General features: G+C 71.0%; 88 protein-coding genes and 1 pseudogene. 36 read left to right on the forward strand and 53 right to left on the reverse strand.

The genetic code is table 11. The features are described from left to right. The 13 genes from ACIREI_RS42720 to ACIREI_RS42780 all read right to left on the reverse strand — a co-directional run. The coding region (locus ACIREI_RS42720; RefSeq protein ID WP_403345343.1) for an ABC transporter ATP-binding protein at positions 1-644 on the reverse strand (644 nt) is incomplete at its 3' end. A 34-nt stretch (positions 645-678) separates the two neighbouring features. Next, positions 679-1,779 (reverse strand): aliphatic sulfonate ABC transporter substrate-binding protein, encoded by a 1,101-nt coding sequence (locus tag ACIREI_RS42725; RefSeq protein ID WP_403345344.1) that lies wholly within the window; start codon positions 1,777-1,779, stop codon positions 679-681. A 208-nt stretch (positions 1,780-1,987) separates the two neighbouring features. Beyond that, the gene (locus ACIREI_RS42730) at positions 1,988-3,322 is read right to left on the reverse strand and encodes a sulfate adenylyltransferase subunit 1 (protein ID WP_403345345.1); all 1,335 of its coding nucleotides are present in this window, start codon (positions 3,320-3,322) and stop codon (positions 1,988-1,990) included. Positions 3,323-3,324: 2 nt separating this feature from the next. Beyond that, a complete protein-coding gene (cysD, locus tag ACIREI_RS42735; RefSeq protein WP_403345347.1) occupies positions 3,325-4,263 on the reverse strand; it encodes a sulfate adenylyltransferase subunit CysD in 939 nt (312 codons plus the stop codon). Further along, positions 4,260-4,796: an adenylyl-sulfate kinase gene (cysC, locus tag ACIREI_RS42740; protein ID WP_403345349.1), complete on the reverse strand. Its 537-nt coding sequence runs from the start codon at positions 4,794-4,796 to the stop codon at positions 4,260-4,262. The genes cysD and cysC overlap by 4 nt, the downstream gene beginning before the upstream one ends. A gap of 35 nt (positions 4,797-4,831) precedes the next feature. Next, positions 4,832-5,542, reverse strand: coding sequence for a phosphoadenylyl-sulfate reductase (locus ACIREI_RS42745; RefSeq protein ID WP_403345350.1), 711 nt, complete (start codon positions 5,540-5,542; stop codon positions 4,832-4,834). Then, on the reverse strand, positions 5,539-5,727 hold the full coding sequence (locus ACIREI_RS42750) for a hypothetical protein (protein WP_301995888.1): 189 nt from the start codon (positions 5,725-5,727) through the stop codon (positions 5,539-5,541). The genes ACIREI_RS42745 and ACIREI_RS42750 overlap by 4 nt, the downstream gene beginning before the upstream one ends. Beyond that, positions 5,724-7,421, reverse strand: a complete 1,698-nt coding sequence (locus ACIREI_RS42755; protein ID WP_403345352.1) for a nitrite/sulfite reductase — start codon at positions 7,419-7,421, stop codon at positions 5,724-5,726. The genes ACIREI_RS42750 and ACIREI_RS42755 overlap by 4 nt, the downstream gene beginning before the upstream one ends. Before the next feature lie 129 nt (positions 7,422-7,550). After that, a complete protein-coding gene (locus tag ACIREI_RS42760) occupies positions 7,551-7,634 on the reverse strand; it encodes a putative leader peptide (RefSeq protein WP_349817346.1) in 84 nt (27 codons plus the stop codon). A 126-nt stretch (positions 7,635-7,760) separates the two neighbouring features. Next, positions 7,761-8,333 carry a GNAT family N-acetyltransferase gene (locus ACIREI_RS42765; protein ID WP_403345354.1) on the reverse strand — a complete coding sequence of 191 codons (573 nt, stop codon included), beginning with the start codon at positions 8,331-8,333 and terminating at the stop codon, positions 7,761-7,763. A 181-nt stretch (positions 8,334-8,514) separates the two neighbouring features. Next, entirely contained in the window at positions 8,515-9,804 is a 1,290-nt protein-coding gene (locus tag ACIREI_RS42770) for a hypothetical protein (RefSeq protein WP_403345356.1), read from the reverse strand. 157 nt (positions 9,805-9,961) lie between these two features. Further along, positions 9,962-11,251: a GAF domain-containing protein gene (locus ACIREI_RS42775; RefSeq protein ID WP_403345358.1), complete on the reverse strand. Its 1,290-nt coding sequence runs from the start codon at positions 11,249-11,251 to the stop codon at positions 9,962-9,964. 334 nt (positions 11,252-11,585) lie between these two features. Then, positions 11,586-13,220 carry an acyl-CoA dehydrogenase family protein gene (locus ACIREI_RS42780; RefSeq protein ID WP_403345359.1) on the reverse strand — a complete coding sequence of 545 codons (1,635 nt, stop codon included), beginning with the start codon at positions 13,218-13,220 and terminating at the stop codon, positions 11,586-11,588. Positions 13,221-13,355: 135 nt separating this feature from the next. On the opposite strand from ACIREI_RS42780, the gene ACIREI_RS42785 reads away from it, so the two are divergent. Further along, entirely contained in the window at positions 13,356-14,507 is a 1,152-nt protein-coding gene (locus ACIREI_RS42785) for a YihY/virulence factor BrkB family protein (protein WP_403345361.1), read from the forward strand. Positions 14,508-14,611: 104 nt separating this feature from the next. Here the strand turns inward: ACIREI_RS42785 and ACIREI_RS42790 are convergent, their stop codons facing one another. After that, entirely contained in the window at positions 14,612-15,325 is a 714-nt protein-coding gene (locus tag ACIREI_RS42790) for a TetR/AcrR family transcriptional regulator (RefSeq protein ID WP_403345363.1), read from the reverse strand. On the opposite strand from ACIREI_RS42790, the gene ACIREI_RS42795 reads away from it, so the two are divergent. Beyond that, positions 15,251-15,790: an NAD(P)-dependent oxidoreductase gene (locus ACIREI_RS42795; protein WP_403345492.1), complete on the forward strand. Its 540-nt coding sequence runs from the start codon at positions 15,251-15,253 to the stop codon at positions 15,788-15,790. The genes ACIREI_RS42790 and ACIREI_RS42795 overlap by 75 nt on opposite strands. 73 nt (positions 15,791-15,863) lie before the next feature. Beyond that, complete coding sequence (locus ACIREI_RS42800; protein ID WP_403345365.1) at positions 15,864-16,556, forward strand: helix-turn-helix domain-containing protein; 693 nt, start codon at positions 15,864-15,866, stop codon at positions 16,554-16,556. Here ACIREI_RS42800 and ACIREI_RS42805 read toward each other — a convergent pair. Further along, entirely contained in the window at positions 16,533-16,940 is a 408-nt protein-coding gene (locus ACIREI_RS42805; protein ID WP_403345367.1) for a VOC family protein, read from the reverse strand. The two genes, ACIREI_RS42800 and ACIREI_RS42805, sit on opposite strands and share 24 nt — an antisense overlap. A gap of 76 nt (positions 16,941-17,016) precedes the next feature. Here ACIREI_RS42805 and ACIREI_RS42810 point away from each other — a divergent pair, with 76 nt between their 5' ends. The 4 genes from ACIREI_RS42810 to ACIREI_RS42825 all read left to right on the forward strand — a co-directional run bounded on the left by ACIREI_RS42810 (position 17,017) and on the right by ACIREI_RS42825 (position 21,011). Continuing rightward, positions 17,017-17,565 carry a GNAT family N-acetyltransferase gene (locus ACIREI_RS42810; RefSeq protein WP_403345369.1) on the forward strand — a complete coding sequence of 183 codons (549 nt, stop codon included), beginning with the start codon at positions 17,017-17,019 and terminating at the stop codon, positions 17,563-17,565. 48 nt (positions 17,566-17,613) lie between these two features. Beyond that, positions 17,614-18,570 (forward strand): GlxA family transcriptional regulator, encoded by a 957-nt coding sequence (locus tag ACIREI_RS42815; RefSeq protein WP_403345371.1) that lies wholly within the window; start codon positions 17,614-17,616, stop codon positions 18,568-18,570. A 100-nt stretch (positions 18,571-18,670) separates the two neighbouring features. Then, positions 18,671-19,669, forward strand: coding sequence for a type I glyceraldehyde-3-phosphate dehydrogenase (gene gap / locus ACIREI_RS42820; protein ID WP_403345373.1), 999 nt, complete (start codon positions 18,671-18,673; stop codon positions 19,667-19,669). Between the two features lie 208 nt (positions 19,670-19,877). After that, positions 19,878-21,011 (forward strand): PP2C family protein-serine/threonine phosphatase, encoded by a 1,134-nt coding sequence (locus tag ACIREI_RS42825; RefSeq protein ID WP_403345374.1) that lies wholly within the window; start codon positions 19,878-19,880, stop codon positions 21,009-21,011. On the opposite strand, the gene ACIREI_RS42830 is transcribed toward ACIREI_RS42825, so the two are convergent. Both ACIREI_RS42830 and ACIREI_RS42835 read right to left on the reverse strand, forming a co-directional pair. Beyond that, on the reverse strand, positions 20,971-21,603 hold the full coding sequence (locus ACIREI_RS42830) for a VOC family protein (RefSeq protein ID WP_403345376.1): 633 nt from the start codon (positions 21,601-21,603) through the stop codon (positions 20,971-20,973). The two genes, ACIREI_RS42825 and ACIREI_RS42830, sit on opposite strands and share 41 nt — an antisense overlap. 67 nt (positions 21,604-21,670) lie before the next feature. After that, positions 21,671-22,696 carry a DUF5954 family protein gene (locus ACIREI_RS42835; RefSeq protein ID WP_403345377.1) on the reverse strand — a complete coding sequence of 342 codons (1,026 nt, stop codon included), beginning with the start codon at positions 22,694-22,696 and terminating at the stop codon, positions 21,671-21,673. Between the two features lie 143 nt (positions 22,697-22,839). Here ACIREI_RS42835 and ACIREI_RS42840 point away from each other — a divergent pair, with 143 nt between their 5' ends. After that, entirely contained in the window at positions 22,840-23,487 is a 648-nt protein-coding gene (locus ACIREI_RS42840) for a ThuA domain-containing protein (RefSeq protein ID WP_403345379.1), read from the forward strand. 214 nt (positions 23,488-23,701) lie between these two features. Then, a complete protein-coding gene (locus ACIREI_RS42845) occupies positions 23,702-26,539 on the forward strand; it encodes a BTAD domain-containing putative transcriptional regulator (RefSeq protein ID WP_403345381.1) in 2,838 nt (945 codons plus the stop codon). A gap of 40 nt (positions 26,540-26,579) precedes the next feature. Here the strand turns inward: ACIREI_RS42845 and ACIREI_RS42850 are convergent, their stop codons facing one another. The 9 genes from ACIREI_RS42850 to ACIREI_RS42890 all read right to left on the reverse strand — a co-directional run bounded on the left by ACIREI_RS42850 (position 26,580) and on the right by ACIREI_RS42890 (position 39,398). After that, the gene (locus ACIREI_RS42850) at positions 26,580-27,731 is read right to left on the reverse strand and encodes a ferritin-like protein (protein WP_403345383.1); all 1,152 of its coding nucleotides are present in this window, start codon (positions 27,729-27,731) and stop codon (positions 26,580-26,582) included. A gap of 409 nt (positions 27,732-28,140) precedes the next feature. Then, positions 28,141-29,196: a LacI family DNA-binding transcriptional regulator gene (locus tag ACIREI_RS42855; protein WP_403345385.1), complete on the reverse strand. Its 1,056-nt coding sequence runs from the start codon at positions 29,194-29,196 to the stop codon at positions 28,141-28,143. Positions 29,197-29,369: 173 nt separating this feature from the next. Beyond that, the gene (locus tag ACIREI_RS42860) at positions 29,370-30,959 is read right to left on the reverse strand and encodes a family 43 glycosylhydrolase (protein ID WP_403345387.1); all 1,590 of its coding nucleotides are present in this window, start codon (positions 30,957-30,959) and stop codon (positions 29,370-29,372) included. A gap of 22 nt (positions 30,960-30,981) precedes the next feature. Further along, positions 30,982-31,920 (reverse strand): carbohydrate ABC transporter permease, encoded by a 939-nt coding sequence (locus tag ACIREI_RS42865; RefSeq protein WP_403345389.1) that lies wholly within the window; start codon positions 31,918-31,920, stop codon positions 30,982-30,984. Beyond that, positions 31,920-32,804, reverse strand: coding sequence for a carbohydrate ABC transporter permease (locus ACIREI_RS42870; RefSeq protein ID WP_403345391.1), 885 nt, complete (start codon positions 32,802-32,804; stop codon positions 31,920-31,922). Before ACIREI_RS42870 ends, ACIREI_RS42865 begins: the two co-directional genes overlap by 1 nt. Positions 32,805-32,814: 10 nt before the next feature. Further along, on the reverse strand, positions 32,815-34,158 hold the full coding sequence (locus ACIREI_RS42875; RefSeq protein WP_403345392.1) for an ABC transporter substrate-binding protein: 1,344 nt from the start codon (positions 34,156-34,158) through the stop codon (positions 32,815-32,817). Between the two features lie 371 nt (positions 34,159-34,529). Next, positions 34,530-35,627, reverse strand: a complete 1,098-nt coding sequence (locus tag ACIREI_RS42880) for a LacI family DNA-binding transcriptional regulator (protein WP_403345394.1) — start codon at positions 35,625-35,627, stop codon at positions 34,530-34,532. A gap of 174 nt (positions 35,628-35,801) precedes the next feature. Beyond that, complete coding sequence (locus ACIREI_RS42885; protein WP_403345396.1) at positions 35,802-36,815, reverse strand: hydroxyacid dehydrogenase; 1,014 nt, start codon at positions 36,813-36,815, stop codon at positions 35,802-35,804. Positions 36,816-37,109: 294 nt separating this feature from the next. After that, entirely contained in the window at positions 37,110-39,398 is a 2,289-nt protein-coding gene (locus ACIREI_RS42890) for an alpha-L-arabinofuranosidase C-terminal domain-containing protein (RefSeq protein WP_403345398.1), read from the reverse strand. A gap of 473 nt (positions 39,399-39,871) precedes the next feature. On the opposite strand from ACIREI_RS42890, the gene ACIREI_RS42895 reads away from it, so the two are divergent. From ACIREI_RS42895 to ACIREI_RS42925, 7 genes are all read left to right on the forward strand, one after another. Further along, positions 39,872-41,224 carry an extracellular solute-binding protein gene (locus ACIREI_RS42895; protein ID WP_403345400.1) on the forward strand — a complete coding sequence of 451 codons (1,353 nt, stop codon included), beginning with the start codon at positions 39,872-39,874 and terminating at the stop codon, positions 41,222-41,224. Further along, complete coding sequence (locus tag ACIREI_RS42900) at positions 41,221-42,219, forward strand: carbohydrate ABC transporter permease (protein ID WP_403345402.1); 999 nt, start codon at positions 41,221-41,223, stop codon at positions 42,217-42,219. The genes ACIREI_RS42895 and ACIREI_RS42900 overlap by 4 nt, the downstream gene beginning before the upstream one ends. Next, positions 42,216-43,079 carry a carbohydrate ABC transporter permease gene (locus ACIREI_RS42905; RefSeq protein ID WP_403345404.1) on the forward strand — a complete coding sequence of 288 codons (864 nt, stop codon included), beginning with the start codon at positions 42,216-42,218 and terminating at the stop codon, positions 43,077-43,079. Before ACIREI_RS42900 ends, ACIREI_RS42905 begins: the two co-directional genes overlap by 4 nt. Before the next feature lie 57 nt (positions 43,080-43,136). Then, a complete protein-coding gene (locus tag ACIREI_RS42910) occupies positions 43,137-44,915 on the forward strand; it encodes a putative Ig domain-containing protein (RefSeq protein ID WP_403345406.1) in 1,779 nt (592 codons plus the stop codon). Between the two features lie 15 nt (positions 44,916-44,930). Beyond that, on the forward strand, positions 44,931-48,263 hold the full coding sequence (locus tag ACIREI_RS42915; RefSeq protein ID WP_403345408.1) for an alginate lyase family protein: 3,333 nt from the start codon (positions 44,931-44,933) through the stop codon (positions 48,261-48,263). A 26-nt stretch (positions 48,264-48,289) separates the two neighbouring features. Then, positions 48,290-49,537 (forward strand): alginate lyase family protein, encoded by a 1,248-nt coding sequence (locus tag ACIREI_RS42920; RefSeq protein WP_403345410.1) that lies wholly within the window; start codon positions 48,290-48,292, stop codon positions 49,535-49,537. A 125-nt stretch (positions 49,538-49,662) separates the two neighbouring features. Beyond that, entirely contained in the window at positions 49,663-51,246 is a 1,584-nt protein-coding gene (locus ACIREI_RS42925) for a carboxylesterase/lipase family protein (RefSeq protein ID WP_403345411.1), read from the forward strand. Here the strand turns inward: ACIREI_RS42925 and ACIREI_RS42930 are convergent. The 4 genes and pseudogenes from ACIREI_RS42930 to mmuM all read right to left on the reverse strand — a co-directional run. Beyond that, positions 51,197-51,367 (reverse strand): annotated as a pseudogene (locus ACIREI_RS42930) (hypothetical protein); the annotation flags it as partial. The gene ACIREI_RS42925 and the pseudogene ACIREI_RS42930 overlap by 50 nt on opposite strands. A 109-nt stretch (positions 51,368-51,476) precedes the next feature. After that, entirely contained in the window at positions 51,477-52,130 is a 654-nt protein-coding gene (locus ACIREI_RS42935) for a class I SAM-dependent methyltransferase (protein WP_403345413.1), read from the reverse strand. Between the two features lie 63 nt (positions 52,131-52,193). After that, a complete protein-coding gene (locus tag ACIREI_RS42940; protein ID WP_403345415.1) occupies positions 52,194-53,249 on the reverse strand; it encodes a LacI family DNA-binding transcriptional regulator in 1,056 nt (351 codons plus the stop codon). A 229-nt stretch (positions 53,250-53,478) separates the two neighbouring features. Continuing rightward, positions 53,479-54,402: a homocysteine S-methyltransferase gene (gene mmuM, locus ACIREI_RS42945; protein WP_403345417.1), complete on the reverse strand. Its 924-nt coding sequence runs from the start codon at positions 54,400-54,402 to the stop codon at positions 53,479-53,481. Between the two features lie 268 nt (positions 54,403-54,670). On the opposite strand from mmuM, the gene ACIREI_RS42950 reads away from it, so the two are divergent. Beyond that, positions 54,671-54,874, forward strand: coding sequence for a hypothetical protein (locus ACIREI_RS42950; protein WP_403345419.1), 204 nt, complete (start codon positions 54,671-54,673; stop codon positions 54,872-54,874). Positions 54,875-54,935: 61 nt separating this feature from the next. Here the strand turns inward: ACIREI_RS42950 and ACIREI_RS42955 are convergent, their stop codons facing one another. After that, a complete protein-coding gene (locus ACIREI_RS42955; protein WP_403345421.1) occupies positions 54,936-57,047 on the reverse strand; it encodes an autotransporter in 2,112 nt (703 codons plus the stop codon). Between the two features lie 189 nt (positions 57,048-57,236). Between ACIREI_RS42955 and ACIREI_RS42960 the strand changes: the two genes are divergently transcribed. Further along, positions 57,237-58,349 carry a family 43 glycosylhydrolase gene (locus tag ACIREI_RS42960; protein ID WP_403345423.1) on the forward strand — a complete coding sequence of 371 codons (1,113 nt, stop codon included), beginning with the start codon at positions 57,237-57,239 and terminating at the stop codon, positions 58,347-58,349. A 1-nt stretch (position 58,350) separates the two neighbouring features. Continuing rightward, positions 58,351-59,763, forward strand: a complete 1,413-nt coding sequence (locus tag ACIREI_RS42965) for an RICIN domain-containing protein (protein ID WP_403345425.1) — start codon at positions 58,351-58,353, stop codon at positions 59,761-59,763. A gap of 7 nt (positions 59,764-59,770) precedes the next feature. Here ACIREI_RS42965 and ACIREI_RS42970 read toward each other — a convergent pair whose 3' ends face one another. Beyond that, a complete protein-coding gene (locus tag ACIREI_RS42970) occupies positions 59,771-61,435 on the reverse strand; it encodes a rhamnogalacturonan lyase B N-terminal domain-containing protein (RefSeq protein ID WP_403345427.1) in 1,665 nt (554 codons plus the stop codon). A 204-nt stretch (positions 61,436-61,639) separates the two neighbouring features. On the opposite strand from ACIREI_RS42970, the gene ACIREI_RS42975 reads away from it, so the two are divergent. The 3 genes from ACIREI_RS42975 to ACIREI_RS42985 all read left to right on the forward strand — a co-directional run bounded on the left by ACIREI_RS42975 (position 61,640) and on the right by ACIREI_RS42985 (position 65,172). Continuing rightward, positions 61,640-62,692, forward strand: coding sequence for a rhamnogalacturonan acetylesterase (locus ACIREI_RS42975; protein WP_403345428.1), 1,053 nt, complete (start codon positions 61,640-61,642; stop codon positions 62,690-62,692). Between the two features lie 69 nt (positions 62,693-62,761). Beyond that, positions 62,762-64,474 carry a DUF2264 domain-containing protein gene (locus ACIREI_RS42980; protein WP_403345430.1) on the forward strand — a complete coding sequence of 571 codons (1,713 nt, stop codon included), beginning with the start codon at positions 62,762-62,764 and terminating at the stop codon, positions 64,472-64,474. Positions 64,475-64,518: 44 nt separating this feature from the next. After that, positions 64,519-65,172 carry a hypothetical protein gene (locus ACIREI_RS42985; protein ID WP_403345431.1) on the forward strand — a complete coding sequence of 218 codons (654 nt, stop codon included), beginning with the start codon at positions 64,519-64,521 and terminating at the stop codon, positions 65,170-65,172. A 19-nt stretch (positions 65,173-65,191) separates the two neighbouring features. Here ACIREI_RS42985 and ACIREI_RS42990 read toward each other — a convergent pair whose 3' ends face one another. Then, positions 65,192-66,604 carry a hypothetical protein gene (locus tag ACIREI_RS42990; RefSeq protein ID WP_403345433.1) on the reverse strand — a complete coding sequence of 471 codons (1,413 nt, stop codon included), beginning with the start codon at positions 66,602-66,604 and terminating at the stop codon, positions 65,192-65,194. Positions 66,605-66,752: 148 nt separating this feature from the next. Between ACIREI_RS42990 and ACIREI_RS42995 the strand changes: the two genes are divergently transcribed. From ACIREI_RS42995 to ACIREI_RS43010, 4 genes are all read left to right on the forward strand, one after another. Next, entirely contained in the window at positions 66,753-67,166 is a 414-nt protein-coding gene (locus ACIREI_RS42995; RefSeq protein WP_403345435.1) for a hypothetical protein, read from the forward strand. Next, positions 67,163-67,939 carry an isocitrate lyase/phosphoenolpyruvate mutase family protein gene (locus tag ACIREI_RS43000; protein WP_403345437.1) on the forward strand — a complete coding sequence of 259 codons (777 nt, stop codon included), beginning with the start codon at positions 67,163-67,165 and terminating at the stop codon, positions 67,937-67,939. Before ACIREI_RS42995 ends, ACIREI_RS43000 begins: the two co-directional genes overlap by 4 nt. A gap of 73 nt (positions 67,940-68,012) precedes the next feature. Beyond that, the gene (locus tag ACIREI_RS43005) at positions 68,013-68,438 is read left to right on the forward strand and encodes an NUDIX hydrolase (protein WP_403345439.1); all 426 of its coding nucleotides are present in this window, start codon (positions 68,013-68,015) and stop codon (positions 68,436-68,438) included. 173 nt (positions 68,439-68,611) lie between these two features. After that, positions 68,612-69,484 carry a trypsin-like serine protease gene (locus tag ACIREI_RS43010; protein WP_403345440.1) on the forward strand — a complete coding sequence of 291 codons (873 nt, stop codon included), beginning with the start codon at positions 68,612-68,614 and terminating at the stop codon, positions 69,482-69,484. Positions 69,485-69,563: 79 nt separating this feature from the next. On the opposite strand, the gene ACIREI_RS43015 is transcribed toward ACIREI_RS43010, so the two are convergent. The 15 genes from ACIREI_RS43015 to ACIREI_RS43085 all read right to left on the reverse strand — a co-directional run bounded on the left by ACIREI_RS43015 (position 69,564) and on the right by ACIREI_RS43085 (position 86,996). Continuing rightward, the gene (locus ACIREI_RS43015; RefSeq protein ID WP_403345442.1) at positions 69,564-70,307 is read right to left on the reverse strand and encodes a hypothetical protein; all 744 of its coding nucleotides are present in this window, start codon (positions 70,305-70,307) and stop codon (positions 69,564-69,566) included. Positions 70,308-70,345: 38 nt separating this feature from the next. Continuing rightward, complete coding sequence (locus ACIREI_RS43020; RefSeq protein ID WP_403345444.1) at positions 70,346-71,755, reverse strand: hypothetical protein; 1,410 nt, start codon at positions 71,753-71,755, stop codon at positions 70,346-70,348. Positions 71,756-71,816: 61 nt separating this feature from the next. After that, the gene (locus ACIREI_RS43025; RefSeq protein WP_403345446.1) at positions 71,817-72,419 is read right to left on the reverse strand and encodes a TetR-like C-terminal domain-containing protein; all 603 of its coding nucleotides are present in this window, start codon (positions 72,417-72,419) and stop codon (positions 71,817-71,819) included. Positions 72,420-72,557: 138 nt separating this feature from the next. Next, positions 72,558-73,055 carry a hypothetical protein gene (locus tag ACIREI_RS43030; protein WP_403345447.1) on the reverse strand — a complete coding sequence of 166 codons (498 nt, stop codon included), beginning with the start codon at positions 73,053-73,055 and terminating at the stop codon, positions 72,558-72,560. A gap of 124 nt (positions 73,056-73,179) precedes the next feature. After that, positions 73,180-74,499 carry a jacalin-like lectin gene (locus ACIREI_RS43035; protein ID WP_403345449.1) on the reverse strand — a complete coding sequence of 440 codons (1,320 nt, stop codon included), beginning with the start codon at positions 74,497-74,499 and terminating at the stop codon, positions 73,180-73,182. Positions 74,500-74,611: 112 nt separating this feature from the next. Continuing rightward, positions 74,612-75,118, reverse strand: a complete 507-nt coding sequence (locus ACIREI_RS43040; protein ID WP_403345494.1) for an anti-sigma factor antagonist — start codon at positions 75,116-75,118, stop codon at positions 74,612-74,614. Positions 75,119-75,300: 182 nt separating this feature from the next. After that, complete coding sequence (locus tag ACIREI_RS43045) at positions 75,301-76,101, reverse strand: ABC transporter permease (RefSeq protein WP_403345495.1); 801 nt, start codon at positions 76,099-76,101, stop codon at positions 75,301-75,303. Between the two features lie 16 nt (positions 76,102-76,117). Further along, positions 76,118-76,924 carry an ABC-2 family transporter protein gene (locus tag ACIREI_RS43050; RefSeq protein ID WP_403345451.1) on the reverse strand — a complete coding sequence of 269 codons (807 nt, stop codon included), beginning with the start codon at positions 76,922-76,924 and terminating at the stop codon, positions 76,118-76,120. Position 76,925: 1 nt separating this feature from the next. After that, a complete protein-coding gene (locus ACIREI_RS43055) occupies positions 76,926-77,933 on the reverse strand; it encodes an ATP-binding cassette domain-containing protein (protein WP_403345453.1) in 1,008 nt (335 codons plus the stop codon). Between the two features lie 124 nt (positions 77,934-78,057). Beyond that, positions 78,058-80,928: a glycoside hydrolase family 2 TIM barrel-domain containing protein gene (locus ACIREI_RS43060; protein WP_403345454.1), complete on the reverse strand. Its 2,871-nt coding sequence runs from the start codon at positions 80,926-80,928 to the stop codon at positions 78,058-78,060. A 27-nt stretch (positions 80,929-80,955) separates the two neighbouring features. Beyond that, on the reverse strand, positions 80,956-81,852 hold the full coding sequence (locus ACIREI_RS43065) for a carbohydrate ABC transporter permease (RefSeq protein ID WP_403345456.1): 897 nt from the start codon (positions 81,850-81,852) through the stop codon (positions 80,956-80,958). Continuing rightward, positions 81,849-82,814 (reverse strand): carbohydrate ABC transporter permease, encoded by a 966-nt coding sequence (locus ACIREI_RS43070; RefSeq protein WP_403345457.1) that lies wholly within the window; start codon positions 82,812-82,814, stop codon positions 81,849-81,851. The genes ACIREI_RS43065 and ACIREI_RS43070 overlap by 4 nt, the downstream gene beginning before the upstream one ends. A gap of 20 nt (positions 82,815-82,834) precedes the next feature. After that, positions 82,835-84,091: an ABC transporter substrate-binding protein gene (locus ACIREI_RS43075; RefSeq protein WP_403345458.1), complete on the reverse strand. Its 1,257-nt coding sequence runs from the start codon at positions 84,089-84,091 to the stop codon at positions 82,835-82,837. Positions 84,092-84,362: 271 nt separating this feature from the next. Next, positions 84,363-85,619, reverse strand: coding sequence for an ROK family transcriptional regulator (locus ACIREI_RS43080; protein ID WP_403345460.1), 1,257 nt, complete (start codon positions 85,617-85,619; stop codon positions 84,363-84,365). Between the two features lie 123 nt (positions 85,620-85,742). After that, the gene (locus ACIREI_RS43085; protein ID WP_403345462.1) at positions 85,743-86,996 is read right to left on the reverse strand and encodes an FAD-binding protein; all 1,254 of its coding nucleotides are present in this window, start codon (positions 86,994-86,996) and stop codon (positions 85,743-85,745) included. A gap of 109 nt (positions 86,997-87,105) precedes the next feature. Here ACIREI_RS43085 and ACIREI_RS43090 point away from each other — a divergent pair, with 109 nt between their 5' ends. The 6 genes from ACIREI_RS43090 (at position 87,106) to ACIREI_RS43115 (ending at position 94,874) form a co-directional block, all read left to right on the forward strand. Then, positions 87,106-88,122, forward strand: coding sequence for a hydroxyacid dehydrogenase (locus ACIREI_RS43090; protein WP_403345463.1), 1,017 nt, complete (start codon positions 87,106-87,108; stop codon positions 88,120-88,122). A gap of 355 nt (positions 88,123-88,477) precedes the next feature. Then, positions 88,478-89,833 (forward strand): radical SAM protein, encoded by a 1,356-nt coding sequence (locus ACIREI_RS43095; protein WP_403345465.1) that lies wholly within the window; start codon positions 88,478-88,480, stop codon positions 89,831-89,833. Positions 89,834-90,021: 188 nt separating this feature from the next. Continuing rightward, a complete protein-coding gene (locus ACIREI_RS43100) occupies positions 90,022-91,503 on the forward strand; it encodes a cellulose binding domain-containing protein (protein WP_403345466.1) in 1,482 nt (493 codons plus the stop codon). 243 nt (positions 91,504-91,746) lie between these two features. Continuing rightward, entirely contained in the window at positions 91,747-92,850 is a 1,104-nt protein-coding gene (rsgA, locus tag ACIREI_RS43105) for a ribosome small subunit-dependent GTPase A (RefSeq protein WP_403345468.1), read from the forward strand. 63 nt (positions 92,851-92,913) lie between these two features. Next, positions 92,914-94,362, forward strand: a complete 1,449-nt coding sequence (locus tag ACIREI_RS43110) for a bifunctional transcriptional activator/DNA repair enzyme AdaA (RefSeq protein ID WP_403345470.1) — start codon at positions 92,914-92,916, stop codon at positions 94,360-94,362. Between the two features lie 2 nt (positions 94,363-94,364). Further along, positions 94,365-94,874 carry a methylated-DNA--[protein]-cysteine S-methyltransferase gene (locus ACIREI_RS43115; protein WP_403345472.1) on the forward strand — a complete coding sequence of 170 codons (510 nt, stop codon included), beginning with the start codon at positions 94,365-94,367 and terminating at the stop codon, positions 94,872-94,874. Between the two features lie 27 nt (positions 94,875-94,901). On the opposite strand, the gene ACIREI_RS43120 is transcribed toward ACIREI_RS43115, so the two are convergent. Then, entirely contained in the window at positions 94,902-95,384 is a 483-nt protein-coding gene (locus ACIREI_RS43120; RefSeq protein ID WP_403345474.1) for a DUF456 domain-containing protein, read from the reverse strand. 65 nt (positions 95,385-95,449) lie between these two features. Further along, positions 95,450-96,439, reverse strand: a complete 990-nt coding sequence (locus tag ACIREI_RS43125) for a helix-turn-helix transcriptional regulator (protein ID WP_403345476.1) — start codon at positions 96,437-96,439, stop codon at positions 95,450-95,452. A 576-nt stretch (positions 96,440-97,015) separates the two neighbouring features. On the opposite strand from ACIREI_RS43125, the gene ACIREI_RS43130 reads away from it, so the two are divergent. Next, positions 97,016-98,365 carry a protein phosphatase 2C domain-containing protein gene (locus ACIREI_RS43130; RefSeq protein WP_403345478.1) on the forward strand — a complete coding sequence of 450 codons (1,350 nt, stop codon included), beginning with the start codon at positions 97,016-97,018 and terminating at the stop codon, positions 98,363-98,365. A gap of 35 nt (positions 98,366-98,400) precedes the next feature. On the opposite strand, the gene ACIREI_RS43135 is transcribed toward ACIREI_RS43130, so the two are convergent. Further along, complete coding sequence (locus ACIREI_RS43135) at positions 98,401-99,645, reverse strand: helix-turn-helix domain-containing protein (RefSeq protein ID WP_403345480.1); 1,245 nt, start codon at positions 99,643-99,645, stop codon at positions 98,401-98,403. A 254-nt stretch (positions 99,646-99,899) separates the two neighbouring features. Here ACIREI_RS43135 and ACIREI_RS43140 point away from each other — a divergent pair, with 254 nt between their 5' ends. Together ACIREI_RS43140 and ACIREI_RS43145 are read left to right on the forward strand one after the other, a co-directional pair. Then, positions 99,900-100,517: a hypothetical protein gene (locus ACIREI_RS43140; RefSeq protein WP_403345482.1), complete on the forward strand. Its 618-nt coding sequence runs from the start codon at positions 99,900-99,902 to the stop codon at positions 100,515-100,517. 615 nt (positions 100,518-101,132) lie between these two features. Beyond that, complete coding sequence (locus tag ACIREI_RS43145; RefSeq protein WP_403345484.1) at positions 101,133-101,615, forward strand: ATP-binding protein; 483 nt, start codon at positions 101,133-101,135, stop codon at positions 101,613-101,615. Between the two features lie 95 nt (positions 101,616-101,710). Here the strand turns inward: ACIREI_RS43145 and ACIREI_RS43150 are convergent, their stop codons facing one another. Further along, entirely contained in the window at positions 101,711-102,757 is a 1,047-nt protein-coding gene (locus ACIREI_RS43150; protein WP_403345486.1) for a DUF2637 domain-containing protein, read from the reverse strand. A 305-nt stretch (positions 102,758-103,062) separates the two neighbouring features. Beyond that, positions 103,063-103,914, reverse strand: a complete 852-nt coding sequence (locus tag ACIREI_RS43155) for a (2Fe-2S)-binding protein (RefSeq protein WP_403345488.1) — start codon at positions 103,912-103,914, stop codon at positions 103,063-103,065. Between the two features lie 154 nt (positions 103,915-104,068). On the opposite strand from ACIREI_RS43155, the gene ACIREI_RS43160 reads away from it, so the two are divergent. Next, entirely contained in the window at positions 104,069-104,905 is an 837-nt protein-coding gene (locus ACIREI_RS43160; protein WP_403345490.1) for a GntR family transcriptional regulator, read from the forward strand. The last annotated feature ends 117 nt before the right edge of the window (positions 104,906-105,022 follow it).

The following is a 105,022-nucleotide window of genomic DNA, read 5'->3' on the forward strand; positions in this document are numbered from 1 at the left end:
AGCAGGACGACGCGCTGGGCGAGGCGGACCGCCTCGCGCACGTTGTGGGTGACGAACAGGACCGACAGCTGCGTCTCGCGCCAGATGCGGGTCAGCTCGTCGTGCAGCACGTCCCGGGTGATGGCGTCGAGCGCGGCGAAGGGCTCGTCCATCAGCAGCAGCTTGCTGTCCTGCGCGAGCGCCCGCGCCATGGCGACGCGCTGGCGCATACCGCCGGACAGTTCGTGCACCCGCTTGCCGTACGCGCCCTTCAGCCGCACCAGTTCGAGGAGCTCCTCGGCCCGCTCGCGCCGCTCGGCCTTGGGTACGCCCCTGAGCTTGAGGGCGAGTTCGATGTTCTTGCCCGCGGTCAGCCACGGGAACAGGGCGTGCTCCTGGAACATCAGCGCCGGCCGGCCGTCGGTCGTGATGCTCCCCGCGCTGGGCTTGTCCAGCCCGGCCACCAGGTTCAGCAGCGTCGACTTGCCGCAGCCGGACGCCCCGAGGAGGGTGACGAACTCGCCGGGCGCGACATCGAGCGTGATGTCGTCGAGGACGAGCTGCTGCCCGGCCGGGCCGGCGAACGACTTCGAGACGTGGTCGATACGCGCGGCGTGCTCCACCGACACCTCGGTGTCGGCGGCCTTGGCGAGGGCGGTTGCCATGGTCGTCACCTCCTAAGAACTCTCCGGATGGGGCTTACTTGACGCCGAGACCGGCGTCGTCGACCTCGGGTTCGCCCTCGGCCTTGAGGACCTTGTTCAGCGGCGTCAGGTCGTAGATGCCGGTCAGGTCCGGCTTCTGCAGCAGCCCCGCCTTGACCGCGTGCTCCGCCTCGGTCTCGAGCGTGGCCGCCAGCGGATCGTCGGTGACCTGGATGGACCGCCACGCCGGGTCGAGCACGTCGGCCGGCAGTGCCTTGCCGGTGTCGGCCTTCAGCTGGGCGTTCGCCGCGGCCTTCGCCTTCTCCGGGTTGGCGTCGATCCACTCGTTGATCTTCACGGAGGCGCGCAGTACGGCCTCCACGGCCTTCGGGTGCTCCTTCAGGAAGCTCTGCGACACGATGACGTTCGTGATCACGAACTTCTTGTCCGGCCACAGGTCGGCCTCGTCGAGGAGCACTTTGCCGCCCTCGGCGACCAGCTTGGACGCGGTCGGCTCGGGCACCCAGGCACCGTCGATCGAGCCGGACCGGTAGGCGTCCGGGACGACCTTGTTGTCGGTGCGGACGACGGAGACGTCACCCTCGCCGCTCTGCGCGTCGACCTTCCAGCCCTGCCCGGCGACCCAGTTGAGGAACGCCACGTCCTGGGTGTTGCCGAGCTGCGGCGTGGCGATCCTCTTGCCCTTGACGTCCTTCAGGGACTTGATCTTCTCCGGGTCGACGACGAACTTCACGCCGCCCGACGCCGAACCGGAGATGATGCGCAGGTTCTTGCCGTTCGCCTTGATGTAGCCGTTGACGGCGGGGGAGGGGCCGATCCAGCCGATGTCGATGGACTTGGAGTTCAGCGCCTCGATCTCCGAGGGCCCCGCGTTGAACGGGACGTATTCCGCCGTCGTGCCGCCCAGCTCCTTCTGGAACAGTCCCTCCTGCCGTCCGACCAGCGCGGTGGCGTGGGTGAGGTTCCCGAAGTAGCCGATCCGCACCGAGTCCAGGCCGTCGACCTTGGGCGCCCCGGCTATGGCCTGCTCGGTGTTCTCCTTGGCCTGCGAGCCGTAGCCGCAGGCCGCGAGGGCGAGCAGCGGCAGCGCGGCCAGGACCGCGAGGGTCCGGCGCAGGACGGGGGTGGCAGGCACGGGAGGGGTTCCTCTCGGTGGCCCGGCGCTCACGCCCGTGTCAGGTCGTGGCCGGGGAGTCGGCGGGTTCGTGCGGAGCGGCACGCATACGGTGCACGCGGGTCAGCGCACACATCGCGACACTCCGCCCTGCCCGCTCCCGAGGGCGCCGCTGCCGACACGGCCGCCCTCCTTCGCGAACGTGGAGAAGTAGTCGCGGGGCTTCATGTCAGAAGTCCCACCCGTCGTCCTCGGCCTCGTCCTTGACCGGCTCCGGCGAGGCGAACGACTCGCCGACCATGCCCGCGGTGAGCGTCGTGCCGTCGTTCGGGTCGATCAGGATGAACGAGCCGGTGCGGCGCGAATCGGCGTAGGAGTCGACCGGCAGCGGCTCGGCGGTGCGGATCTTCACTCGGCCGATGTCGTTGGCGACGAGGTGCCCCGGGTGCGGGTGCAGGGACAGGTCGTCGAGCGTGAGCCGGGACGGGATGTCCTTGACGATCGCCTTGACCGTGCGGGTGCCGTGCTTGAGGAGCACACGGTGGCCCACGGTCAGCGGGGCGTCGGCGACATGGCAGACGGTCGCCTCGATGTCCTGCGTGGTCGCGGGCGCGTCCTTGGTCGGCACGATCAGGTCGCCGCGCGAGATGTCGATGTCGTCCTGAAGCAGGACGGTCACCGACTGGGTGGTCCACGCGATGTCGACCGGCTCGCCCAGCAGGTCGATGCCGGAGATCTTCGACGTACGGCCCGACGGCAGCACGGTCACCGACTCGCCGACGCGGAAGGAACCGGCGGCGATCTGGCCGGCGTAACCCCGGTAGTCGGGGTGCTCGGCGGTCTGCGGACGGATCACGTACTGCACGGGCAGGCGCGCGTGGCAGTGGCTCAGGTCGTGGGTGACCGGGACCGTCTCCAGGTGCTCCAGGAAGGTCGGCCCGCCGTACCAGTCCATGTTCGCGGACGGGTCCACCACGTTGTCGCCGGCCAGCGCCGAGATCGGGATCGCGGTGATCTCCGGGACGCCCAGCTCCAGCGCGTACGCCGTGAACTCCTCGGCGATCGCGGCGAAGACGGACTCCTGGTAGTCGACCAGGTCCATCTTGTTCACCGCGAGGACGACGTGCGGCACCCGCAGCAGCGCGGCGATGGCGGCGTGCCGGCGGGTCTGTTCGACGACGCCGTTGCGGGCGTCGACCAGGATCACCGTCAGCTCGGCCGTCGACGCGCCGGTGACCATGTTGCGGGTGTACTGCACATGGCCGGGCGTGTCGGCGAGGATGAACCGCCGCCGGGGCGTGGCGAAGTAACGGTACGCCACGTCGATCGTGATGCCCTGCTCGCGCTCGGCCCGCAGGCCGTCCGTGAGCAGCGCCAGGTCCGGGGCGTCCTGGCCGCGGCTCGCGGAGGCGCGCTCCACGGCCTCCAGCTGGTCGGTGAGGATCGACTTGGAGTCGTGCAGCAGCCGCCCGACGAGGGTGGACTTGCCGTCGTCGACGGAGCCCGCGGTGGCGAACCGCAGCAGGGTGGTGGCCGAGAGCTCCTCGGTCGTCGTCGTGCTCATGCTTAGAAGTACCCCTCGCGCTTGCGGTCTTCCATCGCGGCCTCGGAGAGCTTGTCGTCGGCGCGGGTGGCGCCGCGCTCGGTGAGCCGGGAGGCGGCGATCTCGGTGATGACCTGCTCCAGGCTCACCGCGTCCGAGTCGACGGCACCGGTGCAGGACATGTCGCCGACGGTCCGGTAGCGGACGAGCCGCTTCTCGACCGTCTCGCCGTCCTTCGGCCCGCCCCACTCACCGGCGGTCAGCCACATGCCGGCCCGCTTGAAGACCTCGCGCTCGTGCGCGAAGTAGATCTCCGGCAGCTCGATGCCCTCGCGGGCGATGTACTGCCAGACGTCCAGCTCGGTCCAGTTGGACAGCGGGAACACGCGGACGTGCTCGCCGGGCGCGTGGCGGCCGTTGTACAGGTTCCACAGCTCGGGCCGCTGGCGGCGCGGGTCCCACTGCGAGAACTCGTCCCGCAGCGAGAACACGCGCTCCTTGGCCCGCGCCTTCTCCTCGTCGCGGCGCCCGCCGCCGAAGACCGCGTCGAACTTCTCGCTCTGGATCTTCTCCGTCAGCGGCAGCGTCTGCAGCGGGTTACGGGTGCCGTCCGGGCGCTCCTTGAGCACCCCGCGGTCGATGTAGTCCTGCACCGACGCGACATGCAGCCGCAGGCCGTGCTTGGCGACCGTGCGGTCCCGGTACTCGAGGACCTCGGGGAAGTTGTGCCCGGTGTCCACGTGCAGCAGGGAGAAGGGGATCGCGGCCGGGGCGAACGCCTTCAGCGCCAGGTGCAGCATGACGATGGAGTCCTTGCCACCGGAGAACAGGATCACCGGCCGCTCGAACTCACCCGCCACCTCGCGGAAGATGTGCACCGCCTCCGACTCCAGCGCGTCCAGGTGCGAGAGGGCGTACGGGGAGTCCGTGCCCTCCTCGACCGTGGCGACGGTCGTCGTCATGCCAGTCCCCTTTCGCTGAGCAGGGCGTACACCGACGCCGCGGACTCCTGCACGGTCTGGTTCTGGGACTCGATGCGCAGGTCGGGCGACTCGGGCTCCTCGTACGGGTCGTCGACCCCGGTGAGCCCCTTGAGCTCGCCCGCGGCCTGCTTGGCGTACAGGCCCTTCACATCGCGTACGGAGCACACGTCGACCGGAGTGGCCACGTGCACCTCGATGTACGGCGCCCCGCTCTGCTGGTGGCGCTTGCGTACCGCGTCACGGCTGTCGGCGTAGGGCGCGATCACCGGGACGAGCGCCTTGACGCCGTTACGGGCGAGCAGTTCGGCGAGGAAGCCGATGCGCTGCACGTTGGTGTGCCGGTCCTCGCGGCTGAAGCCGAGGCCCGCCGAGATGAACTCGCGGATCTCGTCGCCGTCGAGCACCTCGACGCGGTGGCCCTCCTCGCGGAGCCGGCCGGCCAGCTCGTAGGCGATGGTGGTCTTGCCGGCGCTCGGCAGACCCGTGAGCCAGACGGTGGCTCCGCTCGTCACGTGGTTCTCCAAATTCGTAGCCAGCTCGGTCATGGTCAGCCGTGCAGCCCGCACTCGGTCTTGGCGCGGCCCGCCCAACGGCCGGCGCGCGCGTCCTCGCCCTCCAGGACCCGGCGGGTGCAGGGTGCGCAGCCGACGGAGGCGTAGCCGTCCATCAGCAGCGGGTTGGTGAGGACGCCGTGCTCGGTGACGTAGGCGTCGACGTCGTCCTGGGTCCAGCGGGCGATCGGGGAGATCTTGACCTTCTGCCGCTTCTCGTCCCAGCCGACGACCGGGGTGTTCGCCCGGGTCGGGGACTCGTCGCGGCGCAGTCCGGTCGCCCAGGCGACATAGCCCTTGAGGCCCCGCTCCAGCGGCTCGACCTTGCGGAGCTTGCAGCACAGGTCGGGGTCGCGGTCGTGCAGCTTGGGGCCGTACTCGGCGTCCTGCTCGGCGACGGTCCGGCGCGGGGTGAGGGTGATGACGTTGACGTCCATCACGGCCTCGACCGCGTCGCGGGTGCCGATGGTCTCCTCGAAGTGGTAGCCGGTGTCGAGGAACACGACGTCGACGCCGGGCATCGCGCGGGAGGCGAGGTGGGCGACCACCGCGTCCTCCATCGACGAGGTCACACAGAAGCGCTTGCCGAACGTGTCGGTCGCCCACTGGAGGATCTCCAGCGCGGAGGCGTCCTCCAGGTCACGGCCCGCCTGCTCGGCGAGCGCCTTGAGATCGTCGGTCGTGCGCTCTTCCTGAATCGCCGTCATATCTCGTCTCCCCCTGCGTCATGGTGCTGAAGGCCCCGGGCGAGCAGCCCGAGGAACTTCAGCTGGAATGCGCGGTTGCACGCCGCGCATTCCCACGCGCCGTGGCCGCCTTCCAGGGCTTCGCTCGGCCGGAGGTCCTCGTCGCCGCAGTAGGGGCAGTAGAAGGGGGCGGCCCGCTCGCTCACGACAGTGCCTCCTCGGAGGCGCGCGCGGCCCAGGTGGCGAACCGCTCGCCGTCCTCGCGCTCGTCCTGGAAGCGCTTGAGGACCCGCTCGACGTAGTCGGGCAGCTCGTCGGAGGTCACCTTCAGGCCACGCACCTTGCGCCCGAACCCGGCCTCCAGGCCGAGCGCGCCGCCCAGGTGCACCTGGTAGCCCTCGACCTGCTCGCCCTTGTCGTTGAGGACGAGCAGGCCCTTGAGACCGATGTCCGCGACCTGGATACGGGCGCAGGCGTTCGGGCAGCCGTTGATGTTGATGGTGATCGGCTCGTCGAAGTCCGGGATACGGCGCTCCAGCTCGTCGATGAGGGAGGAGCCGCGCGCCTTGGTCTCGACGATGGCGAGCTTGCAGTACTCGATGCCGGTGCAGGCCATGGTGCCGCGCCGGAAGGGGGAGGGCCTGGTGGTCAGGTCCAGGGCCTCCAGGGCCTCGGACAGGGACTCGACCTGAGCCTCCTCGACATCGAGGATGATCATCTTCTGCTCGACGGTGGTACGGACCCGGCCCGAGCCGTGTGCCTCGGCCAGCTCGGCGATCTTCGTGAGTGTGGCGCCGTCGACGCGGCCGACGCGCGGGGCGAAACCGACGTAGAAGCGGCCGTCCTTCTGCCGGTGCACACCGACGTGGTCGCGCCAGCGCTCCACGGGCTGGGCGGGGGCGGGACCGTCGACGAGCGCGCGCTTGAGGTACTCGTCCTCCAGCACCTGACGGAACTTCTCCGCACCCCAGTCGGCGACCAGGAACTTCAGCCGGGCGCGGGTGCGCAGCCGCCGGTAGCCGTAGTCGCGGAAGATCGAGATGACGCCCTCGTAGACCTCCGGCACCTCGTCCAGCGGCACCCAGGCGCCGAGCCGGACGCCGATCTTCGGGTTGGTGGACAGGCCGCCGCCGACCCACAGGTCGAAGCCGGGGCCGTGCTCGGGGTGGTTCACGCCGACGAAGGCGATGTCGTTGATCTCGTGCGCCACGTCCAGCAGCGGCGAGCCGGAGATCGCGGACTTGAACTTGCGGGGCAGGTTCGAGAACGCCTTGTTGCCGATGATCCGGCGCTGGATCTCGTCGATGGCCGGGCTGCCGTCGATGATCTCGTCGGCGGCGATCCCGGCGACCGGCGAGCCGATGACGACACGGGGCGTGTCACCGCAGGCCTCGGTGGTGGACAGGCCGACGGCCTCCAGGCGGTTCCAGATCTCGGGCACGTCCTCGATCCGGATCCAGTGGTACTGGACGTTCTGCCGGTCGGTGATGTCCGCCGTGCCGCGCGCGAACTCCTGCGAGATCTCGCCGATGACGCGCAGCTGCTGCGTGGTCAGCCGGCCGCCGTCGATCCGCACCCGCAGCATGAAGTAGGAGTCGTCGAGCTCCTCCGGCTCCAGGATGGCGGTCTTGCCGCCGTCGATCCCGGGCTTGCGCTGGGTGTACAGCCCCCACCAGCGCATACGGCCACGCAGATCGTTCGGGTCGATGGAGTCGAAGCCGCGCTTGGAGTAGATCGTCTCAATGCGTGTCCGCACGTTGAGACCGTCGTCGTCCTTCTTGAACTGTTCGTTGCCGTTGAGCGGGGTGAAGTGCCCCGCGGCCCACTGACCCTCACCGCGGTGACGGCTCACCTTGCGGCGGGGAGTCGCGGCGGCAGGTTTCTGCGGGGTGGCGGCCATGGTTGATACGTCCTTCGGGACAGGCGGGAAAGCGGCTCTGACCTGCGCGTGCGGGCGCGTGGGCATGCGTGCGCGGCGTTGCGCAGGGAGGAAAGCGAAAAGAGGGAGGTGTCGGGCGCTGCGGGGCTGTCAGCGCACCGGACAGATGGCGCTGGACATGCGGCCGAGGTCGACGTGGCGTCGACTCACCAAGGCAATTCCAGTTCCAGACATGACGGAAGCGTGGCACGGCAATCTGGACACAGTCCAGCTTCGTCCATTATGCGGACACCCTTGTCTCGAAGGACAAGACAAGGGTGTTGTCGGTCACATGGCCTATTTGGCCCGTTTCTGGCCAGGTCAGCCGGGGTAGGCCCCCGGCCACGGCCCGGTCGGCGCGGCCTCGGCCTCCTCCTCGACCTTGGTGTCGAAGAGCTTGAAGCCACGGCGCAGATAGTTGTCCATGGCGTGCTCCCCGTCCTTGCTGCACGTGTGCAGCCACACCCGCTTCGTCGGGGCCAGCCCCGGCCAGCGCTCCGCGAGGTCCCAGGCGCGGGCGGCGCCGTACGCCAGCAGGTGGCCGCCGATCCGACGTCCGCGGAAGGCCGGAATCAGGCCGAAGTAGACGATCTCCACGACCCCGTCGTCCTGCGGCTCCAGCTCCACATAGCCCGCCGGCGTCCCCCGGTCGTAGGCGACCCACGTCTCGACGCCCGGACGCGCCAGATGCTCCTGCCACCGCGCGTACGTCCAGCCGAGCCGGTCCAGCCAGAGGATGTCCCCGCCCACCGACGCGTACAGAAACCGGCTGAACTCGGGCGAGGGCACCTCGGCCCGCACGATGCGAACATCCCCCTCCGGGGCGGCGGCCGGCAGGGCGTCGGTGGGGGAGGTCTGCTCCAGGGACCAGGTGGTCACGGGGATGTTGGTCATGGCGGCCAGGGAATCATCCGAGGGGCCGATCTGTCGATCGGCGTCCGCGACCGCCGGGGCCCGCGCCGCCGGGACGAGCTGAACGGCAGGGGTCAGAGGGGGTTCGGCCAGGAGATGCCGTCCCATGCAGCCGGGAGTGCGTGTCAGGGCCCGCGGCGCCGGCGTGATCCGGACGGCGCCCCTAGCCCAGCGCCCTGTCGATCGACTCCAGCGGCACGGCGAACAGCACCTCGCCCGACTGGGACCAGACCTCGCCGGTCGCCTCCCAGTACGACAGGGGGCCGGACTGGACGCCCCAGCAGCGCGGGGCGTCCTCCGAGCCGCAGCGGGTCGCCTCGGCGCCCTCGGTGTCCTGGCGCCAGAGGCTGCCGTGCCGGTCCGTGGCACCCGGGGCACGGACCACGTACCAGTCGGAGCGGTCCGCGCCGGGCGCCCGGTGCGACAGGACGCCCCCGATGCCGGATGCCTCCGTCTCGTACGCCTCGACCGCGTGCGCGGATCCGGTGGCGTCGGTGGCCAGCAGGCCGGGGCGGGCCGGGTCCGTGCTGAAGTCGTAGCGCCACAGCCGGGCGGGCCGGTCGCTGTCGGCGGCGGTCCGCTCGCTCGCCACCAGGCTGTCGGGTGACGTGCTGCGGTCGAGGGAGATGGCGCCGATGCGGGGAGCGGCGCTCCCGCCGGTCAGGCGGTACGAGCCGACCGCGGGCAGGACGAAGCGGTTGCCGTGCGCCGACCAGCCGTTCTCGACGCGGCCCACGGCGGCGCTGTCGACGGTGGTGCGCTGGACGCGGTTCATGTCGTAGACGTACAGGCCGTCGGCGGTGGTGACCAGCAGCTTGTCCTGGTACCAGACCATGCCGGACAGGCGGGAGGTCAGGGCGCGGTAGTCGCGTCCGCCGTCCACCGGGACGACGAGGAGGGCCGAGGCGTACCTGAGGCGGGCCAGGTCGTTGGCGTCGACGAAGGAGACCCGGGCGAGGCCCCGGTCGGCGCTGCCCTGGCTCCAGCCGGCCAGGAGTACCCGGTTGTCGTTCCACCAGCCGTCGTCGTCGGCGTCGCCGGAGGTGGTGACCGCCCCCGCCCGCCAGGCCCGGGTGTCGGCGGCGTCCCAGCAGTACGCGCGTGTGGCGGCCGGGGCGACCGGCAGCGCGGTGCGCTCGTCGGCCGTGCAGCCGGAGGCGGTGCGCAGGCTGCGGTCGGCGCTCTCCAGGACGGACCGGACACCGACCGGCCGGCCCATCCGGGAGGCGAGTTCGTCGAGCGCGGCCTGCGGGGCCAGTTGCTCGTGGAGGCTGAGCGCGCCGGTCTCGGCGGCCCCGGTGAGCGGCTCCAGCGCCCCGGGGTTGTCGCCGACCGTGGCCTGTGAGGCGCTGATCATCGTGGCGGCCGCGGTGAGCGCGAGGGCGGTTCCGGCCAGGAACGCGCGCACGGCGCGGCCCTGCTTGCGTCGACGGTGTCTGCCGCGGTGCTTCATCAAACCTCCCGAGGCGAGCCAACTGCGGCCATTGGTCTGTGTGTTGACCAAAGGAGCAGGTGGGGTGGCTCGTAGGGGGATGCTACGGCAGTGGGGCACGCTTGCGGACTAAGACCCTGCAAATATGCGGAAGATGCCACTCGGGCACACGGTGCACTCAGGGCATATCGGCCGAGATCCGCCCCCGCGCCACGGCGGGTGCCGTCGAGTGCGGCAGCAGATCGCGCGGGTCGTCCGGCAGCAGCACCTCGACCTCCGCGTCCTCGCGGAAGCGGTAGGGCCGATGCTCCAGGAACGCCCCGAGATAGCGCCGTACCCGCGACATCTCGGCGCGCACCGTCACCGTACGGCCCGCGTCGCCGAACACGTCCTCGGCCAGCCCCGCCGCGCTGCGGCCCGTGCGGTGCAGGGCCAGCAGGTACAGCAACTCGGCGTGCCGGGGGCTCAGTTCATGGCTCCAGGACCCCGCGCCGCCGGACACCGTCACCGACCAGCGGCGCGCCTGCGTCAGGTCCAGGGTGATCCGCGTCGCCCCGGGCGGCACCGGCTCGTCGGCGGCCCGCAGCAGCCAGCCGCCGGCCAGCGGCTCCACCGCGCACACACCGAGCGGCGGCAGCCACCGTCGGCCCGGCGACAGCGACTTGGGCAGCGCGATCCGGTGCGCGTACGGCATCCCGGTCACCGCGGCCGTCCAGCCGTCCCGGTCCACCACCAGGGCCCGCCCGGGCAGCCGGGCCAGCACCGGCGCCGCCACCGCGCGCAGCCGCTCCAGCGAGGTCAGATGCACCTCGCGCAGCCGGGCCTCGGCGAGCTTGGCCACCGAGTCGACCCAGGCGAGCGTGGCCGGGTGCATGGTCTCCAGCGGCCCGCTGACGTCCACCACGCCGATCAGCCGGCCGTCCCGCGGATCCGTGATGGGGGCGCCGGTGCAGGTCCAGGAGGTCTGCGAGCGCTGGAAGTGCTCGGAGGCGAAGACCTGCACGGGCCGCCGCACCACCGCCGGAGTGCCGACCCCGTTCGTGCCGACGACGCTTTCCCGCCAGTCCGCGCCGAGTTCGAAGCCGAGGCCGTCGGCCTTGCGCAGCACGGAGGAATTGCCCTCCCGCCACAGCACCCGGCCCTCGTCGTCGGCGACGACCATGATGTGGTGGGCGATGTCCGCGACCGACAGCAGCCCCTCGCGCAGCACCGGCAGCACATGTCTGAGCGCGGTGGACTCCCGGCGCCGCTGCACCTCCTCGCGGGAGAGCAGCCCGGACCGGAAGTCGTGGTCGGGGTCGACACCGCTGCGCAGCATGCGTTCCCAGGACCGCTCGATCACCGGGCGCGGCGCGACGGGCGCGCGCCGTCCGGAGAGCGTGGCGGAGCGGACCTCGCTGAGCACGCGCGCCGCCCGCGCCGAATCCACGGCGGCGAGTTGCGTCAGGTCCGTCGGCGAGAGCGCCACAGGTCCCTCCCGGTTCGACTCATACTGACTGTGCGTTTCATAGTGCCGTCCGATGCTCGCGGAGGGACCCACTCCGCACCCGGACGCCAACAAGTTGCAACCCCTTGCAACCCTGGTGGACCGTCCTGGCCTGATCGAGACTTGAACAACGCCGTCCCGAGCGGCGTTCGCGGCCTCGAACGGGCCATGGCGGGGGTGGTGCCGTGTCGGCGCAGCACCACCCCCTGCCTCCGGCGGTTGGGCCGTTGCGCCTCTGGGGGTGCGGCTTGATGTCTCGTGGGCGGCTGCGGGTCGGTTGTGGCTGGTCGCGCAGTTCCCCGCGCCCCTGGATCGGTCAGGCTTGCGGCCTTGACCGATCCACTACCGATGTCAGGTCGAGGGTTGACGGCAGGGTGCCGAAGGCCATGCCTCCATCACCTCCCAGCCGGGACGCGCAGAACGCGTCCGCGACCTCCGGTGGCGCGAAACGGACGAGCAGTGAGCCCTGGAGGACCAGCGCGAGGCGCTCGGTCAGGCGGCGCGCTCGGGCCTCGATACCCTCCAGGTCGGCCAGTTCCGTCAGCAGGGACTTGATCGCCGTGTCCAGGCGGTGGTCGGCGCCGCGGGCCTTGCCGACCTCCTGCAAGTAGGCGTTGAGGGCCTGGGGCTCCCGTTGCAGGACCCGCAGGACGTCCAGTGCCTGGACGTTGCCCGCGCCCTCCCAGATCGAGTTCAGCGGCGACTCGCGCACCAGCCGGGGCATCTGGGACTCCTCGACGTACCCGTTGCCGCCCAGGCACTCGGACGCCTCGACCGTCACCGGCGTACACCGCTTGGTCACCCAGTACTTGGCGGCCGGCACCGCGATCCGCAGCAGTGCCCGCTCCTGCTCGCCGCCGTCGTCGTAGGCGGCCGCGAGCCGCAGCGCGAGGGTGGTCGCCGCCTCGGACTCGATGGCCAGGTCGGCGAGGACGTTGCGCATGAGCGGCTTGTCGGCGAGTTTCCCGCCGAACGCCTCGCGGTGGTCGCAGTGGTGGATCGCCTGCGCCACGGCCTGCCGCATCAGCCCCGCCGAGCCCAGCACACAGTCGAGCCGGGTCGCCGCCACCATCTCGATGATGGTGCGCACCCCGCGCCCCTCGTCACCGACCCGGCGTGCCCACGTCCCGTCGAACTCGACCTCGCTCGACGCGTTCGAGCGGTTGCCCAGCTTGTTCTTCAGCCGCTGGATCAGGAACGGGTTGCGGCTGCCGTCCTCCAGCACGCGTGGCACGAGGAGACAGGTGAGCCCGCCCGGCGCCTGTGCCAGCACCAGGAATCCGTCCGACATCGGCGCCGAGCAGAACCACTTGTGCCCGGTCAGCTCATACGTCTCGCCGTCAGGGAGGCGGCGCGCGGCCGTCGAGTTGGCGCGTACGTCGCTGCCGCCCTGCTTCTCCGTCATGCCCATCCCGAACAGGGACCCGGCCTTGAGCCGGGCGGGCCGCAGCTCACGGTCGTAGATCATGGACGTCAGCCGCGGCTCCCACTCGGCGGCGAGGTCGGGGTCCGTACGCAGGGCGGGGACCGCCGCGTGGGTCATGGACAGCGGGCAGCCGTTGCCGGCGTCGACCTGCGTCCACATGAGGAAGGCCGCGGCCCGCCGCACATGCCCGCCCGGCCGGGCCCAGGCCGCGGTCAGCCCCGCCGCGACGCCCTTGCCGAGCAGCCGGTGCCAGGCCGGGTGGAACTCGACCTCGTCGATACGGTGGCCGTAGCGGTCGTGCGTGTGCAGCCGCGGCGGATGGTCGTTCGCGAGCGTCCCCCACTCCTGCACCTGGGCCGATCCACACGTGCGCCCGAGTGCCGCCAGCTCGCTGCGGGCCTCGTCCAGCAGCTCCGGGGCGAGGTGGCGTTCGACGGCGGCGGTCAGGGCCCGGTCGGCGGTGTAGACGTCGTATCCGACCAGGGGCGGGGGCTGGTTGGTCACAGTGTGCGTGCTGCCTGCCATACCTGTGAACCTATCCCTGAGTGGGGCGGTGGTCTCCAGCCTGACACGACCCCGGAGCGGGGACCGGGCAGGTGGCGGGGGTGCGCACCCGGCGCCGCGATGAGTGCGCTCCCGTACGGCGGATACCTTTAGGTCGTGCAGCCAGCAAGTGAATCCCCCCAGCGGACCTCCGGTCGTCTCCACCGGGCGCGTGTCCTCTACCGGAACGTCTCGAAGCGCAGGACCGCCTGGCTGTTGATCAAGGACACCGTGAACTCCTGCATCGAGTACCGCATCCTGGGCCTCGCCGCCGAGGCCGCGTTCTTCACGCTGCTGTCCGTGCCGCCGCTGCTGCTCAGCATGATCGGTCTCCTCGGCTACGTCGACGACTGGACCGGCACCGACACCATCAGCAGCCTGGAGGCCAACCTCATCGAGGCCTCGCGCACCGTCCTGTCCGACAAGGGCGTGCGCCAGATCGCCCAGCCGATCCTGGACGACGTGATGCACGGCGGCCGCCCCGACGTCATCTCCGTCGGCTTCCTGTTCGCCCTGTGGTCGGGGTCGCGCGCGGTGAACGTCTTCATAGACACGATCACCGTGATGTACGGCCTCGACGGCGTCCGCGGGATCGTCAAGACCCGGCTGGTGGCGTTCGCGCTGTTCATCGCGGCACTGCTGATCGGCTCGGTGGCGCTGCCGCTGATGGTGGCGGGGCCGGACGCGGTGGTGCGGATCGTGCCCTGGTCGGAGACCTTGGTGCAGGTCCTGTACTGGCCCGTCGTGATCGTCCTGTCGATCGCGTTCCTGACGACGCTGTACCACGTGTCCGTGCCGGTCCGCTCGCCCTGGATCGAGGACGTGCCCGGCGCGCTCGTCGCCCTCGGCATGTGGGTGTTGGGCAGCTTCCTGCTGCGCATCTACCTGACGAACACGATCGAGGGCGCGTCGATCTACGGCTCCCTCGCCGCCGCTGTCGCCGTGATGCTGTGGATCGGCGTGTCCGCGTTCGCCGTGCTCGTCGGGGCCGCGGTCAACGCCGCGATCGACCGGGTCTGGCCGGCCGCCGCGACGGCCGCGGCCCGCGCCGCGAACGAACGGCTGCGCGAGGCCCAGGTCGCCGAGTACGTGGCCCGCCACGCCGCGGGCCGCGAGCAGGACCCCGACGACCCGGACATGCCGTCGGAGTTCCCGGAGCGATGGTCCCGCTTCCTGCCGCCGGAGGACGTGACGTCGCGGCTGCGGACCCATGTGAAGAGCACTCACACACACCCGCCGCACAAGCCGGAGGACCAGGGCGGGGCCTGAGAGCGTGGTTCTGAGCAGGCGCCTCGCCCGCAGGGGCGCCGCCCCCCCACACCTCGCCGTATGGCAGGACGTTCCAGGGGCACAGGGAAACGCGGGTTTCCCGCTCAGTCGCTCCCGGGCGCGGCGGCGTGGGTTTCGGGCTCGGGCAGGGGCTCGGTGTTGCGGCTGCTGAGGCCGTCGAGGGAGATGCGCAGGAGACGGCGCCACTGACCCGGGTGGCTTTCCCCGGTCGTCAGCACGGCCTGACTCAGGGAGCCGCTGAGCAGGACCAGATCGGCGGTGGTGACGTCGGGGCGCAGGAGGCCGGCGTTCATGCAACGGGTGCGCAGCTCGTCGATGAAGGAGTAGCAGCGCTGGGCGCATGAGCTGGTGGGGCCACCGGTGGTGGCGTAGCTCTCGACGACGGCGCGGTTGCGGGACTGCGTGGTGAGCATCTGCTCGAAGAAGCCGGTCAGCGCTTGCCACGGGTCTTCGGTGGCGGTGGCCTGCTCGTGGGCGGCGGTGAGCCAGGAGGTGAACTGCTGTTCCAGGACGGTGGCGAGCAGGTCGTCCTTGGTCGGGAAGTGGCGGTAGAGCGTGCCCATGCCGACGCCGCTGCGCCGGGCGATCTCACGGACGTCGACGGTGCCGCCGTGTTCGGCGAAGACGGCGTCGGCCGCTTCGATGATCGCGATGCGGTTGCGCTCGGCGTCGGCGCGGCGGCCGCGCTTGGCGCCATCGCGGCCGGCGACACGGTCACCGTCCTGGCCCGCAGACCGGAGGCTCTCCAGGACCTGGCGGACCAGGTCAACGTGGTCGCCGGAGACGCCACCTCGCACAAGGCTGTCGCCAAGGCAATGATCGGCCAGGACGCCGTCATCTCGGCTCTCGGCAGGAGCACATCCGTGCGCGCCGACGACCTGTTCACCGGCGCCGCGGCGGCCGTGATCGACGCGGCCAAGGAACAGGGCGTCTCCCGCCTGGTCTGGCTGTCCTCGTTCGGCGGGGGCGACACCTACCGGTCGGCGAGCGTCGCGCAGAAGATCATGTACCGCACGTTCCTCCGGGACATCTACGCGAACAAGGAACTCTCCGAGAAGGCGATCCGCTCCAGCGGTCTGGACTGGACGCTGGTCTACCCGACCTTGCTGACCAAGGGCCCCGCCAAGGGCACCTACCGGGCCGACGACCGTCTCCCGATGAAGGGCAACCCGAAGATCAGCCGCGCGGACGTCGCCGCTTTCCTGCACAAGGCGGCCCACAGCCCCGAGTGGATCAACCGCGACGCCGTCATCACGGACTGACGAGCCGTCGGCGGAGCCGCATGTCGCGACAGAGCCCCGCACCTCTGAAGGGACGCGTCGTAGGCTGGCGTACGTGTATACGGAACGGGCGTCTCGGCTCCTGGGCGCCGTCGTCTGGACGAACACTCCGTCCGGCACGACCATGGGGCCCGTCCTGCCCGACGGGTGCATGGATCTGCTCTGGAACGAGGGGCGGCTGCTCGTCGCGGGGCCCGACACGCGTGCGCACGTCCCCGAAGGCGCGCCCACCACCTGGGCCGGCGTCCGTTTCCACCCCGGTACCGCGCCCGGCCTGCTCGGCGTGCCGGCGCATGAGCTGCGCGACCGGCGGGTCGAGCTCGCGGATCTGTGGCCGGCCGCGGAGGTACGGCGGCTGCGGGGCCGTATCGAGGCCGCCGCCGACCCCGTGACCACGCTCGAGGACGTGGCGCTGGAGCGGGCCGCCGACGCCGAGCCGCCCGACCCGCTGCTGCTCCGGGTCGTCACCGCCCTCGACGCGGGGCGCCCCGTCGCCGCGACCGCCGCCGAACTCGGCCTCGGCGCACGGCAGTTGCACCGACGCTGCCTGACCGCCTTCGGCTACGGCCCCAAGACGCTGGCCCGGATCCTGCGACTGCGACGGGCCCTCGCCCTGGCACGGGACGGCGTGGCCTTCGCGGACACGGCCGTGCGGGCCGGGTTCGCCGATCAGGCTCATCTGGCGCGGGACGTCAAGGAACTGGCGGGCATGCCGCTCGGCGAGCTACTCGGCCGGGGGAGCGGCTAGCGGCGCGAACAGGTCGACGCCGTTTCCGTCCGGGTCCTGGACGCAGGCGTACCGCTGGCCCCAGAAGGCGTCCCACGGCTTGAGCTCGCCGCGGTAGCCGGCGCCGACCAGGTCCTCGTACACCGCGTCCACCTCACCCGGATCCGCGCACCGCAGCGCCAGCGAGTGCCGGCCGCCACCGGTGGGCGGCTGCCACTCGGGGTGGAAGGAGCGCACGGTCGTCTCCGTGTCGAGCAACAACCGCAGCCCGCCCGGCAGTTCGGCCTCGGTGTGCGGCTCGTTCTCGGCTCCGTCGGGGAAGGCGAAGCCCAGGCGGCGGTAGAAGACGACGGAGGCGGCCATGTCCGAGACGACGAGGCCGATGGCATCGAATCGTGGAGTCATGCGGCCACCGTAGGCAGCCCGCTGACGGCCGGTCTTGAAGGAATCGGACACACGGGCGTGGGATAGGTTGCCCGGCATGACCGAACTCGGAGCCGTCGCCTGGCCACCTGCTCCGATCAGGACCGAGCGGCTCGTGCTCCGCGAGTCCGAGGCCCGGGACCGTGCGGCGTTCATCGAACTGTTCGCATCGCCGGAGGTGGGCACCTACCTCGGCGGCCCGCGGCCGCGTGATGAGCTCGAACGCGCCGTGCCCGAGGTGCCCGGGCGGCGCCCCGGCCTTTTCGTGATCGAGCTCGACGGAGCGATGATCGGCATGATCACGCTCGATCGGCGCGACGCGGAGCGTCCGGGGCACGTCCGTCCGGAGGCCGGGGAGACCGAACTCGGCTACATGGTCCTGCCGCGGGCGTGGGGACGCGGGTACGCCGCCGAGGCGTGCGCGGCGGCACTCGGCTGGTTCACCGACGCGCTTCCCGGCGAGCCGGTGGTGCTCTGCACCCGGAGCGCCAACGACCGCGCGATGCGCCTCGCGGCGAAACTGGGGTTCACCGAGGTGGAGCGGTTCGAGGAGTACGGCGCCGAGCAGTGGTTCGGCGTGTGGTGGCGGGGCACGCCGTCCGGTTGAGCGTCAGCGCCAACCGACCGCCAGAATGCCCCTCGTACCCTGTTCCCCGTGCCGTCCACCCGCCTCCATCGCGTCGCCGTCCTTGTGCTCGAGGGTGCGAAGCCGCTCGATGTAGGCATTCCCGCGCAGGTGTTCACGACCCGGGCGAGCATGCCGTACGAGGTGCGGGTCTGCGGTGCGCAGACCGGTCTCGTGACCGGCGGCGACGGCCTGTCGTACCACGTCGCCCACGGGCTCGACGCGCTGGCGTGGGCCGATATCGTCTTCATTCCCGGTTACCGGTCTCCGGACCGCGACGATCCTCCGTCGGCCGTCGTCGACGCGCTGCTCGCCGTCCACGATCGGGGCGCGCGGCTCGCCGCCATCTCCACGGGTGCCTTCGCGCTCGCCGCCACGGGTCTGCTCGACGGCAGGCGCGCCACGACGCACTGGCATTACGCACAGGCGCTCAAGGCGAAGCACCCACTCGTCCGAGTCGACGAGAACGTGCTGTTCGTCGACGAGGGCAGCGTGCTGACGTCGGCCGGCGCCGCTTCCGGCCTCGACCTGTGCCTGCACATTCTGCGCAAAGACCTCGGAGTGGCCGCGTCGAATCACGCGGCCCGGCGGCTGGTCGCGGCCCCCTACCGCAGCGGTGGCCAGGCACAGTACGTGCCGCGCAGCCTGCCCGAGCCGCTCGGCGAGCGGTTCGCCACCACCCGCGAGTGGGCCCTGCACCGGCTCGGCGATTCCCTCACCCTCGATGTGCTGGCCCGGCACGCGGCGGTCTCGCCGCGCACCTTCTCCAGACGCTTCGTCGAGGACACCGGGTACACGCCGATGCAGTGGGTCATGCGCGCCCGCATCGACATGGCCCGTGAGCTGCTGGAGCGCTCGGAGCGGAGCGTCGAGCAGATCGCCGCCGACGTCGGTCTGGGCACCGGCACGAATCTGCGGCTGCACTTCCACCGCATCCTGGGCACCACCCCGAGCGAGTACCGGCGCACGTTCACCCAGGGCGAGTAGCCGGTCGCCTGGCGAGATCCTTTCGAACCGTGGCGCTCACGCCGCGGTCACGGGCGAACGCCGTACGCGACGCTGGTGGCGAACCGAAGGGAGAGCTCTCATGACTCGTATCGCCATCAACGGATTCGGCCGCATCGGACGCAATGTGCTGCGCGCGCTGCTCGAACGCACCAGCGACCTCGAGGTCGTCGCCGTCAACGACCTCACGGAGCCCGCCACCCTCGCGCGGCTGCTCGCCTACGACTCGACGGCCGGCCGGCTCGGGCGCCCGGTGACCGCCGACGGGGACGCCCTCGTCGTCGACGGACGCCGCATCACCGTGCTCGCCGAGCGTGAGCCGGGGCGGCTGCCGTGGACCGAACTCGGCGTGGACATCGTGCTGGAGGCGACCGGCCGCTTCACCTCGGCCAAGGCCGCCCGGGCCCACCTCGACGCGGGGGCGAAGAAGGTGCTCGTCAGCGCGCCGTCCGACGGCGCCGACGTCACGCTCGCGTTCGGGGTCAACACCGACGCCTACGACCCGGCCGTGCACACCATCGTCTCGAACGCCTCCTGCACGACCAACGCGCTCGCGCCGCTGGCCGCCGTTCTGGACGAACTCGCCGGCATCGAACACGGCTTCATGACGACGGTGCACGCCTATACGCAGGAGCAGAACCTGCAGGACGGTCCGCACCGCGACGCCCGCCGCGCCCGTGCGGCGGCCGTCAACATCGTGCCGACCACGACGGGCGCCGCCAAGGCGATCGGGCTCGTGCTGCCGAACCTCGACGGAAAGCTGTCGGGCGACTCGATCCGCGTGCCGGTTCCGGTGGGCTCGATCGTCGAACTCAACACGACCGTCGCCCGCGAGGTGACGCGCGACGACGTGCTGGCGGCGTACCGCGCCGCGGCGCAGGGGCCGCTCGCCGGCATCCTGGAGTACTCGGACGACCCCCTCGTGTCGTCCGACATCACGGGCAATCCGGCCTCGTCCATCTTCGACTCGGCCCTCACCCGCGTCGACGGACGTCACGTCAAGGTGGTCGCCTGGTACGACAACGAGTGGGGCTTCTCGAACCGCGTGATCGACACGCTCGAACTCCTCGCCACCGGTTGACCGGATGCCGCGGCGCAGGCTCGCCGCGGCGGTGATGTCGCTCATGATGACCACCAGGAATCGCCCATGTCATGGAATTACGATGAAGATCATGACAATGTGGTCGAGACCTGCCAGGAGTTCTTGTGAGTGAGCGGTGAGGTGGCCGGGCCGCCCTGAAACCGGGGGCCGCCGTGCGGCGCCGGCGAGCGGCACGGGCCACCCGCAGGTGCCCGCCCCGCCGGCCTGGATGCGCTGGCTGCCGGCCTTCTACGTCGCGGGCATCCTGGTGCTCGAGCCGCTCACTCCGGTGCAGTGGCCGGTGAGTTTCCTGCTCATCGCTCTCCCCGTGGTCGCCGCCTACGCCCACCCACCGGCCGGTGTCGCGGCCATCGCGGCGTTCGCCATCGTGTTCGAAGGGGTCCTGGCCGGTACGCCGTGCTGTGCGGGGCGCATGGTGGGCCACCTGTGGGACCGCCACTATGTCGGTGCCTACGTCTGCACCGCCCTGGTCGGCGTCCTCGGCACGATCATGGCTGCCCACCGAACACGCCGCGAGCGCACGCTGGCGAGCGTGCGCTCCGTGGCCGAGACCGCGCAGCGCGTGCTGCTGCGCCCGGTGCCCCGCCGCCTCGGCCGGATCTCGATGGAGGCCCTCTACCTGTCCGCTGCCGCCGAGGCGCGCATCGGCGGTGACCTGTACGAGGCGGTGTCCACCGCACACGGAGTCCGTCTGCTCATCGGCGATGTCCGGGGCAAGGGTCTGCTCGCGGTGGAAACGGCCGCCACGATGCTCGGCGCCTTCCGCGAGGCCGCCTACGACGAGCCCGATCTGGCCGGTGTGGCGCATCGAGTCGAACAGAGCATGAGCCGCAGGGCCGCACAGCTGCCGGGCAGCGAAGCGGCGGAGCGCTTCGTCACCGCCGTGTTCGCCGAGGTTCCCGATCACGAGCCCTTGGTCCGCATCGTCAACTGCGGCCACCCGCCACCCCTGCGGTTGGGCCCCGACGGGGTCACCGAACTGGACTCGGCCGACCCGGCTCTCCCCATCAACCTCGGCATCCTGCTCGGCGACGGCTATCGCGTGGACGTCGAGCCCTTCCATCCCGGTGACCGGCTGCTGCTGTACACCGACGGCGTGACCGAGACGCGCGACCCCGCCGGATCCTTCTACCCGCTCACCGAGCGCGCCCGGGCCTGGGCCACCCTCCCGCCCCGCGAACTTCTCGACCACCTGCACCAGGACCTGCTCGCCCACAGCGGCGGGAGCCTCGACGACGACATCGCCGCCCTCGCCGCATACCGCCTTCCCGATGAGCCCCCTAGTGGAACGTCACCGGTCCCAGGGGCGTGTCCACCGTGAACGACATCCCCACCGGGCCCGCCGCCAGGTCGAGGTCCGTGCCGAGTGCCGCCAGCAGGGGCCGGATCTCGTCCGGCTCGGGGGCGCTCGCGGACAGGGACAGCAGCGGTGTGGTGGGCAGGTCCGAGGCGGTGGGGTGGACCGTGGCGCTCCAGTCGATGAGGAAGGGGACCAGACCGGAGGGGTGGGCGTCGTCGCCGTCGGTGAGCCGCCATTCCAGCAGGGTGCCGTCGGGTCTGCGGCGGCTCATCGACTGCGCCGGGCCGGGGTCGTACCCCTGGGCCCGGGCGGCCGCGATGGCCGCGTCCAGGTCGGGCGGGCTGATCGCCCAGGTGACCGTGCGCGCGGTGGTGAGGCCGTCGACCTCGAAGGGGCGGGGCCGGCCGGGCGCGGACTGCTCGGGATCCGGGCCGATGATCTCCAGGTAGCTGGTGCCGCCCAGGGACACCAGATGGTTACGGGTGCCGAGCCCGACGTGCACACCGCCGGGGGCCGGGATCACGCCGGTGCGTCGGGCGAACTCGGCGACCGTGGCGGCCAGGTCCGGGGTCGCGAGGACGAGATGGTCCAGGAGCGCGGGGATGGCGTTCATCGCAGCCGAGGCTACGCAGAGCGGCCTGCGTTATGGAACACCTGTGCGCCAGGACGGGGTGGTGGTCTCACTCGTCGAAGACGACGGTGCCGTCCAGCAGCAGCGTCGGATGGATCTTCATCGGGCCGTACTCGTCGATGTCCGACGGGCGCGGGGTCTCCGGACCGTCGGGGCCCATGCGCAGCAGGCGCTCGACACGGCAGATCCGGAACTCCCGGCCCGCCACCCGGGCCTCGTCGGCGCGCTCGAGCGCGCGGAACTCCGCGGCCGCCTTCTCGTACACGGCCTTCTTCGCGTCGTCGAACTTGTACAGCATGGGCCACATCTCGATCATCGCGTCGTGCAGCACGCGCCGGGCGTCGTGCGGGGTGGACTGGAGGGCGAGGGCCGGCTCCCAACCGGTCCGTTCCCGCTCGACCACGGCGAAGCAGGTGGGCAACAGCAGGACCTGCGGGTGCGAGCGCACCGCCCGCTCCGAGTCCCTGCGCAGGCTCACAGGGAACCGCACGCCCCGGTAGGCGAAGTCCCGCAGCGCCGCCAGCAAGGCGCCCGTCATCGGGCCGCCGTCCACGCGATCCGGGTCGAGGACGAAGTCCAGGTCGGGGGAGGGGGTGTGGTCGGCGCGCAGGTCCCAGGTCCGCTCGGCGGGCTCCGGATCGGTGGGCCGGGGCGGCTCCAGCCGGTTGCTGCCGTCGCAGCGCGAGAACTCGTCCCCGCGCACGATCCGGTACCGCACCCCGCACGCCTCCACCTCGTCGACCGGCTCCCGCTCCAACACGGCCACGGCGGCGAGCAGTTCCCGCCGTACGGCAGGATCGTCGGTGTCGTCCTTCGCACGGAACCACAGATGGCTGTTCAGCGCGTCCCGGCACATCTGCGGCATCCCGTTCACGACCGGCTTGAGCACCCGCCACTCGGGCCCCACCGACGGATCCTGCACGGCGACCCCGAACACCGGCCCACGCAGGGCGAACCCGGGATAGAGCAAGGAGGCGTCCACCGCGTCGGCCTCCCGCACCCAGGCGCCGGGGTCGTCACGGCGGACCAACTCGTCGTGGAGAGCGTGGATCTGTCGCTGCCAGTCATGGGTCATGCACGCATTGTTTCCGGGGCGGGGGTTCACCCGGGGGTGAACCGACCCAACAACCGGGGTTGTTGGAGTGACCCGGTGATCCGAAATTTTCGGGTCCCCGGCGGCCGTGGGACCGAGCCGCCGGCACCCCTAGGCTCGGCCGCATGGCCGCACGACTCCTCGTCCACACTCGCACCACCGCCTACCGGCACGACTCCATCCCGGCCGGCGTCGAAGCCGTCCGCGCCATCGCCGACTTCGAGGTGGACCACACCGAGGACCCCGCCGCCTTCGAGCGGCCCCTCGACGGTTACGCGGCCGTCGTCTTCCTCTCCACCAGCGGCGAGGTGCTCACCCCCGCCGGCCGCGAGCGGCTCGCCGCGTACGTCGAATCGGGCGGCGGCTTCGTCGGCGTGCACGCGGCGGCCTGCACCGAGTACGACTGGCCGTACTACGGCGAGCTGTTGGGCGCCCGGTTCGACCGGCACCCCGAGTACCAGCCCGGCAAGGTGATCGTGGAGGACCGCGACCACCCGGCCACCCGGCACCTGCCCGCCGTATGGGGTTTCGTCGACGAGTGGTACGACTTCCGCACCAACCCCCGAGGCAGGGTACGGGTGCTGGCCCGCGCCGACGAGTCGTCGTACGACGGTGGCGGCATGGGCGAGGACCATCCGCTGGTCTGGTGCCGTGAGCAGGGATCGGGACGCGTCTTCTACACGGCGCTCGGACATGCCGCCGAGGCGTACGCGGACCCCGACTTCCGCGCCCACCTGCTCGGCGGGATCGACTGGGCGGCGAAACGGGCCTAGAACGCACGACGGAGGGCCACTCCTCAAAGTGGCCCTCCGTCATTCCCCCGGCCCCAGGTTGGTCAGTGTGAGCGACCGCCCGCCTGCCGTGCTTGACGGTGTCGCGGGCCACCATCCTGGCCGGGCGACCGTGTCCAAACCTTGAAAAGAGCTTGAAATAGCTGGTCAGAGCCGCTGACTTCGGCCCTAGGATCCTGCCCCGGGGGTGGTTCATGTGGCCGTGGAGTTCCGTGTGCTGGGCGGGGTCGAGGTCCTGGTCGACGGCCACCGCCTGGATCAGGGGCCGGCGCGACAGCAGAGCGTGCTCGCGGTACTGGTGTGCGAGGCCAACCATGTGGTGACGGTGGATCGACTCGTCGACCGGGTGTGGGGGGAGAGACCGCCGCAGCGCGCCCGGGAGACGCTGTACAGCTACCTCTCCAGACTGCGCCGGGCGTTGCGGCCCGTGGCCGAGGAGGCGCGGATCGTGCGGCGGTCGGGAGGGTACGAACTGGTCGTCGTGCCCTCGACCGCCGACCTGCACCGCTTCCGGGCCCTGGCCGCCCGGGCGCGCACCGCCGCGCACGCGGGGGAGGAGGACGAGGCGGCGCGACTGTTCGAGGACGCCCTCGCGCTGTGGCGAGGCGAGATGTGCCCCGGTATGGACAGCCCCTGGTTCGCCGCCCAGCGCGAGACCGCCCAGGTGGAACGGCTCGCGGCCGTCCTGGACCTGGCCGACGTCCAGTTGCGTCTGGGCCGCCACGGCGACCTGCTGGCCACGCTGCCGGCCCTCGCCGACAGACACCCACTGGACGAGCGGCTCGCCGCCCAGCTGATGCTCGCCCTCTACCGCGGCGGGCGCCCCGCCGACGCACTCGGGCACTACCAGGTCGTACGGCGTCGTCTCGCCGACGAGCTGGGCATCGACCCGGGGCCCCCGCTGCAGGAGCTGTACCAGCGGATCCTGATCTCGGATCCGCGGCTCGCGCCACCGGCCGGAAGCGACAAGCCGCACTCCGCCCGCGCCGCCACCGCGGCTCGTCCCCGACAACTACCCGCCCCACCACCCCTGTTCACCGGACGCGGCAGCGAACTCGCGCGCCTGGACAAGCTGCTGGCCCCACAGGACAAGCCGGACGGCGGCAGCGTTCTGACCGTGGCGATCTGCGGCACCGGCGGCGTCGGCAAGACCTGGCTGGCGCTGCGCTGGGCCCACGACCAGCAAGACCTGTTCCCCGACGGCCAGTTGTACGCCGACCTGCGCGGCTTCACCCCCTCCGGCGAGCCGGCGGACCCGTACGCGGTCATGCGGGGTTTCCTGGAGGCCCTCGGCACCGACCCCGCCGGCCTGCCCGCCGCCCCGCAGTCCCAGGCCGCGCTGTACCGCAGCCTCACCGCGGACCGGCGGTTACTGGTCGTGCTCGACAACGCCCGCGACAGCGACCAGGTACTGCCCCTGCTGCCGGGCAGCCCCACCTGTACGGTCTTCATCACCAGCCGGCACCAGCTCCCCGGACTCGCCGCCTCCCACGGCGTCGGCCGGCTCACCCTGGACACGCTCGACGGCACCGAGGCACGCGAACTGCTCGTCCGCCGCATCGGCGCCGACCGGCTCGCCGCCGAACCCGAAGCGGCGGCGGAGCTCCTCCATTACTGTGCCGGGCTCCCGCTGGCCGTCAGCGTCCTCGCCGCCCGGGTCATCAGCAACCCGGTCCTCAGCCTCACCGACCTGGCCGCCGAACTGCGCGACACGGCAACCCGGCTCGACGCCCTGGAGACCGGCGAGACGAGCGGTGACGTACGCACCGTCCTCGCCTCCTCCTACCTGGCCCTGGACCCCGACACCGCCCGGGTCTTCCGCCGGCTCGCCCAGGCACCCGGCACCGACATCGGCCTGCCGGCCGCCGCGAGCCTCACCGCCCTGCCGCCCGCCCGGCTCCGCACCCGGCTGCGCCGTCTCCAGGCCCACCACCTCGTGCAGGAACACGTCCCCGGCCGCTTCACCTGCCACGACCTGCTGCGGGCGTACGCCCTCGAACTGGCGCAGACTGAGGCGCCCGCCGCCGAATCGGACGCCGCACTCACCCGCGTGCTCGACCACTACACGCACACGGCGTACGCCGCCGACCGTCTCCTGCTGCCCCACCGCGACCCGCTCCCGCCGGCCCCGACGGCGGACGGCGCCGAACCCGAGGAACTCACCACGCACGACCAGGCCATGGCCTGGTTCACCCGCGAGCACACCGTCCTCACCGCGGCCGTCGACCATGCCGTACGCACCGGACACGACGACCGGGCATGGCGGCTGGCCTGGGCCCTCACCACCTTCCTCGCCCGCCGGGGACGCTGGGCGGATGTCGCCGCCGTCCACACCACCGCCCTCGCCGCCGCCGTCCGTCTCGGGGACCCGGCCGCCCGCGCCGAGTCGCACCGGGCCCTCGCCTGGGCGTACACGGAGACCGCCCGCCTCACCGAGGCCCACCAGGAACTGGCCCACGCCCTCGCCCTGTCGGAGGCCGACGGCGACCTCCGCTCTGCCGCCCACACCCATCTCGCCCTGGGCTGGCTGTACGAGCGGCAGGACGACAAGCCCGCCGCCCTCAGGCACGACCAGTGCGCCGTGGACCTGTTCACCTCGCTCGGAAACCTCGCGGGACGGGCCCGCGCCCTGAACGCGGTGGCCTGGGACCACGCCCGGCTCGGCGACCACACCGCGGCGGTACGCCACTGCCGGCAGGCCCTGGCCATCCAGCGCGAACTGGGCGACGAACGAGGCCAGGCCGGCACCTGGGACACCCTCGGCTACGCCTACCACCAACTCGGCGACCACCCGAACGCCGTCGACTGCTACGAACACAGCCTGGCCCTCAACCGCGCCCTGGGCCACCGCTACAACGAGGCCGAGACCCTGGTCCACCTGAGCCAGACCCACCAAGCGACAGGCGCCGTGGAACCGGCCCGACAGACCCTGCACGAGGCCCTCGCCATCTACCTCGACATCAACGCCCCCGAAGCGGACGTAACCCATCTCCGCACCCTTCTGCGGGAACTCGACGGCTCGACGGCGGGTTAGGGTCGAGGCGCAGTCCCGGGGCCCGGCGTAACGGCGGGCGTCACGAGTCCCGGCGCAGCTTGCGCAGTGCGCGGAACTGGGGGCCGTAGGTGCCCGGGGCGTAGCGGAGTGGGGTTTCCATCAGTTCCACGGCCGGGTCCTCCAGGCCGCGCATGGCGTGGATGGCGGCGCCCAGGGTGCGGTGGCCGCCGCCGGCCCAGGCCGCGTCGAGGGTGTCGAGCACGGTGCTGTAGGTGGCGTCGAAGCGGAACAGGAGCCGTCCGACGTGGACCGGCGGGTGGGGCCAGCCGCCGACCGGGATCCGGGCCATGGGGCGCACCTCGGGGAAGGGGACGGGCCCGCCCACGTACTTCCAGCCGTCGTCGGTCTCGCGCAGCTCCCGGCCGTGGTAGATCTCGCCGAAGGCGTAGTAGTGCGCCGGGTGGTCGTCCTCGAAGGAATCGGACGGGGAACTGGAGGTGCCCTCGCCCTGCTCCCTGATGATCCCGATGGCGCTCTCGACGTCGTCGAGGGTCTCGACCGGATACAGGTCGTCGGAGAAGACGTACTGGGACAACTGCCCCCGCACCGACAGTTCCGGCTGCACCACCCGGAACGCCTTCAGCACGTCGGCGTAGAACTCGCCGACGGTGGGCGAGGGGCGCGCGCTGCGGACGAGGGACTCTTCGGGGGCCTCGATCGCCATCATCACGTCGCGTACGAACGGCTTGGTCAGGCCCGACAGGTAGACCGTCACGCCGGCCCGCACACCGCCGGGCAGCGGGCCGGGGAAGACGGGCGCGGCGGCCTTGATCTGCGGCCGGCCGCCCACGGCCACGAGCAGGTTGCAGGCGATGCCCAGGTGGTACATCTCGTCGCCGACGATGCGCTGGATGAGCCGCGCGACCTCGCTGCCGCGGTCCTTGACGGACCACAAGCCGCACAAGTAGGGCGGGATGGTGGCGAGTTCCAGCCCTACGGCGACCTGGAGGGCCGACCTGAGCCAGGCGACCCCGCGGCCCTCCTGAGGCACGGCCAGCAGACGCGCCACGGCCCCGAGGCCGGGCGCCGCGAGCGGCCCGCTCTCCGGCAGCCCGGCAGCCTGCGCGGAACCGGCGACCCCCGCCGGCGCGCCTGCCGCCAGAGCGGCCGACGCCAGGAAACTCCTGCGCCTGAACGGAGAAACCGCCGGCTCGTCCGGCTCTTCGCCCATACCCGTCACCCTCGCCTCGCCTCAGCTCATGGTCATGGTCATGGTCCCGCTCTGCCCGACGCACTCGGGACCCCTTTGACAGCTCGCGAAGCTAGCAGCCATCACCGCCGCGACCAGGGCAGACGAGCCGTGCGGCGCATCGACCACCCTGTCGGTCCAACGTGGGGGTCCCGGCACGGAAGCCCCCGCGAAGGGGGTGTTCGCCGCGTCGGCAGACCGTCGATTCCGCAGCGACCGGCGGGAGCGGCGGGTGGGGATGGCGGGCATGGGGCTGTCGACGGCGTTCACGGAGCGGTTCGGTGTGGAGCATCCGATCGCTCTCGCCCCGATGGGCGGGTCGGCAGGCGTTGGTCCCCCGCGGCCGGGGGGCGTGACCGACAAGCCGCGTCAGGGGGCCGAACTCCAGGACTCAGCGAGGCGATCGATCGCGTGGTCCGGCCGTGCTCGACCGCTGCACCAACCGTGTCGACAACTCCGTCCGCGTACTCTCCGGCCGGTCCCCGTCCATCATCCGTACCAGCAGCCGCAGCGCCGTCGCCGCCATCTCCGACAGCGGCTGGCGGACCGTGGTGAGGGCCGGGGCGATCCAGCGGGCCTCCGGCAGGTCGTCGAAGCCCACGACGCTCAGGTCGTCCGGCACGCTCAACCCCCGTTCCGCCAGCGCCTCGTAGACCCCGAGGGCCATCCGGTCCGAGCAGACGAAGACGGCCGTCGGCGGTTCGGGCAGGTCGAGGAGGTCCAGCATGCGGCGGCGGGCGACACCCTCGTCGAAGCCCGCGTGCCGGACGTACTCGGGGCGGTGCCGCACCCCGGCCGAGGCGAGCGCCGAGCGGTAGCCGGCCACCCGGGCGGTGCTGCACATCTTGCGCTGGTGACCGGCGATCACGGCGATGCGTTCGTGGCCCAGCGCCAGCAGATGCTCGGTCGCGATGACACCGCCGTGCCAGTTCGCCGCGCCCACCGACACCACGCCCGGCGGCGGTTCCAGCACCGGGTCGATCATCACGAACGGGATGCGGTGCTGCTCCAGCCACGCGTACTGCGACGCCGTCAGCTCGGCCAGGTTGAACAGCACCCCCGACGAGCCCCGCGCGATGAGCTTGTCCAGCCAGCCGCGCTCCGGGCGCCCGCCCCGCGTGCGGGTCAGCCCGGCCGAGACCACCACCTCCAGGCCTGCGTCATGGGCCGCCGCCTCCACACCGTGCAGCACCGCGCCCGACCACGAGGTGTCCAAGGAGTGCACGACGAGGTCGACCAGGCCCGGCGTCTTCGCCGCGTCGAAGCGGGGTCTGCGGACATAGCCGAGCCGGTCCAGCGCCTCGGTGACCCGGCGGCGGGTCTCGGGGGCCACGTCCTCGCGGCCGTTGACCACCTTGGACGCGGTCGGCACGGACACCCCGGCCTCGCGGGCCACGACGGCCAGGGTCGGCCCGGCCGCCATGCTCGCACTGCCCGTACGGACCATCGGGAACCACCTCTCCGGCCCGCCCGAGGGCCTTGAAAAGTTTCGACCAGCCGGAAACAGTAAGCGCTTCCTACCCTAGATATGCCGCGAGGACTCCGGAAGGGGCCGGAGTTCGCAGGAATGCACGGGCAACGGCTTTCGAAACTTCGAACAGGCTCGAGGGCGGCCCGTGACTACCAGCAGGTGAGGCGGAATCCCGTGAAGCCGGCCGTGAAGGCCGAGTCGACCAGGTCCACGGCGTGGACGCCGGCCATCGCACCGGTGAAGCGCAACTTGGAGCCGTAGTCGTCGGAGAGCTTGGTGAAGTCCAGCGGCGTGCCGACCGGCGTGCGGACGCCCTCGCGGACGTACCAGAACCGGGCCCGGCCGTCGTCCACCGTCACGCCCAGGGTCAACGGCGCGCTCGCGTCCACCTCCACGACGGCCGCCTGCCGGGTGCCGAACTCCTCGCGCTCCACGAGGCAGAGCACCGTACGGCCCTCGCCCCGCCACTGCTGCCCGTGCTGCCCCTCACCCGCGGGCTCCGCCCAGGTGAGGTCGAGGCTCAGATACGCCTCCGCGCCGTACCGCAGGACCAGCCCGGCGGCCTGCGTGAACGTGCGCGGCCGGGCCTCGACGGTGACCTCGGCCTCCGCACGGTGCTCGGTGATCCGCTGGGCCAGCAGACTGTGCGCCCACCGCGACTCGGGACCGTGCCGGCCGCGCAGCCGGATCCAGCCGGGGCGGGTGGTCGCGTCGGCCCAGCCCGGGTCGGCGCTGCCGCGCAGGGTGCTCCAGGGCCAGCCCAACGGGTCACCGGTGTCGGTGAGCCGGGGCTCCGGCTCGGCGGGAGATGTCGGTACGTCGACCTCGACCGCCGGGTGCCAGCCCCCGTGCCGCAGCCGGGGCCAGCCCGCCTCGTCCCAGGTCAGTGCCTGGATCGCGGTCTCCCGGCCGAGCGGGCAGCGCGGGCCGTCCGGCGTCCGCAACGGCCGTGCCGCGAGGTGGCTCATCACCCACTCGCCGTCCGGCGTCTCCACCAGCTCCGCGTGCCCGGCCTTCTGCAACGGCACCGACGGATCGTCGCGTGTCGTCAACAGCGGTTGGCTGTCGAGCTCGTACGGGCCGGTGATCGCCCGACTGCGCGCCACCAGCACCCCGTGCTCCACCCCCGTGCCGCCCTCGGCCAGCACGAGGTGGAACCAGCCGTCGCGCTTCAGCAACTTCGGCCCCTCGATGAGCCGTTCGTGCTGGAGCAGCAGGTGCGTGTCACCGACCGGGGCCAGGGTCTCGCGGTCCAGCTCCGTCAGGACGATCCCGGCGAAACGCCGCCCGCTCGGCCGGTGGTCGCTCTGCATGTTGAGCAGCCACAGCCGGCCCTCGTGATGGAAGAGCGCGGGGTCGAAGCCGTGGCTCGCGATGCGCTGCGGGGCGCTCCACTTGCCGTCGACATCCGTGGCCGTGGAGACGTACGTGTCCAGGTCGAAGTACGGCGTCCCGACCGAGCGCACGACCGAGTACACCACCCAGAACCGCTCCCCGTCCCAGCTCAGCGACGGCGCCCAGATGCCACCGGAGTCGGGGACACCGGCGAGGGAGTCGCCGGGAGCCGCGCCCCGGACGTGGCCCGCGTACTCCCAGTGGGCCAGGTCCCGGGAGCGGTGGATCGGGATCGTCGGGAACCACTCGAAGGAGCTCGTGGCCACGTAGTACCAGTCGCCGGCCCGGACCAGGGAGGGGTCGGGGGCGAAGCCGCGGATGACGGGGTTGTGCAGCAGGGTCACGCGAACTCTCCCAGGCCGACGGTCACTTCAGGGCCCCCATCGTCACGCCGGACTGCCAGTAGCGCCGCATCGCGACCATCATGATCGCCATCGGGATGATGGACAGCAGCGCACCCGTCAGGACGAGGCTGGTCACGTCGATGCCCGACTCCAGGCGCTTGCCGGACCAGTTGTACAGACCGAGATTGAGCGTCCAGTTCTCCTCGCCACGCAGCACGGTCAGCGGTAGGAAGAAGGCGTTCCAGGTGTTGACGAAGGCGAGCAGGAAGACCGTCGCGCCGCCCGTCGTCATCATCCGCAGCACGATGCTGAAGAAGATCCGCAGCTCACCGGCGCCGTCGATGCGCGCCGCCTCCAGCAGCTCGAACGGGATCGTGGCCTCGGTGTAGACCTTGGCCAGATACACGCTGAACGGGTTGATCAGGCAGGGGATCAGCATCGCCCAGGGGGTGTCGACCATGCCGATCGCCGAGAACAGCAGGTACAACGGCAAGGTGAGCAGCGCGATCGGGATCAGCAGACCCCCCACCGCCGCCGCGAACACCACACTCCGGCCGGGGAAGTCGAAGCGGGCGAGCCCGTAGCCGGCCGCCAGCGCGATCAGCGTGCCGCCGAGGGAGCCGACACCGGCGTACAGGAACGAGTTGGCCGTCCAGCGCAGGAAGATGCCGTCCTCGTAGGTGAAGACCTGCTGCAGGTTGTCCCACAGGTGCCAGCCCGAGAACCACAGCCCGTTGCTCTGGTACAGCCCCACGCGGTCCTTGGTCGAGGCGATGATCAGCCAGTACACGGGAAAGAGGCTGTAGACACTCGCCATGACGAGACCGAGCAGCAGGAAGCGCTGCCCGCCACGGGAGCGTGCGGCCGGATCGGGACGGGTGCGCCGCCGGACGCCGCCCCCGCCGGCCGGGGCGCCCGCGGGCCCCGCGCCGTTCTCCTTGCGATGTGCGGTCAGCGCCATCAGTCCGCCTCCCTCGAGGTCAGCCGGTAGAAGAGGAAGGACGCCACACCGAGGATCAGGGCGAGCAGCACCGACAGGGCCGCGGCGTAGTTGTAGTTGGCGGCGTTGAACGCCTGGTTGTAGATGATCATGATCGGGGTGAAGCTGTCGCTGACGGTCTGCGGGGCGATGTTCCGGAACAGCGCGGGCTCGTTGAAGATCTGCAGCATCTGGATGATCGACAGCAGCGCGGTCAGGACGAGCGCCCCGCGCACGAACGGGATCTTGATGCTCAGCGCGATGCGCATCTCGGAGGCGCCGTCCAGCCGAGCCGCCTCGAACAGCTCGCGGGGCACGCCCTGGAGCGCGGCGTAGATGATCACCATGTTGTAACCGATGCCGTGCCAGGTCAGCAGGTTGCCGATGGCCGGCCACACCATGGAGGGCGCGAAGAAGTTCCAGTCGAACCCGAAGAGGTCACCGAGCGGGGTCAGCGGGCCCACCTCGGGGCTGTACAGGTTGATCCACACGATGGCCGCGACCACGCCCGGGATCATGTACGGCACCAGCAGCAGAACCCGGAACCGGCCGGCCACCTTGGAGCTGACCGCGTCCAGGAGCAGCGCCAGCACCAGGCTGACGAGCAGCATGAACGGGATCTGGACACAGGCGAACAGCACCACCCGCAGGATGGAGGTCATGAACGCCGAGTCGGTGAGCCCGTTCTGGTAGTTCTCCAGCCCGACGAACTCGGTGGTCGCGCCGCCGAGTCCGAGCCCGGACCGCTTCTGCAGGAACAGCGACTGGTAGACCGCGTAGCCGATGGGGAGCAGGTACAGGAAGACGAAGCCGAGCTGGAAGGGCACCGTGAAGGCGGCACCCTTCCAGCGCTGGGAGCGAATCATCGAGTCTGCCTCAGCCCTTGACGCTGATGCCGCGCTGCTTCAGGTCGTTGACCGTCCACTCCTGCATGTGCGCGAGCAGATCGGTGACCTTCTGCTTCTTGCTGACGACCGCGGCCCACTCGTCCTGCATCTCCGTGAACATCGCGGTCCAGTTCGGGCCGAAGGTCCAGTCGGTGGTGACGGTGCCGAGGCTGTCCGTGACGATCTTCTTGGCCGGCTCGTAGTTCTTGCCGAGCAGCTTCTCGGAGATCGCCTCGGAGACGTACGAGTCACTGTCGGCCAGCGCCGGCATGACACCGCTGCCGGTCTCCGGGCTCGCCATGGTCTTGACCGCACCGCTGTCGGTGGACATCCACAGCGCCGCCTCGGCTGCCTGCTCCTTGTGCTCGCACTCCTCGGACACCAGCGTCAGGTTGGCGCTCTGGTTGGTCCCGGCCGGCGTCTTGGCCGCCTCACCCTTGAAGGTCGGCCAGGGGGACAGCGCCCAGTCGCCGAAGGACTTGGTGAAGTTCTGCACCATGCCGGACATCTGCCAGGTGGAGATCTGCCGGGTCGCGGTGCCGCCGTTGTCGTAGTTGCGCTGCACGGCCGCGTAGTCGGCGAACGACATCTTGGAGTTCAGGTCGTTGTCGATGATCTCCTGGATCACCTTCGCGGCCTTGAGGGTGCCCTCGTCCTGGAAGTTCACCTTCCAGGAGTTGCCGTCGATGCTGTACCAGTGCGCCCCGGCCTGCATGGCGAGCACCTCCAGGGTGCTCGGGTCCTCACCGGCGTAGTTGGTGATCTTGATGTCGTGCTTCTTCAGCTCCTTGCCCGCGGCGATGAAGTCGTCCCAGGTCGCCGGGGCCTTGAGGCCGTACTTCTTGAAGATGTCGGTCCGATAGATCGTGAAGGCGGGCGCCGAGGCGGTCGGAACGCCGTACACCTTGCCCTGGACCTGCCCCGCCGCCCATGAACCGGCGTTGAACTTGTCCTTGTCGGCCTCGACGTACTCGGTGATGTCGGCGAGCGCACCCTGGGAGACCCAGCTGGTCACGTACTCACCGGTGTTCTGCAGCAGACAGGGCGCGTTGCCCGCCTTGACCGCGTTGGTCAGCTGCTTCTGCATGGTCAGCTGGTCGGTGACCTTCGTGTACTTGAGCTGGACGTCCTTGTGGCTGGCGTTGAACGCCTTGACGACGGCCTCCTGGCCGTTGGCCCAGCCCCAGAAGTCGAGGGTGACGGGGCCGGAGGCCTTGGAACCGGAGTCCGAGTCTCCGGAGCCGGATCCGCCACAGGCGGCGAGCAGACCTGTCAGAGCGATTCCCGCGACGGCGGCGGAGGCGAACCTTCTCCGGGGGCTGGTGAAGTTCATCTGACCGTGATCCTTCGGAATGAGAGCGTTCTATCGGAACGGCGGCGGCTCGGTGGTGCCGGCCAGAACGGCGGCCGGAAAACGTCGGCTCGCGGTTGCGGGGGGTCGGCCAAGCGGAAGCTGTAGTAAGCGGTTGCAGGGACGGTAGGCCGACGTCTCCGCTCATAGCAAGAGGTGCGCGGAAATTTGTTACGCCGGGTTGTCCGTCCGGTGACCTGTGGGCGCGCGTCGGCCGCATCCGTGCCGGAGGGCGTAAGCGCAGGTAGAAGGCTGTTCGGCGAGGGGAGTTGGGCGGGTGGAGAGCGCTCCCGGGCGACCTGGCGAGGACCGGTAAGGCAGCGGGAAAACGCTTACGAAACGTTTGCTGGGCGTTACTTCCGTGCGCCCCGCCGGGCAGGCGGCTGCACGGAGTTGCGTACGACGACATGGGTGCCCAGCACCAGATGGTCACCGTCGCCGCCCTTGCGGCGGCCGGCGCCGCCCTCGCGCCGGTCCGCCACCGCACGCAGCGCGACGCGGCCCATCTCCTCGTACGGCACGTGGACGGTGGTGAGTTGGGGGGTGAGCTGGGAGGCGAGCGGAATGTCGTCGTAGCCGACGATCGACACGTCCTCCGGCACCCGTAGCCCGGCCGCACGCAGCGCCTGCATGGCCCCGGCGGCGACCACATCGGTCCCGGCCAGCACGGCGGAGAAGTCCAGCCCCTGCCCGAGGGCATCCTCCACGGCCTCGTACCCGTGCTCGTAGTCGTACGGCCCGTGCCGCACCATGCCCGGGTCGAACGGCACGCCGTACGCGTCGAAGGCCCGCCGGGCGCCCTTCAATCGGCCCTGGGCGGTCGTGAGTTCGGCATGCCCCGGCAGCACGAGGACCTTGCGATGCCCGGCGGACAACAGATGGCTGGCCATGGCATAGGCGCCGCCCTCGTTGTCGTAGTCGACCGTCGTGGCCGGCACGTCGCCCTCCAGCGGCGGTCTGCCCACGAGCACGAGATGGGAGCCGGCGGCGTCGAGGGAACGGGCGAACCGCGCCATGCGCAACTGGTACTCGTCGTAGTCGTAGGCACCGCCCAGCAGCACCACGGCCGCTACGCCCTGCTGCCGCATGAGGTTGACCAGCGCGAGCTCCCGCTCGGGGTCGTCCCCCGTGGTCCCCACCAGCGAGAGCCAGCCGCGCAACGTGGCGGCGCCCTCAACTCCCTTCGCCACATGGGCGAACGCGGCGCCGGTGATGTTGTTGATGAGGATCGCCACCGTGGGCGTTCCGCCGCCGGCCAGGGAGCGGGCGTGGGCGTTGGTGACGTAGTCCAGATCCCGGACGACCTTCATCACCCGTCGGCGCAGATCGTCCGAGACCGGGTAGTTGCCGGACAGGACGCGCGACACGCTGGCGACGGAGACGCCCGCGCGTTCCGCCACGTCCCGGATGGTGGCCCGACCGGCGTCGCTGGACACCTTGCGCTGACTCACCCTTGCGGCTCCTTCACCGTCGCGCCTTCCTTGCCGGACGCCCGGGCGTACTGCCCCGCGCCGGATGGCCAGAGGCCTCGTCTCTCGCCGTACGACAGGGAAACCGGCCCCCCGCCGATGCGGAAACCGTATCCCATGGTTTCCGCGCGGGCGCCTCGTGCGCCGGCCGCCGCCTCATGCGACCCGGGCCAGGTCCGCATGGCGCACCTCGTGGACCGGCGGCAGGCCCGCGACCAGGCGTTCCAGCTCCTCCACGACGGTGCGGCCGAGGCGCTCCAGCTCGTTGCCGAGCGATCCGGCGATGTGCGGGGTGAGGAAGACGTTGGGCAGGTGGTAGAGCGGGGAGCCGACGGGCAGCGGTTCGGGCTCGGTGACGTCGAGGATCGCGTGCAGCCGGCCGGAGACCAGCTCGTCGGTGAGCGACTCGGGGTCGATCAGGGCACCGCGCGAGGTGTTGATCAGGACGCCGCCGTCCCGGATGAGGGCGAGGCGGTCGCCGTCGAGCATGCGGTAGGTCTCGGGGATGTCGGGTGCGTGCAGGCTGACGATGTCGCTGTGCCGGAGCAGGTCCTCCAAGGACATCGACTCGGCACCGAGTTCGGCGGCCTCGGCGGGGCTGACGTACGGGTCGTGCAGCAGCACCGTGAAGTCGAAGGGCCGCAGCAGCTCCAGCAGCCGTCTGCCCACCCGCGAGGCACCGATGACGCCGACGCGGCGGCCGACGTTGCCCGTGGGGGCGGTCTCGGCGGGGGTCGGATAGGCGCGGCTGGTGCGGAAGCGCTCGCGGTGGGTGAAGGTGTCCTTCCCGGCGAGCAGGATCATGGCCAGCGTGTACTCCGCGACCGGCAGCGCGTTGGCGGTCACCGCGCTGGAGACGGTGACGCCGTGCTTCCAGAGGGCCTCGCCGACCAGCGAGCGGACCGAGCCCGCGGCGTGCAGGACGGCGCGCAGTTTGGGGGCGACGGCGAGGACGTCGGCGTCCAGGTGGGGGCAGCCCCAGCCGGTGATGAGCACCTCCGCCTCGGCCAGGGCGGCCGCGGACGCCGGGTCGGTGAAGTCCCGCACCACGAGTTCGGGGTCGATGTCGGAGGTCTTCCTCAGCCTGGCCATGAGCGGCGAGGGGAAGAGCAGCGGGAGGTGCACCGGGTCCATGGCGAACACGGCCCTCGGTGGCTGGGGGCTGGGCATGAGACTCCTGACGGACTGAGATGGAAACATTTTCAGAAAGCGCCTTCTACCGTAGATCTGCCGAGAACGGCTGGTCAATCAATTGGGCTGAGAGTGGGTACACGGGTTTCCTCGAACTCATTTGCGCCGCGTACAAGCTTGCTTGGGAGGGGAAGGCGTGGCGGGGGCGGTACATGGGGCCACGGCGAGCTCGTCCCGCAGCGTCGTGGCCCCGGCGGGTCCGGGACGTGCGGCCCCGCCCAGTCTCGAAATCGGTTACTTCGTTTTCTCCGTTGCTCGCGGCGGCCGGAGGCGTCACACGGACCCTTGGGCGGCGGGGATGCGGACGACCGTGAACGAGTGCGGCGGCAGAGGGCAGTCGAAGGCGTCGGACGCGGGGAGCGGCGAACTGTGCGGGACGGCCTGCTCGGCGGAGAGCTCGCCGGACAGGACGGTCCGCGTGGCCCGGGCGGCGGATCGCCGCGCCCCGACGAGGCGGATGTCCGCCGTGATCTCGTCCGGCGTCAGGTTCACGGCCTTGACGATGACGTCACCCGTCGCCGAGTCCCGGACCGTGGAGACCGAGAACGTCCGCAGCGGACGCCGGTCGTCCTCGACGTCGTGGATCAGGGTGCCGTCCAGCAGACAGCGGATCCGGGAGCCGGCGACCTCGACCCGGATGCCGTACCACCGCCCGGTCTCGACCGTGCCGGGCACCCACTCCACGTCCTCGGTCCGTCCGTCGCAGACGCGCTGCAGCGGCATCCCCTTGTTCTGCCAGCCGCCGATCGTCCAGAGGTAGTGGTCACCGGTGGCCACCGCTCCGAAGGCGATACGGAAGCCCTCCTCGCCGCCGGTCTTCCGTGCCCGCACATCGATCGAGTAGTCGGCCTCACCGCAGCTCACCCGTAGGTCCGCGTACTCGGCCAGGGAGTTCACCGTGTCGAGCCGGACCCCGCCGCCCCGCAGGCCGTCCGGCGGGTCGGCCGCGGCCGGGGCGCCGGTCAGCGTGTGCGGCAGGTACACGTCCCCGTGGTGCACGGAGTGCATGCGGTGCGCGTGGTAGTTCACGGTGAGCCGGACGGAGGTGTTGTCGAAGTGGATCAGGTCCGGCGTCCACTGCGTATGGCCGGACTTGGCGAGCAGCGGGGCGTAGGAGGACAGGGCGACGATGTCGCCGTTGCGCTCCAGGGCGTTCATGTACGCCGCCTCGGCGAGGGCGTTGTACAGCGTGCTGCCCATCGACGCCCACTCGCCGAGGTACACCTTCGGGCCGGAGCGGTCGTAGCCGTCGTAGCGCTCGGTGTTCTGCAGGAACCAGCGCGGGGAGAGGTACCCGTGCTCGTCGACCATCGCGACGCCGGTCTTGCGGGCGAACTCCCAGCCCGCCTCGAAGTCCCGTCCCCCGGGGGCGGGCCCCGAGGTGCCGATGACCGTGATCTCGGGGTGCCGCTCGGCCAGCGCCGCGTGGATGAGGGCGAACCGCTCCCGGAACGCCGGGGTGATCTCGTCCTCGTTGCCCACGCCGAGGTACTCCAGGCCGAACGGCTCCGGGTGCCCGGCCTCGGCCCGCCGGGCACCCCAGGGGGAGTCGGCGGGGCCGTTGGCGTACTCGACCAGGTCCAGGATCTCCTGGACGTAGGCGGGCATCTCGTCGAGGGGGACGGCGTGCTGGCCGCCCGGGGTGTTCTGGCAGCAGACCCCGGCGGCCACCACGGGCAGCGGTTTGGCGCCGATGTCCGCGCAGAACTGGAAGTACTCGAAGTAGCCCAGCCCGGCGGACTGGTGGTAGCCCCACAGGTTGCGCTGCGGGCGGCGGCCTTCGAGAGGGCCGATGGTGTCCTTCCAGCGGTACATGTTGTCGAGCCCGAGGCCGTGGGCGACGCAACCGCCGGGAAAGCGCAGGAATTTGGGCCGCAGATCGGCGATCGCCTGGGCGAGGTCCGCGCGCAGACCGCCCGGCCGGCCGCGGAAGGTGGCCGTGGGGAAGAGGGACACCAGGTCCAGGTGGACGGTGCCGGGGGTGGTGGCGAGGACGAGCAGCCGGGCGTCGGGGTCGGTCGCGGTGGAGACCAGCACCGCTTCGTGCCGTGTCCAGGAGCCCGTCGCCGCGTCGAGCACGGCCTCGGCGTACGTGCCTCGCGATCCGGTCAACCGGACGGTCAGCGGGGCGTGTTCACCCTCCGGGCGGCGGGCGAAAAGGCTCAGCCGGTACGACGCCCCCGCCTCGACCGGGATGCCGTCGAACCCGTGGTTCACCAGGCCCACGCCCTCGCCCGGGGCCGTCACCTCCAGCACCGCGTGGCGCGGGTTGGCCGGGTGCAGCGGGGCGGCGGTGTCCGTGCCCAGGCCGCCGCGTCCGCCGCCCAGCTCCACGAGCTCCCAGGCGGTGAGCGCGTGCCATTCGGGACGGTCGTCGCGGCTGTAGGCGAAGGAGCGGTTCTGGACGAGTTCGGCGTAGAGCCCGCCGTCGGCCGCGTGGTTGATGTCCTCGAAGAAGGCGCCGAAGACGTCCGGGCTGATCGGCCGGCCGGCGTCGGCGCTCATGTCGACGCGGATCGTGGTGCGGCGGGTGGGGCGTGTGGGGTGGGGAGGACGGGGCATGCTGGGCTCCGTTCACGGTCATGTGGTCGAGGGCTCGTGATGACTGGGCCACGGACACGAGCGATGGCAACCGGTTTCCAGCCAGGACGTCAAGATGGCCTGCTGTCGGCTCCTGGGCGGTGATGATCAAGCCGGTCTCGGTGTGCCCTCCTGTCGATGTCCCAGGCGCGGCGCGGAACGCCCCCTTTCGTCGTGCCGACTCGGGTGGAGCTGCGGGGATGTGCGGGACGCAGGGTTCTGACCTGCTACTTCTTCCATCTTCCGGGGATCCGTCACGACCCTGGAGCCGACTGGCTCATGTCGCCGAGGTTACACATTCTTTTCGAAAGTCCGTCAAGGCTCTTGACGTGGTTTCCGGACAGGAAGAAGCTCTGCCCCACTGCATAACAACCGGTTGTCCAACGACCGGATGTGGCCGTGAACTCGATCCATGGCCGAAATACCGAACGAACGAGCAAGGGGGTGGTGGGTTCATGCGCCCACATGTCGGTGCCTCGCTGAGCCGCCGCCGATTCCTCAGCCTCTCCGCGGGCGGCGCCGCGGCCGGAGCGGCGGCGCTGAGCGGATGCGCGCTCCAGGTGTCCAACGGGGCCGGCGGCGGTGCGGGGGAGACCATCACGATGATGGTCAAGGCCGACGACATCACGCCGGAGCTGGTGCAGCAGGCCCTGAAGGACACCGGCATCACGATCAAGCGGGTCGACTGGGACATCACCAAGCTGATCGCGATGCTCACCAGCGGCAACCCGCCGGACCTGGTCCGAGCCGTCGGCGCCACGGACGCGGCGTACTTCGCGGCACGGGACGTGATGGAGGAGCTGGACCCGTACTTCGCCAAGAGCAGCGTCCTCAAGGTGGAGGACCTCGACCCGGTCAACGACCTGTGGCGCTACGACGGCAGGACCCAGGGCAAGGGCCCCCGCTACGGCATGGCGAAGGACTTCTCCCAGGACTCCATGTTCTGGTACAACACGGCGGCCTTCGACAAGAAGGGCGTCGACTACCCGTCGGAGACCGAGCCCATCACGTTCGAGGAGTGGCTGGAGAACGCCCAGCGCCTCGTGCAGCGTTCCAAGGGCCAGACGACCGTCTCCGGCGGCAGCTACAACGGGCTGTTGAGGCTCACGCTCATGGCGACCATGACGGCCTCGGCCGGCGGCAGCCTGTTCAACGACGACTTCTCCCGCGTCGACTTCACCACCCCCGAGGCCCGCAAGGCGCTGACCTGGTACATGGACTACTGCAACCTCAAGGTCGGGCCGAGCCCCATCCAGCCCGACCCCAACGGCTGGGACGGACCGACCTACCAGGCCGGACGGCTGGCCATGTCGAATGCCGGCTACTGGATGGGCGGCATGATCGGCACCGACAAGAAGCTGGCGCAGGTCTCCCGTCTCGCGCCCGCCCCGGTCTTCGCGGGCGGCCCGCGCATCAGCGCCTGCCAGGGCGGCACCGGCCTGTGGATGCCGCGCAAGGCGAGGAACAAGGACGCCGCGTGGCGGATCTTCGAGTGGTATTTCGGTGAGGCGCCGGCCAAGGCGCGCGCCTCCGGCGGCTGGGGGATCCCCACGCTGAAGTCCCTGCGCCCGCTGATGCCCGCTCAGGAGGACTACCAGAAGCGGACGTTGAAAGCACAGCAGAACGAACTCAAGCACTTCTCGGTGGTCTCCCTCACCCCCTACATCACGGGCGACGCCTTCGAGTCCCTCTTCAACCAGGTCGCCCCGGCCGGGATGAAGGGCGAGATCTCCGTCGACACCCTCGCGGGACGCCTGAACTCGGTCATCAACGAGCAGCTCAAGCGCGGTAAGGAGCAGGTGGGATGACGGTCGATCAGGTCCCCTCCGTCGCGGACCGGCCCGGCTCGACCGCGAACCCCGGCCGGACCCGGTCGGCCGGCCGCACCGGTCCCTCGATGACCGCGCGCAGGCACCGCGCGTTCTACATGTTCGCCTCGCCGTGGATCATCGGGTTCGCGCTGCTGACCATCGCGCCCATGGTGTACGCGCTGTGGCTGAGCTTCACCACCTACGACGGCATCTCGCCGAACTGGCACTACGTGGGCCTCGGCAACTACACCGAGCTGCTGAACGACCCGCAGACCTGGGACTCCCTGGGCCGCGCGGGCCTGTTCGCGGTGATCTCGGTGCCGCTGTCGATCGTCGCGGGGCTCGCGCTCGCCGTCCTGATCAACCGGCCGGTCAAGGGGCGCGGTCTCTTCCGCACCCTGCTCTACCTGCCCGCGGTGGTGCCGCCGGTCGGCGCGGGCATCGCCTTCAAGAACCTCTTCGACCAGAACTCCGGTGCCGCCAACGGTGTCCTGACCTTCTTCGGCTTCGACGCGCTCGGCTGGCTGGCCGACCCCTACGCCCGGTACGTGCTCATCATGACGGTGCTCTGGGCCGCCGGAAACATCATGATCATCTCGTTGGCGGGGCTCCAGGACGTGCCCCGTGAACTCCACGAGGCCGCCCGCATCGACGGGGCGAGCGCCTGGCGGACCTTCCGCAGCATCACCGTGCCGCTGCTGTCGCCGGTGCTGCTGTTCCAGACCGTGACCGGCGTGATCGCCTCGGTGCAGACCATCATGCCGATGCTGCTGGCCCCCCTCTCCACCACGGGTGGCCTCACCACGATTCCGCAGTCCAACTACACGTACATGATCCACGTGTTCTCGCAGTACTTCGCGCTCGGCCGCTACGGATACGCCTCCGCCCTGCTGTGGGTGCTCTTCGTCCTGATCCTCATCGCGACCGGACTCATCTTCAAGTTCACGTCCGGTGTGGTGTTCTACAACGTCGACCCGGAGGCGAAGAAGTGACCGCCACCAGCCTCAACCCCAAGTCTCCGGTCCGTGTGCGGATACGGACGAACCGCCTCGTCCTCTACACGGTCCTCGTCTCCGTCACCGGCCTGTTCCTCGGCCCCTTCGGCTGGCTGGTCCTCACCGGCCTGAAGGCTCCGTCCGAACTGGCGGCGGCCCCCGTGCGCTGGCTCCCCGCGGACTTCCAGTGGCACAACTTCGCGGACGCCTACCAGCTCATCGACTTCCTCGGCTACGCCCGCAACTCCCTGATCATCGCCCTGATCTACGGGGTCCTCGTCACGCTCAGCTCCGCCTGGGTCGGCTTCGGCTTCGCCCGGCTGTCCGCACCGGGCAAGAAGACGCTGTTCGGCATCCTCATCGGCTCGATGATGCTGCCGCAGATGATCACCCTCCTGCCGACCTACCTGATCTTCGCCAAGCTCGGCATGGTCGACACGTACTGGCCGTGGGTGCTGTGGGGCCTGTCGTCCGCCCCGTATCTGGTCTTCCTCTTCCGGCAGTTCTTCGCCGGTCTGCCCCGCGAGCTGGAGGAGGCCGCGATCGTCGACGGCTGCGGATACGGCCAGATCTTCTGGCGGATCTTCCTGCCTCAGTCGTGGCCGGTCCTGTCGGCGAGCTTCGTGATCGCCTTCACCTGGACCTGGGGCGACTACATCGCACCCCAACTCCTGCTGTCGACGGACAAGTCCACCCTTGCCGTCGCCGTCATGACCACCTACATCTCCTCGGCCGGCACCCCCATCACCAACCTCCAGGCCGCCGCCTCCGTGATGTACGTCGTCCCGATCCTGCTGATCTTCCTCATCGCCCAGCGCGGCTTCGTCGCCGGGATGTCCACCTCCGGTCTCAAGTAGCCCGCGCGGCTTCCGCTGCCCGAGCTCTCATCTCATTCGCCGATAAGGAACTCCCTCATGAACGACACCCAGGGCACCGGCCTGTCCCGGCGCACCCTCATCCAGGCCGCGGGCGCCACCGCCGCCGCCTACTCCCTCATCGGTACGGCAGCCGGCACCGCGAGCGCGGAGGACAGACCGGAGGCCGCCGACCGGCTCGTGGTGCACCCCGTGCCGGGCGCCATGCCGATCAACACCAGCTATGTCGTCAAGGCCCGTACCCCCGGCGGACAGTGGAAGCCGGTGCCGGTCCTGCGCGCCACCACGAAGACCATCAACGAGAAGACCGGCTCCGGCGTCATCCGCCCCACCTCGGTGGCGAGCCTCGACTTCACCGGCACCGTGGAGGTGCAGGTCACCTGGTCCCAGGGCGCCATCCCCTCCGCTCGGATCCGCCCGCTGTCGTACGACATCCAGCACGAGGTCAGCGGCGACACCATCACCTTCAGCCTCACCGAGCCGCGCAACCTCTCCATCGAGATCGACGGCGACATCTACGGCAACCTCCAACTGCACGCCAATCCCATCGAGAAGACGCGGCCGGAGGCGGACGACCCCGACGTCATCTACTTCGGCCCCGGCATGCACACCCCCGCGGACGGCGTGGTGAAGGTGGCCAGCGGCAAGACGGTGTACCTGGCCGGCGGCGCGGTGCTCAAGGCCCGGGTGGAGTTCGTCAACGTGGAGAACGCCCGCCTGCTCGGCCGGGGCATCATCACGGGGTCGGACGCCGCCACCCTGGTGCAGTTCTCCAAGAACATCGAGATCGACGGCATCCTCGTCCTCAACCCGAAGACCGGCTACTCCTGCACCATCGGCCAGTCGAAGCAGGTCACCGTCCGCAACCTGCACTCCTACAGCTCCGGCCAGTGGGGCGACGGCATCGACGTGTTCAGCAGCGAGGACGTTCTGATCGAGGGCGTCTGGATGCGCAACAGCGACGACTGCATCGCCATCTACGCCCACCGCTGGGACTACTACGGCGACTGCCGCAACGTCACCGTCCGCGACTCGACCCTGTGGGCCGACGTCGCCCACCCGGTGAACATGGGCACGCACGGCAACCCGGAGAAGCCCGAGACGATCGAGAACATCGTCTTCAGCAACATCGACGTCCTCCAGCACCGCGAGCCGCAGGTCCTCTACCAGGGCTGCTTCGCCCTCAACCCGGGCGACAGCAACCTCATCCGCAACGTCCGTATCCAGGACGTCCGGGTCGAGGACTTCACCTGGGGCCAGCTGTTCAACATGCGGGTCATGGCCAACCGTTACAACGCCTCGCCCGGCCGGGGCATCGAGGACGTCTACGTCCGCAACCTCACGTACAACGGCAAGAACGCGATCATGCCGATCGTCGTGGGCTACGACGCGGACCGCGCCGTCAAGAACCTCACCTTCCAGAACCTGGCGATCAACGGCACGGTCGTCCACGACAAGATGCGCAAGCCGGGCTGGTACCTGACCACCGACATGGTGCCGATGTTCGCCAACGAGCACGTCAAGAACCTCCGCTTCCTGGACTCCGCCACCGCCGCCGCGACCGCCGCCCCGGAGGTCACCAGCGCCGGCGAGGCCACGGCCACCGCACGCCAGGTCTTCAACCACCTCGTCACCGCGAGCGCGCTGCCGACGTCGTACGGCGCCGAGGGGCTGCCCCCCGGCCTGGAGTTCGACGACAAGACGGGCCAGATCTCCGGCACCCCGCAGGTCCCCGGCACCTACACCGTCACCGTCTCGGCCACGAACACCGTCGGCACGGCGACCAAGTCCCTCACGATCACCGTGCAGCACCCGTAAGCCAGGAGACATACCGTGCAAGCCCTCAGCCGACGGACGTTCCTCGGCGCGGCGGGACTCGCGGGCGTGGCCGGGAGCGGACTGCTGTCCGCCCTCGCCGCCACGCCCGCGTGGGCCCAGGTCGCCGACGCGGCGTTCTCCTTCGCGCACCCCGGTCTTCTGCACTCCCGCGCCGACCTGGACCGGATGAGGTCCGCGGTCGCGGAAGGCCGCGCCCCGATCGCCGCCGGCTTCGCCGCGCTGGCCGCCGACTCCCGTTCCCAGCACAGCTACGCCGTCCGCAACACCGGCCAGATCACCACCTGGGGACGCGGCCCCACCGACAACACCAGCCAGGCGGCCACCGACGCGGCCGCCGCCTACCAGAACGCCCTCATGTGGGCGGTCACCGGCGACGTACGCCACGCCGACAAGGCCCGCGACATCCTCGACGCCTGGGCCGCCTCCCTCACCGGCATCACCGGCGCCGACGGCCAACTCGGCGCCGGTATCCAGGGCTTCAAGTTCGTCAACGCCGCCGAGATCCTCCGCCACAGCGGCTACGACGGCTGGCCCGAGGAGTCGATACGCCGCTGCGAGCGCTCCTTCACCGACGTCTGGTACCCGGCCCTGTCCGGCTACTGCCTCTATGCCAACGGCAACTGGGACGTCGCGGCGCTGCGCACCATCCTCGCCGTCGCCGTCTTCTGCGACAACCGGGTGATGTTCGAGGACGCGCTGCGCTTCGCGGCCGCCGGCGCCGGCAACGGCTCGGTCCTGCACCGCATCGTCACCGCCGCGGGACAGGGGCAGGAATCCGGCCGCGACCAGGCCCACGAGCAGCTCGCCGTCGGCCTGCTGGCGGACGCCGCCGAGGTCGCCTGGCAGCAGGGCGTCGACCTGTACGGCTTCGCCGACGACCGGATCCTCGCCAACTTCGAGTACTTCGGCCGCTACAACCTCGGCGACAACGCCGTACCGTTCACCCCCGACCTCGACCGCACTGGCAAGTACATCAAGACGGCCGTCTCGGACCGGCAGCGCGGACAGTGGCGCCCGCTGTGGGAGATGGCGTACGCCCACTACGCCGGACGCCTCGGCAAGCCCACCCCCTACACCGAGAAGGTCGTCTTCCGGGGCACCGGCGGGACCCGCGTCATCGAGGGCTACCAGGAGGACCACCCCGGCTGGGGAACCCTCACCTACGCCGGCACGACAGCCGCCTCGCCCACCGCGCCCACGGCCCCCGCCGGGGTCACCGCGACCGGCGACGGCCGCTCCGTCACCGTGTCCTGGCTGCCGACCGCGTGGGCGAAGACGTACACGGTCCGCCGGGCCACCCGCCTGGAGGGACCGTACGAGGAGATCGCCTCCGGCGTCGACAAGCCGGCGTACAAGGACTCCGACGTGCGCGCGGGACGGACGTACTACTACACGGTGTCCGCCGCCAACGCGCAGGGCCGCAGCGCCGATTCACTCCCGACGGCCCTCACCACCGGTCTCCCCGAGCCCTGGTCCACCCAGGACCTCGGGGAGGCCGAGATCCCCGGCTCCGCCGCCTTCGACGGTGAACGGTTCGTGCTGGAGGCGTCCGGCACCGCCGACACCTACCGGCTCGTCCACCTGCCGCTGCCGGGCGACGGGGCGGTGACCGCGCGGATCGTGTTCCCGCTGAGCTCGCAGTACGCCAAGATCGGCGTCACCCTGCGCGACTCCCTCGACGCGGACGCCGCGCACGCCTCGATGCTGATCCAGGGGCTGCCGCTGCACACCTGGAGCGGCGTGTGGAGCGTCCGTCCGAAGGCGGGCGTGGCTGTCTCCGGCACCGGCAGTACTCCCGTGCCGCCGTCCCAGCAGACGGCGATCACCAGCTCGGCCGCCTTCCCGATCTCCGACCTCGGCACCCTGCCCGAGTCGGCGACCCCGCTTCAGGCCCCGTACGTCGAGGGCGCGGGCGACGGCTACCGGCTGCGGGCGCCGTACTGGGTGCGCCTGACCCGCCGGGGCCGGCGCTGCACCGGAGCGATCTCCCCGGACGGCATCCGCTGGACCGAAGTCGGCTCCACCGAGGTCGAGTTGGGCCGCACGGCGTACGCGGGCCTCGTCCTCACCTCGTGCCTCGGCGTCGACGCGGGGTACGCCGAGACCGGCACCGGCGCCTTCGACAACGTCAGCGTGACCTCCACTTCCCTCGGCGAGGTCTGGTCCGTGCCGCGCCCGGCCCGCACCGCCGTCGGCCTCAAGGCCACCACCGGCGCCGACGCCGTCGAGCTGGCCTGGACCGACCCGGACCTCTCGGCCCGCTACAAGGTGCTGCGCGGCACCTCCGCCGACGGCCCCTTCGAGACGATCGCCACCGCCGTCGGCGCGGTCGGCTTCGGCACCCGTATCCGGTACGCCGACGCCACGGGCACACCTGGGACGACGTACCACTACGTCGTCGCGAAGACGAACTGCGGCGGACGCGGCCCGCTCTCGGAACCGACGTCCGCGCGGATGCCGACCCCGGACGTGCCCCGACTCACCTCGGCCACGGCCGCGTTCGCGAACAAGGGTGTCGCCTTCCGGCACGTCCTGCGCGGCTCGCACGAGCCCGTGCGGTTCACCGCCGACGGCCTGCCCGACGGTCTCCGCCTCGACCGGCGCACCGGCGTGATCTCCGGAACGCCCCATGAGACCGGCGACTTCACGGTGACCACCACCGCGGGCAACGCGGCAGGCGACGGTTCCGGCAAGCTGACCCTGACGGTCGGCACACCCCCGCCCGCCCCGTGGACGTACGGCGACCTGGGCGATGTCGTCCTCGACGACCGGGAGTTCGCCACCTTCGGCGTCGCGGCCATCCGCACCCCGGGCAGTACGTCGTACGCCGACGGCACCTTCACCGTGCGCGGTGCGGGCGTCGACCTGAGCACCAACAACCAGGGGATGACCGGGCAGTTCGTCCGGCGGCCCGTCACCGGCGACTGCGAGATCACCGCCCGGCTCGGCTCCCGCACGGGCGCGAGCGCCGACCAGGTGGGCCTGCTGATGGCCAAGTCGCTGTCGCCGTTCGACCAGGCCGCCGGTGCCGTCGTCACCGGCGGGACCACCGCGCAGCTCATGCTGCGCACGACCGTGGCCGGAAAATCGGCCTTCACCGGGAACGCACCCGCCACCCTCCCCGCCCTGCTGCGACTGAAGCGCGCCGGGACCGCCTTCACCGCAGCCCTGTCCACCGATGACGGCGCCACCTGGACCACCCTCGCCACCGGCGAGATCCCCGGGTTCGGTGACGCCCCCTACTACGTGGGCCTCGTGGTCTGCTCCCGCAGCCAACTGGCCCGCTGCACCACCGAGTTCGACGAGGTGAGTATCACCACCGACTGATCCCCCCACGGATTGGAGTCGCACCAATGAGCCGCACTTCCCCCCACCAGCACCGCACCACAGGTGCGTTGAGCCGCCGCGGTCTGCTCAAGACCGCCGGCGGTCTCACCGCGGCCGTCGCCCTGGGCACCGCGTCCGCCGCCACCACGGCGGACGCGGCCCCCGCGACCTTCACCCACCCCGGCATGCTGCACAACGCCGGTGACATCAACCGGGCCAAGGTCAGGGTCGCCGCGGGCACCGACCCCTGGCTGTCCGGCTGGAACCGGCTGACCGCCAACTCCCACTCCCAGTCCACCTGGACGCCCCGCCCCACGGCCACGATCATCCGCGGCGGCGACGGCCAGAACTACCCCCAGCTCTACAACGACATCCACGCCGCCTACCAGAACGCCCTGCGCTGGCACGTCGGCGGCACCGCCGCGAACGCGGACTGCGCCGTGCGCATCCTCAACGCCTGGTCGTCCACGCTGACCGAGATCACGGGCAACGCCGACCGGTACCTGGCCGCCGGTCTCTACGGCTGGCAGTTCGCGAACGCCGCCGAACTCATGCGCGGGTACGCCGGGTTCGACCTCAACCGGTTCAAGACGATGATGCTCAACGTCTTCTACCCGCTCAACGACCGGTTCCTCCGCGAGCACAACGACGCCTGCATCACCAACTACTGGGCCAACTGGGACCTGTGCAACATGGCCTCGATCATGGCCATCGGGATCCTCTGCGACGACGGCGCCAAGTACGACCAGGCCGTCAACTACTTCAAGAACGGCGGCGGCAACGGCCAGATCCAGCGCGCCGTCCCGTTCCTGTACAGCAACGTCGAGGGCTACGACCTCGGCCAGTGGCAGGAGTCCGGCCGCGACCAGGGCCACACCGTCATGGGCATGGGCCAGATGGGCGCCCTGTGCGAGATGGCCTGGAACCAGGGCGACGACCTGTACTCCTACGACGGCCGGCGCTTCATGAAGGCCGCCCAGTACGTCGCCAAGTACAACCTGAACATGAACGTGCCCTACACCACCTACACCTGGGGCAGCGGACAGAACTGCGCCCAGCAGTCACAGACGGTGATCGGCTCCGGCAGCCGCGGCCAGGTCCGCCCCGTCTGGGCCATGCTCCACTACCACTACAACCGGCGCGTGTACCTCGACGACAAGTACATCGCCCAGATGTGCTTCTCCGTCGCCCCCGAAGGCGGAGGAGGTGACTACGGCTCCACCAGCGGAGGCTACGACCAGCTCGGCTTCGGCACGCTGATGTACGCCAAGTAGCGACGTACGCCAAGCAGCGGGGTACGCCGAATAGCCCCCTCGCCCGCTCGTGCACCGGAATATCGGGCCACAATGAGTTGCTCTGATCTTCACGGTGCACGAGCGCGGTGAGGAGGCTGGTGCGTATGACAGCAGTCCGTTCGGACCCCGTGGTGAGCACGCCCTACGGTGCGGTACGGGGCCGGTACGAACACGGCGTAGCGGTGTTCCGGGGCATCCCCTACGCGGCGCCCCCCTTCGGCCCGCGCCGGTTCCGGCCGCCCGTGCCGCCGGAGCCCTGGGACGGCGTGCGCGACGCCGGCGCCTTCGGGCCGACCGCGCCGAAACCGCCGTACTCCGAGGCCTTCGCGCAATACCTGTCCGACCCCGTCGTGCCCGGCGACGACTGCCTCAACCTCAACGTCTGGACCCCCGAGCCGGGCCCGGGCGCCCGGCTCCCGGTCATGGTGTGGGTGCACGGCGGCGCCCTGACCCGCGGCTCCTCGGGTGTGCCGGTGTACGACGGCCGGCCCTTCGCACGCGACGGTGTTGTCCTCGTCTCCGTCAACTACCGGCTGGGCGTCGAGGGCTACGGCTACTTCCCGGACGCCCCCGCCAACGCCGGCCTGCGCGACCAGCTCGCCGCCCTGCGGTGGGTGCACGAGTCGATCGCGGCCTTCGGCGGCGACCCCGACCGCATCACCCTGTGCGGCCAGTCCGCCGGCGCCATCAGCATCGGCGCGCTGCTCGCCGCCCCGCAGGCCCAAGGCCTGGTCCGGCGGGCCGTCCTGCAGAGCGGACCGCCCGAGGCGGCCGAGCGGGACAAGGTACGGCGGATGGTGCGCCGCATGGCCAACCGGCTGAAGATCCCCGCGACCGCCGCCGCCTTCGCCGAGGTCGACCGCGAACTGCTCCTGCGCACCCAGGCCGAGGTGGGCAGACTCAGCAGCCCCGTGCTCGGCGGGCCCGCCTTCGGGATCGTCGTCGACGGCGACATCGTCCCCCGTGACCCGCTGGAGGCGCTCACGGAGGGTGACGCCGCCGCCGGCGTCGACCTGATGACCGGCTGGACCCGCGACGAGTACCGGCTGTGGCTGGTGCCCGGCGGCCTCCTGGAGCGCCTCGACCGGCTCGGCGCGGTCGCCCTGGCCGGCGCCATGGCCCGCTGCCACGTCGGCGCCGAGGTGCCCCGCGGCTACCGCGCCCTGCACCCGGAGGCCGGCACCGCCGAGATCGTCGGTCAGATGGTCACCGACCACCTGCTGCGCGCCCCCCTGCACCGCCTGGCCGACGCCCGCCCCGCCCCGACGTACGTGTACGAGTTCGCCTGGCCCTCCAGCCTCCCCGACCTCGGCGCCTGCCACGCCCTGGAGCTCGGCTTCGTCTTCGACACCGGAGACGTCCCCGAGTCCCGCAAGCTGGCCGGCGAGGGCGCCCCGCAGGAGCTGGCGGACGAGATGCACGGGGCGTGGCTGCGGTTCGCGGTGGACGGCGACCCGGGTTGGCAGGCGTGGGACGACTCGCACCCGGTGCGTGTCTTCGGCGACGGCGACACCCACACCGTCCACGGCCCGCGCGACGCCGAGCTCGCCCTGTGGGCCGCCGCCGCCGTCACGACCCCGGAATCCACACCCGCATCGGCCCTTGCCGACGGTTCGCCCACGCGTAGTACGGAACTGCGGTCAGTGGTACGGCGGCTGCGTCTGCCCGGCGCCGTCCGTCGGCACTGACGACGGTCACCCCGCCCAGCAGATCCGGCTCGTGCCGGGCGGCCAGCTCGGCGCCGTCGGGGAGGGTGAGCTCGTCGAAGGGGATGCCGGGCCGCTGGTCCACGCCCTCCAGGCAGTGCACGAGCGGCCCGCGCTCGATCGCCGCGCAGCCCGGGTCCGGCGCTCATGCTGGGCGGCTCCCCGAGGATCGAACCGGTGGTGATCGTCGCGAGCCTGAGGAGAAGGCGCTTTCACGACAAGGTCGGCGACTGAAGCTTGTCGTACCCCACGAAGGTGAAGAACCGCGTGCCCCGCTGGAGAGGCTGCGGCCGACCGGTGAAACGGTGCACTCCCACGGCCTGGACTTCGCCCGGTTCGCTCACCCACTCGCGTGCGAAGCCACGCTCCTCGAACCAGTCGCAGACCAAGGGCACGCGGTCCGGCGGCTTGCGGTTCCTCGTCCAGATGACCCGGCCGCCGGTCTTGCACAGCTGCGTGCACACGGCGACGGTGCGCTCGATGTCCGAGTCCACGATGTTGCCGAACACCCCGCAGATCAGCACGATGTCGGCCGGCGCCAGGCCGTCGTAGTGATCGAGCAGCGCGGCGTCCCCGGCAACGGCCTCGACCCCGTGCAGACCGGCCGCGTCGGCCGCCTCGGCAGCCAGGGCGACGTTCCGGGCATCGAGTTCCACCAGTCGGGCGCGCACGTCCTGACCGCGTGGATGACCGGGCAGCACTCCCAGCAGATCGCGCCCCTGGCCCGCGCAGAGACTCACCACGCGCAGGGGGCCGGGAGGGCAGTCGTCCAGTGCCAGACGGATGCGCTCCCGCACGGTGGCCAGTCGGCGAGCGAAGGGGGAGTCGGGCGTGTCGTACCGGTCCTGCCACTTCCGCCAGTCCATGCGCGGACCCTACGAGAAGCCCTGGGAGCCCTTCAGCGTTTTCGCAGGCCGCTCACCGGAGATTCACCCGCCGCACCGCGCGACCGAGTCCCGCACCACCACATGCGTCCCCAGCAGCAGATGCTCGTCGGGATTCTCCGGGGTCCGGCCGAGCGCGGTGCGTACGGCGAGGCGCCCCAGCTCCTCGTAGGGGACGTGGACCGTCGTCAGGGCCGGGTGCAGGTCACGGGCGAAGGGGATGTCGTCGTAGCCGGCCAGGGAGACGTCGCCGGGCACGTCCAGGCCGGCCTCGTGCAGGGCGGTGAGCGCGCCGGCGGCGACCATGTCGGTGGCGGCGACCACGGCCGTGAACTCCAGCCCTTGCCCCAGGGCCTCCCGCATCAGACGGTGCCCGGCGTCGCGGGTGAAGTCGCCGTGCAGGAGCAGCGCCGGGTCGGGGTCCAGGCCGCGGGCGCGGTGGGCGGCGAGATAGCCGCGCTCGCGGCCCTGGGCGGTGGTGTGGTCGGAGGCGCCGCCGAGGAACAGCACCCGCTGGTGGCCCTGGGAGAGGATGTGGGCGACCAGGGCGTAGGCGCCGCCTTCGTTGTCGTACTCGATGACGGTCACGGGCGCGCCCGGGCCGAGCGGCGGCCGCCCGCACAGCACCAGCCGGGAGCCCGCCGACGCCAGGGAGTCGGCCATACGGCGGGTGCGCTCGCGGTACTCGGGGGTGTCGGCGGAGCCGCCGACCAGGATCACGGCGGCCGCACGCTGGGCGCGCATCATCTCGACGAACTCCACCTCGTGCTGGACGTCGCCCTCCGTGGTGCACACCAGGCACAGATGTCCGAGCCGCCGGGCCTCCCGCTCCACCCCGTACGCCATGTGCGCGAACGACGGCCCCGTGATGTCCTCCAGCACGAACGCCAGCGTGGGCGTGCCGACCCCCGCGACCGCCTTGGCGCGCGCGTCGGCGACGTAGTCCAGCTCGCGGACCGCCCGCATCACGCGGGTGCGCGTCGCCGAACTCACCGGATACACCCCGCCGAGCACGCGCGAGACGGTCGACGCGGACACCCCCGCGCGGGACGCCACGTCCCGGATGGTGCTGCGCCCCGCGTCCTCGCTCTTCCTGGTCATCTCTGCCTCGCCCCTTTCCCGGGCACCTTCGCCCACCCCCTGGGAACCTGCGGCAACACGACGGCAACCGGTTCCCATGCGGAGGCTAGCAGCGGGTCGTGGGCGGGGACGAGTCCTGTGCGGGGTGGCGGGGGATGGGGTGACGGGTGACGGGTGACGGGGGTGGCGGTGCAGTGCCGGGATGGCGGGATGGCGGGCACGGCCGAAGGCCAGCCCGCCCGCTTGATCGCTACCGCACCGCGGCCAGCGTGCCCGCGATGGAGCCGATCGCCTCCGGACCCACCCGGCAGCATCCGCCGATCAGCCGCGCCCCGGACTCCCGCCACCCCCGCACCTGCTCCGGCGCGAAGGTGGAGCGGCCGACCCAGGTGCGGGCCTCGGCGTTCCAGGCCTCGCCGCTGTTGGGGTAGACGACGACGGGCTTCCCCGTCACACGGGCGGCGGTCTCGACGGCGCCCTCGACATCCTCCGGCACACAGCAGTTCACGCCGACCGCGATCACCTCGTCGGCATCGGCGGCCAGGGCGAAGGCATCCTCCAACGGCTGCCCGGCGCGGGTGCGGTCACCTGCGACGGAGTACGACAGCCAGGCCGGAACCCCGAGCCCGCGCACCGCCCGCAGCAGTGCCTCGGCCTCGTCCGCGTCCGGGACGGTCTCCAGCGCCAGCACGTCGGGCCGGGCCCCGGCCAGCACCTCGAGCCGGGGCCGGTGGAAGCGCTCCAGCTCGTCCACGCTCAGCCCGTACCGCCCCCGGTACTCGGAGCCGTCCGCCAGCATCGCCCCGTAGGGTCCGACGGACGCGGCCACCCACAGCGGCCGCGTGACGCCCCGGCCCTGCGCCTGCCGGGCCGCCTCGCGCGCCAACTCCACGCTCAGCGCGAGGAGTTCGGCCGCCCGCTCATGACCGATCCCGCGCTTCGCGAAACCCTCGAACGTGGCCTGATAGCTGGACGTGATCGCCACGTCCGCCCCCGCCTCGAAGTAGGCGAGATGCGCCTCGGTGATCGCCTCGGGCCGCTCCGCGAGCAGCCGCGCCGACCACAACTCGTCGCTCAGATCGTGCCCGGCCGACTCGAGCTGGTTGGACATGCCGCCGTCGAGCACGACGGTCCCGGCGGCGAGGGCTTCGGCGAGGGTGATGGTGCTGGTCATGGTGACGACGGTAGTCGAGACGGGGTAGGTGTCCGGCATGTGGGACATCCGTGGGGGGATCTAGTTCGACTGGGCGTTCACCGGCGACGCCGCCCTCGGCGAGGACCTCGGCAACTACCTGCCCGACTCCGTCTTCGACCTGTTCGTCCCGGCCGCGCGCCTGCCCGGGTACGCGGCGGCGGCCTACGAGGCGTACCTGCACGGTCTGCGGGAAAGCGGTTGGCGGGGCGACGAACATCTCGTACGGCTGGCGGTGTGCGCCTCGGCCGTGAAGTACGACTGGCTCACCGCCCTGATGCTCGCCCGGGCGGGCGAGGAGCAGATGGACTACGGCGGCCGGGGCACGGTCTCCGCCGAACTCCGCTACCGCGAACGCGGGTTGACCCTCGCTTTCCTCGCCGAGTGGGCCGCCGAGGCGCGTGCTCTCGCCCCCCGCCTCGGCTTCCCGGAGCCGCCGAGCGGCCGCGGCTGACCGGCTCGGCCAGGGGATGCCGCCAGGGCCCGCACCGCCGCCCTGATCCAGAAGGCGCCACCTACGCCGCGTGCCGCCCGCCCCGGCGGCGTCCGCCGGCCCGACCGAACCTCGTCGCCGGTATCGCGAGACCGACGAGCAGGCCCGCCGCCAGGACGTACGGCCACCAGCCGAGGCCGCTGCTCGCGGCGCTCGCGGTGCGGGTGCCGGGGGAGGCGACCGTGTCGGCTGCCGTGCGGGGGGTGTCGGCGCTGGGGGAGGGGGTCGTGGTGACGGCGGTGAGGACCACGTCGTTGCCGTCGCCGCCCCGGTAGCTGATCCGGTAGGTGGTGTCGCCCAGCTGGAGCTTCTTGCCCTCCTTGAGGCCGGTGAAGGTGCCGGTCGTCTTCGCGCCGCCTCGGTGGTCGAGGACGGTGATCTTCCCGGCGGGCTTCGTCGAGGTGGCGGCGGCCGCGAGGTCCAGGCCGCCGGCCAGGCGGACCGTGCCGGTCACCTTCAACGGGCCGTCGCGCAGGACGAGTTCGCCCTTCGCCGACTGGGTGTAGTCGCCGGAGACGGTGAGGCCGCTCGCGACCACGCCGTCGTTCGTCACCGCTCCCTTCACGGTGCCCTTGCCGGTCAGCGTCTTCGCCTCGCCCACGCGCAGCCCCGAAGCCGACGCGTCCAGACGGGACTTCGCCGAGGTGAGCCGGATCGCCTTGCTGCGGGCGAGCGTCGCGCCGCCGCGCAGGGCGAGGGTGCCCTTCTTGACCGTCGTCGTGCCGGTGTACGTCACGGCGCTCCCCGTCAGCGTCGTCGTCGCGGCCCCCGACTGGGTGAGCGACCCACTGCCGCCGATCCGCGACAGGGACAGCGCCTTGCTCGTGTTGTTCAGCACGAGCGAGCCGTTGTTGACGACTTTGTAGAGGTCGCCCTTCGTGTAGAGCCCGCCGTCACCGCCGGACCTGCCGCTGCCCAGCCGCAGCACGGCGCCCTTCTCCACCGTCGTCGAGCCGTTGTAGTACTGCACCGCGGCGAAGGTGACGTCGTTGCCCTTCGTCCCCTTGATGACGATGTCCCCGGCGCCAGGCGCGGACAGCGTGTCGTGGAACCGGCCGCCGCCGATGGGGGCGCCCAGCGTCACCGGTCCGTTGTAGTCGAAGGTGAGGAGCGAACGGGAGCGTGCCGCCAGCAGGTTGATGTAGACGGTCTCGGCGGTCCCGGGCATGAAGATCTTGTTCGTGGTCCCGTTCCCCCACTGGACGTTCGCACCCTTGATGTTGGTGCCGCGCTTGTTGACGTTCTTGCGCGCGGGCGTCCAGTTCAGGGACGGGTCGCTGAGCGAGGGGTTGGTGTCGCCGCCCTGGTCGGACCAGCTGTACTGGCCGGTCAGGACGACCTTGCTGCCGGGCCGGGACTGGACGTTGATGTCGCTGCCGTACTCCCGCTGGTAGAAGTCCATGCCCATGGTCACGGTCTGGCCCAGCGGGGTGTCCACGGTGTAGGTGCCCTGGTTGAGGATCTTGCGCACATTCGGCAGCGACGTCGCGAACTCCGGGCGGCCGGCGTTGACCTGCGTGCCGTTGTCGATCACCCCGGAGAAGGAGTGGGTGCCCGACAGGTCCCACGTGCCCCAGAGGAAGCGCGGCTGGGCGATGAGCCCGGAGCCGCTGATCGTGCCCAGGTTGTAGGCGCTCTTCAGCGACAGCCGCAGGGTGCCGTCGACCCGGATGTTGTCCTGGTTGAGCCGGAACGCCGGGGTGTTGTACGGGAAGTGACCGATCAGTCCGGTCGTACCGCCGTTGCCGTACTGCAGGGTCGCGCCGCGCTCCACCGTGATCGCCGGTGGGTCCGCATCGGTCGTGGTGACGTACGGGTGGTTGCCGCCGAGGACGCTCACCTTCTGCCGCTGCCGGGACTTCGGCAACGTGAAGTCGCTGTCCCTGGTCAGGATCAGCGTCCCACTGCCACGCACGGTGAGCGTGCCCTCGCCGCGGAAGACGCCGTCGTACGTCGTCGTCCCGGCCGGCACGGTGACGACCGTGTCGCCGCTGAGCGTGACGTCCCGGTCCGCGAGGACGTCGGCGGTCACGTCCCGGCCGGCGGCGGCCGCGGGGGGAGCGGCGACGGTGAGGGCGGCGACCGCCGCGAGGGCGCCGAGGGCCGCTGCTGTCTTGTGGGTATGGCTGCGCACGTCATGGGAGACGGATGGGGAGGGCGCCGATAACAGAAAATCGCGGCTCTTTGGAAAGCGCTCTCCCCGTCACGTCGAACCCGTTGACCTCCTGCTTCCACACCCTTACCTTTTCGGCGTTCGTAATTACAGATCATGTCCGTCATTTCGAACACCTCCCCCCTCTGAGAACCCCGAGAGGCAGTCCGCATGAGCCGCGAAGACGACCTGCCCCAAGCGCCGTCAAGCCCCCAACTCCCCACCCGCAGACTGCTGCTGAAGGGCGCCGCAGCCGCCGGCGCCCTGACCGCGGCGTCCGCCCTTCCCGGTGTCGCCCACGCCGCGTCCCCGAAGGCAGCCCCCTACGTGAACCCCCTTGTCCAGCAGCGCGCCGACCCCCACATCCACCGGCACACCGACGGCTTCTACTACTTCACGGCCACCGCCCCCGAGTACGACCGCATCATCCTGCGCCGCTCCCGCACTCTGAAGGGCCTGTCCACGGCCGCGGAGTCGGTCATCTGGCGGGCCCACGCCACCGGCGACATGGGCGCCCACATCTGGGCGCCGGAGATGCACCGCATCGGTGGCAAGTGGTACATCTACTTCGCCGCCGCGCCCGCCGAGGACGTGTGGAAGATCCGCATCTGGGTCCTGGAGAACTCCCACCCCAACCCCTTCAAGGGCACCTGGGTGGAGAAGGGCCAGGTCAAGACGGCCTGGGAGACCTTCTCCCTCGACGCCACCACCTTCACCCACCGTGGCACCCGCTACCTGTGCTGGGCGCAGCACGAACCCGGGATGGACAACAACACCGGTCTGTTCCTCTCCGAGATGGCGAACCCGTGGACCCTGACGGGGCCCCAGGTGAGGCTGTCCACACCCGAGTTCGACTGGGAGTGCATCGGCTACAAGGTGAACGAAGGCCCCTACGCCCTCAAGCGCAACGGCCGGATCTTCCTCACCTACTCGGCCTCCGCCACCGACCACCACTACTGCGTCGGCATGCTCACCGTCGACGCGGACGCCAACCTCATGGACCCGGCCAGCTGGGCCAAGTCCCCCACTCCGGTCTTCACCAGCAACGACACCACCAAGCAGTACGGCCCCGGCCACAACTGCTTCACCGTCGCCGAGGACGGCCGCAGCGACGTCCTCGTCTATCACGCCCGCCAGTACAAGGAGATCGTCGGCGATCCGCTGAACGACCCCAACCGCCACACCCGCATCCAGAAGCTCGGCTGGAACCCGGACGGCACCCCGGACTTCGGCATACCCGTGGCAGACACTGCGGCCGACGCGACCGTGAAGGAGGGTGCGTGAGATGAGACGTGCGTACGCGGTTCTGCTCGCCCTCTGTCTGGCCCTGGCCGGCGCCCTGGCCACCGCGGGACCGGCCCAGGCGGCACCCCAGACCGTCACCAACGGCACGCAGTTCACCGATACTTCGGGCAACCCCGTGCACGCGCACGGCGGCGGGGTCATCAAGGTCGGCTCCTACTACTACTGGTTCGGCGAGCACCGCAACGCCGACAACACCTTCCGGTACGTGGACGCCTACCGCTCCACCGACCTGAAGAACTGGGAGTTCAGGAACCACGTCCTGACCCAGTCGAGCGCCTCGGAGCTGGCCACCGCCAACATCGAGCGCCCGAAGGTCATGTACAACGCCTCCACCGGCAAGTTCGTCATGTGGATGCACAAGGAGAACGGCACTGACTACAGCGAGGCGCGAGCCGCCGTCGCCGTCTCCGACACCGTGGACGGCAACTACACCTGGCAGGGCAGCTTCCGCCCGCTCGGCCAGCACATGTCCCGCGACATCACGGTGTTCGTCGACACCGACGGAACCGGCTACATGGTCTCTGCCGCCCGCGAGAACTACGACCTCCACATCTACCGCCTGACCAGCGACTACACGGGCATAGCCGCCCTCGTCGCCGACCCCTGGCACGGAGGCCACCGCGAGGCCCCGGCGCTGTTCAAGCGGAACGGCGTCTACTTCATGCTGACGTCCGGCGCCACCGGCTGGAACCCCAACCAGCAGCAGTACGCCACGGCCACCAGCATCGCGGGTCCGTGGACGGCCATGACGAACATCGGCGACTCCACGACCTACGGCTCGCAGACCGCGTACGTCCTCCCCGTGCAGGGCACTTCGACCACCTCGTACCTCTACATGGGCGACCGCTGGGGCAACTCCTTCGGCGGCACCGTCAACGACTCCCGCTACGTCTGGCTGCCGCTGACCTTCCCCTCCTCGACCTCGATGTCCATGTCCTGGTCCCCGGAGGTCACCATCGACACGGCCACCGGCTCGATCAGCGGTACGAGCGCCACGTACAACACGCTGATCGCCCGGCACTCGTCCAGGTGCGCCGACGTCACCAGCCAGTCGCTGTGGCAGGGCGCCCAGCTCAAGCAGTACGACTGCAACGGCGGCAACAACCAGAAGTACTGGTTCAAGTCGGTGGGCAGCGGCTACTACCAGCTGATGGTCAGGAACAGCTCCCTGTGCGTCCAGGAGAACGCGAGCACGGTCACCCAGGAGAACTGCAACGCCTCCTCGACCGGCCAGCAGTGGTCGCTCACCACCACCGGCTCCTACGTGAACATCAAGTCCCGGGCGACCGGCGAGTGTCTGGACGTGAACGGCGCGTCCACCGCCAACTCGGCCGCCATCATCACGTACACGTGCAACGGCGGCACGAACCAGCAGTGGACACGCGGGACGTGAGGTGCCGTCAGGCGAGCAGGTCGATCGCGTCGATCGCCGTGCCCGCACTGAGATAGCCCGTAGTCCCCGAACCGCTCACCACGTCGATCTTCAGCACGTTGTACTGGCTGGTGTCCGTCTGCCAGGCGGACGCCGGCACGCTGTACGTGAACGTGTTGTTGTTGCCCCGGTACGAACCGTTGGTCAGCGACCGGGTGTTCGGCTGGGTGGGCGGGGAGGGGATGGCGGACGTCCAGGCGCCGTTGACCGACACCTGGGGCCGGCCGTTGGCGTACGCCGTCGTCACGCCGATCCGCAGGGTGTGCGCGGCCGCCGCCTGGGCCGCCGTCAGCCGGAAGTACACCAGGATGCCGCTGTTGACGTCCTTCCAGAGGTAGCAGGGGAAGGACGCCGTCTCGTTGTTGCCGATGACGACGTTGCCGGTCCACGAGGCGGCCCGGACGTCGGAGGGGTGCGCGTACGTCATCAGGTCGGCGTTCTTGAACCCGCTCGGCGTGCCGTTCCAGTCGCCGATCCGCCAGATCGCGGCGGCGTTGCTCGGGTCGTTCGAGGACGGGATCGCGATGGTGTTGAGGGTGGTCGTGCCGCCCGCGGTGACCGACACCGAGGTGGTGTACACGGCGAGTTCACCCTTGAAGACGGTCAGCGTGTACGTCCCCGGCAGCACACCCCCGATCGAGAAGTAGCCGTCCGAGGAACGCGCCGAACCCCAGTACTGCGCCGCCGAGTTGGCGAGCCCGACCGTGTACGCGTGCGCCGTGTTCCGCCCGGATATCCCGACCCCGGCCACCCGGCCGCGCCCGCTCGCGCCGACGTACCCGGACATGCCGAGCGAGTCCGCCCACGAGGTGGTGAGCGTGCCCGGGAACAGCGACGACGAGGGCGCCCCGCCGTCCGTGAGGGCGATGACGTACGGGCCCTGGAGGCCGAAGCGCTGGGCCTCGGTCTGGTTCTGGCCGTAGTACAGGATCTCGTACAGGCCGCCGCCGTCCGCGCTCTGGTGGCGCAGGAGGGAGCGGTAGAAGGGGCCGCCGGACGCCTTCTCGTGGTTGCTGCGCACGATCCACAGGCCGACGCCGCCGCTGGACCAGCCGACGTAGTTGTAGTCCATGACGCGCAGCTTCGAGTAGTGCTTCGAGCGCGTCTGGCCGTCGGACTTCCGGAACACGTCGGAGGCCTCGATGGTGGTGGGCGCGTAGGTGTAGGAGTCGGGCTCGTCGTTGAGGAACAGGCCCGGCCGGGTGCGCAGGATGTAGCGCGTCGCGGAGACCGACGTGTCGGCCTTGTTGGTCCACAGGTAGATGTTGTTCTCGCCGCTGCGGGCCGCGTAGTAGTGCCGCAGCGTGCCGTACGCCACCGAGATCAGGATCGTCGAACCCGACTGCCGGATCGACACGGTGGAGCTGCCGAGGCCGGACTCGATGTGCGAGTTCATGCCGCCGTAGCCCTGGTACTCCGTGCCGCGGTAGACCAGCGAGGTCAGGTCGCCGTTGGACTTGCGGACCTTGAAGACGAGGTTGGCGCCGGTGTCGACGACGTAGTTCGAGCCGTCGTCGCTCCAGCCGAAGGCCGCGGCGGAAGCGGTACCGCTCAGCGCGGCCGTGCCTGCCGCGGCCGCGGTGCCGAGCACGAAGGTGCGGCGTCGGACCGGTCTGTCGGTGGATCCGGACATGGGGGGTGCCTCCTTCGAGGGGTGCGTTCGAGGTGTGGGGGTGGTGCGGGTGAGAGCGAGGGTGACAGTTGAATCGATTTCGCGAAAGGGCTTTCGTAGCGGAGAAGTTGGCAGTCATGTGAAATCGACCCGAGGTCTAGAAAGCGCTTGCAGAAACGGGTACGGTCCAGCGCCAGGCCTTGTCGTCCGTGAAGGAGCCGACGAATGAGACGTTTCAACCGTGCCGTCCTGGCGGCGGTGACGCTGAGCACCGGCCTGTCGGTCCTGTCGGCCGTACCGGCCCAGGCGTACGGCGCTCAGCGTCCCCTCGGCATCGAGAACTGCACCGCCGACGCCTGCCACTTCGACGTCCCGCCCGGCACCTACGACGTGCGGGTCCTCCTCGGCGGCGAGGCCGCGTCCAGCACGAGCGTCACCGGTGAGACCCGCCGCGCCCTGCTCCCCGAGACGGCCGCCCCGGCGGGCGAGCGCGTCGCCCGCAGCTTCACCGTGAACGTCCGCACCCCCGAGGGCGAGCCGACGGGCCCCGAAGGCACTCCCGGCCTGGACCTGCTCCTCGGCGGCTCGGCGCCCGCCCTCGCCGACATCAAGGTCACCCCGGCCCGGCACGCCCGCCAGATCTTCCTCGTCGGCGACTCCACGGTCTGCGACCAGCCCGGCGACCCCTACTCCGGCTGGGGCCAGCAGCTGCCCCAGTACCTCCGCAAGGGCGTGTCCGTCGCCAACTACGCCGACTCCGGCGAAAGCACGGTCACCTACCTCGCCGACTCACGCCTGTGGGCCACCGTCCAGCCGCGGATCCGCCCCGGCGACCTGGTCCTGATCCAGCTCGCCCACAACGACAAGACGACCGACGAGGCGACCTACCGGGCGAATCTGGAGGCCCTGGTGGCGGGCGTGCGGGAGAAGGGCGGCGAGCCGGTCCTCGTCACCCCGATCGTGCGCCGCTGGTTCAACGCCGACGGCACGCTGAACAACGGCACGGCCCTGCTCGTGAACGGCCTGGGCGTGGACCACCCGGCGGTCATCCGCTCGGTGGCAGCCGCCCAGGACGTCCCGCTGATCGACCTGACGGCGAGGACGAAGGCGCTGGTGGAGTCCCTGGGCGTAGAAGCCTCCAAGGCGCTGTACCTCTACAACGAGAAGCGGGACAACACCCACACCTCGGTGCACGGCGCCACGGTGTACGCGAACCTGGTCCGCGAGGAACTCGTCGCCCAGCATCTGGTGCCGGAGGGCAAGGTGCGGGTGGGATGAACCCCTGGGGCGCCTCGACCGGAACCGGGGCGCCCCAGGTCTGAACCGAGCCGGCGAGAAAGAGAACCGATGCACCTGCCCCCCGACGACCGCACCCGCAGCCCGCACACCGGCTACACCCGCGCCCACTGGGAGGCGGCCGCCGACGCCCTGCTCGCGGCCACGGAGCCGTACGCCACCGAGGACCGCGCCCTCTACCACTTCCCCGGCGACCGGGCGAGCTGGTCGGGCCGCCTCTCCGACGGCCTGGAGGGATACGCCCGTACGCTGCTCCTGGCGGCCTTCCGCCGGGACGAGACGGCGTTGGAGCGCTACGCCGACGGACTCGCGGCCGGCGTAGCGGGGGTCTGGCCCCGCATCGAGGACCGCAGCCAGCCCCTGGTCGAGGCGGCGTCGATCGCCCTCGCGCTGCGCCTGACGCGGCCGCTGCTGTGGGACCGGCTCGACGACGGGGTACGGCAGCGGGCGGCGGCCTGGCTCGCAGACGCGGTGACGGCCGAAGCCTGGCCCTGCAACTGGGAGCTGTTCCCGGTGACGGTGGGTGGCTTCCTCCAGGAGATCGGCCACGAGGCCGAGGAGTCGCGCAAGGCGATCGACCGCGGGCTGGAGCGCATCGAGGACTGGTACGTCGGCGGCGGCTGGTACACGGACGGCGACGGCCGGAAGTACGACTACTACAACGGCTGGGCGATGCACCTGTACCCGGTGCTGCACGCCTGGCTGGCGCAGGACGAGCGGCTGTCGGAGCTGTACGGGGGCCGGCTCGCACGGCATCTGGAGGACTACGCCCGCCTGTTCGGCGCCGACGGCGCCCCCATGCACCAGGGCCGCTCCCTGACCTACCGTTTCGCGACCACGGCCCCGCTCTGGCTCGGCGCCCTGACGGGCCGTACGCCGCTCACGCCGGGGGAGACCAGGCGGCTGGCCTCCGGCGCGCTGAAGTACTTCCTGGAGCGGGGCGCGGTGAACGCGGACGGCCTGCTGACCCTCGGCTGGCACGGCCCCGACGAGACGGTCCTCCAAGGCTATTCGGGCCCGGCGTCCCCGTACTGGGCGAGCAAGGCCTTCCTCGGCCTGCTCCTGCCGCCGGACCACGAGGTCTGGACGGCGACGGAGGAACCCGCCCCGTCCGAGCGCGCGGACGCGCTCACCGCGATCGCCGCCCCCAACTGGCTGCTCCAGTCGACGAGTTCGGACGGCCTGGTCCGCCTCCACAACCACGGCAGCGAGGACGTCCGCTACGACCCGTACTACACGCGCCTGGCCTACTCGACGGTGACGGCGCCCTCGTCGTCGTACGACAACAGCGTGATCGTCGGCGACGATCCGCGCCGTACGGACATCGTGCCGCTGGGGGTGGGGGAGGGCTGGGCGGCCTCCCGGCACTCGGTCGGCGAGGGGATCCGGGTGAGCAGTGTGGTGCTTGCCGAGGGCGCGGTGGAGGTGCGCGTCCACCGGGTCGTGGGCGCGGCTCCCGGGACGGTGGTGCGGGTGACGGGGTGGGCCGCGGGGGAGGGCGTCGAGGCGGAACTCGCGCCCGTGTCCGGGGTGTTGAGGGACTCGGAGCCGAATGCCCTGCCGGGTCTGACAGGAGTGACGGGGGACGGCCCCACCGTGTTCGTCGCCCTCGCCCGCCTCACCGCCGAGCCGGACCCCGTGCCGCTTCAGGAGCTGGTGTCCGTACAGGTGGCGGGGACCGGCGAGATCCACGTCCGCTGGAGTGCGGGACGCGAGGTGCGGGTGCGGCTGGATGAGAACGGGGTGGGCGTCACGCCCTTCTGAGCCTGCGAGGTCGATTGTCAGTGGTGGCTGGCAGCATGGTGATCATGAGCCGGATCATCTCGTACAGCACCGCTGACAAGGCCGACGTCGTGGGGTTCCTCGGAGCCGCCGGGAACCTCACCGCCGACCAGGAGCGCATCCTCGGCATGATGCGCGAGAGGGCGAGGAAGAGCCAAGTCGAACTCGACCGCCAGGGCCTCGACCGGGGCCTGTCCGTCCCCGACGCGCTCGAGCACCTGGTGGCCGGTCACGCGAGCTCGGACGCGGAGTACGCGGCCGGCGCCTACTACCGCGCCCTCCAGCACATCATCGACTGCAATGCGTCCGACCCGTACGACCTGGGCGTGTACTCCAAGCCCTCGACCTTCTTCGGCCTGCTCGACGACGAACTGCGCCGCCTGGACGTGAGCGGGGATCTCCTGCTGCACGACCACCTGTTCGCAGGGCCGCCGCAGGAGATCCCCTTCCACATCCCGTATCCCGTGGACGGCCCGCACATAGGCATGTTCCCGTTGGCCAAGGCCAAGCCGGCCGCCGACGCCTACCGGGCCGTGCTGGACCGGATGGACGCGGACTTCCGGTACGACGTCCAGGAGATCATCGACAAGCTCGACTTCGAGCACACCGAATGGGAGTACGCCACGAAGAACATCGACTGGTACACCCAGGACACGATCTTCTTCTCCATCACGGGCTGACCGGGCGCCGCTCAGGGCTTCAGGGCTTGAGGCGCGCGATCCGCAGTGTCGTGGAAGTGGGGGAGGCCCCGGTGAGCGGCGACGCGTACGACGGGGTGACCGGGACGTACGCCCACGTCAGCGTGCCGTCCTTCTGGACCGCGATGTCGCCGGTGATCCGGGTGCCGACGACCTTCGTGGCGCTCTGGAACTTGCCGTCCCAGTCGATGAGCCGGAAAGACGTGCCCGCGAAGGTGCCGGTGCAGGTGCCGTTCGCGCACTTGGCGTTCTTCAGGGACTCCCAGGACAGCAGGAGGCGGTCCTTGCCGTACGGGGCGAGGCGGACGTTGACGTGCTCGACGCCCTTGGTGCTGGACAGCTGGATCGCCTTGCCCGCCGGGGTGCTGCGGTTCTTGAGGAAGGCGAGGGCCACCTGGTGGGTGCTGGTCTTGGGCGTGACCGTCCAGCCGCGTCCGCTGGAGTCGGCGGGGTTCTTCTTGGCCGACGCGGCGCCGCGGGAGGCGAAGGCGGTGGCGTAGCGGCCGGTGGCCGACTTCACGAGGTCACCGGTACGGCTCGCGAACGTGCCGCCGCAGTAGCCCGCCCAGCACTGCTCGCGCTGCACGACCGGGGCGTTGTCGGGCGCGCCGATCCCCGTCGACACGAACAGCCCCGAGCGCCAGTCGTCGAAGCAGAGGGAGGTGAAGGCGCCGGTCTTCTCGGCGTGCAGGGCGATGCCCTCGTTGTGGCTGCACCCCCAGCTCCAGCCACCGCTGAGCTTGGCACCCTTGGCGCCGATGTACGACAGCTTGTCGCCGAAGTGCCCGTCGGCGAAGCCGCCCGCGCCGTGCACGACGAAGTAGGCGCCGTACTTGGTGCCGTTCCAGGTGAGCTGGCCGTCGAGGGTCGGGGAGGTGTCGTTGGAGGAGGTGCCGGTCAGCTTGGTGCGGAAGGTCTGCTTGCCGTTCGTGTAGCGGATCAACGCGGCTGCCGTCTCCTTCCACTTGTTGGTGTCGGCGACCCGGGTCAGCAGCGCGAAGCCGTCGTTGTGCGCGACCAGGCCGCCGACCTCCTTGGTGCCCTTGACGACCGTGTCCGCGCCCGAGCGCTTGCCGGCGGCGGTCAGCGGTGTGACGTGGATGCCGTCCGAGGCGGGCCAGGCCACCCGCAGGGTGCCGTTCGGGGCCACCGCCGTCGCCGTGCGCGTCCACTCGCGGGTGTTGTTGTAACCGGCCGACAGGTAGGGGAACTTGGCCGGCAGGTTCACCGTGGTGGTCGTGGGGGTGAGAGCGGGGGCCGTGGTCGTGGCGGCCCCGGCGGTGGCGTACCAGGCCCCGAGCAGGGCGGTGGTGGCGGCCAGACCGGCGATGAGGGGCCGGCGGGCGGCGTGCGCGCGGCGATGGCCGGGCGCGCCGGATGCGGACACGGACGTGGTGCGTCTTGCGGAAGTCATGTACCCCGGTCGCCGCCCGAGCCGACAACGTTGCTGAAGTTTCACATATGTGGTCCGGATCACTTCGGCCGGTACCGAAACGACCGGCACCTAGCGTGCGGAGCATGACCGAAACCGCCCGTCGGGCCCCTCCGCAGCCGTCACCGCCATGGTCGACCACGTCCTCACCCTGGCCGCGACCTGGCCGAACTGGAACGGCGAGCCCCGGCACGTCGACGACCGCGTCCACACCCCGCACAAGGCGATCCGCCGCGTCGCCGACCACCTGATCGACCACCTCGCCGAACTGGAAGCCCGGCTCGTGGGCGAGGAGCCCCTGCCCGACCACTGGCACGCCTCCGCCCTCACCGGCGAGGCGGACCTCGCACCCTTCACCGCCCAGGACCTGGAGGAGGCCCGCAGTCGGCTGACCCGCCTCGCCCGCATCTGGGCGAACCGACTCGACGCCCTGAGCGACGACCAGCTCGACCACTCGCCCGGCGAGGGCTGGAGCTTCCGCGAACTCGCCCGGCACCTCGGGGAATCGACGTACTACGCAGACGCCGTGGGCGACCTGTCGTGACCCTTTTCGCCGACCTCCACCGCGCAGCCGAGCCCCTCCTCCTTCCCAACGCCTGGGACCACGCCTCCGCGACGGTCCTCGCCGCTCAGGGCTTCCGGGCGATCGGGACCACGAGCCTCGGCGTGGCCGCGGCCGCCGGTCTGGCCGACGGGGCGTCCGCGACCCGCGACGAGACCCTCCGGCTCGCCCTGGCCGTCGGCTCGGAGCCGTACCTGCTCTCCGTCGACGCGGAGGACGGCTACAGCGACGATCCCGACGAGGTGGCGGAGTTCGCCCGGGAGCTGGAGTGCGTCGGAGCCGTCGGCATCAACCTGGAGGACCGCCTGGGCCCCGTGGCGCTGCACGCCGCGAAGATCGCGGCCGTGAAGTCGGCGGCACCCGGCCTCTTCGTCAACGCCCGCACCGACACGTACTGGCTGGGCGACGGAGCGGAGACCGACGAGCGCCTCGACGCCTATCAACAGGCGGGCGCCGACGGTGTGTTCGTGCCAGGACTCACCGAACCCCGCCGGATCGCCGCCCTGGTGAGCCACCTCCACGTCCCCCTCAACATCCTGTACACCCCGACCGGCCCCACCGTCCCCCACCTGGCCGACCTCGGCGTCCGGCGCGTCAGCCTCGGCTCGCTGCTCTACCGGCGGGCGCTGGGCGCGGCGGTGGAGGCGGCCGCGGACATCCGGGCGGGCCGCACACCGCGGGGGGCCACCCCGTCGTACGACGAAGTGGACGCGCTCAGCCGCCGGGGCGACCTGACTCACAGCGACGGACCGTAGGTTCCTGTTAGCGTTGACTCTTTCCCGGGTATCAGACCCTTTGGACTCATCACCGGCGAGGGACCGAGGAACCATGACCATGGACATCCCCGGCGACAGGCGACTGGCGGCCGCCGTCGTGATGGACGACAAGCAGCGCGTGCTTCTGGTGCGCCGCAGCGAGAAGGAGCGGTTCCTGCCGCGGGTGTGGGGTGTCCCCTGCGGGAAGCTGGAGCCCGGTGAGAGTCCCGAGGACGGTGCCCTGCGGGAGCTGAAGGAAGAGACCGGACTGCTCGGCGAGATCGTCCGCAAGGTCGGCGAGTCGTCCTTCCTCAGCGACTACCGGGGGCACGAGATCAAGAACTGGCAGGACAACTTCCTGGTCAGGCCGTTGTCCGCGAGCCTCACCCTCCCCGAGCCGGATCAGGACGCGCGGTGGCTCGGCCGGTCCGAGCTGACCAGCGTGGAGATCGACGCGTACAACCTCGACATCGTGGGCCAGGCCTTCACCGAGTCCTGAGCCCACCGGGCCACCCCGGCCCCTTCCGCACGGCGAAGCGATCACACAGGGAACGCATAGGGAAAACCCTGCGGGAGCCGGCACGCTCTTGTCGCAGCTGCCCCCAGGCGCTTCACTTGGCGCACCCCCCCACAGGAGAACACCCAAGCTCACCTGCAGAAGGGTCAGTTCTTTTGTCAGCCATACGCGCCACCGCCGTCACCGCGGCGGCCTGTGCGGCCGTGCTCGCCACGGCGCTGCCGTCCTCGGCCATCAACTCGTACAACGCGACGCCCGCCCCCGAACGCACCGAGGTCGGCGCGCTCGTGGCCACCTGGGACAACGACGGCGATCCCGCGACCCCCGACCGGGTCGACTGGGTCTGCTCCGGCACCATGATCGACGCGGACACCTTCCTGACCGCCGCGCACTGCACCACCGACTGGCCCGACAACGTGAGGTTCTACGTCTCGCTGGACCAGGACGTGCAGACCGGCCTCGACGCCGCCGCCAAGAAGTACCCCGGCGACCCGGCCGCCCAGGCGAGGGCCGTCGCCGTCCCGGGCACCGCCCACAGCCACCCCGACTACCCCGGGCCCGCGTCCGACACCCACGACATCTCGGTGATCGAACTGTCCGCCGCGCAGGCCAAGTCCCGCTGGACGTTCACCCCGGCCACCCTGCCCACCGCGAACCAGCTCGGCGCACTCGGACCGCGGGGCCTGAACGCCACCGACTGGTTCGTCGCCGGATACGGCACCCAGGAGGCCGTCAACGGCCCCGGCGGCCAGACCCACCCCGGCGGCGGCGTCCGGATGAAGGCGCCCGTCACCTTCGACGCCCTCAACGACTCCTGGGCACGCCTGGCGATGACCGCGCCGCAGGGCAACGGCGGTGCCTGCTACGGCGACTCGGGCGGCCCCAACTTCGCGGTGATCGGCGGCAAGAACGTCCTGGCCGCCACCACGATCACCGGCGACACCCCGTGTTACGCGACGAACGTGACGTACCGCCTGGACACCCCGGGCGCCCGCGCCTTCCTGTCGCCGTTCGTGAAACTCCCGTAACCCGTGCCGACCCCGGCCGCCCGGCGCACGAAGCCGACGGGCGGCCGGGGTCACCGTGTGCCCCGGGTGCCGTGAGCCGTCACAAGGCCCTGAGCCGCTCCGCCAGATCGCTCAACGCCTCCAGATAGTCCGGCACATCCAGCGGCACCTTCTCCACCGCGCCCGGATGCGGGCCCGCCGCCGTGAACACGTCGGTGTGGCGCCGCCGGCCCGCGCCGGTCTCCAGGAACAACGTCACCGTCGGCGTGTCCGTGTCGCACCAGGCCCGGTGCAGGGTGTGCGCCGGCAGGGCGTACGAGCTGCCCGCCGCGTACTGCCCCACATGTGTCAGCCGCAGCCGCGCCGCGCCGGCCGGCCGCAGCACCCAGTCCGCCGACCCCTCCGCCAGCGACTCCTCGTACCGGGCCGCCGCGACACCGCCGACACCGTCATCGCCGCCCTCGCCGCAGACCTCGTACAGCTCCATGGCCAGCCGGCCCCGTACGACATAAGAGGCCAGTGGCGAGCGGTGGTTGTGGATGTCCTCCTCGCCGATCCCGCCCGCGCTCGGATGCCAGACGTGCGCGCGCAGCATGTGGCGCGGGCCGCCGTCGATCAGCAGCAGCTTGTCGAAGCCGAGGACATGGCGGTACGACAGTCGCGCGCAGCTCGCCGGATCGCCCTCCCCGGAGGCGAGTTCCGCGATCAGCTCCAGCAGCCGGTCGCCGGAGCCGAGTTCGGCGACGACAAAGCGGGCGGCGGACGCCAGATCCTGTTCGGGCAGTTCACCGTCCAGTGCCTCGGCCAGCAGCCTTCGCGTCGCCAGGACCTGCCGACCGCCCATGCACCCATCCTCCAACGACCCGCGCGTGACATCCCGGTTCAGTCACCCGGCTGATACATCCATACGGCATGCGCGCGCAGCGTCGAAAGACCTTGATAGGTCATCCACATGGGCCGCCGCAGCTCGGTGCTGTCGCCCCGCCCCCAGAACCAGACGCCGTCCGTCTGCCCGGCCCACACCGCGGCGACGGCCCCCTCCAGCCGTACCCGCCACTGCTCCTCCAGCCCGTCGGCGCGGGCGATCTCCACGGCGCCCGGCGAGAGCAGGGCGCGCGCCACCCAGGAGGCGGTGAAGTGCCGCACGCTCAGCACCTCGTGTCGCGAGGGGTCGTCCGTGCGCGGCCGGCGTACCTCCTCGTGCAGGTTCCTCAGGTCCGCGCAGGTGTCGTGCGACGCCTCCGGGCAGGTCAGCAGCCAGCGCACGCCGTCCTCGCGGGCGGCGCGCGCCCCGGCGTTCTCGCCGAGGACCCGGGCGGCCCGGTCGAGGGCGACGACCGCCTGCGCGGTGTGCAGCGGGGACGGCCAGCCGTGTGGGGGTTCGAGGCGGTAGCCCCAGCAGCGCAGATGGTCGCGGCGCGGGTCGCTGATCGCGCCGTTCGCGAGGGCCTCGCGCAGCACGGGCAGGACCTCGCAGCGGGGCGCGGCGCGCAGCAGCCCGCGCAGCACGGTCGTCACGACATGGGTCGACTCCCGCCCGGCGCGGTCGAGTTGGCGGGTGAACCCGCTGGTGCACCGGTCCACCTCGGCGGCCAGCCGCTCGGCGGAGGCGCCGGCCCGGGCCAGCGCGCCCAGCACCAGCGCGGTGACCTCCGGACGCGCCTCGGACCCCTGCGAGCGCGCCGACCAGCCGCCGTCCGGGAGTCGCAGCCGCCACAGCGTGTCCACCAGCTCGCCCGTGCTCAGCTGTCCGTCGGGCACGCCGAGGTCGAGCATGATGTGCAGGCCGTACGCGGTGCCGACGGGGGTGGGGCGAGAGGGCGAGGTCTCGCCGAGGGAGTGCGGCCAGCCGGTGAGCCGGCCGCGCTCAGGGTCGTCCACGACGGTCACTTGGTCGACGAGGGACGCGTAGGCGGAGGCGAAGGCCCGGGGGAGCGGTCCGGGTGCCCCCGGCGCCATGGCGGCGGGTCCCACGGCGGGGCCCGGTGCTCGCTCGCCGGCCGCCGCCCGGGCCCGCAGCAGCGCCGCCGCCAGCCAGGCCGCTACGGAGGTGCCGAGTCCGCTGATGCCGGCGATCAGATAGCGGGCGGCCGAACCTTCGAGGGAGCCGGGCAGCACACTGAACAGGAACTGGAACACGCCGTACCCGGCGGCCACGCATCCGAGGCCACCGAGCCAGCCCACGAAACGCGCCGGGGGCGAGCTGTCCTGGGTCTCTTCGTCGGGAGCGGGAGGTGAGGGACGGGGCTGCCGGGACCTCAGGGGGCCGCGTCCGAGCTGCTGTTGGGACAAGACGCACTCCCTCCCCCGTGGCGGCGACGTGTGACCTCCGCGAAGCTTCCAGTCTAAGTGGTCAGGGTGACAACTGGGGCGGCCGTCGGTCGGGCTCGCGCCGCGGCCAGTTCACGAGCGCCACGTGCAGGGCGTCGACGGCGCGCTCCCAGGACTCCTGGACGGCCCGGGGGGCGCCGAACGCGCCGGTGGACTCCAGGGCGCAGTAGCCGTGGAAGGTGCTGCGCAGCAGGCGGACGGCGTCGGTGAGGTCCGGTTCTTCGAGGCCGTAGGCGCGGAGCATGCCGTAGGTGATCTCGGCGGTGCGGCGCATGGCGGGGGCGTCGGCGACGAGGGCCTGGTCGATCTGTGTCTGGGTGGCCGCGTATCGGCCCGGGTGCCGCAGCGCGTACTCCCGGTAGGCGTCCGCGAAGGCGGCCAGCGCGTCCTTGCCGGCGCGTCCGGCGACGGCGGCGGCGATCCGGTCGATCATCTCGCCGCCGGCCAGCAACGCGACCCGCGTGCGCAGGTCCTGGAGATTCCTGACGTGCGAGTACAGGCTCGCGTCCTTCACCCCGAAGTGCCGGGCCAGCGCGGACAGGCTGACCTTCTCGAACCCGACCTCGTCGGCGAGGTCGGCCGCGGCCGCGGCGAGCCGGTCGGCGGTGAGTCCTGCGCGGGCCATGGGCTGGCTGACCTCCGGATGTGTGACCGGGCCTGAGTCCCCCAGGGGCTCCAGGCCCCTAGGGTGCCTAGAGCCCCTAGGGGGCATCCTAGTGAGGTCAGAGCTGCGGGCCACGTGGGACTCCACCGCGGCCGGCGGTCAAGCGGGTGCCTGCACCGGTGCGACGCGGGTCAGCCTCAGCCCCCTCGACGGCTCCTGGAACGCCGGATCCTGAAGCTGCCAGCCGTACTCACCCAGGCGCTGTGCCACATAACCGGCACCCACGGCACGGTAGGAGCGCAGGGGGATCTTGGCCTGCGGCTGCTTCCACTTGACCGATTTGGTGAGCTTGGCCTCGACGCGCGCCTGGTAGAAGGCGACATCACCCTCGTGGCGGAGCTCGGGCAGCGTCACGAACCAGCGGGGCCACCACGGGAAGACCCTGAACACCGCGTCGATGAACCTCTCGTATCCCTGCTCCACGCCGGGTATCAAGCTGAGCAGTTCGATCACGAAGGCGAAGGCCAGCAGCGCCAGCGCGAGGGCTGTGCACAGCAGCCAGTGCACCGGCGCGTAGACCGTGGTGAGCAGGAACTGACAAGTCAGCCGAGTGGTGCCGCGCACGGGCAGGGGGTCCCAGGACGGGTCGCGATGCATGAGGTTCTTCCCAGAGGGGACGACGAGCGGACGGGCAAGGGCCGTTCGGGCGGCGGCTGTTGACATTGTGCCGTGCCGCCCGCCCGCGTACGGCTGCGGGGGCGGGCGGCCTCGCACCGGTCCGTCAGCCGATCGGCGCGTACAGCACTCCCAGCTTGTCGATCTCGTCGCCCGACCGGCCCGTGAACCCGACGATCTGCCAGCCGGAGGGTGCCGTGAAGGTCTTGCTGTCCGAGGTCGCCGTCCCGGCGGACAACGTACGTCCCTTGTCCGTCGTGAACGACGCCGAGAAGATCCGCGTACGCCCGTCCTTCTGCCCCTGGGTCAGCTTTACGGCGGTGAGGTGCTCGCCGGAGGCCAGGGTCAGGGACGTCGCCGTGCCTCCCGTGCCGCCGTGGGTGAGGGCCGTACCGCCGTCGTGCGTCAGGGACACCGCGTCCAGGCGGGAGCCGCCGCGCAGGGCCAGGGTGCGCGGGGACGGCGAAGCCGGCAGGTCGTCCGCGTCGTTGAAGGCCGTGCCGTGGGGGCCGCCGAAGAAATCGCTCGCCTTCAGGGAGGAGTTGAGCGTGTAGGAGAAGTCGACGGTGTGCGGGAAGTGGTCGGAGAGGTGCTCGCCGTCCTCGCGCAGGAAGTTCGCCCAGTCGTTGTTGTAGCGGGTGGCGTCGAGGGTGAGCAGCTTGCTGCCGCGGTACAGGACCTTGTCGACGACCTCGCAGTCGTTGGTCGGGGCCGTGGCGTCGCAGAGCAGCGCGTCGCTCCCGGCCGCCGGGGGCGTCCCGCCCTTGACCAGCTTCACCCACGCGTCGGTCAGCCCGTTCTCGGCGGCCAGGGTGCGGATGTTGTCGCCGGTGCGGGTGTAGCGGGTGTTGGTGTCGCCCATGACGATCACCGCGTTGCCGGAGGAGTTGGCCTGGATGAAGTCCGACAGCTGCTCGACGTTGGCGCGGCGGGCGGCGAGCGCGGCGTCGTCGGCGTCGGCGTTGGTGTGCACGTTGTAGAGGTCCACGAACACGCCCTCGGCCAGGCGCACCCTGGCCAGCGTGAAGCCCTTCGGGGTCAGGCAGTTGGTGCCGGTGCAGTCGTTCCACTTCACCCGCTCGAAGTCCTCGAAGGGGAGGTCCGAGAGGGTGTTGAGCCCGTCGCCGATGCCGGCGCCGCCGCTGGTCGCCGTGCGGTGCGGGTGGGTGTCGTTGGCGTACAGCGACGCGTGGTAGTTGAAGTCCTCCTGGACGTTGACGATGTCGTACGGGCCCAGTCGCTGACCGATCAGCGGCGTGTTCGTCTCGGGATCGCTGTCGCCGAGGCCGAGCGGGAGGCCCGCGATGTTGTACGTCAGGACGTTGAAGGAGCCGGACGTGGCGGCGTCGGCGGGGGCCGCTCCGGTGGTGGTGAGTCCGGTGAGGGCCAGCGCGGCCGCCGCGAGCGTGCCTATCAGTCTTCTCATGGTGGGGGTGTCTCCAGTGAGGGCGAAGAAGGTGAGCGCTGCTCAGGTTCACTGGTGAACAGAGTGACGTACAAGAGAGGTTGGGGAAACAGTGAGAGAGGAACCGGAGGCTTCAGCGACCGAAATTCCCGGCGAACAGGTAGTCCTTCGCTTCTGTGACACTTGGGAAAGTCGGAAAGACCCTTATCAAGCCGGTTATCCTGAAAATCTTCAGAATTCTGTCCTTGGTCAGGCTGAGGCTCAGCGCGCCCCTGTGGGCGCGCACTCGCTTCAGGGCACTGACCAGGGTGCCGAGGCCCGTGGAGTCCAGGAAATCGAGGTCGTCGAGATCCAGGACAAGCAGCCAATATCCGTCACTGCAGGCCTTTTCGCAGGCCTCTCGCAGAAGCCGATGAGTGTAGACGTCCAACGTTCCGGCAAGCTTCAACACGGCCATGTGGGCCGACACCTGCTCGAACTCGATGGTCAGCTTCTTGTCGCTGGATCGGATCGTCCTGCGTTCGGTGCGGCTGATTTCACTGACGTCGATCGCGGGTCGGCCGTCTCCGTGATCCGGTGGGGCAGCGGAGCTGTCGCCGCCGGACCGCGCGCCCTCGGCGACGTGCTTCCCGCGCGCCATTGCCGCAGTCAGCGTGCCCACCACGCCGAGAACCACAACCGTCAGCGTTCGCTTCTTCAATGAAGCCCCCTAGCGATCAACCCGTTCTGACGCAGCGGTCGCGCGACGGGGCGAGCACCTCTCCCCGTACCCGCTGCAAGTCCCGGGCACCCACGCGTACTTGCAGGTGTGACGCACGGCCGTCATCCGTTCACCCCCGTGTAGTGCCTCAGGCTCCACCGCCACACCAGCCGCGCCGCCAGATACCCGGCGATCCCGAGCAGTGGAGACGCCGCCGCCAGCCAGTACGGCACCCCGATGTCGTGGTCGTGGCCGGTCAGGACGGCCGTCGGGAGGTAGGCGACGAACGCGAGCGGAAGGGCGTATGTCAGGAAGCCGCCCACCGCTCGCGGGAGGACGTTCAGCGGGTAGCTGCCGAACGTGCCGAGCAGTTCCTCCAGCCACCGGCTCCAGTAGTCCGCGGCCGGGAAACGCAGGCAGGCACTCGCCACCACCGTGAACAGGGCCGCCTCCAGCAGCATCCCGCCGACGATCGCGGCGATCAGATACGACACCCGGCCCGCCGTCCAGTCCAGGTCGCTGCGGCTGAGCGCGCCCACCATCAGGCCTGCCGCGACCAGCAGGTCACCGATCGCGTTGGTCGGGAAGAAGGCGAGCTGGACCTGGCGGTGCACCGGCATCGGGCGCAGGAGATAGACATCGATCTTCCCCTCCTGGATCTGCCGGCCGATGAAGTGCATACGTCCCAGCAGGAGCACGAACAACCCGTGCGCGAGCATCCGGATCGCCGGGATCAGCAGCACGTCCGAGCTGTCCCAGCCGCCCATCCCGGTGAACCCCCCCAGCAGCACCGTCGCGAACACGATCACCGACACCTGCCAGATCGCGCCGATCGCGATCATCAGGAGAAACTCGGTGCGGTACTCCATCGAGGCACGGATGTTGAGCAGGGTGATGCGCCCCATGACGCGCAGGGATTTCATGGCCTTGAGCGACACATCAGCCTCCCTGCGAGATCACGCGCCGTGCCGCCCGCCGCCACACCCACCGGGTGAACAGCGCCAGCACGACGACCCAGGCGACCTGAACGGCCAACTGCGCTCTCGCGTCGGCGAGTTCGATCCGGCCGATGTAGATCGACAGCGGTACGCTCAGCGTCGCCTGGAACGGCAGGAAGCCGCTCAGCGTGATGAACCAGTCCGGGAAGAACCACAGCGGGGCGTAGACCCCGGACAGCAGGTTCTGCGCGAAGATCAGGATCAGCATCGCGGCGTTGTTGCGGATGGTGAAGAAGCACAGCTGGTCCAGGACGAGCATCACGTAGTACAGGACCCACTGGCCGAGCAGCATGCTCACCACGAACACCCCTGCCACGGCCGCGGACTCGGGGGGCTCGACGACTCCGGCGGCCAGGCAGACCAGGTATCCGGCGAGTGCCCACGCCAGCCCGTAGAGCTGTTCGCCGAGGGCGCGCAGGGCGTAGTAGCGCTGGGGTGGCAGCGGGCGCAGGTACCAGTAGACGATCGTGCCGAAGTGCATGTGCTGCAGCACCATGTCCCGGCCCGCGGACTGGTCCAACTCCCGTAGTCGGGAGGCGAGTACGGCCAGAACGGCGTAGCTGACCGCCTGGTCGCGCCCCAGTCCGGCGGTGGTGCCGGTGTGCGCGTACAGGCCGCGCCACAGCGACGCCACCAGGACCACCTGGACGGTCAGCCGGAGCAGGACGGCGGTCATCCGGGGCGGTGTGTGCAGCTCACCGAGCGGGGTGACGCGGGCGGCGCGCCAGCCGTGCAGTACGGAAGCCATCTCAGGCGCCTTCTGCGACGGACCCGGCATGCACGTACGCGGCCCGCATCACGTCCTCGAGGTCCGCCTCGTCGAGGGACAGGTCCGTCACCTCGTACCGCTCGATGACCTGCTTCAGGGCTTGGTGCACGGTGGGTGCGTCGGGGCCGTCGGGCCCGAAGACCGCCTGCGGGCCGTCGTGCCGCAGCAGCGCGATGCCCGGCAGGGAGCCGACCTCGGTGTGCGGGTCGGCGAGCGTCACCCGCACCTGCCAGGTCGAACCGAACTTGCGCCGGATCTCGTCGAGGGTGCCGTCCAGGACGAGCCGCCCGTGGTTGATCAGCACGACCCGCTCGGCGAGCCGCTCGACCTCCGTCATGTCATGCGTGGTCAGCAGGACCGTACGGCCGCGCTCCTCCACCTGGTGCCGCAGGAACTCCCGCACCTGCTCCTTGACCACCACGTCCATGCCGATGGTCGGCTCGTCGAGGAAGACCACCGGCGGGTCGTGCAGCAGGGCGGCGGCCAGGTCGGAGCGGACGCGCTGGCCGAGGGAGAGGTGGCGGACCCGGGTGTCCCAGAAGGAGGAGAGGTCCAGGAGCTCGTCGAACTCCTTGAGCCGGGCCGCGTGTTCGGCCTTCGGCACCTCGTAGATGTCGCGCAGGATCGCGAACGACTCGCGCACCGGGAGGTCCCACCACAGCTGGGTGCGCTGCCCGAACACCGTGCCGATGTTGCGGGCGTTGCGCTCACGCTCCTCGTACGGCACCACACCCGCGACCCGGGCCTCGCCGGAGGTGGGGGTGAGGATGCCGGTGAGCATCTTGATGGTGGTGGACTTGCCGGCGCCGTTCGGGCCCAGCAGGGCGAGGAGTTCACCGGCGGCGACGGAGAAGGTCACCTCGGAGACGGCGTGCTTGGCGACCTTCTGCGGGTTGACCAGAGAGCGCAGCGCGCCCGCGAAACCGGGGCGGCGGACGGTGGTGTGGAAGGTCCGGGAGAGACCGCGAACCTCGATGGCGCCACTCAATGGACATCAACTCCCTTGTGTCGGAAGCAAGTTGCGGCCGGTCGGCGTAAGCGCCGACCGGCCGCGGGCGACTTTCCGACACTGTCGGAAAGTCGATCAATCGGTCAATCGATTAATGGTCTTCTTACCTGGAGTTCGAGAACACGAACGAGAACTCCGTCGGCTCCGCCCGCAGGAAGTACTGCGGCAGCGGGCCCGGCCCGCAGGACTGGGAGCCGATGCCGTGCTGGCCGTGGTCGAGGTTGACCCACACGGTGTCGCCCGGCACCAGGTCCGTGAGGTGCTGTGCGGCATCCAGCTGCTCGCTGGTCCAGCGGCGGGCGCTGAACCAGAACTCCGGGTCGCCCTCGATGCGCAGCCCGCCGAGCTCCACCCAGCGCACGTCGGCACGGGCGCCGTTCTCCTGCGGACGGACGTACGGCGTCTGCAGCTCGTCGACGGTGGAGTGCCAGCGGCCGAGCATCGACGCCGTCCTGCTGTCCGGGTACGCCTCACCGGGACCGCCGCCGAACCACCGCACGGCGTCCGCCTGCGCGAGCCCGAACCGGATGCCCAGCCGGGGCAGCGGCACCTTCCACTCGCCCTCGGGGGTCACGGACACGGTCAGCTTCAGCCGGGTGCCGTCGGAGGTCCACCGGTACACCGTGGCGAGGCCCGCCTCCCAAGCGGCGGCCGCCACCCGGGTGCGTACCGTCAGCGCCTCGTCGCCCGACTCGACGGCATCCAGACGGTGCCGCATGCGGTGCAGGCCGTACTTGCGCCACAGCATCCCGTAGCGGGTGTCGGTCTGCCACTCGGCGCCGTCGTCGTTGTCGGTGGGCGCCCGCCACAGGTCCAGACGCGGAGCCGTCACCTCGACGCCGCCGATGGTCCTCAGCGCGCCGGTGCGGGCGTCGAACGAGGCCGGGCCGAGGGTGATCAGCTTCTCGCTCGCGGCGGGCCGGTCGCTCGCGGAGACCGACGGCAACTGCCGTGCGGCCACCGGGAACTGGCCCCACGCGACCACGTGGTCCTTCGGCGCCCACGCCGTGTCGGCCGCCAGCAGCGCCCGCACGGTCCACTGGCTCTCGCCGCTCGGCTCGTGCGCGGGCGGCTCCGGCAGCTTGACGTCGGCCGACTCGCCGGGGGCGAGGTTCGGCACCGACAGGCTGCCCGCCTCGACGGTCTCGCCGTCCACCTGGTACGACCACTCGAAGGCGAGCCCCGACAGATCGGCGAAGTCGTACTTGTTCGTCACCCGTACGGTGCCGTCGGCGCCGTCGCCGTCGATGCGGACCGGCTCGATGACCTTCTTGTACTCGACGAGCCCGGGGGAGGGCGTGCGGTCCGGGAAGATCAGGCCGTCGCAGACGAAGTTGCCGTCGTGCAGCTCCTCGCCGAAGTCACCGCCGTAGGCGTAGCCCAGCTCGGGGTGGGTGATGCCGTGGTCGATCCACTCCCAGATGAAGCCGCCCTGGAGCCGGTCGTACTTCTCGAAGAGCTCCTGGTAGTCGGCCAGTCCGCCGGGGCCGTTGCCCATGGCGTGCCCGTACTCGCACTGGATGAAGGGCAGTTCGCGACGCTTGTGGGTGCCGCCGTCGAGCTGCTGCCCGATCTTCTCGACCTCGTCGTGGAAGGCGTACATCCGTGAGTACACGTCCGTGTCCCGGCAGTCCCAGTCGCCCTCGTAGTGCACGAGCCTTTCCGGGTCCCGGCCGTGGATCCACTCGGCCATCGCGGTCAGGCCGCGTCCGGTGCCCGCCTCGTTGCCGAGGGACCAGAAGACGATCGACGGGTGGTTCTTGTCCCGCTCGACCATGCGGGCCGCGCGGTCCAGCAGGGCCGGGGTCCAGCGGTCGTCGTCGACGGGGTTGTCCCGCCAGGCCTGCTCGGTGAAGCCGTGCGTCTCGAGGTCGCACTCGTCGATGACCCACAGGCCCAGCTCGTCGCACAGGTCGAGGAAGGCCGGGTGCGGGGGGTAGTGCGAAGTGCGCACCGCGTTGAGGTTGTGCCGCTTCATCAGCAGCACGTCCTCGCGCATGGTCTCCAGGTCGAGGGCGCGGCCCTTCTCGGGGTGCCACTCGTGGCGGTTGACGCCCTTGAAGAGGACCGCCTTGCCGTTGACCTTGATGAGGCCGTCCTCCAGGACGACCGTACGGAAGCCGATGCGCAGCGGCACGCGCTCACCGGCCGTGACCAGCTCGCCGTCGTACAGCTTCGGTGTCTCCGCCGACCACGGCTCGACGGCCGCGGTCACCGACTCGCCGGTCGCGACATCGATGTCCAGGGCGGGCACGGACACCCGCCCGTCGACCTCGGAGTCGACGCGCAGGGTGCCCTCGCCCGTGGTGTGGTCGTAGGAGGCGTGCACGAAGAAGTCGCCCACGCTGCCCGCCGGGCGGTGCAGCAGGGTGACGTCACGGAAGATGCCGGGCAGCCACCACTGGTCCTGGTCCTCCAGGTACGAGCCGGCCGACCACTGGTGCACGCGGACGGCGAGCACGTTGCCGGCCGGCTTCAGCAGCTGCCCGACCGCGAACTCGTGCGGCAGGCGGGAGCCCTTGAACTCACCGATGTCCGTGCCGTTCAGCCAGACGCGGGCGCAGGACTCGACGCCGTCGAAGCGCAGCACGGCGTCGCCGTCGGCCGGCCAGTCGGCCGGCAGGTCGAAGACCCGCAGGTGGTCGCCGGTCGGGTTCTCCGTCGGGACGTGCGGCGGGTCCACCGGGAAGGGGTACAGGTGGTTGGTGTAGATGGGCGAACCGAACGCGCCGTCGCCCTGCAGGACCCAGTGCCCGGGGACCGTGACCTCGGCCCAGTCCCCGGCGTCGTACCCCTGCTGGGCGAACGAGTCGTCCTCGGCGTCGGCGGTCGCCGACAGCCGGAAGCGCCAGCTGCCGCCCAGCGACAGGGACTTCGCGTCCGAGGAGGCGTACCAGGCGCGGGGCTTCAGGGCCCCGCGGCCCGGGGAGACGTCCTCGACGTAGTCGACGGAAGTGGTGGTGCGGGAAGTCATCGGTCTCCAGGTCCTGAGAAGAGAACGTCAGCCCTTGATGCCGGTCTGCGCGATCCCCTGGACCAGCCAGCGCTGGAGGAAGAGGAACACGAACACCAGGGGCAGGATGGAAACGGCCGTGGCCATGAAGATCAGATGGAACACGACGGTCTGGTTGGTCATGTAGCTGGAGAGCGCGACCTGGACGGTCCACGAACTCGGGTCCTGGCCGATGACCAGCGGCCACAGGAAGGCGTTCCAGCCGGCGATGAAGGTGATGGTCGCCATCGCCGCGAAGAAGTTCAGCGAGTTGGGTACGACGACGCGCCAGTACGCGCCCCAGTAGCCCAGTCCGTCCATGCGTGCAGCTTCCTCCAGTTCCTTGGGGAATCCCAGGAAGTACTGCCGAAAGAGGAAGCAGGTGAAACCACTGAACAGGCCGGGGATGATGAGGCCGCGGTAGGTGTCCACCCAGCCGAGCGAGGAGACCAGCACGAAGCTCGGCACGAAGGTGACCGCGGTCGGGACCATCAGGGTTCCCAGGACGGCGTAGAACACCTTGTTGGCGTGCTTGTACGGGATGCGGGCCAGGCCGTAGCCCGCGAGGGAGCACACCAGCAGGACGCCGACGGTGTGCAGGGTGGCCACGACCGCCGAGTTCCACAGTGACTGGGCGAAGGGGACCGTCTCGTCGCTGAAGAGTTCGCCGATGTTGCCCCACTGGATGTCCGTGGGGAAGAACTTCCAGTTCTCTCCGGTGATCTCGGCATCGGTGGAGAGGGCGTTGCGGACGAGGATGTAGAACGGGATCAGGAAGAGGAAGGCGGCGACGCCCGTGGCGATGTAGAGGCCGGTGGAGCTCATCACGCCGCCACCGCGCCTGACCCGGCTGGGTGTGTCCGGCGTCGGCGCGGACTTCCGCACCTTGGGCATGGTGGTGGTCACTTGGACTCGTCCCCCCTTCCGAAGCCCATGATCTTGCCCTGGAGCAGGGTCACGGCGCAGATCAGCACGGTCAGGATCAGCGCGCCCGCGCTGCCGGCGCCGTAGTCCTGGCTCTCGCCCAGGGCCTTGTAGTACAGCTCGACGAGCGGCGGGCGGCCCCAGGTCGTCTTCGACAGCAGGTTGAAGAACTCGTCGAAGGCCTGGTAGGCGGCGACTAGCAGCAGCAGGATCACCGCGGTGGACGTCGCACGCAGCTGGGGCAGGGTGATGTACCGGAAGGTCTGCCAGCCCGACTTGGCGCCGTCGATGGCGGCGGCCTCGTACAGCTCGTCCGGGATGTTCTGCAGGGCCGCGATGAACAGGATCATGTAGAAGCCGGACTGCAGCCACAGTCGGGCGGTCACGATGACCAGCCAGTACCAGGGCGGGTTGGGGTCGATCAGCCAGGCGATGTTCTCGACCCCGAACCAGCCGAGGACCGTGTTCATCAGACCGAAGCGGACCCCGCTGAAGATGGACATCTTCCAGATGAGCGCCGCGGCGACATAGCTGACCGCGGTCGGCAGGAAGAAGACCGAGCGGAAGAACGCCCGCATGAAGCGCATCCGGTTCACCAGCAGGGCGAGACCCAGCGACAGCGCCCAGGTGGTGGGCACGATGAAGGCGGCGAAGACGGTGAAGGTGCCGAGCGAGCCGACGAAGTCGTCGTTCGTCAGCATGTACTTGTAGTTGTCGAACCCGACGAACTTGTCCGGTGTGACGGTGAAGCGGGCCTCGAAGAAGCTCAGCCAGAGGCTCCAGAGGATCGGCGCGTAGACGAAGATCGCCAGACCGATCAGGAACGGCCCGGTGAAGAGCCAGAAGGTGAAGGTGGGGCTGCCCCGCAGACCCCGCCGCGGCTTGGCCGAGGAGGCCTTCGCCGTGGCGGGGCTCGCGAGGTCGAGCTTGGTGGTCGTCGACATGTCGTGGTCCGTCCCGCGGCCTATCCGAACAGCTTCTTGAGCTCGCGGTTGACGGCCGTGTCGCACCTGTCGAGCGCCTTCTCCGGGTCCATGTTCTTGCGGACGGAGTTGGCGAAGACGTCCTCGAAGGCGGTGCGCATGGCCTGGGTCCAGCCGATGTTGTCGAAGTGCCCGAACTCGTTGAAGAGGCGGACGCCCTCAGCGGCGTTGCCCGACTTGAGCTTGGTGGCCTTCTGGGCGATCGAGGTGCGCGGCGGAATGTGGAAGCCGTAGGAGGTGGCCCAGTCCTCCTGGTACTCGGTCTGGTCGATCCACAGCCACTTGACGTACTCCTTGGCCGCGTCGACGTTCTTGCTCTTGGCGTTGACGAACATCGACCAGCCGCCGTTGTAGACCGACGGCTTTCCGGAGTCCGTGACCTTCGGGAAGGGGAAGACCCCCCAGTCGTCGCCGAGCGCGTCCTGGATCGCCGGCATCGCCCACATGCCGCAGAACTGGATGGCGCACAGGCCCTGGTTGAACGAGGAGGGGTCCCAGGACTCGGTCGGAGCGCCGAGGAGAAGGTCGCCGCTGGTGAACAGCTGGCGCATCTTCTTCAGGCCCTCGACGACGCCGTCCGTGTGGTAGGCGATCTCGTTCTTCTCGTTGAGGTGCTGGGCACCGGCCGACCAGATCAACGTGTCGTTGACGCTGTGCAGGTCGTTGCCCATGTACAGGCCCTTGACCTTGCCGGTGGTGAGCTTGGCCGCGGCCTCCATCAGCTCGTCGAGCGTGGTCGGCACCTCGACCTTGGCCTTCTCCAGCATCGACTTGCGGTAGAAGAAGAACTGCGGGTCGTCGATCATCCGGACGCCGTATATCTTCCCGTCGACCGTGTGCGACTTGATGTCGGCCGGGTTGAAGTCGTCCTTGACCGGATCGATGATGTCGGTCAGGTCCGCCACCTGACCGCTCTTCACCATCTGGATCTGCGGGTGGAACTCGAAGAGGTCCGGCGCGTTCTTCGTGAGCAAGGCCGAGAAGAGCTTGCTCTCGAAGTCCGCACTGGTGATCCACTGCGTGGTCACGTTGGCGTCCTTGTACGCCTTCGCGTAGCGCTTGATGGCCTGCTCGGTGCCCGCCTCGCCGTACGCGTGGAACATCTGCACGAGGCTGTCGCCGGAGCTGCTCCGGCCGGTGTTGCCGCCGCACGCGGCCAGTCCCCCGGCGGCGGCCAGGCCCATCGCGGCCCGCAGTACGTTTCGGCGGTCCCAGTTGGTGTTGCTCAATGCCGACATGCTGACGTCCTTGTCTCGAGTACGGCTGCGGCCCTGTGCTCATGCCTGTGGCTGGAGCGGCTCAGCGCCAGTTGGCTCAAATGGGGTTGCGGTGCGGGACGTTAACCTTCGACTAAGGCTTCGGCAAGGGGTTGGACGAAGTCTGCACGAAGCGTTGTGCAACGTTCGGAATACCGGACGTGAGGAGGTTCCGGGACGCCGCACCAGCGACCGGCAACTCCCTTTCGGGAAGAGGGAATCACGTCCTTTCAGGAGGGGGGAATCACGCCCCTCATGAAGGCGGTACGGTACGGCTCCTCACGGGTGTGCCGCGTTGCGCGGCGGGCTGCGCCCTCTTCTGCGGGGCCGACTGCAACGCACCCTCGAGTGCGAACGTCGCCGCGCCCAGACACACCGGGTCGGTGGGGATGGCGGAGAGGACGATCCGGGTGGCGGCCAGCGGACGCCGGAGCGCGTGCCGGGCCACGGCCTCGCGCACCTCGTGCAGCAGCGGTTCGCCCAGGGTGGCGGCGACCCAGCTGCTGAGCACGACGACTTCGGGGTTGAACAGGTTCACCAGGTCGGCGATCCCGGCGCCCAGGTAACGGGCGGTGTCCCGGACCACCTTGAGCGCCACCGGATCGTGCGCGCCGACCCCACGGGCCAGCGCGTCGATCGTGGCCGTCTGGTCCTCGGGGTGGAGCAGCGCGCTGTCGGCGGCCAGCTCCCGCAGGTTCACCATGATCCCGGGCGCGCCCACATAGGTCTCGACGCAGCCGTGATTGCCGCAGTGGCACAGCCGCCCGTCCAGCACGAGCGTCGTATGGCCCCACTCGCCGGCGCTGTTGCTCACGCCCCGGTGCAGCCCCCCGCCGAGGACGAGCCCGGCGCCCACGCCGGTCCCGAGGTTGACCACCACGGCGTCCCCGCTGCCGCGCGCGGCACCGAACCACAGCTCGGCCACCGCGCAGGCCCGCAACGGGTTGTCCATGTACAGCGGGTAGGCGATCTGCTCGGCGAGCAGGTCGAGCAGGGGCACGTCGTGCCAGTCCCAGTTCGGGGCGTACTCGGCGACGCCGGTGGCCCGGTCCACCTGTCCCGGCACGCTCACCCCGACGCCCAGCACTCGTGCGCCCTCCACACCGGCCTGCGCGACCACCGAGCCGACGGCCGCGGCGACATGGCCGACGACCTGCTCGGGGCGGCTCTCGCCGGGGCGCATGTCCTCGTCGGCGCGGGCCAGGACGTTCAGCCCGAGATCGAACAGCTCGACCCGTACGTACGTCTCCGCGATGTCGACGCCGATCAGCGCGCCGCCGGACGCGTGGACGGCCACGAGCCCGCGGGGGCGGCCGCCGGCCGAGTCCTCGAAGCCGACCTCCGTGATCATGCGGAGGTCGAGCAGCTCGCCCACGAGGGTGGCGACCGTGGCGAGACTGAGGCCGGTGGCGGCCGCCAGCTCCTGTCGGGAGGTGGGCGACGCGGCGATGATCTGGCGCAGCACCTCATAGCGGTTCGCGGTGCGGATGTCGCGTGATGTGCGCTTCACCGGTGGCGCCCCCGTCCCTTCGCTCAGGCCGGGTCGTCGTCGGCACCGGCGCGGCGCAAGGCTATGACGTGCGCCGCCTTTCGACAAGGGGTTAGGAAAGGGGGTTTACGAAGTCCCCCGGAGTCAGTCACCCAGTATGTCCTGCACGAAGGCGTTGGCGAATTTCCGACCGGGGTCCAGTTCTCGCGCCAGCGCCCGGAAGTCCCCCAGCCGCGGGTACCGCCCGCGCAGCGCCCGCCCCGGCACCGTGAACACCTTCCCCCAGTGCGGCCGGGGACCGAAGGCGTCCAGCGCCTCCTCCAGCCGCCGCACCACCGGCAGCACGGCCGCGCCGTCCTCGATCCAGGTGAAGTGCAGCGCCACCGTGTCCCGTCCGTAGGAGGGGCTGAGCCACTGGTCGTCGGCGGCGACCGTGCGCACCTCGCAGGTCTGCAGCACGGGAGCGACCGTCTGCCGTATCGCGTCGAGCGCGTGCAGCGCGTCGAGGGCGTGCCCACGCGGCAGCAGGTACTCCGACTGCAACTCCGCCCCGCTGCTCGGTGTGAACTCCGCCCGGAAGTGTGGCAGCCGCTGATGCCACGGCCCCGGCACCCCGAACTGCTCCGTGCAGTTGACCGCGGGCATCCCCGGCACCGGGTGCAGCTTCTCGGTGGCGGGCGCGGCCCACGGGAAGTCCGGCAACGGCCGGTCGGCGCGCCGCTTGAGCCACACCTGCCGGAAGCCCGGCTCGCGCCAGTCGGTGAACAGGCTCACGCTGTACGCCGCCGCCATCACCGTCTCGAACGCCGCCAAGTCCAGCCCGTCCAGCGGCAGTTCGGTGAAGACATGCTGCTCGACGTCGAAGGACGGCTCCAGGGCGAGGGTGAGCGACGTGACGACACCGAGGGCGCCCAGCGAGGTGACGGCACCGCCGAACCGCGGATCGCCCCGTCCGACGGTCACCACCGACCCGTCCGCCGTGACCAGCTCCACCTCCCGCACGGACGCGGCCAGCGGGCCGTTGCCGACCCCCGACCCGTGCGTGCCGGTGGCGACCGAACCGGCCACCGAGATGTGCGGCAGGGACGCCATGTTGGGCAGCGCGAGCCCGCGCGCGTGCACCGCGCGGGCGAGCTCGGCGTACCGCACGCCGCCCGAGACGCGCACCGTACGGGCCGTGCGGTCCACGTCGATCACCGGCGGCAGACCGGCGATCGACACCAGGACGCCCTCGGGGCCCGGCTCGGCGATTCCGTTGAAGGAGTGCCCGCTGCCCAGCACCCGCACCCGCTCGCTCCCCGCCACCAGGGCGCTGAGCGCGTCGATCGAGTACGGCCGGTGCAGCTCCTTGGCGGTGTAGGTGATGTTGCCCGCCCAGTTGGTGATCGTCTCCGTCATCCCTGCCGTCCTTCGAGGTGGGTGCCTGTGCGTTGACCCTCTCATTCGCGCCTGCCTACGGTAGAGAGCGTTTTCCCCACTCCCTTTCGCCGAGCCGGAGGCCACGTCCTTGACCCAGCGGCCGTACGCCATGTTCGCCATGTCCGCCGAGAACGTGCCGCAGGTCTTCCCGCCGGAGGTGCTGGCACGGCTGCGGGAGTCGGTGGACATCGATCCCGCCCTGGTGGCCGAGGACCACGAGGACTTCACCGACCCGCGCCTGAAGGACGCGCTCGCCCGCACCGAGATCCTCGTCACCGGCTGGGGCTGCCCCCGCCTCGACGCGGCCGTGCTCGACGCCGCGCCGAAGCTGCGCGCGGTGCTGCACTCGGCCGGCTCAGTCAAGAGCCTCGCCACGCCCGAGCTGTGGCGGCGGGGCATCGCGGTGAGCTCGGCGGCCGCCGCCAACGCCGTGCCGGTCGCCGAGTACACGCTCGCCATGATCCTGGTCGCCGGCAAGGACCTCTTCGCCGCCCGCGACCGCCTGCGCGGCGAGCGCGCCTTCCCCGGCTGGGGGCTCGTCCCCGGCATCGGCAACCACGGCCGCCGGGTCGGCGTCATCGGGGCGTCGCGCATCGGCCGCAAGGTGATCGAGCTGCTGCGCCCCTTCGACCTGGTCCCGAGCCTCACCGACCCGTACGTCGACGAGGCGGGCGCCGCCGCGCTCGGCGTACCGCTGCTGCCGCTGGACGACCTCCTGCGCACGTCCGACATCGTCACGGTGCACGCCCCGGAAACCCCGGAGACCCGCCACCTCATCGGTCCGCGCGAGCTGGCCCTGATGCCCGACGGGGCAGTCCTGATCAACACCGCGCGCGGAGGTCTGGTCGACCACGAGGCGCTGATCGCCGAACTGGGCACCGGCCGCCTGTCCGCGATCCTCGACGTCACCGAGCCCGAGCCACTGCCCGCCGACTCACCCCTGTACGACCTGCCGAACGCCTTCGTCACCCCGCACCTCGCGGGCTCCCAGGGCAATGAGGCGGCCCGCCTGGGCCTCGCGGTCGCGGAGGAGGCGGAGCGGCTTGGCGCGGGGCGGCCGTTGGCTCACGGGATCGTCCAGTCCGAACTGGAACGCATGGCGTGACGGCCGGGTTGTTTTCGCCCTCGCCGCCCCTACCCGTCCCGTCCCCGGGGGCTGCCGCCCCCGGACCCCCGCTGTCGGCCCTTCGGGCCTCGTCCTCAAACGCCGGACGGGCTGAAAATCTCAGCCCCTCCGGCGTTTGAGGAGCGGGGGTCCAGGGGGCGGAGCCCCCTGGGAGCGGGGTCGAAGGGGCAGAGCCCCTTGAGGATGGGACGGGTAGGGGCGGCGGGGGCGAGAAAAGCCCCCCCATCACCCCGCGGCTCGCCACGACCCGCCCCGAAGGGCCCCCGCCGCCGCTCCCTCCCGGGCAGGGGCATACCGTGAGGAGTCGTACGCCTGAGCCGGGAGGAGATTACGGATGGGCAGCCGCACCGCACTGGTCGAGGATCTGATGGAGCGATTCCCGCACGTTCCGCGGGAAGCCGTCTTCAAAGAGGACCTGCTGCGAGGTGGCGTGGCTTTCGACCCGTCCGCCCTCAGCGACAACGAGTCCGGTGAGGTGAAGCCGAAGTCGTACTTCATCTTCTCCTTCGACCACGGCACCCTCCCCGAGCTCGGCGAGGCCGCGCTGCGCCGCCCGCCGGAGGAGATCATCCTCACCGGCGGCCCGTACGACCTGCGGCGCACCGTCGTGTCGGTGCGCGTGAACCCGTCGTCGCCGTACCGGGTCGCCGCGGACGACGAGGGCATCCTCGGCCTCTACCTCGACGGCAAGCGCATCGCCGATGTCGGGGTGCCCCCGATGCCGGAGTACTACCGCCACAAGCTCGCCAACGGGAAGTCCGTCATGGAGGTCGCCCCGACCATCCAGTGGGGCTACCTGATCTATCTGACCGTCTTCCGGGTGTGCCAGTACTTCGGCGCCAAGGAGGAGTGCCAGTACTGCGACATCAACCACAACTGGCGCCAGCACAAGGCGGCCGGTCGCCCGTACACGGGGGTGAAGGACGTCGAGGAGGTGCTGGAGGCCCTCGAGATCATCGACCGGTACGACACCGCCAAGGCCTCCACCGCCTACACGCTGACCGGCGGCGCGATCACCAAGACCGTCTCCGGCCGTGACGAGGCCGACTTCTACGGCCACTACGCCAAGGCCATCGAGGAGCGCTTCCCGGGCCGGTGGATCGGCAAGGTCGTCGCCCAGGCGCTGCCGCGCGACGACGTGCAGCGCTTCAAGGACTACGGCGTGCAGATCTACCACCCCAACTACGAGGTGTGGGACGAGTACCTGTTCAAGATGTACTGCCCGGGCAAGGAGCGGTACGTCGGCCGGGACGTGTGGCACAAGCGGATCCTGGACTCGGCCGAGGTGTTCGGCGCGCGCAACGTCATCCCCAACTTCGTGGCGGGCGTGGAGATGGCCGAGCCCTTCGGCTTCACGACGGTCGACGAGGCCATCGCGTCGACGACCGAAGGCCTGCGCTTCTTCATGTCGCACGGCATCACGCCCCGCTTCACCACCTGGTGCCCCGAGCCGACGACCCCGCTCGGCAAGGCCAACCCGCAGGGCGCGCCGCTGGAATACCACATCCGCCTGCTGCAGGCCTATCGCCAGACGATGGAAGACTTCGGCCTGTCCTCGCCCCCCGGCTACGGCCCGCCCGGCCCCGGCCGCGCGGTGTTCTCGGTGAGTTCCTTCATGGACAGCCTGCCGGCGCAGGATTCCGCGACGGCGGGGGAGCCCGCCACCGCGGAGGATTCCACGACGGTGTAGTGAGACAGAAGGGGCCCGCGTCCGTACAAGTGGCTGGAGTTGTACGGACGCGCGGCCTGTCATGACATTTGAACACGGCGCTTGTCAGTTGTGTCGGAAGCGTGAAAGGCTCATGTCCTGCCGCGAGGTTCCCCCCAACTCCACTGCCAATATGGCGAGTTGACCTCGCATGTGGATGCAGGAGACCCATGCCCGACCTGCCGACCCCCCAGGACGCTACCGAGGCCGCGCTGTTCTCCGAGTGCTGGGACGCCGTGCTGTCGTACGCCGACCTGTGCACGGCCGGTTCCGCCGCCGCCAAACAGCTGGCGACCGAGGCGTTTTCGACCGGCATACGCGAGGCCCGCGAGGGCCAGACCGGGACCTTCAGGAGTGCGGGCCGCCGCCCGGCCCGCCTGCCCCGAATCCCCCTGCTGCTGACCGCCGTACGCTCCACGGCGGCCGCCTGGGAGGAGAGCGGGCAGGGCCACAAGCTCGACCCCGATCTGCGCCTGTGGCTCAACTCCGACAAGGCCGCCCGCTACACCGGACCCCCGCTGCAGCGCCCGATCGCGCTGCGCGGACTGCGTGACATGCAGGAACCGGACGCGGCGCTGCTGTGGCTGGCCGAGGTGGAGGCGCTGCCGCTGCACGTGGTGGCCCGCCGACTCGGCCTCGACCCGGCCGCCGTCTCCGAGGAACTCTCCCAGGTCCGGGGCCTGTTCAGGGACCGCTGCCACCGCAACCACCTCGACACGCCGATGGACGCGCAGTGCCGCAGCTACGCCCGCCTCCTCGACGCCGTCACCCGCTCGACCGCCGCCGACACCCCGGACGACCTCTCCCGCCACCTCGCCACATGCGTGCAGTGCGCCGAGGCCGCCGCCTGTCTGCGGCTGCACGGCGGCGGACTGCCCGGGGCCCTCGCCGGAGGTGTGATCGGCTGGGGCGGCCTTGCCTATCTGGAGCGGCGCCGCCGCGCCGCCGAGGTGCGCCTCGGCTCCGGACGCCCCGACCCGGCGGACGCGGACGCCGGCCCGCCGAACTCCGGTGCGCACAAGGCGCGCGTCGTACGCAACGGCCTCCTCGTCGCCGCCGTCCTCGTCTCCGTGCTCGCCCTCGCGGTGTCGATGATGCCCGCCGGCTCCACCGGCGACGACATCGCGGGCGGCGACCCGTCCGACCGCCAGCCGGTCGCCGACCCCGGCTTCTCCGTGCCGGTCACGGCCGCCACGCAGCCCTCCTCGAACTCCCCGGAGCCGTCGGAGAGCGACACGAAAGGCGAGGACGCGCCCGGACCGAAGGACCCCGACCCGGGACCGCAGGGCACCACGTCCGCCACGGCCGGCGAGGACGACCCGGACCCGTCCGCGAGCGAACCGGCGACCTGCAGCGTCGAGTACGACCTCGTCAACGAATGGCCCGACGGCTTCCAGGCCACCGTCACCGTCACCACCGAACAGGCCCTCGACAACTGGCGCGTCGCCTGGTCCTTCCGCGACGGCCAGAAGGTCGGCCAGATGTGGGACGCGAGCTTCGCCCAGAACGGCTCCCGGGTCACGGCCAAGGCCGCCGACTACAACAAGACGGTTCCGGCCGACGGCGAGCTGGCCTTCGGGTTCCTGGCGTCGTGGGAGGGCAAGAACTCGCCCGGGTACGACTTCTCGTTGAACGGGCACGAGTGCGCGTGAAAACCGGTTGACGGGACTTCGTGGGGCCGGGCTAGAGTGACGGCGGATCAGGGCGGTGGCCGGTCGGCCGCCGCCGTCGAGCGGACGTGAATGAGGAGGTGTCGACCGATGGCTGTCTTTGCGACGAGCGCTGCTCGCACTCAGGAATCCATCAAGTCCACCTCCGTGGCCACCGGCTGACACACCCACTCCTTCCGCGCCCGTGCGCGCGACGGCCGGGGCCGCCCCTGTGAAGGGTCACCCTTGACTTCCAGCTCCGCTGCTTCATCCGTTTTCTCCGCGCTCGCTCCCTACGGCTGGGACGAGGCATGGGCGGACGAGTTCGCCCCTTACGAGCCCGAGGGCTTCCTCCCCGGACGTGTGATCCGGGTCGACCGCGGGCAGTGCGACATCGTCACCGCCGAGGGCGTCGTACGGGCCGACACGGCGTTCGTCACCCCGCACGATCCGTTGCGGGTCGTGTGCACGGGCGACTGGGCCGTCGTCGAACCCGCCGGGAATCCGCGCTATGTACGGACGTACCTGCCCCGCCGTACGGCCTTCGTGCGCTCCACCTCCTCCAAGCGGTCCGAGGGGCAGATCCTCGCCGCCAACGTCGACCACGCGATCGTCGCCGTCTCGCTGGCCGTCGAGCTCGACCTCGGCCGTATCGAGCGCTTCCTCGCCCTGGCGTGGGAGTCGGGCGCCCAGCCGGTCGTGGTCCTCACCAAGGCCGACCTCGTGCCGGACGCGGTGACGCTCTCGTATCTCGTCCAGGACGTGGAGACGACGGCGCCGGGTGTGCCGGTGCTGACCGTCAGCGCGACGCTGGGGGAGGGGCTCGACGTCCTCGCCGCGGTCGTGGGCGGGGGCACGTCCGTGCTGCTCGGGCAGTCCGGAGCGGGCAAGTCGACGCTCGCGAACGCACTGCTCGGCGACGACGTGATGGAAGTCCAGGCCGCCCGCGACGTCGACGGCAAGGGCCGCCATACGACCACCACGCGCAACCTCCTCGCCCTGCCGGGCGGCGGCGTCCTGATCGACACACCGGGGCTGCGGGGCGTCGGCCTCTGGGACGCCGGGACCGGGGTCGGGCAGGTCTTCGCCGAGATCGAGGCGCTGGCCGAGCGGTGCCGCTTCCACGACTGCGCGCACGAGAGCGAGCCGGGGTGCGCGGTGCTCGACGCCATCGACGCCGGTGAGCTGCCCGAGCGGCGGCTGGAGAGCTACCGCAAGCTGCTGCGGGAGAACCAGCGGATCGTGGCCAAGACCGACGCGCGGCTCCGGGCCGAGATCCGCAAGGACTGGAAGCGCAAGGGCGCCGAGGGGCGGGCCGCGATGGAGGCCAAGCGGGGCCGCATGCGGTAGCGCGGTGTCACGTCCGATTTCCGCCAGCCGCGCCCCGCGCGGTGGCGGAGACTGGAGGGCGTGATGGACGAGGACACCAGGTACGAAGCGGTCCGCAGCAGGGACGCCCGGTTCGACGGCGAGTTCTTCTTCGCCGTCGAGACCACCGGCATCTATTGCCGCCCCAGCTGCCCGGCCGTCACGCCGAAGCGGCGCAACGTGCGGTTCTTCGCGACGGCCGCCGCCGCGCAGGGCTCGGGATTCCGGGCCTGCCGGCGGTGCCGGCCGGATGCCGTGCCGGGGTCCGCCGAGTGGAACGTGCGGGCCGATGTCGTCGGCCGGGCCATGCGGCTCATCGGCGACGGCATCGTCGACCGGGAGGGCGTCGCCGGGCTCGCCGCGCGGCTGGGATACAGCGCGCGGCAGGTCCAGCGGCAGCTCACCGCCGAGCTCGGCGCCGGGCCGGTCGCGCTGGCCCGGGCCCAGCGGGCGCACACCGCGCGGGTGCTCCTGCAGACCACCGAGCTGCCGATCACCGAGATCGCGTTCGCGTCCGGGCACGCCAGCGTGCGGCAGTTCAACGACACGATCCGGGAGGTGTACGCCTTCACGCCGAGCGAGCTGCGGGCCGCCGCCACCCCCAGGGGCGGCCGCGGCGCCCGGCGCGCGGGCACGCCGTCGGCCGGGATACCGCTCCGCCTCGCGTACCGGGGGCCTTACCAGGCCGGCCTCGTCTTCGACCTGCTGGAGAGCGAGGCCGTGCCCGGCGTCGAGGACATCGGCGGACCGGTCGGGCGCCGGACGTACCGCCGCAGCCTCCGGCTGCCGCACGGCACCGCCATCGCGGCGGTGCGGGAGCGGCCGGGCGGCGGCGGGAGGCCGGCGTCCGCGGCCCGCGGCGGGGGACCGGACCCCTCGGCCGGCTCCGCCTCCACCCCCCACCGCGGCGGCTGGCTCGACGCCCGTCTCCACCTCACCGACCCGCGCGACCTGACCACGGCCGTACAGCGGCTGCGGCGCCTGTTCGACCTCGACTCCGATCCGTACGCCGTCGACGAGCGGCTCGGCGCCGACCCCCGGCTCGCCGCGCTGGTCGCCGCCCGGCCGGGGCTCCGGTCACCCGGTGCCGCCGACGCCGAGGAACTGGCGGTGCGGGCGCTCGTCGGGCCGGGGGAGGCCGAGCGGCTGGTGCGGCGGTACGGCAAGGCGCTCGACGCGCCCTGCGGCAGCCTCACCCACCTGTTCCCCGAGACGGCCGTCCTCGCCGAGGCCGAGCCCGACGGCCCCCTCGGCGCGCTCACCGCCGCCCTCGCCGACGGTGCCGTACGGCTGGACCCGGGCGCCGACCGGGACGAGGCCCACCACGCGCTGCTCGGCCTGCCCGGCCTGGACGCCCGTACCGTCGCCGTCATCCGTACCCGGGCCCTCGGCGACCCGGATGTCGTACCGCCCGGCGTCGACGCCCCCGACAGCTGGCGCCCTTGGCGCTCTTACGCCTCGCAACACCTGCGTGCAGCAGGGGAGTTGGAGTAACCATGGCCACCCTGAACCAGACCCTCGCCCCGACCCACTGGACCGAGCTCGACAGTCCGCTCGGCCCGCTCCTCCTCACCGCCGACCCCGCGACCGGCGCCCTGACCTCCCTGTCCGTGCCGGGTCAGAAGGGCGGCCGTACCGTCCAGGAGGGCTGGCGCCGCGACCCCGCGCTCTTCCGCGCGGCCGAGGAACAGCTCGCCGCCTACTTCGCGGGTGAACTCGAGGAGTTCCAGTTGGAGCTGCGCACGGCGGCCAGCGAGTTCCGGGAACGGGTCTGGGCCGCCCTCGACGATGTGCCCTACGGGTCCACGACGACGTACGGCGAGATCGCGGCGCGGATCGGGGCCTCCCGCGCCGCCGTACGGGCCGTCGGCGGCGCGATCGGCGCCAATCCGTTGCTGGTCGTCCGCCCCTGTCATCGCGTGATCGGGGCCGACGGCACGCTGACCGGGTACGCGGGCGGCCTCGAACGCAAGACGCGGCTGCTCACGCTGGAGGGCAGGCTCTAGCGGTCTTCCGTTCCCGCCATGCGGGCGTCAGCCCCAGATCACGGCCCCCACCCACGCCCCCGCGATCAGCTGGCACGTGAACAGCTCCGCCAGCACACTCGACCCGCCCGACCGCATCGCTGTCCGCAGTGCCGCCATCGCCTCGCCGTGGCGGCCGAGGCGGAACCGTTCCTCGAGGTAGATGCCGGCCATGAAGCCGGGGATCGCGCCGATCACGGGCAGCAGGAGGAAGCCCAGGAACGACCCCGCTCCCGCGTACACCGCCATGTGACGGCCGGCCCAGCTCGGACGCAGTCGGCGCGGCGGCAGTGCCCAGCGCACCACCTGGGAGAGGAACAGCGCGACGGTGGCCCCGACGAGCACCCACCACGCGACCGGCTGGGGATCCTGCAGCGCCCACCACATGACCGCGGCCCACACAAGCCAGGACCCCGGCACCCCGGGCACCAGCACTCCGCAGAGGCCGAGCAGGAGGACCAGTCCGACCAGCACGAGGTCCGACACTCCCATCTGACCAGAGTGCCGGAGCTCACGAGAACGCGCAGATCAGCCTTGTCGCCGGGGGTGCGCCGCGGTCACCCGTGCCGCTCCCGCGCCACCCAGCCCCGCTCGTACGCGTGCCACCCCAGCTGCAGCCGGGTCGTCACCCCGGTCAGCTCCATCAGCCGCTTCACCCGGCGCTGCACGGTCCGCAGGCCCAGATCCAGCTGCTTGGCCACGCTCGCGTCGGTCAGACCGGCCAGCAGCAGGGACAGCACCTCCAGGTCGGTGTCGTCGGGCCCGTCCGGCTCCTCCTCGGTGACGCCGGACGGGCCGAGACGGACCGGCAGCGCCTCCCGCCACACCGACTCGAACAGGCCGGAGAGCAGCTCCAGGAGCCCGCTCGCGTGGACGACCAGGGCGGCCGGCTCCGACGTGTGCGAGGTGAGCGGTACGAGCGCCAGGGCCCGGTCGGCGATCACCAGCTTGGTCGGCACCTGGTCCACGACCCGCACCTGCTCCTCGCGGCCGAGGGCGGCGGACAGCTCGGTGACGCCGTGCGGCTGGTCGAGGACCGAGCGCTCCAGGACCACCCGGTAACGGACGTCCCGGTCGGCGGCCTGCTCCTCCGCGTCGTTCTCCACGCCGGTGACGGCGACGGGACTGCCGGTGACCAGCGCGCACACCTCGTTGCTCGCCCCGAGCTGGAGCTGCAGGAAGCGCTGCGAGACCGCGGCCGCGCCGATCACCACCTCGACCAGATCGTGCACGGCGGGCTCGGCGGCGCCCGCCCGGTACTCCTCGGCGAGCATCGCGGCCGCCAGCTCCGCCTTCTCCAGCTCGTGCCGCTGCTGGGTGAGCAGCGCGCCCAGCGCCACCCCGGGCGGCGCGGCGACCCAGCGGCCGGGCCGCGCCGAGGACTGCGCCGCGAGTCCGTGCCGCTCCAGCCGGCGCAGGGCGCGCTCCGTGTCGTACTCGCCGAGCGTCAGCCGTCGCGCGAGATCCGGTACGTCGGCGGCGCCGACGGACACCAGGGCCCGGTACGCCGACTCATGCGTCTCGTCGAGACCAATCACTCCCAGCATCGGGCCGCGCCCCTCCCCGGAGAACATCGGTGTCCGTTCCGTGGCGGAAAACGGCCACGGCGTAAAACCGCCTCGTCACATCATCGCCGCACCACCCGTCACTCTGCCAAGGTGGCGCCACCACAGCATCAACCACCACCCGCTTTGCCCCACTTGGGCCGCCGGCGATCGCCGCCCCGGGCGCGGGCATACTGCTGCCGTTCCCGCGGTACACGTTGCCGGAGGACGGACTCCTACGACGGCGGTCGCGAACCACAGCCGAACGACGGGGAAGCAGGCCGCACTCGAGGCCGTCCTGACCGGCGCGAGCGACGCTTCGGTCACCGAGATCGTGACCCGGGCCTACGACGTGCGTTGACGCGTGCGAAGGGGATCCGGGCCCGGGTCACCCGGCAGTCGCCGGGCGGTTCTCCCGTGGGGGGTGGGACCGCCCGGCGACGTCGCCTCTCGCGCGGCCCGGTGTATCGCAAGGCTGTTCAACACCTCACTCCCACAACGCCTTTCGTGTCGGTCCACCGGGTCGGATTTTCCGGATGCCCCGTTTTCATCCGGCCCGTGCGGTGGACAATTAGGGGCATGAGTCAGCAGGGGGGAAGGCCCACCGGTCACGAGGACGACTGGTGGGGGCAGCTGTACGGTGACGCCACCGAGGACACGGGCCCGACAGCGGCGCCCGACTCACTGGACGACCGGTTCGCCTCGGCGGCGGGGGCCGTGAACCAGCGGTCGGGGGCGGGCGCGGGGGCCGGGGTGTCCGGGACGGGCGCCACCGTCTTACCGCCGAGGGCCGGTGGGGATGCCGCGGCGGGTCCGTCGGCCTTCCCGGCGGGCCTGCCGAAGCCGCCGGGATTCACCGTGGAGGAGCCCAGGGAGCCCACGGAGCCCGAGGAGCGCCCGACGCCCGCGAGTGACGACGAGCCCTGGACCGCGACCCGCGCGGACCTCCCCGCCTACTCCCCGGAGCCCCTCGACTACGTCGGCAACGGCCCGCCGACCTACGCCGCCGAACCCACCGCCCTCCCGGCCGCGGACCCCGACGACCTCGACGACCTGGTCGCCGACACCGTCCTGGACGGTGCGCACTACGGCGCCTGCACCCTCCGGGCCGTCTCCCTGCGCGGGGACTCCGCCCGATACCGGGGTGAACCGCGCCGCGACTCCCTCCTCACCGCCCGCTTCGGCACCGGAGACCACGCCCTGATCCTGGTGGCGATGGCAACCGGCGCCCGGGCCACGCCCAACGCCCATCGCGCCGCCGCCGAGGCCTGCCACTGGATCGGCCGGGCCGTCGGCCGCAGCCATGCGAGGCTCTCGGAGGACATCAGGGCCGCACGGCGCGGCGACCTGAAGTCCGGCCTGCACCGCCTCACCGACCGCAGCCTCGGCAAGCTCCGCGCCAGCGCCGCCGAACAGGGCGTCGAACCGGAGGAGTACGCGGCGACCCTGCGCTGCCTCCTCCTCCCCGCCGACCCCGCGTGCCGTACCCGTGTGTTCTTCGGCGTCGGCGGGGGCGGACTCTTCCGGCTGCGGGACGGCGAGTGGCAGGACATAGAGCCCCACGTCACCGATGCCACCGGCGAACCCGTCGTCGGCTTCGGCTCGTTGCCGGCCGAGACGCCCGAGGGTGACCGCCTCACCATGGACCTCGGCATCCCCACACCTCCGAGCCCCTACGACCCGGCCCCCGAGCCGCCTCGCGAACCCTTCCGCTTCCGCGCGTCGGTGGCCCGCCCGGGAGACACGCTCCTGATGTGCACCGGCGGCCTCGCCGACCCCCTGCGCGGCGAACCCGAGCTCGCCGCCCACCTGACCACACGCTGGTCCGGCCCCGAGCCGCCCGGCCTCGCCGCCTTCCTCGCCGACACCCAGGTCCGGGTCAAGGGGTACGCCGACGACCGTACGGCCGCCGGGGTGTGGGAGACGTAGCCCCGCCCTCGGACGTACGGCTTCGGTAGTACGGCTCAGGTGTTCGGCACCCACTTGCGGGCCGAGGTGTCGTACCCGTAACCCGGCAGTCCCTTGACGCTCGTCGTACGGAACGGGCGGCCGTGGTCGTCGATGCGGATGGTGCCGGTACGGCCCTGGGAGGACCAGTCCAGTTCGAGGAACCAGCCGCAGTCGCAGCTCTCCGTCCGCGCGTCGACCAGCAGCACCTCCGGGTCCTCGGCGGACACCCGGTACGGCAGCTTCATCGCCGGGATGGGGGTGCCGGTGTCGTTGCCGTCGACGGGGCGGGCGATGGGCCGGTCCTTGTCCAGGTCGACATCGAAGTAACGGGGCGTCAGCGCGCCGCCGCAGCCGTTGTCCATGGCGTACGAGGTGCCCTCGGCGGGTGCCGAGCGGCCGACGACGCGCACCCGGAGCGCCTCCAGGACGACGGCCGTCGACGTCCGCCCCTGCACGGCGATCTTCACCATGGTCTGCCCTCCGTGCACGGCGTTCTGGGACGCCGCCCAGATCCCGGCGTCCTGCGGGGTCGGTGGCGGGGGCACCTGCTCCGGGGGCTTGGCGATGACGTAGTCGTGGCCGCAGCCGCCCTGCCAGACATGGGAGTCGGCGCTCCAGGTGAGGGGGACGCCGACCGGCGGCCGCTGTCGGTCGGCGTTCTCCGAGGGCCCGGCGGCGGATTCGGTGGGCTCGGCGGAGGGCTTCTTCGACGCGCCGGCCGAGGGGGGCGCGGTGGTGGGGGTGGGGCTCGCCGACTTGGTCGACTTCGGGCGTGCAGTGCCCGTGTCGGCTGTACGGGTCGGACCGGCGCCCTGGACGGAGTCGCGCGCCCGGGGCTGGTTGTCGTCCGGCAGGGCGGAGAGGCTGCCGAGCGTGGCGAGGAGTGCCGTTGCCACGGCCGCCGAGACCAGGAGGCGTCGGCGGCGGTACCAGGGGTGGCGGGGCGGCTCGGCCGGTGCCCGCTCTTCGGGCGCCGCCGGGGGAGGCGCCGTCCGTGCCCGCTGTCGTGCCGCCACCGCCAGGATCCACCGCCGGTGCAGCTCCAGCCGCTCCTGCGGGGTCGCCTCGCACAGCGCGGCGAAGCGTTCCACGGGCGCGAAGTCGAGGGGGACCGCGTCGCCCGCGCAGTAGCGGTGCAGCGTGGAGGTGTTCATGTTCAGGCGGCGGGCCAGCTGACCGTAGCTGCGGTCGGTGCGTTCCTTCAGGCCCGTGAGTAACGCCGCGAACTCCTGGACGTCGTCGTCCTGTGCTTCAGACACTGTGCCCCCGCGTCCTCCCCGTCCCGGGACGGCATCCCAGGCACTCCATATACCTGCACGTCAGAAGGGCTGGGATGGTTCCACCGTCGCGGATCGGGCGTCGGCGGTTGCGCCCGCCGACTGTGACGGCTGATGCTTCTGGTGTCGCACCGACCAGGCCGACAGGGCCCGGGGGGCCGGACGGACCATCCGGCGTCGGTGACGGCCGACTTCCTGATCGTTCACGCATCTCATCTCACCCACGGGGGACACCCATGCCCAAGCGCACCCGAGCCGGCGTGCTCGCCGCACTCGCCGTCGCCGGCCTCGCCGCAGGCGCCGCACTCACCGCTGCCCCGGCCGGAGCCGCGACGAAGACGCCCGCGCCCAAGTTCCTGTCGGCGTCCCAACTCCCGCCGCACCCCTCCTCCGCCTGGACCGCGGACAAGGTCGCCGACGGCGTCCCGGAGGAGATGCAGGGCTGCCTCGGCGACGCGCTGCTCGCCTACGACGCCCGCCACCGCACCTTCCGCACCGACCTCGAGACCAGCGCCCAGCAGCTCAACGTCGTCGTCGGCGACAACGCCAAGGCCAAGGCCCTCGCCACCCGTCTGAACAAGGAGATCCGGTCCTGCGCCCTGCGCAGCGACGCCGACCCGGAGATCGAGGCCGAGTACAGGAGCTACGGCAGCCTGCCGGTCGAGGAGGGCGCCCGCGTGCACGGCGTGCACACCCGTGCCTCGTGGGGCGCCATGGACATCAACCTCCTCTCCGTCGGCCGGGACGGTGGCACCGTCACCGTCGTGACGTGGGGGCAGATGGGCGACTTCACGGACGCGCCGGTGAAGGCCTTCAAGAAGACGACCACCATCGCGGTCGACAAGCTCTACTGACCGACTCACCACCGGACCACCGCCACAGCGGGGCCGCCCTCCCGGACGGGGGTCGGGCGGGCGGCCCCGCACCATCCGGAACGGGGACACACCACAACGGGGACGCACAACGGGCAGCCGAGGCAGCGAGTTCCGGCCAGTTTCGCCGGCTGCGGGCAGCGGCTGCGACAGCGCCTCGACGCCGGGCTCCGACAGCCGCACGTCCGCGTCGGGTACGGCCGGATCCGCAGGGCGCGATCGGTAGATGGGCCGATCCCTCGCGGTCCGTACGCCTCCCGGGCACTCGGCACGCAGTCGTGCGGGACTGCCCTGGTCGGCCGCCTCTCCAGGAGCGGATCGAACCGCCTCGCCTCCTCCATCCCCAAGCCCGTCTCCGGTCCGGAAGCCGGGAGCGCCGCCGGTGGCCGACATGGTTCGGTCCTCGCGCAGGGTGTCTTCCGGGCGGCCGGCAGGTGACGTTCCGGGTTTCCCGCACCGGCACGGGCTGCCGCAACCGTGGCCGAACACCTGGTCGTTGACGATTCGACATGACTGCCGCCGGTCCGACTGGGAAATGGTTCCCGTGAACGTGTTCGAGCCAGGAGGGGAACCGACATCGGCACGCGGGCGGGGGTCATGAAGAGGCAGGCACGAGGAGGCGGTCCCATCACCGTAGGGGCCTCCTCGGTGAAGGCAGTGGAGGACAGGGTCGCGAGCGCCGGGGAACCCGCGCAGACGCCTCAGCTCAGGCGCAGACTCGGGAGGGCGGACCTGCGGGCCGTACCGGAGGCACGCAGGGCGCTGCGCGAGCTGCTACGGCACTGGGGCAGGCCCGGACGATCGGACATAGCCGAACTGCTCACCAGCGAGCTCGTCACCAACGCGCTCGTCCACACCGACCGTGAAGCGGTCCTGACGGCCACCGTGGGACCGGGCGGACTCAGAGTGGAGGTGCGGGACTTCGTGGCCCGCAGGCCAAGACCGCGCGTACCGAACGCCGACGACGGTACGAACGGCAGAGGCCTGATCCTGGTCCAGTCCCTCGCGGACGCCTGGGGTGTGCGGTCGCACGGCGTGGGCAAGGCGGTGTGGTTCGAACTCGACGCGGGCGCCGTATGACGACGGGTGCTCCATGACGGTGGCTGCCGTATGACAACGGGAAGGGGCGCGACCCGACCTCGGGTCGCGCCCCTTCCCGGCGATGAGAGGCGTTCTCAGCCGAACTGCTGCTCAAGATCCTTGAGCTTGCGCTCCAGGGAGTCGAGTCGCGGCAGTGCCATGGTGTCGTCCTCCGCGGTGAGGTCGACGGTCACCGGATCAGAACCGGTGCGGACGGGCTGCAGTGAGGGACGCGTGCGCACGGGAGGCAGTTGCTCCGGCGTGGATATGGCAGGCTCCGCGGAGACTTGGGCCGAGGCGCGCTCCAGGGCCGCCGGGGGCTCCGCCTGCCGTCCGCCGCCGCGGCCGACGAAGCCGCGGTGGCCCCGGCTGATGGCCTTCAGCTGGGCACGCTCCATGCGCTGCTGCTCACGGCGGCGCAGGCGGGCCTCCTCCTTCTGCCGCTTGTCCTCACGGACCTCGTCGACCGCCTCGTCCAGGCTGCGCACGCCCTCCAGGAGCATCAGCGACCAGGCCTTGTAGGTCTCACGGGGAGCCCGCAGCCAGCGGACGATCCGGATCTGCGGGAGGGGCCTGGGCACCAGACCCTGCTCGCGCAGGGCGGCCCGGCGGGTCTGCTTCAGCGCCCGGTCGAACAGCACGGCCGCGGACAGGGACATACCGGCGAAGAAGTGCGGGGCGCCGTCGTGGCCGATGCCCCTGGGCGCGTGCACCCAGTTGAACCAGGCCGCGGCGGCCGCGAACGTCCACACGAGTATCCGGGAGCCGAGCGCCGCGTCACCGTGGCTGGCCTCGCGCACCGCGAGGACGGAACAGAACATCGCGGCGCCGTCCAGACCGAACGGCACGAGGTACTGCCAGCCGTTGTGGAGGCCGAGGTTCTGTTCGCCGAAGCCGACCAGGCCGTGGAAGGAGAGCGCGGCGGCCACGGCCGCGCAGCAGAACAGCAGCACATAGGAGGCGGTGCCGTATATGGCCTCCTTGCGCCTGCGGCGCTCCTCACTGCGCTCCCACGAGTCGTCCGCGCCTGCGTCCTTCCCCGAGGTCTTCCCGCGCCGAAGCACCGCTATCGCCGCCAGCAGGCCCAGGAGCAGGACGGCGCCCGGAAGCAGCCAGTTCAGCGATATCTCGGTCAATCTCATCTGGGGTCCCTTGCATTGGGATAGGGCGTAACGCCCGCCATAGTGGCCCAATCCCAACGGCCCTCAGGGGGTTTCGGGGCAAGAGGCCGCCAAGGAAGTGCAAGGGGATGCCCCAGGGCGGCGTTCTGCTCGAACTGCCGCTTGAGGGGCGGGAGTTGAGTTCGAACAAGACTACCCGTACGGGTGGTTCCACGGAAAGTTCCCGTGCTGAGTGAGGAATTTGTGAAACGCCTGTAACCGTGACGAGGGCCCTGCTCGCGGGTGATCTTACGGTACGGCGATGTGCGGCCCTGTCTGAGGGGGCCTCAACTGGCTGCGGCCAGAAGCCTGGTGGCGCGGTCCGCGTCGCAAGTGCGCGGGCAGGTGGGGCAGGTGTCCTCGGGGCGCAGTGTGTAGAACATGCAGCAGCTCACTCGGTCCCGGGTGGGCAGTGACTCGCCGTCCGGTCCGGTGAGTTCACGGAAGGCGGCCGAGCCGGCGTACGGCTGCGTCGCGCCCGGCAGCAGCAGCTCCAGCTCGCGTCGCGCCCGGTCCTGCTCGCCTTCGCCGAGCAGGTGGGCGACGTACCACAGGCCCTCGACGACCTCGTCGGTCACCATGCCCCACAGTGCGCGTCCGCGTCGCCGCATGCGTGGTCCGAAGGCGGTGAGTACGGGTTCCAGGTGCTCGGCCACGGCGGTCCGCACCTCCGCGCGCAGCGCCTCCTCGTCCGGGACGACCCTGGCGCCGGGCAGGGTCGCCGCCGGGTCGCCGGGCAGGCAGGCGAAGGTGGTGGGGCGGGCGGCCAGGCGGCCTGTCGCGAGGCCGGGGGCCGTGCGGTCGTACGAGACATGCGTCACGGGGAAGCGGGGGACGCGGCGGAGCAGGAACCAGGGCACGGTGATCAGCAGGCAGGCCGGCCAGGCGTATCGGTGCAGGCCGAAGCCGGCGACGACGTCGGGGCGGGCGGGCTGTCCGTAGTCGCGTCGTACCTGTGCGTCGTCCCAGGCCAGGAACGTGTCGAGGTCGGGGCCGCCCTCCGCGAGCGAGGCGGCGGTGATCCAGCCGTCGTGGCTGGGGAGCTGCTCGTCGGAGGGTGGCTGGGTGATGTCGAGTCCCGGGAAGGCCTTGGTGAGACGGGTGTAGGCGTCCGCGAGGGCTATGGGGGGCACGGACATGGGGGCCGCCTATCCGTGAGACTTTGAAGGTAAGGCTTACCTTACCCGAGATCGCTGCGGTTTGAACTGTCGAGTTCTGCGCCTATGGTGCTTGACGGGCGAGTAACAACCCGCCGTAATGGCCCCAAGTACTGACACGTCCGGAGGAGGACCCGTGAAGCAGGGCGCGCAGGGCTCCGCGGGTACGGGGATTCCGCAGGTCCCGGAGGCGGGGGTGGCGCGGGTGCCGCCGCAGGGGCGGGCTGCGGGGGTGGACGTGGGTGTGGGCGTGGGTGGCGCGGGCGTGGACCGGGTGCGGGGTGCTGGTGCCTCGGTGTCGGCGGCTCGTGGTGAGCACACTCACAGTGAGCAGCCGATCCCGCGGCCGGTCGTTCAGCGGGCCTCGGTGCGGGGGCAGATCCTCGACGCCCTGCGTACCGCGCTCGTCGTCGGTGAGCTGACTCCCGGTGCGGTGTACTCGGCTCCCGCGCTCGGCGAGCGCTTCGGTGTCTCCGCCACGCCGGTCCGGGAGGCCATGCAGCAGCTCGCGTTGGAGGGGGCCGTCGAGGTCGTGCCCAACCGGGGGTTCCGGGTGGTCGAACGTGGCGCCCGGGAGCTGGCCGAGCTGGCCGAGGTCCGTGCGCTGATCGAGGTTCCGGTAATGCTCCGGCTCGCGCGTACTGTTCCCGCCGAACGCTGGGCGGAACTACGGCCGTTGGCGGAGGCGACGGTTCGGGCTGCGTCGACCGGCTGTCGGGCCACGTACGCGGAAACCGACCGCACCTTCCACCGGGCCGTGCTCTCGCTCTGCGGCAACGAACAACTCGTCCAGATCGCCGACGACCTTCACCGCCGCGCCCAGTGGCCCCTGGTGAGCGCAGTCCTCCCGTCCGGCCGGGGGGCGGCCGACCTTGTCGCCGACGCGGCGGAGCATGTGGCGCTGCTGGATGCGTTGATCGCTGGGGAGTTGGATGTGGTGCGGGTGTTGGTGGGGGAGCACTCCGGGGGGTAGTGGCGTCTGCCGGTGGGGCCGGGATGCCTGCGGCGGCCTGTTGCTGTGGGGTGGGGGTTCGCGTAGCGCCTTGGGTGGTGTTGTGGGTCGGGGCCGTGCCGGGGGGTGTCCGTCCTC

It is taken from the genome of Streptomyces sp. NPDC093591 (assembly GCF_044764885.1).
GTDB lineage: Bacteria > Actinomycetota > Actinomycetes > Streptomycetales > Streptomycetaceae > Streptomyces.

Coding starts and splice junctions, on each gene's coding strand:
- ACIREI_RS43130 (WP_403345478.1), top strand. CDS start 97,016: ATGAGTCAGCAGGGGGGAAGGCCCACCGGTCACGAGGACGACTGGTGG.
- ACIREI_RS42870 (WP_403345391.1), bottom strand. CDS start 32,804: ATGATTCGCTCCCAGCGCTGGAAGGGTGCCGCCTTCACGGTGCCCTTC.
- ACIREI_RS43040 (WP_403345494.1), bottom strand. CDS start 75,118: ATGGCGCGCGGGAAGCACGTCGCCGAGGGCGCGCGGTCCGGCGGCGAC.
- ACIREI_RS43140 (WP_403345482.1), top strand. CDS start 99,900: ATGCCCAAGCGCACCCGAGCCGGCGTGCTCGCCGCACTCGCCGTCGCC.
- ACIREI_RS43070 (WP_403345457.1), bottom strand. CDS start 82,814: ATGTCGACGACCACCAAGCTCGACCTCGCGAGCCCCGCCACGGCGAAG.
- ACIREI_RS42755 (WP_403345352.1), bottom strand. CDS start 7,421: ATGGCCGCCACCCCGCAGAAACCTGCCGCCGCGACTCCCCGCCGCAAG.
- ACIREI_RS42805 (WP_403345367.1), bottom strand. CDS start 16,940: ATGACTCCACGATTCGATGCCATCGGCCTCGTCGTCTCGGACATGGCC.
- ACIREI_RS42970 (WP_403345427.1), bottom strand. CDS start 61,435: ATGTCCGGATCCACCGACAGACCGGTCCGACGCCGCACCTTCGTGCTC.
- ACIREI_RS43120 (WP_403345474.1), bottom strand. CDS start 95,384: ATGGGAGTGTCGGACCTCGTGCTGGTCGGACTGGTCCTCCTGCTCGGC.
- ACIREI_RS42990 (WP_403345433.1), bottom strand. CDS start 66,604: ATGACTTCCGCAAGACGCACCACGTCCGTGTCCGCATCCGGCGCGCCC.
- ACIREI_RS43155 (WP_403345488.1), bottom strand. CDS start 103,914: ATGTCCGTGCCCCCCATAGCCCTCGCGGACGCCTACACCCGTCTCACC.
- ACIREI_RS42890 (WP_403345398.1), bottom strand. CDS start 39,398: ATGCCCCGTCCTCCCCACCCCACACGCCCCACCCGCCGCACCACGATC.
- ACIREI_RS43075 (WP_403345458.1), bottom strand. CDS start 84,091: ATGTCGGCATTGAGCAACACCAACTGGGACCGCCGAAACGTACTGCGG.
- ACIREI_RS42865 (WP_403345389.1), bottom strand. CDS start 31,920: ATGGCGCTGACCGCACATCGCAAGGAGAACGGCGCGGGGCCCGCGGGC.
- ACIREI_RS42985 (WP_403345431.1), top strand. CDS start 64,519: ATGAGCCGGATCATCTCGTACAGCACCGCTGACAAGGCCGACGTCGTG.
- ACIREI_RS43030 (WP_403345447.1), bottom strand. CDS start 73,055: ATGCATCGCGACCCGTCCTGGGACCCCCTGCCCGTGCGCGGCACCACT.
- ACIREI_RS42940 (WP_403345415.1), bottom strand. CDS start 53,249: ATGACCAGGAAGAGCGAGGACGCGGGGCGCAGCACCATCCGGGACGTG.
- ACIREI_RS43145 (WP_403345484.1), top strand. CDS start 101,133: ATGAAGAGGCAGGCACGAGGAGGCGGTCCCATCACCGTAGGGGCCTCC.
- ACIREI_RS42830 (WP_403345376.1), bottom strand. CDS start 21,603: ATGAACGCCATCCCCGCGCTCCTGGACCATCTCGTCCTCGCGACCCCG.
- ACIREI_RS42850 (WP_403345383.1), bottom strand. CDS start 27,731: ATGGGCGAAGAGCCGGACGAGCCGGCGGTTTCTCCGTTCAGGCGCAGG.
- ACIREI_RS42780 (WP_403345359.1), bottom strand. CDS start 13,220: ATGGCAGGCAGCACGCACACTGTGACCAACCAGCCCCCGCCCCTGGTC.
- ACIREI_RS42840 (WP_403345379.1), top strand. CDS start 22,840: ATGGCCGCACGACTCCTCGTCCACACTCGCACCACCGCCTACCGGCAC.
- ACIREI_RS43015 (WP_403345442.1), bottom strand. CDS start 70,307: ATGGGCGGTCGGCAGGTCCTGGCGACGCGAAGGCTGCTGGCCGAGGCA.
- mmuM (WP_403345417.1), bottom strand. CDS start 54,402: ATGACCAGCACCATCACCCTCGCCGAAGCCCTCGCCGCCGGGACCGTC.
- ACIREI_RS42770 (WP_403345356.1), bottom strand. CDS start 9,804: ATGAAGCACCGCGGCAGACACCGTCGACGCAAGCAGGGCCGCGCCGTG.
- ACIREI_RS43045 (WP_403345495.1), bottom strand. CDS start 76,101: ATGAAATCCCTGCGCGTCATGGGGCGCATCACCCTGCTCAACATCCGT.
- ACIREI_RS43050 (WP_403345451.1), bottom strand. CDS start 76,924: ATGGCTTCCGTACTGCACGGCTGGCGCGCCGCCCGCGTCACCCCGCTC.
- ACIREI_RS43150 (WP_403345486.1), bottom strand. CDS start 102,757: ATGAGATTGACCGAGATATCGCTGAACTGGCTGCTTCCGGGCGCCGTC.
- ACIREI_RS43095 (WP_403345465.1), top strand. CDS start 88,478: ATGGGCAGCCGCACCGCACTGGTCGAGGATCTGATGGAGCGATTCCCG.
- gap (WP_403345373.1), top strand. CDS start 18,671: ATGACTCGTATCGCCATCAACGGATTCGGCCGCATCGGACGCAATGTG.
- ACIREI_RS42810 (WP_403345369.1), top strand. CDS start 17,017: ATGACCGAACTCGGAGCCGTCGCCTGGCCACCTGCTCCGATCAGGACC.
- ACIREI_RS42835 (WP_403345377.1), bottom strand. CDS start 22,696: ATGACCCATGACTGGCAGCGACAGATCCACGCTCTCCACGACGAGTTG.
- ACIREI_RS42900 (WP_403345402.1), top strand. CDS start 41,221: ATGACGGTCGATCAGGTCCCCTCCGTCGCGGACCGGCCCGGCTCGACC.
- ACIREI_RS43110 (WP_403345470.1), top strand. CDS start 92,914: ATGGACGAGGACACCAGGTACGAAGCGGTCCGCAGCAGGGACGCCCGG.
- ACIREI_RS42855 (WP_403345385.1), bottom strand. CDS start 29,196: ATGGTCCGTACGGGCAGTGCGAGCATGGCGGCCGGGCCGACCCTGGCC.
- ACIREI_RS42935 (WP_403345413.1), bottom strand. CDS start 52,130: ATGGACTGGCGGAAGTGGCAGGACCGGTACGACACGCCCGACTCCCCC.
- ACIREI_RS42885 (WP_403345396.1), bottom strand. CDS start 36,815: ATGCCCAGCCCCCAGCCACCGAGGGCCGTGTTCGCCATGGACCCGGTG.
- ACIREI_RS42765 (WP_403345354.1), bottom strand. CDS start 8,333: ATGACCAACATCCCCGTGACCACCTGGTCCCTGGAGCAGACCTCCCCC.
- ACIREI_RS42995 (WP_403345435.1), top strand. CDS start 66,753: ATGGTCGACCACGTCCTCACCCTGGCCGCGACCTGGCCGAACTGGAAC.
- ACIREI_RS43035 (WP_403345449.1), bottom strand. CDS start 74,499: ATGAGAAGACTGATAGGCACGCTCGCGGCGGCCGCGCTGGCCCTCACC.
- ACIREI_RS42925 (WP_403345411.1), top strand. CDS start 49,663: ATGACAGCAGTCCGTTCGGACCCCGTGGTGAGCACGCCCTACGGTGCG.
- ACIREI_RS43005 (WP_403345439.1), top strand. CDS start 68,013: ATGACCATGGACATCCCCGGCGACAGGCGACTGGCGGCCGCCGTCGTG.
- ACIREI_RS43085 (WP_403345462.1), bottom strand. CDS start 86,996: ATGACGGAGACGATCACCAACTGGGCGGGCAACATCACCTACACCGCC.
- ACIREI_RS42920 (WP_403345410.1), top strand. CDS start 48,290: ATGAGCCGCACTTCCCCCCACCAGCACCGCACCACAGGTGCGTTGAGC.
- ACIREI_RS42980 (WP_403345430.1), top strand. CDS start 62,762: ATGCACCTGCCCCCCGACGACCGCACCCGCAGCCCGCACACCGGCTAC.
- cysD (WP_403345347.1), bottom strand. CDS start 4,263: ATGACGACGACCGTCGCCACGGTCGAGGAGGGCACGGACTCCCCGTAC.
- ACIREI_RS42730 (WP_403345345.1), bottom strand. CDS start 3,322: ATGAGCACGACGACGACCGAGGAGCTCTCGGCCACCACCCTGCTGCGG.
- ACIREI_RS43115 (WP_403345472.1), top strand. CDS start 94,365: ATGGCCACCCTGAACCAGACCCTCGCCCCGACCCACTGGACCGAGCTC.
- ACIREI_RS42965 (WP_403345425.1), top strand. CDS start 58,351: ATGAGACGTGCGTACGCGGTTCTGCTCGCCCTCTGTCTGGCCCTGGCC.
- ACIREI_RS42760 (WP_349817346.1), bottom strand. CDS start 7,634: ATGTCTGGAACTGGAATTGCCTTGGTGAGTCGACGCCACGTCGACCTC.
- ACIREI_RS42895 (WP_403345400.1), top strand. CDS start 39,872: ATGCGCCCACATGTCGGTGCCTCGCTGAGCCGCCGCCGATTCCTCAGC.
- ACIREI_RS43060 (WP_403345454.1), bottom strand. CDS start 80,928: ATGACTTCCCGCACCACCACTTCCGTCGACTACGTCGAGGACGTCTCC.
- ACIREI_RS42960 (WP_403345423.1), top strand. CDS start 57,237: ATGAGCCGCGAAGACGACCTGCCCCAAGCGCCGTCAAGCCCCCAACTC.
- ACIREI_RS42745 (WP_403345350.1), bottom strand. CDS start 5,542: ATGACGGCGATTCAGGAAGAGCGCACGACCGACGATCTCAAGGCGCTC.
- ACIREI_RS43100 (WP_403345466.1), top strand. CDS start 90,022: ATGCCCGACCTGCCGACCCCCCAGGACGCTACCGAGGCCGCGCTGTTC.
- ACIREI_RS42910 (WP_403345406.1), top strand. CDS start 43,137: ATGAACGACACCCAGGGCACCGGCCTGTCCCGGCGCACCCTCATCCAG.
- ACIREI_RS42875 (WP_403345392.1), bottom strand. CDS start 34,158: ATGAACTTCACCAGCCCCCGGAGAAGGTTCGCCTCCGCCGCCGTCGCG.
- ACIREI_RS43125 (WP_403345476.1), bottom strand. CDS start 96,439: ATGCTGGGAGTGATTGGTCTCGACGAGACGCATGAGTCGGCGTACCGG.
- ACIREI_RS43025 (WP_403345446.1), bottom strand. CDS start 72,419: ATGGCCCGCGCAGGACTCACCGCCGACCGGCTCGCCGCGGCCGCGGCC.
- ACIREI_RS42975 (WP_403345428.1), top strand. CDS start 61,640: ATGAGACGTTTCAACCGTGCCGTCCTGGCGGCGGTGACGCTGAGCACC.